This is a genomic window from Kitasatospora setae KM-6054, assembly GCF_000269985.1.
GTDB classification, from domain to species: Bacteria; Actinomycetota; Actinomycetes; order Streptomycetales; family Streptomycetaceae; genus Kitasatospora; species Kitasatospora setae.
Genome location: NC_016109.1, coordinates 115,343 through 230,685, shown reverse-complemented (window position 1 = coordinate 230,685; position 115,343 = coordinate 115,343). Strand labels below are relative to the sequence as shown.

Sequence of the window (115,343 nt, the reverse complement as noted above, 5' to 3'; positions counted from 1 at the left end):
GGCGGCCGGTTCAGTGGCGCATCGGGTTGAGCTCGCGGCGGATGTCCTCGTAGCGGGCGGCGGCGTCGGGGAAGAGCGGGGTCACCCGGGCGGCGATCGCGTTCACCTGGGCGAGCAGGGCGTTCACGTCGGCGGTGGAGGCGGTCAGCTTGCGGGCGGCGTTGCCGATCCGGCCGAGGTCCTCGGTCAGGGCGGCGTCCAGGTGGCGCAGCCGGGCCTGGGCGGCCGCGCCCAGCGGGACGATCGCGGCGACGTGGCCGTCCAGCATCTGCCAGCGGGCGGTGGTGTCGGTGAGCACGGCGCGCGGGAGGCTCTGGATCAGCGCGTCCCACTGCGCGGGGGTGGTGGCCACGGCGGGCAGTTGGCCGAGCGAGGTCAGCAGCGGGGCCAGGGCCGCGTGCTCCTGCGGGCGGTCGTGCAGCACCAGCCAGTCGACGACGTCGCGCAGCCGGGGCGCCCAGGCCGGGGCGGTGAAGCCGCTCGGGGCGACGGCCGCCAGCACCGCGTTCAGGATCCGCCCGCCGAGCTGCACCGGGCTGTCCCCGAACACGCCGCGCGAGACCAGCAGGGTCCTGCGGTCCTTGCTGCAGGAGACGAAGCCGCCGTTGTCGGCGACCGGTACCACCTCCAGCCCGGAGAGCAGGTTCTTCGCCTCCTCGACGGCCGAGGCGATCCACTCCACCGTCCACTTCCCGTACGTGGTCAGCCCGGTGGAGCCGAGGAGCGAGTAGCGGGCGCTGAGCAGGTTCGCGCCCACCAGCCGCCCCTCGAAGGCCACCCGCTGGGCGGCGTCCGGATCCGCGGCCCAGGTCTGCTGCTGCGTCGCCCAGTTGGCGTCCGGGACGTCGACCTTGGCGTGCGCGGTCGCGTCGAGGGAGCGCAGCCAGGCGCGGTTCAGCACCAGGTCCGCCCAGGCCAGCGCGGCCCCCAGGACGGTCTGCCCGGCCGCGCCCCGCAGGTGCTCGCGCTGGGCCGGGACGAGGCCGAACAGGCTGTAGCGCCCCGGCCCGTTGTCCGCGCGCTCGGCCAGCCGGACCGCCAACTGGGCGTAGGTGTCCGCGTTGACGACGCTCAGCGCGGGCGTCAGGTACCCCCAGGCCCAGCCGCTGCGGTAGGCGTAGTCCTTGACCGGGAAGGCGTGGTTCTCGGTGATGGTGTGGGACAGCTCGTGGATCACCGTCAGGGTGTTCTGGTACGAGGCGGAGACTGCCTGGACCAGGTCCGGCCGCAGGTCCAGTCGGAACACCTGCGGGTTCGCCCCCGAGGTGATCAGGGTGTTGGCGCCCATCGACGCGTTCAGCGAGGTGTTCACCTTGACCAGGTTGCCCAGCCCCGGCAGTCGGCCGACGAGGGCGCCGAACCGGCCGGAGAGGTCCTGCTGCACCTGCCCGCCGGCGGGCGTCCCGGGCAGGAGCGCCTGGAGGTCCGGCTGGCCGAGGTGGCCGAGGAGGGCGGCGATCTTCTGGTCCATGTCGATGACGACCAGCTGTTGTGCGGGAGTGAGATCGTCAGGCAAGGGAGTCCTTACGGCTCGGTGCGGTCGCTGCTTCCCGCAGTCTGGATTGCCGCGATAAGCATGCGATAAACGGAAGTTGACATCTCATCAGATGAAAAAATCCCTGGTCGACTGGGTGTTCGAGTCGAAGCTCCGGGCCCCGTCGAAGACGCCCGTCAGGTCCGGGTGGCGGCCCAGCAGCCGGTGCGCCAGGGTCAGCCCGTCCGGCTCCACCCGGCGGGTCAGGCCCAGGTGCGGCATCCAACGGCCCGGCAGGTAGAGCGGATTGGGGTCCGGCTCGGCCGCCAGTAGCCGCCACAGCTCGCGGTGCAGGTCGATCAGGGCCGGGCCCGGCACCACGCCCCAGGCCAGCACCCGGCGGCGGCTGCGCGCCGAGAACGACAGCAGGCCCGACAGCCGCACCTCCAACGGCAGCGCCCCCGCCAGCAGTTCCTCGGCCTCCGCCAGCCGCTCCGGCCCGAGGTCGCCGCACACCGCCAGGGTCAGGTGCGGGCGGTGCGCCGGGTGCGGGTTGTCCGCGAGCGAGTCCACCCCGCCGTCGGCCAGCGTCCGCCACACCGTTCGCACCGCCCGGTCGAACGCCGGATCGCAGGTCAACTCGATGGTCCGCATCCCCCCACCGTAGGACCGGGCCCGGTGGCCCCCGCCTCCGCCCCGTGTGATGGGCTGTGCGGATGCGCACCACCGACCCCCGGCCGCCGCACCCCCGCCCGGAGGGCCACCCGCCGCGCCCGGCCGCCGGGGTGACGGAGCGTCGGGAGGGCGCCCGCCCGCCGGGCGAACGGCAGGCCGAGGGCGGGGCAGGGGCCAGGGTCGGGGCCGGGGGCAGGGCCAGGGCCAGGGTCGGCTGGCTGGCGGCCGCGGCCGCGGTGCTGCTGCTTGGCCTGGCCGCGCCCGCCCGGGTGCCGGCTGCCGCGGCCGCCCCGCTCGGCGGCGCGCTGTACACCGCGCTGCTGTACACCCTGCTGATGGCCGCCGCCCCCCGGCTCGGGCCGCGGACCGCCGCCGGCACCGCGCTCGCCGCCAGTTGGGCCGTCGAACTGTTCCAGGCCGGCGGCCTGCCCGCCGACCTCGGCGCGCACAGCCGGCTCAGCCGGCTCGTCCTGGGCACTACCTTCGACCCGTCCGACCTGCTCGGCTACGCCCTCGGCGCGCTCGCCGCGCTCACCGCCCGCCAGGCGGCCCGCCGGACGGCCCGCCGCCTGCGGGAACGGGCGGCGGGTACGGGGAAGCGGCGGGAGCGGGAAGGGGAGTGGCGGCAGCGGCGGGGGGAGCGGCGGGCAGGGGGCTGAACGGGGGCCGGACCGGGGCGGCGGGCGGGACGGCGGTTCGACGCCCCCATGGGCAAATATGTACATTTAGGACATTCGGGAGCAGAACCAGGCTTCGCGTCCCCGCACCGCAGCCCACGCACAGAAGGCCGAACCGCCTTCGGAAAGGGTCTCCATGCACCCCGTCCTCAGCCCCGCCGTCCTCGCCGAGCTGCGCCGGCCCCGCCCCTACCCGGCGGTGTCCATCCTGATGCCCACGCACCGCCGCGAGCCGGACAACGCGCAGGACCCGGTCCGCCTGCGCAACCTGCTGGCGGAGGCGAAGGAGAAGGTCCAGGCCGACCCCGAGGTCTCCCGCGCCGACCGGATCGACGTCCTGGAACAGCTCGACAAGGCGGCCGCCGAGGTCGACCTGGTGCACGCCGAGGACGGCCTGGCGATCTTCGCCGCGCCCGGCGAGCACCAGGTCTGGTCACTCGGTCGCACCGCCCCCGCCCGGGTGGTCCTGTCCGACACCTACCTCACCCGCAACCTGGTCTCCTCGCAGATCGCCGAACGCCCCTACTGGGTGCTCGCGGTCGCCGCCGACCGGGTCGCCCTGTGGGGCGGCAACCAGGAGAAGGTCATCCCCGAGACCGGCCACGGCTTCCCGCTGGAGCGCGTCCACGACAACCCCGACCCCGAGCGCCAGGAGCGGATCGGCGACACCCCCAGCACCTTCCGCGACGAGGAGACCAAGACCTTCCTGCGCCAGGCCGACACCGCGATCGGCAAGGTCCTCGCCGCCGACCCCCGCCCGCTCTACGTCTTCGGCGACGCCCCCGCGCTCGCCCTGCTGGACGCCGTCGGCCCGATCGCCAAGTCCACCACCGCGCAGATCCCGCACGGCGGCCTGGCCCAGGCCGGCGCCGAGGCCGTCCGCCAGGCCGTCGAGCCCGCCGTCCGCGCGCACGCCGACCAGGAGATCACCGACGCGCTCGCCCGCCTCGACAAGGCCCGCGGCCGCCAGGCCTTCGCCGCCGGACTCGACGAGGTCTGGCAGACCGCCGCCGAGGGCCGGATCGCCCTGCTGGTGGTCGAGGAGAACTTCCGCACCACCGCCCGCGACGACGGCGACCACCTCGTCCCCGCCGAGGAGGGCCAGCCCGGCGCCCGCGAGGACGTCGTCGACGAGGTCATCGAACGCGCCCTCGACACCGGGGCCACCGTCAGCTTCGTCCCCGACGGCACCCTCTCCGACGCCGGCCGGATCGCCGCCGACCTGCGCTACTGACCCGCGCGCTACCGACCTACCCGCGCCCGTACCAGCAGGGGCCCGCGCCGGAACACTCCCGGCCGCGGGCCCCCGCGCGTTCGCCGTGCGCTCCCCGCGCGTTCTCCCCGCGCGCTCAGCCGGTGGAGGCGCCCAGCAGCACGCCGACCGCGTACGTCACCGCCATCGCCAGGCCGCCGCCCACCACGTTGCGCAGCACCGCCCGGCGCGGGGCCGCGCCGCCCAGCCGGGCACTCGCCCAGCCCGTCACCACCAGGGCCGCCAGCACCGCCACCACCGTGATCCACACCCGGTGGGTGGGCGGCGGCAGCACGATCGCCAGCAGCGGCAGCAGCGCACCCACCGTGAACGCCGCGAAGGACGCCCACGCCGCGTGCCACGGATTGGTCAACGCGTCCGGATCGATGCCCAGTTCGGTCTCCGCGTGAGCCGCCAGCGCGTCGTGCGCGGTCAACTGCACCGCCACCTGCCGGGCCAGCTCCGGATCCAGCCCCTTCGCCTGGTACAGGCCGGTCAGCTCGGCCAGCTCCGCCTCCGGCGTCAGCCGCAGCTCCCGCCGCTCCTGGGCCAGCGCCGCCTGCTCCGCGTCCCGCTGGGTGCTCACCGACACGTACTCGCCCGCCGCCATCGACAGCGACCCCGCCAGCAGGCCCGCCAGACCCGCCGTCAACAGCTCGCCGGACGAGGCGTTCGCCCCCGCGACGCCCACCACCAGGCCCGCCGTCGACACCACGCCGTCGTTCGCGCCGAGCACGGCGGCCCGCAGCCAGTTCAACCGCCCGCCCAGCGCACCGCCGTGCGCCTCGTCGTGGTCCGGCGGGGGGACGGGCTCCATGCCCTGGGCGCGGGAATCGGTCATGCCGCCAGTCTGCCCGCCCCGCGCCGCCCTACCCCGCAGCCCCGGCGGGGCGTCGGAAAACGCGTTGCCGCGGGTGGTGACGCCGGATCAGGAGGGATGCCATGTGCTTCCGGGGCGGAACGGGCGGCCGCCACCACGTCTGCCCGCGCTGCCGGGCCCGCTGATCGACGCCGGCCGGGACCTGCCGCACGTCCCCCACCGCCGCGACACCGCCGCCTGGCGCGCCCTCACCGCGCTGCCGCGGGCCGGTGTCACCCTCCACTCCGGCTGCCGCGACGGCCCCGGCCGGCGCCCCCGCACCCCGCGCGAGGTCCGCGAGCGGCGCGCCGCCCGGCCGGTGCCCGGACACGCACCGGAACCGCAGGAACGACCAGGGCGGCGCTGACGTCGGAAAACGCGTTGCCGCAGCTCACGGCGGTGCAGCAGAATGCCGGGCATGCGCTTCGCTCCGACGGCCCCCGCCCGGCACCACGTCTGCCCGCCCTGCCGCGCGTCCTACAAGCGGCCCGCCGGCGGCGGGGCGCTCTGCCCGCGCTGCCGGGGCCCGCTGATCGACGCCGGGCGGCACCTGCGGGTCCCGCGCCGCCGGGACGAGGCCGCCTGGCGGGCGCTCACCGCGCTGCTGCGGGCCGGCGTCCGGTTCCCGTCCTACTGCCAGGGCGCCGGCTGGCGCCCCCGCACCCCGCGCGAGGTCCGCGAGCGGCTCGCCGCCTCGGCCGGCACCGGGCTGCCCGTCGCGGAGGCGCTGGTCACGCCGGAGCTGGACGCACTCGCCGAACTGCGCCGCGCCGCCCGGCGGGTGCCCGAGCGGGTCCCCGGGCCTGGGGCCGCTGGTGGTGCCGGGCGGGGCTGAGGCCGGGTCAGAGGGTGGTCGGGTCCGGGTCGCCCTGCGGGCTGCCGGTCCACCAGTTGCCGGGGGCCTCCGGGTCGCGGCTGGTCCAGTACTCGATCATGGCGCTCACGAACTCGTCGGGATCCAGCGTGCCGTCGTCGTCGCGGTCCAGGTGGGCGAAGGCGGTGTCGGCGTCGCTGCGGCGCAGTTGGGGGAAGTGGCCGCGCTGGAAGAGGAAGAACTCGTCCGCGTGGACCCGGCCGTCGCCGTCCGGGTCCACGACCGCGAGGAAGGCCCGGGCGAGGGCGCCGAGGGTGGCCTCCGCGGCCTTCGGGTCGTCGGCGAGCGAGGCGGTGGACGCCAGGAAGTCGGCCCGGCGCATCGAGACCGACCCGGTGGGCAGGTGCGGCAGGTGCAGCTCCCGCCAGATCGCCACGTACGCGTCGACGATCCGCGCCTCCTCCGCCGACCCGGACGGGTGCCCGAGCGAGCGCGCCACCGACTGCCCCATCAGGACGTGGTCGCGCTCGGTGAGCTGCCCGTCCCCGTCGGCGTCGAGGTGGTCGAAGCCGTGGCTTATCTTGGCGATGAGCAGGTCGTCGGACACAGTGACCCTCCGGTGGCCGGGATGTGACGGAGCGTCATAGTAGCGGCCCCGGGCGAGCGGCCCGCGGCGGGGGTCGGGGACCTGCTCCGGTCCGGTCCGGTCCGGGTCGGGGAGAGGGTCAGGGGGTGGCGGCCAGCGTGTCCGCGGACTTGGACCAGTTGTCGTGCAGCCGGTCCAGGTAGGAGCGGGCCTCGGTGCCGGGCTTGGTGCCGCGGGCGAAGAGCAGCATGTTGCCCGCGCCGGTGTTGTAGCCGAGGGCCGTCAGCTCGTCGCGGTCCAGCGAGCCGGAGAGCTTCGCCGGGAGCTGGGCGCCCAGGTCGTGCAGGTGCCAGGCGGCGGCGCGGACGGCGAGCGCCGGGTCGTCCGGCAGGTCCTCCCAGGGGCGGTCGGCGAACGGGCGGCCCTGGCGGGTCTCGTCGTAGGCGGCGCGGTGCATGTTGGCGATGCCGAACGAGGCGTCCGGCTTCATCTTCTGCCAGGAGCGCTCGACGTCCGGCCCGTGCGGCTTGTACGCCTCGTTGTACAGGATGGCCATCACCAGCTGCGGGTTCACCCCGGCCTCGGCCGCGTACCGCTTCACCTCGGCGGCGAAGCGCGGCGGCGAGTAGTCGGTGCGGGGCCGCGACGGCGACGGGGACGGGGAGGGCGAGGGGGAGGCGCTCGCGCCGGCGGCCGGGGTGGCGGCCGGGGCGGCGGACGGGGGCGGGTCGCCGACCCGCTCGTACGCCCAGATGCCGAGGACGGCCAGGGCCAGCACCGCCCACGGCCACTTCGCGCGGCGTTCCGCCACCGATGACTCCTTCCGTCCGTCACGCCCGTCCGCCGACCGCCCGGGCCGGAGGCTTCCGGGCCCCGGGGTGCCGGGTGGCCGTGTCCTGCCGCCGGGCTGTCGCGTTCTGCCAGGTGTCGCCCGACGCCGGGTGACGACCTGGGGCGAGCTTACGTACCCGGAGCGGATTCGTGTGCTTGGCTCGAACCTCTACAGCTGTGTAGAGGAACCGGGTGGTGCCGGCCACGCGTCTGTCCACCGGAACGGTCGGACGCCGCGGGCGCGGCACGGGCAGTGGACGAGAGGTGTCGATGACGGGTCGAAGGTCGACGGGCACGCGCGGCGACGCGCCGCTGTGGCGCGACGAACCGGCGGAGGCGCAGGAGCAGGCGCAGGCGGGCGCGCGGGCCGAGGCGGAGGCGGCCGCGGAGGCGGCCGCCCACCCGGTGCCCGCCCAGCGCGGACCGCACCGGGACGAGCGCCGCGCCGCCCCGGCGGACGACGGGGGAGCGCGACCGGGGCGGGCCGCCCGGCGGGAAGCCGGACGGGAAGCCGGGCGGGAGGTCACGGCGCCGAACCGGATGCCCGCCGTGCTGCCCGCGCTCGGCCTGCCGGTGCTCGGCGCGCTCGGCGACGAACTGCTCGCCCCCGGCCTCGGCGCCGTCTACGCGGCCGCCGCCCTGCTCGGCGCCGCGCTGGCCGCGCTGGTCGCCACCCGGGCCGGCTGGTGGTGGGTGGTCAGCGGCGCGCCGGTGGTCACGCTGGCCGTCGCCGGCGGCGTCGACTACCTGGCCCGGGGCGACAAGTACCACGGCGCCGGGATCGGTACCGAGGGCCTGAAACTCGTCAGCGCCCAGTTCCCGTGGATGCTCGCCGCCCTCGCCGCCGCCCTGCTGGCCGTCGGCGTCCGGCTGCTCCGCGTCCGGCTGCTCCGCGCCCGCCGCGCGGGGCGGGCGGGCCGCACCGGGAGGTCCCGCCGTGACTGAACGACGCGGCCCCCGCCGCCCGGCCGCCGGGGTGCTCGCCGGCCGCACCCTGGCCTGCGGCCTCTCGCTGGCCGTCCTGGGCATCAGCGGCTTCGCCTGGTACACCACGAAGGAACTCGACGGCGTCAACCGCTCGCACGCCCTCGACCAGGCCCGGAAGAACGCGCCCCAGCACCTCGACTCCTCCGTCAACATCCTGCTGATCGGCCTCGACAGCCGGAAGAACATGGACGGCACCGACCTGCCCAAGCAGTTCGTCGAGGACGAACTGCACGCCGGCTCCAGCGAGATCGGCGGCTACAACACCAACTCGCTGATCGTGCTGCACATCCCGCCCAGCGGGAAGGCACAGGCGGTGTCCGTCCCCCGCGACGACTGGGTGCAGACGTACAACGCGGACGGCACCGAGGGCCGGATGCACAAGGTCAAGGAGGCGTACGGCTACGCCAAGGAGGCCGCCGAGCAGAAGCTGCGCGCCAAGGGCCTCGGCGGCGCCGAACTGGAGCAGCAGAGCCGGGAGGCCGGGCGCTCCGCCACCATCCAGACCGTGCAGAAGCTGCTCGACATCCCGATCGACCACTTCGCCGAGGTCAACCTGATCGGCTTCTACGACATCGCCAAGGCCCTCGAACCCATCCCGGTCTGCCTGAACAAGGCCGTCGACGACCCGATCGTCTCCCGGATCACCGACAGCAAGGGCAACGTGATCCGCCCCGGCGGCGGCACCGGACTCCAACTGCCGGCCGGTGTCAGCCAGTTGAACGCCGCCGACGCGCTGTCCTTCGTCCGCCAGCGGCACAACCTCACCAACGGCGACCTCGACCGCACCCACCGGCAGCAGGCGTTCATCGCCTCCGTCGAGTACAAGCTCAAGCAGCAGGGCGTCTTCGGCGACCTCGGCAGGATGCAGGCGCTGCTGGACGTGGTCAAGAAGGACGTGGTCATCGACGACCGCTGGCGCCTGCTCGACTTCGTCCAGCAGGCGCCCAACCTGACCGGCGGCAACGTCGAGTTCAACACCCTGCCGATCGACAAGTTCGCCACCATCGGCGGCCAGGAGGTCAACCAGGTCGACCCGGTCAAACTGCGGCGGATCGTCAAGCAGCTGTTCGGCCAGCCGGTCGACGCGGACCCGGCGGTGCCCGTCGCGAGCCCCAGCTCCAGCTCCAGCCCCAGCCCCGGTTCGAGTTCGAGTGCGAGCCCGAGCTCCGGCCCCGGGGCGGGGACGGGCGAGGCACCGGTCGCGGAGGCGACGGTCGACGTGCTCAACGGGTCGCCGGTCTCCGGCGCGGCCGCCGAGGAGTCCAAGGCCCTGGTCGCGCTCGGCCACCGCGCCGGGAGGATCGGCACCGCCGACACCCGCCCCCGGACCACCACCGTCAAGTACGGCGCGGGCGCGCAGGACGCCGGCCGGCAGATCGCCGACCACTACGGCGTCACCGCCACCGCCTCCAGCGCGCTCGCCCCCGGCCACGTCCAGGTCGTCCTCGGCGCCGACCGCGCCACCCCCGACGCCGGCACTGGCACCGGCACCACCGGCGAGCCGAGCCCCGGCCCCAGCGCCACCCCGCAGATGCAGGGCCCGCCGGTCAGGGCGGGCGGCGTGCCCTGCGTCGACTGACCGGCCCGGCGGCTGCCGAGCGCGCCGGGGCCGGGAGTCACCCGGGGGTCACCAGGGGGTGGCGGCCTTGACCAGGAGGAGCAGGGCGACGGCCGCGTTCAGGGCGGAGACCGCGGAGACCGCGGTGCCCGCCGCCGCGACCATCGCGGCCAGACCGGCGGGCGAGGCGGCCGGCGGCCAGGCCTCGCCGAGGGCGGGGCTGAGCAGGGCGGTGACCCGGCGCGGGACCGGGCCGGGGGCGGCGAAGGCCGCGAACGCCGGGGCCGGCCCACCGCCCCGGGTGACCAGGGCGGCCCGGGCCACCGCGCGGGCGGTCAGCCGGCGGTCGCCCACCGACCCGGCGGCCTCCTCGTCCGCCCAGCGCTCGGTCGCGTACCCGACGGCCTTCTGCAGCGGGCGCAGGAACGGGTTGACGCAGCTGGCGAGTTGGGCCGCCAGCAGGTAGCGGTGGTGCCGGTTGGCCAGGTGCGAGCGCTCGTGCGCGAGCAGCGCGCGCTGCTCGTCCTCGTCCAGGCTGTCCATCATCGCCGTCGACACCACCACCCGGCCCGGCTCGCCCGGCACCGCGTACGCGTACGGCTCCGGGTCGGGCAGCACCACCAGGTCGGAGTCGAACGGCAGCGGGGCCAGCGCCCGCTGGGCCCGGGCCCGGATCCGCAGGTGCCGGCGGAGCGAGCGCGAACAGGCCGTCAGCACCGTCACCAGGCCCACCACCGCCGCCGTGCCGACCTCCTCGTGGAACGGCACCGCCGTCCGGATCTCCGGGTCCGACCAGCTGTCCGGCAGCGGGTTGCCCGGGATCTGCGCGGTGCCCACCACGAACAGCAGGCCCAGCGCCAGCGTGCTGCACACCGCCATCGTCACGCCGATCCAGGACAGCAGCCGCACCGCGTTGCGCGGGTGCAGGTGGTGCTCGGCCAGCCGGGCGATCGGCAGCGAGGTCAGCGGCAGCACCAGCGGGAGGAAGACGAAGAAGCCCATTCGCTCAGCGCCCGTCGTCCCGGCCCCCGGCCCCCGGCGAGGGCTCCGCCGCGTTCAGCAGCGAACGCAGCAACTGCTCGTCCTCCGGCGTCAGCGCCGTCACGAACGAGGCCAGCACCGCGTCCCGGTCGGGCTCGGTGTCCAGCATCCGGCGCATCCGCCGGGCCGTCAGCCCCGCCGCGTCCGCCGCCGCCGCCCACACGTACGCCCGGCCCGCCCGGCTGCGCACCACCGCCTGCTTGGCCAGCAGCCGCGACAGGATGGTCATCACCGTGGTGTACGCCAGCTCGCCGCCCAGCTGCTCCTGCACCCAGGACGCCGTCACCGGCCCCGGCGCCCGGTGCAGCACCGACAGCACCTCGGTCGCCAGCTCGCCCTGCCCGCGGCGGCGCGGCCGCCCCGACTCGTCGCCCTCACCCTCGCCGTGCTCGGGGTCGACGCCCGCCAACTCCATGGGAGACTCCCTCCGGCACGGCCGCCCCGCGCCCGACTCGGACAGTTCGCCTCCCATCCTAGGGGCCCCGCCCGGCGGCCGGACAACAGGGTAAAGACTTCCTCAAGTACCCGTTATGGTGTGCGGAAACACCGCAAGATCATCCCTCTCGGCCCGGCCCCGGCCGGCCCCAGCCCGTGGAGAAGCACGTGTCGCACCGCCGCGCCCGCGAGTCGTCCGGACGCCGTCCCCAGGGCCGCCGGGCCGTGCTGCTCACCGCGGCCGCCGTCCTGGTGATCGGCTCCGGCGCCGCCGCCCTCGCCGCCGCCGGCAGCGGCGGGGACGGGCACCCCGCCGCCGCGCCCACCGCCCCCGACACCGCCGCCGCTACCGACGGCACCGCGTCCGAGCCCGCGGCCGCCGAGAGCGGCTCCGCCTCGCCCAGCGCGAGCGCGTCCGGGTCGGCCTCCGCGTCGGCGTCCGCGAGCGCCTCCGGGTCCGCCTCGGCGAAGCCCTCCGCGTCGGCCTCCGCGTCCGCGTCCGGGTCGAAGCAGGCCGGGCAGGGCGACGGCCAGGGCGGCGCCGCGACCGCGCCGCCCGCCGCGCCCGTCGCCAAGCCCGGCACCGCGCCCGCGACCTTCACCGGACTCGCCTTCGACACCTGCACCGCGCCCAGCCTCGCCACCATGAACGCCTGGTACGGCAACAGCCCCTACGGCGCCGCCGCCGTCTACATCGGCGGCAAGAACCGCGGCTGCGCCCAGCCCCAGCTCACCGCCAACTGGGTCAAGTCCGTGACCAGCGGCGGCTGGAAGCTCGTCCCGCTGTACGTCGGCGCCCAGCCGCCGTGCCAGACCGGCAGCAGCCCCGAGAAGCTGACCGCCGACACCGCCGTCCCGCTCGGCACCGCCGACGGCAACGACGCCGTCGCCAAGGCCGCCGCCCTCGGCATGCGGGCCGGCAGCACCCTCTACCTCGACGTCGAGGCGTACAACACCGCCGACACCTCGTGCGCCGACGCCGTCCTCGCCTACGTCCAGTCCTGGAACCGCGCCGTGCACGGCGCCGGCTACTGGGCCGGGTTCTACGGCTTCGCCTCCTCCAGCGCCGCCGGCATCGCCAAGGCCGCCGGGGAGAACGCCCCCGACCTGCCGGACGCCCTGTGGTACGCCAAGTACGACGGCGCCGCCGACACCACCGGCAGCTTCCCGTTCGGCGGCCTGTGGGGCGGCCACCGCCGCGCCCACCAGTACCAGATCAACCAGAAGGAGACCTACAACGGCGCCACCGTCACCGTCGACCGCAACGCGTGGGACGCCCCGGTCGCGATCGTCGGCTGAGCGGCCCCGGGCGGCGGGGAGTTCGACCCGGGCGGGAAGCGCGAGGGGAGAGTGCGGGGGAGAGCGGGGCGACGCGGCGGCGCCCGCGGGCGGACGTAGGGTGGAGCCGGCTGGTGCCCGCCGGAGAACCGGCAGGTGACGCGGCGTCGGCACCGCCGTACGGTCGAGCACTGACGGAAGGACGAACCGCGCCATGGCAGTTGACATCCGGGTGGAACCGCTGGGCGACCGCGAGTACCTGGTCGAGGTCGAGGACGGGTCGGTCGGGGCCGCCACCCGGATCCGGGTCACCGACGGAGTCCTGGAGCACCCCGGCCTGGCCGGCGGCGACGAGGGCCGGATCGTCCGCGAGACGGTGGCCTTCCTGGCCGAGCGCCAGCCGGTCATCGACATCCCGCCGATGATCGACCTGGACGACCTGGCCGACGCGTACGGGGACGCCTACCTGGACGAACTGGTCCGCCGCCTCGGACAGGTCTGACCTCCGGGGCGGAGGGCGGACGGCGGTGGGCGGAGCGGGCTCCGCCCACCGCCTCCGTTCGGGGGCGGAACGAATGAGGTGTCACCGATCGGGCCCGGCGTCGTTGTCCTGACGTGCACGTGCGAGAGGTGCTGCGGCGCGCAGCGAATGAAGAATCGTTTCTCCCCGAGGCGGACGGGGGCGCGACCCGGTGACCCACGACCCGTACCACGACCCGTACCGGGACCCCGCCCCGCGCCGGGTCCCGCCGCAGCGCGGCAGCACCACCCGGATCGCCGTCCACCTGGTCGTCGAGGTGGTCGTCGCCCCCGCCCTGCACGTCCCCGTCGCCGCCCGCCTCCGCTACGGCGCCGACGAGCCCTATACCGTCCACCTCGACAACCACGTCGACCTGCCCGAACCGGTCACCTGGTCGCTCTCCCGCGAAGTCCTGCTCACCGGACTCACCCACCCCGCCGGACTCGGCGACATGACCGTCACCCCCGGCCACGGCCCCGACCACGGCCACCTCCTGCTCACCCTCCACGGCGAGGAGAGCAGCGCCCTGCTCCGCCTGCCCGCCCCCGCCCTGCGCGACTTCCTGCGCCGCACCGAGTGCGTCGTCCCGGTCGGCTGCGAACAGGAGCACGTCGACCTCGACGGACTGGTCGAACGACTCCTCGGCGAGGACGGCGAGGAGGACGGGCACAGGGACGAGGAGTGACCCGCCGTCGGCCCCTCGCCACCACCGGCAGCGAGGCGTTCGAGGTCTTCGCCGCCCCGGTCGCCGCACTGCACCGCCTGACCGACCCGGTCCTCGGCACCGCCGAGGACCGGGAGCACTGACCGTCGAACGAGGAACGTCGAACGAGGAAGGAACCCCCGCCGTGGGCATCGGGATCGAACTGCACTCCGCCCGGCCGCGCCGCCTGGACCCGGCGCACACCCGGGCGACCCTGCTGCGCGCCTCGCACGAGCACGGCGAGGGGCTGGCCCGGGTCCTGCACGAACTGCCGCTCGACCGCGGCTGGAGGCTCTGGCGGATCGACCCGTACGACCACACGTTCTTCGACCAGCGGGAGGCGGCCGCCGCGCTCGGCGAGATCGACCGGCTGCTGGCGCTGTGCGTCGACGAGGAGCAGCGCGCGGCCGCGGTCGACCTGGAACGGATGCTGGGCGCCTGCGCGGCCACGTCCGGCGGCTGGCTGTGGTTCGTGGGTGACTGAGCCGGTCGGCCCGCGCTCAGCGGCTCCCGCCGAGCAGGTCGCCGAGCAGGTCACCGGGCAAGTCACCGAGCAGGGCGGCGAGCAGGGCGCGGGTCGGGGCGTCGAAGGCGACCAGGCGGATCAGGGTGACGGCGGTCGGGGTGCCGGTCAGGGTCTCGACGGCGATCCGGGCGGCGAGTTCGGCGGGGAAGCCGTAGGCGCCGGTGGCGATCGCCGGGAAGGCCAGGCTCTCGGCGCCGAGCCGGTCGGCCTCGGCCAGGCAGCGGCGGTAGCAGGAGGCCAGCACCTCCGTCTCCCCGTACCCACCGCCCTCCCAGAGCGGCCCGACGGTGTGGATCACGTGCCGGACGGGCGGGCACAGGTCGAACGCCGGTGTCGCCACGGCGTCGCCCGGCTCGCAGGGCGCGAGCGCTCCGCCCGCCTGGGCGAGGCGCGGTCCGGCCGCCCGGTGGACGGCCCCGTCGACGCCGCCACCGCCCAGCAGTGACTCGTTCGCGGCGGTGACGATCGCGGCGGTGTCCTGTTCGGTGAGGTCGCCGAGGACGACCTCGACGCGCGGGTGCGAGGTGGTGGGCATGCCGTCAGCATCGCGGGCGCGGGCCCGGAGCGGGGTGCCGATCGCTCTGGGCGGACGCGGGGCCGGCCCGCCTCCGGGGAGGGGCGGGCCGGCCTGCGGTGTCAGCAGGGGATGACAGTGTTGATCGTCACCGGGTGGGGGCCCAGGTCGAAGGAGGACACCGAGTAGGTGCCCTGGATCGCGGCGTCGCAGGGGACGCTGCCGATGATGTTCCCGACCTGCTGGTTGGAGCCCGTGAACGTGATGTACTGGTTGACCGAACCGGAGGGGGTGGTCCCGGTCAGGGTGATGATCACGTCCTTGCGGTACGGCAGCGGGGTGCCGGGGGAGGGCGGGCCGGCCAGGCCGAGGGTGCCGTACAGCCGGACCTGGTCGCCAGTTCGCTCCGCGCAGATCTGCGTGGCCAAGCCGCCCTGCAGGGCCCAGCCACCGCACGCGGTGGTGGTCTGCGGAGTGTCGGTGGTGGTCGCCACGGCCGGGACGGTGAGGGTCGCCGACAGGGCTGCCGCACCGGCCAGGACGGCCAGGGGCTTGATCATGAGAGTTCTCCCGTTCAGTGCTGTCAGCCGGGGCCTTCCCGGCTGTGCAATGTCATATTGCACGATCCGAGGTTGCGTAAGGTGGCTATTCGGCTACGGAATGGAATACTCCACCCAACGAAACGGTCTCGGCCCGTCCGCTTGCCACGTGTATGTGTGATTTGCGTGGATAGGGTGATCTCCCGCACCCTCGATGCATGACCTCACCCGTGTACCGGGGCCCCGCCCTGCTGCTGGCCGACGGACTGGAGATCCCGGTCCAGGCCGAACTCACCGGCAACGTCCCGGAGGTGGGCCTGCCCGGCTGGACCGGCATGCTGGAGAGCGGCGACACCCGCTTCAGCGCCGGCGCCGTCAGGTTCGGCCGGCTGCGGCTGCCCGACGGCTGGGAGGGCGGCTTCGCGGTGATGCGCCGACTGCTCGGGGTCTCCACCGTCTGGGTGCGCGGCAACGACGTCGAGGCGTCCCCGGCGGACTGGCCGGACGCGACACGGCAGCAGCAGGCGGAGACGGGAGACGCGGGGAGGTAGGGGAGACGCGGGAACGGGTGGCGGGGGAGTGGGTGGCGCGGGAGCGGGAGCGGCCCGCGGCCGGGTGGGTCCGGCGGCGGGCCGTGCGGGTCCGTACCGCGCCTGGCGGGTCAGTGGCAGGTCAGGAGCGTGCCGGGCGGTCCGCCAGGTGCGCGCCGAACTCCGCCGAGCGGACCTCGGCGATCCGCTCGTGGCGGGCGATCCGGTCCGTCCAGGACGCGTCGACGCCGAAGGCCGTGCCCGCGAAGCCCAGCCGCCCGATCGCCTGCGGCACCTCCGGGTCGCCCGGGGCCAGCAGGCGCACCGGCTCGCCGAGGGCCGTCAGGTACGGCGGCACGAAGAAGTCGGCCGGGAGCACCGTACGGGTGTGCACCAGGGCCGCCACCGCGACCACCGAACCGGTGCCCACCACGGCCTCCTGCAGGACGCTGACCGAGGTCGCCAGGTAGCAGGCGCGCTCCACCGTGCAGCCCAGCAGCGTCGCGTGCGGGCCGACGAAGACGTGGTCGCCGACGAGCACCGGCTGGTCGGCGGCGACGGCGGAGGCGCGCAGCACCGCGTTCTCGCACACCACCGAGCTCTCGCCGACCTCGATCCGGGAGCCCTCCGCGTCCAGCACCGCGCCGTACATCACCCGGGCGTTCGGGCCGATCCGCACGTCGCCGACCAGCGTGGCGGTCGGCGCGACGTACGCCGTGGGGTGGACCTGCGGGGCGGCGCCGCGGTGTTCGATCAGGACGCCCTGGGGGAGGCTGCCCGGGCCGGCGCTCTGGTCGGTGCTGGTGCGGGGGTTCGTGTGCGGGATCATGCGCGGGATCATCGCGCATCGCCGGGCGGTCGGCTGGCGGAAAACAGACGTGTTGGGCGGGGCGCGCGACCCGCGCGCGCGAGGCGGTGCGCGCCCCGCACGGGTGTGCGGAAGGCATCGGGGGGTGGTCCGGTGGCGAACCGCTGTCGCGGACGGGGGTCGGCACGCTACGGTCTGTGGTCTGGAGGTGGCCGATGACGGACCAGCAGACCTGCCCCGGCTGCGGCGGCGCGCGCGGGACGGAGAAGACGGAGCACTCGGTGGAGACCGACGCGGAGGGGAGGCAGCAGCCGGTGCGGCGCAGTTACTGGTCGCCGTGCTCGGTCTGCGGAGGCTCGGGGGTGGTGCAGCGATGAGGCTGCTCTTCGTCTGCCAGGACTGCGGCTGCCACTACCTGGTGCCGACCTCCCTGGACTACCCCGACGGCGGCCGGGCCAGCGCGGTCTGGTGCTCCTCCTGCCAGCGCGCCGCCGCCGAACGCGGTGCCGCCGAACCCGCCGAACTCGCCGCCGTCGCCGTCCTGTTGGCCCTCCGCGCGCTCAAGGCCGCGGTCGCCGTCCGCCCCGCCCCGTCCGACACCCCGCCCGCCCGCCCCGACCGCCGACCCACCCGCCCCGCGATCAGCTCCCGCGGCCGCACCCACCCGACCGCCGCCCGGACCAGGCTGGCCTGAGCGGCGGGCGCGGGGCGGGTCAGCCGAGGGGCGGGCGGATCCGGTCCGTCTCGACGAGCAGTTCGAGGTGCACCACGACCGTCGCCGACTCGCGGTAGGTCCAGAACTCGTCGTCCGACAGCACCGCGTCGACGTCCTCGATGCTCACCCGGTGCCCGCCCTCGAAGGCGGGCCACTCGGGCCCCCGCCAGAGGGCGATTCGGCCGGCCCGGACCCAGGCGGCGATCAGTGGCTTCAACCGCTCGACGTACGGGGGCCAGTCGGCCTCGTCGTCGCTCCGCGAACAGTCCGGGGCCAGCGCCCACAGCGGTGAGAGCTCGACGGCGTTGACCAGGAGGCACTCCTCCAGATCGCTCCAATCGCACACGGGTGTTCTCCGATCAGGGGACAAGACGGGGGCGCGGCCATCGGCCGCGCCCCCGCCGAGGCTACTGCTTGAGGGCGGGATTTCCCTGGAGGGGAATGCGGACGGCCTTCGAGCCGAACTGGTACTTGATGTAGGGACCCTGGTGGTCGAGGCTGCGGGCGCCCTTGTCGCCCTTCTCGATCAGGATGAAGGGGTTCCCCTTCCGGAGGATGAAACCGCCTCCGGTCGCCCGCGGGGCGTCCTCCAGGATCCAGCCGTCGCCCTTGGCGAGTTCCAGCGCCTCGTCCCAGGTCGCGCCGCGCATCGATTCGGGATCCAGCATGTCGCGGGCGACGTTCTCCGCACCCTTGACGACCTCCTTGCCCTTCTTCGGGACGACGTGGTTGGCGTCCTCCGCCGCGTGGGCGGCACGGGCGGCTTCCGCGCCCTCCTCCGCGATCTTGACCGCCTTGCCGACCTTGCCGAACGGGACGATGGACATGGCGGCCCAGCCGCAACTGCTGACGCTTCCCTTGGAGCAGTCGCGCAGGTCGTTCACGCCACTGAGCTCCGCCCCGACGTGCAGGACGCTCGACCACGTGGCGTTGGGCCGGAACTTCTGGTTCACGAAGGTCGTGCGGTCCGCGGAGGGCTTCTTGTTGTTGAAGTTGACGGTCTGGGTGACCCACTGCGTCACGCCCTTGCCGGGGGCACCGAGAGCGTACTTGCGGCTCCAGTTCCAGCCGCCGTTGTTGTCGGGCGCCCAGGTCTCGGTGAGGCCGTCGGGCATGAGGCTGCTGAAACCGCCGTATTGGCCGTCGGGCCGCAGACCGGTGGGGTCACTGAGGTTGACGGGGTTGTTGTCGCCGTACGCGTAGCCGTTCCACTGCTGGGGGTCGTCCGGGTCCAGGACCGGGTCGGTGCTGACGAAGCGTCCGGTGGCCGGTTGGTACTCGCGGGCGCCGAGCGTGGTGAGGCCGGTGGCCGCGTCGGCGGTGCCGCCGACGAAGCCCCGGGTGCCGGTCCAGCCGGTGGGCTGGGTCCCGCGCGGGTTGCCGAACGGGTCGGTGGCCCGGCGGGTCTCGGCGAGGGTGGTGGCGTCGATGGCCAGCCCGTTGGTGCCGTGCCGGTCGGCGACCTGGAAGACCATGGCGGTGCCGGAGCGCACGGCGGTCAGCCCGTTGGGCAGCGGGTAGCTGCGGACGTCGGAGAGCGTCTTGCCCGCCGTGTCGTAGCCGAGTTCGTCACTGCCCAGGAAGAGGGTGGTCCTCCCGGGGCTGTGCCGGACCAGCAGGTTGCCGTTGGCGTCGTAGACGTAGCCGGTGCTGCCGGCCGCGCCGGTGAGCGTGCTCAGCTTGCCCTCGGCGTTCCACGCGAGATCGCTGGTGCCGGCGGCGGTGGTGATCGAGGTGGTGTTGCCGGCGGCGTCGTAGCGGTAGCTGGTCGGGCCCGGGTTGCCGGCACCGGTCGCGGTGCTTCCGAGCAGGGCGTGCGGGCCTCCGCTGCCGCTGCCGGGCACCGGGGTGCCGGTGGGGGTGTTGGTGCTGCCGGCGGCGGGGAAGCTCTGGGTGACGGTGACGTCGGCCGCGCCGTTGCCGCCGGTGTCGTGCTTGACCAGTGCCGTGCGGTTGCCGGTGGTGTCGTAGGTGTAACTCTGCCAGTAGGCGGCGGGGCCGCCGACCGTGGTTCCGGCCGGGGCGACCGCGCCCGAGGTGGGCGAGGCGTTCGTGCACGCGCCCTGGCCGGGGACGGCGGGCTGCGGCTTGGTGGTGGTGGTGCCGGTGTCGCTCCAGGCGGTGGTCAGGCGTCCCAGGTAGTCGTACCCGAAGCACTGCAGGTCGGTGCCCGCGGGAGCGTTGTCCGCGACGTCCTTGACGGACGTGACCTTCCCGGAGGCGTCGTAGGTCAGCGTGCTCTGCTGCACGGCGCCGGTGGCCGAGGTCTGCTTGTCGACGAAGTGGGAGACGACTCGCCCGGTTGCCTCGTCGTAGTTGACGGTGGAGACGATCTGGGTGCCCCACGGGTTCACCGTGGTGCGGACCGGCCGACCGTAGGCGTCGTAGTTGGTGCCCATGTCGTAGACCGTCGACGAGGTGCCGAACTTCAGCATCGCGCCGTTGACGTCGTACGTGTAGCTGATGGTCTCGGCGGCCCGGTCGGCGACCGCGGGGGTCAGGGTGCTCTTGAGGGAGCCCGTGACCGTGTTGTAGGCGGACCGGCTGGTGTAGGTGAACGGGGCGGTCTGGCCGACCTCCCTGCCCGGCACCGACCACGTCGTGCCGGTGGGCCGGTAGGCGTTGTCGTAGCCGTAGACCTGGGTGCTGTAGGCGTCGCCCGCGGCCCCGCCCACGTAACGGGTGGCGGAGGAGGGCCTGCCCTTGCCGCCGGCGACGGTGTCGAAGGTCCAGGCGGCGAGCTGCTTCGACGGATCGGTGGTGTCGGCGCCTTCGTACAGGCCGGTCTGGCGGCCGATCAGGTCGTAGTCGCGACTCGTCGTGATGCCGCGGGCGTCGGTGACGGTTCTGACCTGGTTGCCGGCGGTGTAGGTGTAGGTGCTCTTTCCGGCGTCCGGGTCGTTCACCGAGGTCTGGCGGCCGCGCAGGTCGTAGCCGTAGGACCAGGTGTTCTTCCCGCCGGCGTCGGTGTGCGAGACGGTGTTGCCGGCGTCGTCGTAGCCGACGGTGGTGACGTCGGCGTCGGATTCCCTGCCGGTGGCGGTGGGCGTGCGGTACTGCCAGGTCTGGACGGTCCGGCCCTTGGCGTCGGTGACGGTGGAGGTCGGGGTCCCGCCCTGGGGCGGGGTGACGTCGGTGCGGTCGGCACCGGGGTAGGAGGTGGTGGTCCGCCACTGCTCCTGGTTCAGGGAGTAGAAGGCCGAGGCGGTGGGCCGGCCCTGGCCGTCGAAGACGGTGCGGGTCTGCGCGGGGATCACCGCGTCCGCGGCGGTGTAGAGCGCGGTGCCGGGGGCGGCCGCGTCGTTGTACCAGGCGGCGTTGGTCTTCGCCGCCCAGCCGTGAGAGTCGAAGTAGGTGTCGGTGATCAGCCGTCCCTGGTAGGCCGAGACGGTCGGTGTGCTCTGGACCTGCCGGACCCGGCCGAGGCCGTCATAGATCTCGACCTGGACCCGGGTGTACTGGCTGTTGTCGTTGAGGGTCGAGGTGGTGACGCTGCTCGGGGCACCGGTGCCGTTGACCGCGTAGGCGAAGGTCTGGTTCGCCGGGGAGGTGGTGGGCTGGCCGGGCAGCCAGACGGCGGTGATCCGGCCGAGTGCGTCGTAGGCGCTGGTGGTGGTCCTCCCGTTCTGGTCGGTCGTGGCGAGCGGCAGGCCGCGCGCGGGCGAGAGCGTGGTGGTGGAGGTCCAGCCGGTGGCGGAGGCCGGAGCCGGCGAGGTGACCGCCACGGAGTCGGGCAGCTCGCCGGCGTTGGCGGCGCTGTAGGCGGTGGTGGTCGTCGCGCCGGCCGGGTGCTGGGCGTCGGTGGAGTTCGGGTCGGTGGTGGACGTCACCCGGCCGTAGCCGTCGTACCCGGTCACGGACATGGTGACGTACTGGGCGGTGCCCGCGGCGTCGAAGCGGTCGAGGACCTGCTCGCCGGTGGCGTCGCCGGCGCCGCCGGCCTGGCCGTACGGCTTGCCGTCGTAGAGGGTGCGTGATCCGGCGAGCGTGTTGCCGCTGGAGGGGGCCGTGGAGCAGTCCCCCCTGACGGTCAGCTTCTCGCTGACCAGGTTGCGGACCATCGGGTCGGAGCCGGTCGCGTAACTGGTGCGGACGCACAGTTCCGCCTGTCCGTCGGCGGTCTTGTCCTGCCGGACCGGACGGTTGCCGTTCGCCGGATCGGTCGTCGCCACCTCGGCGGTGGTCCGCCAGGTGCCGTCGGCCTTCAGGGACTTGGTGGTGATGGCGCTCCTGGTGGCGCCGTAGCGGGCGACCAGGGCGGGCAGGCCCGAGCCGCGGGCGCGGGTCGCGGTGATCACCGGGTCGGTCAGCCGGGTGACGGTGTAGGCGGTGACGCTGCCGCCGGCCTGGGTGTGGACGGCGCTCTCCAGGACCCTGCCCTGCAGCCAGTCGTCGTCGGTGACGCTCTCGCCGAGCGAGTCGGTGACGGTCACGCCGCGGGTGCTGCCGTCGGCGCGCAGGTCGCCGTTCATGCCCTGGAGGTAGGTGGTGCGGGTCTGGGTCTTCGGGCCGTCGTTGCCGTCACCGGTGGTGGTGGTGACGGAGGCGAAGCCGCGGAAGGAGTCCCAGGTACGGGTCTTGGAGTCGGTCAGCGCCGAGTCGTCGCGGTGCCAGGCGGCGGGGCCGTAGGCGTAGGCGGCGACCTTCTGCGGGGCGCCCGTGACGGGGTCGTTCTCGGTGATCGACCTGACGGTGTACCGGTTGAACCAGTCGTCCACCGGCTGGCTGTCGGCCGACGAGCCGCGGGGGTACCACTTGACGTTGTAGCAGCTGGTGGTGTTGTTGTCGGCGGCGGACGGCATCACGCCCTGGAGGCGGGAGCAGCTCGGCAGGTTGTAGTCGATGTTGGTCTGGCCGCCGGTCTCGGTGGTGACCATCTGGACGCGCGGCCGGTTGAACGGCGCGGGCGCGGGGACGAGGCTGGTGCCGTCGACCCGGTTGGGCAGCATCACCGGAGTGAAGGTGGTGGCCGGCAGGGTGATGGCGGTGCCGTCCTTGCCGGTGCGCTGGATGCCGGAGAGCCACATGGCCGGCTTGGTGCCGTCGCCCGGGTCGGGGAAGGAGTGGCTCAGCGCGTAGGTGTCGACGTTCCGGTAGGAGCCGCCGGACAGCACCCGGGTGGTGATCGACGCCAGCCGGGCGTTGCTCCAGAAGGTCGGGCTGTAGGTGGTGCAGGTTCCGGTGGCGGCGCAGTTCTGGTCGTACGGGACGTCCGGCCAGTGCGCGGCACCGGCGGTGGAGATCGAGGCCCCGGAGCAGGTGAAGCCGCCCGCGGTGGAGCAGCGCCCCTCGGGGGCGGTGTCGAACCGCACGGTGGCGGCGGCCTTGGCGGTGCCCTTCGCGGCGACCTGGTCGGCCAGGCGCTGGCCGTAGGCGATCGAGGTCAGGGTGCCGCCGCGGGTGTACCCGGTGAGTGTGCCGGTGCCGCCGTTCTGGGCGCCGCCGCGGTTGTAGTAGTTGGTCTCGGCGGCGTAGTTGTACGTCGTCAGATTTCCGTGGGTGTCGACGGTGTAGTCGAGGTTCCAGCGCCAGGCCTGGTTGCACCAGGAACCGGCGCCCTTGGCGGAGTCGTAGCAGGGGTTCCCGGCGGCGGGGGCGTAGACCGGGACGGTCCAGGCCGAGTTGGTGGCCGGGTCGGTCCGGTCGCCGCCGGGCAGGTGGTTGAGGCCGAAGTAGTAGGCGGTGCCGTCGTTGTCGGTGACCTTGACGTACTCGCCGTTGTCGTCGCCGTTGGCGGCGCCGGTGAGGAACTCGACCCGGGTGCCGTCGTCGTCCTTCAGGTGCCAGCTGCCGTTGGCGTCGTCCCGGACCAACTCGCCGGAGTGTCCGCCGAGTTGCAGGGTGGCGTTGTCGCCGGCCCAGCAGCGGTCGAAGGAGTTGTCGATGCCGTGCTTGTCGCAGACCTGGTAGGAGCGCTCGATGAAGCCGGGGCTGTAGTCCCAGCCGTCGCCGATCCAGGACGCCTGGGCGTTGGTCGACGAGGTCCGGCCGTCGACGGAGGCGGAGTCGTAGCCGAGGACGACCTGCGGAGCGGCGCCCGCGAGGGGAGCCGGGACCTCCACCGGGTAGTTGTAGGTGAAGGAGCCGCTGGCGTTGCCCGCCGCCCAGGCCGAGCTGGGGGCGAGGCTGGTGGCGGTGTACGTGCCGTCACCGCCCGGGCTGCCCGCCGGGGCGGCCGCCGGCTGGGCCATGGGGGCCGCGAGGCCGCGGGCCGCGGCCGACGGGCTCGCCGAGGCGCCGGAGTCCGCCGGGGTGCCGTCCGCCGGAGCCCAGTCCGACGGGACCTGGTACTTGGGGGTGACCTGGGTCGGCTTGCCCGCGGCCTTGCCCCCGACCGCCTTGGTCTTGGGCAGCGCGGTGCCGGGCGGCGACCAGATCCGGTCGCTGCTCCCCGCCGCGGTAGCGGCCGTCGGCGCCAGGACCGACGCCGCGATCGCGAGCGCGCTCAGGACCGCGATTCTCGTTCTGAACGGGGACCACGGGCGTGCGCGCCCGGCCCCCCCTGGTGACAACGCCACAGCGAACTCCCATGAATGCTCATCGTCAATAAATTGATTCGCAGTCGAATCAGGCGATGTCTATGCGTGACCCACGCGAGCAGTCAATGTGATCATGATTTCTTCACGAGTGACGTATGTCACCGTCGCACAATAGGGGGCCCATTGCCATCAAATCGGACATTCTGACGGTCGATCACCTTGACATCCATTCACGAAATCTTCATCCTCACCTTTGATTTCCGTGCGAACTACTTGCCGTTCGCCTTCCTCAGGAACCGCGATGAAATATCTGATTCCGGCCCAGCCCGCGCCCCGGCCACCACGGACCCGGCTGCGCGCCGGGGCGTTGGCCGCGGCCCTCGCGGTGACCTCGGGCCTGGTGGCTGCCGCACCCTTCACCGCCGGGGCGACGACCGTCGACCCGAACGCGGCCGTCCGCGCCGCCGACGCCCAGCGCGACCAGGACGCGCCGCCGTCCACCGCCGGCCTCAAGCAGGACACCGAGGTCGGCCGGGCGCTCGCCGAGGCCGCCCGGACCGGGGCCGACGTCCCGGTGCCCGGGCTGACCACCGAGTTCAGCGAGTCGGTGGCGACGCCGGCCGGACACCTCCGGGAGACCCAGCACCCCAAGCAGCAGCGGGTGAAGAAGGCCGGAACCTGGACCCCGCTGGACGCCACCCTTGTCGCGGCCGCCGACGGCTCCATCCACCCGAAGACCGCCGCGTCGGACGTCGTGCTCTCCGGCGGCGGCGCCGGGGACCTCGCCACCATGACCGCCGCGGGCGGCCGGAAGCTGGCTGTCGGCGCCCCGTTCGCGCTGCCCGTGCCGGAACTGTCCGGCTCCACCGCGCTCTACCGGAACGTCGCCCCCGACGTCGACCTGCGGGTCTCGGTCACCGACCTCGGCGGCTTCTCGACCGTGCTGGTCGTCAAGACCCCGCAGGCCGCCGCCAACCCGCTGGTGAACGACCTGAAGTTCACCACCAAGGCGGACGGAGTGACCGTCAGCGCGGACAAGGGCGGCAACCTCACCGCCGCCGACGATGCGGGCAAGCCCGTCTTCCGCGCCCCCACCCCGCTGATGTGGGACTCGGCCGCGACGACCGCCGCCCCCGCCGCCCGCACCCCGCGCCAGGCGCCCGCCGCCCAGGGAGCCGCTGCGGACAGCGCCGCACCGACCGGCCCCGCCGACGGAGCCAAGGTCGCCGCGCTCTCCGTCGCCGCCACCCCCGGGCAGGTCAGCCTCGGCGCCGACCGGTCCCTGCTCACCGACGCGGCCACCGTCTACCCGGTCTACATCGATCCGGCGTGGGTGCCCGTCACGATCGGCCAGCCCTCCTGGACCTGGACCCAGCAGGGCTTCCCGAACACCAGCAACTACAACAAGTCCAGCTCCGACGTCGCCGACCACCCCGGCGTCGGCTACCAGGGCTTCAGTGCGCCGACGGGCATCCAGCGCGCCTACTACCAGTTCAACGTGTCCGGTTACAAGGGCGTGGTGGTCAACCGGGCCACCCTGAACGTCGAGGAGTACTACTCCTCCGACTTCTCCTGTAGCAACACCTACGGCGTCTCCGCCTACCTGTCGGCCCAGTTCAACTCCGGCACCACCTGGAACAACGCCCCGGCCCGCTACGACAGCCTCGGTACCGCCCAGGTCGGCGGCGCCCGGCAGAACGGGTGCAACGGCAACGTCCCGGTCCAGTACGACGCCACCGCCGTGATCAGGAACGGCACCGGCTCCGGCTGGGACGTCGCCGCCTTCACCCTCCAGGGCGACGAGGCCAACCGCAACGGCTTCAAGCGGTTCGACTACAACGCCTCGCTCTCCATCGAGTACGACCGGGCCCCGAACGCCCCGACCGACCCCAAGGTCGGTCCCGCCGAGCCGCGCACCGTCAGCCCGGCGACCACCACCGAGACCTGCAACAACAACGGCATCGGCGACTGGGGCTGGGTCAACGGCGACACCGCGACGCTGAGCGCCGTCGTCTCCAGCCCCTCGCAGAGCCAGCTCGCCGCCTGGTTCCACATCTGGGACTACGCCCAGTCCGGCGCCCCCCAGGTCGCCGAGGGCACCACCGGCATGGTCAACAGCGGCGGCCGGGCCACCCTGCAACTGCCCGCCGGCCTGCTCCAGGACGGTCACCACTACGGCTGGGGCGGCTTCGCCACCGACACCCTGCCCGGCGTCGGCTGGACCCAGTTCAGCCCCGACTGCCACTTCCGGGTCGACCGCACCGCGCCCACCGTCTCCTTCCCCGACAAGGTCGCCGACCCGACCACCCAGTTCCCCCCGTCGGGCAACGGCCAGACCACCGGCCTGTACGCCGGCCAGACCGGCTCGGTGCCGTTCACCGCGACCGACCCCAACCCGTCCGGCCTGCAGACCTCCGGCCTGGCCTGCCTGCGCTGGAGCTGGGACCCGCAGCTGAACGGCGCCGCCTGGCAGTGCGGCTCCGCCATGCCCACCGGCTCGATCCAGGTCACCCCCGGCCACTGGGGCACCAACATCCTGTACGTCCAGGCCCAGGACAACGCCGGCAACGTCTCCGTCTCCGGCGCCTACACCTTCTACGTGCCCTGGAGCGCCAAGGGGCCCGCCCCGGTCTTCGGCGACGTCACCGGTGACGGCACCCCCGACATCCTGGCCCCCGACAGCGCGGGCAACCTGCGCGCGCACAGCGTGCCCGGCAACGACCAGGCCACCAAGGCCGCCGTCTACCTCGCCTCGCCCGCCAACCAGTCCCCGGGCAAGGACGGCTGGGCCGGCTACGACCTCACCCACCGCGGCACCTTCGCCGGGGGCGGCAACGTCGACGACCTGCTCGTCCACAAGCCCGGCTCCCCCGACCTGTACCTCTACAACAACCCCGGCAACACCGCGATGGCGGGCCGCTTCGACACCAAGACCCCGCTCGTCAAGCCCGAGTGCCAGAGCGGCACCGACTGCGCCGGCTACAACGGCACCTGGAACGGCACGCTGTCGATCGCCGCGGTCGGCGACCCCTCCACCACCGGCCTCGACACCGCCAAGCAGTTCCTGAACAAGTCCGGCCTGCTCACCGTCGAGACCGGAACCGACGGCCGCGACTCGCTCTGGTTCTACCCCGGAGTCAACTCCAGCCAGCTCGGCGCGCCGATCCGGCTCGCCGCCACCGGCTGGAAGGACCTCCAACTGCTCCCCGCCGGCGACTGGGCCGGCCAGGGTCACCCCGGTGTCTGGACCCGCCACAAGACCACCGGCGAACTGCGCGGTTACACCTTCAAGGTCGACAAGGCCACCATCGACGGTGACTTCGACCCGATCGAGTACCCCGTCCTCACCTCGGTCGCCACCGACACCCACCTCAGCGGCGTCGACCCCAAGGGCTGGCCGCTGATCGGTTCCGACGGCGACCTCACCGGCAGCGGCCAGGCCGCCCTGTGGGGCGTCGACACCGCCGGGACGATCCAGATCTGGACCGGTCGCAGCACCGGCACCCAGACCGCCCCCGCGTACACCTTCACCAACGGACCGGACACCGTCGGCAGCACCGGCACCGGCCCCGACCAGTGGCAGCTGGGCAGCTCCAGCACCAACAACGGCAACGCCGTCGACACCCTTGGCGGCAATCCGCTGACCGCGCCCGCCGGCGCCACCTGGACCGCCGACCACAAGGGCACCGCGAACAACGCCGCCGCCTTCACCGGCAACGGCGCCACCTACGCCACCAAGACCAACGGGATCTGGGGCACGGCCGACCTCACCGCCGTCAACTCGCTGCTCCCGGGCCAGAGGCTCACCGCGGTCAACACCAAGCTGACCATGCAGAACGACGGCAACCTCGTGCTGTCCCCGCTCAACGCGCCCACCGTGCTGTGGGAGTCCCGCACCGGCGGGCACCCCGGGGCGAAGGCGGTCATGCAGGCCGACGGCAACTTCGTCGTCTACGACACCAGCGGCGCGGCGCTCTGGGCCACCGGCACCAACGGCCGCAACGGCAGCTACCTGAGGCTCCAGAGCGACCACAACCTGGTCGTCTACACCTCCGGCAACCAGGCCGTCTGGGCGAGCAACACCTTCGACGGCACCTACAACACGGCGATCGCCGTCGCTGCCAACGGCACCGGCGTCGACACCGGCAAGAGCTACACGCTCAGCGCCTGGGTCAAGGTCGACCGCGACACCGGCGGCGACCAGAGCTTCGTCTGCCAGAACGGCGACACCCTGCCGCCGGTCAACCTCCAGTACATCAACGGCTCCAAGGCATGGGGCGCCTACACCCCCACCCAGGACGACTGGAACGCCGGCTGGCCGGTCGCCAAGTCCGCCGACAACAGCGCGGCCTACGGACAGTGGACCCACCTCGCCGTCACGTACGACACCGCCACCCACGCGGTCTCGCTCTACGTCAACGGCGTCCACAGCGGATCCACCACCCAGGAGACGCCCTGGGGCTCCGGGAACGCGGCCAGCGCGGCCCGCGCCCTGACCGTCGGCTCCTGCTACATGAACAACAACAAGGACGTCATCAACAAGCTGGACGGAGCCGTCAGCGACGTCCGCACCTACCCCTACGCGCTGACACCCGCCCAGGTCGCGGCCCTCGCGGCCACCTGACCGAACCGGTTACCGGCCCGGGGACGGCCCGGGGGCGGTCCGGGAGCCCGCGGTCACCCGCGGGCTCCCGGACCGTTTCGGCATTCCCCGAGTGAGGGGCGGTCAATGTGCCTGTGAGGCAATTCGGCTGACGCGGTGTCGGTTTCCGGCGGGCCGTCAGGTGCGGTGACGCACGGTGCGCGGGCCGAGGGGCTCGGCGCCCAGGGCGGTGATCCGGCCGCGCAGTTCGCGGTCGGCCGTGACCACCAGCAGGCGGCGGCCCGAGGCGGCCGCGGCCTCGGCGGCGACCAGGTCGACGATCCGGTCGTCGCCGCTGCCCGGGGCGGAGACCACCCGCACGCCCGGCACCGGCTCGACGCCGCGGGCGGCGCCCTCCACCACCAGGACCACGGCCAACGGGCCCGGCAGGCCGGGGAGTCCGGCCGTCGCCACCGGCACCAGCGCGTCGCGCAGCCGCTCGGCGGCGCCCCGGCGGTCGCGCCACCAGCCGTCGGGGACGGAGCCGACGACGTTCGCGCCGTCCACGACCAGCAGCGGGGCGGGCGGTTCGGGGAGGTGTTCCACGGGGTCAGCCTGCCACGGACGGCACGGCGGCGGGCGCCGGTGCGCCGGCGGGGAGGTCGGCGAAGGTCGCGGGGAGGCGGTCGGTGGGTGACGGAGAGTGGGATCGTGGAGGGGATGAAAAGGGGAGGTAAAGGAGGAAGCGGACCTTGGTGCGGACCAATGCTCACGGGACGGTATTGTCTCTGCGGCAATCTCGCACGGCATTCGTTTCCGATCGGACCCTCATGAACCACGGCACCATGGCCCACCTCGACGGTTTCCAGTACGGGTGGGTGAATCCGGTCGTTGCCTACCTGATCGCCTGCGTGGGGGCCGCGATCGGACTCCGCTGCACCGCGCGGGCCATGACCCTCCAGCCGAAGAAACGTTTCGGCTGGCTGGCGCTGGCCGCCGGGGCGTTCGGCTGCGGCATCTGGTCCATGCACTTCATCGCGATGCTCGGCTTCATGGTCGACTCCTCCAGCCTGGTCTACGACATCCCGCTGACCCTGGTCAGTCTGCTGGTGGCCATCGCGGTGGTCGGCCTCGGCATCGGCTACGTCGGCTACCGCGGCAAGAGCACCGGCGCCCTGCTGGTCAGCGGTGTGGTCACCGGCTGCGGCGTCGCCGTCATGCACTACGTCGGCATGGCCGCGATGCAGGTCGAGGGCAAGGTCTCGTACGACACCCTGCTGGTCGTCGCCTCGGTGGCGATCGCCATCGCCGCCGCCACCGCCGCGCTCTGGATGACCCTGCACGTCAAGGGCCTGCCCGCCGCGCTCGGCGCCGCGCTGATCGCCGGCGTCGCGGTGGTCGCCATGCACTACACCGCGATGGCCGCCGTCAGCGTCAGCCTCGACGGCCGCCCGCTCGGCGGCGGCACGCCCGCCTCGCAGTTCATCCTGCCGCTCGCCGTCGGCATCATGGTCGTCCTCGCGGTCGCCGGCATCGCGATCGCGCTCTCCCCGCAGGACCCCGAGGACGGCGAGGGCGGCGGCGGTCCGGCCGTCGAGCCGATCCGGGTCGACCTGTTCGGGCAGGAGCGCTACTGAGCGGCCGAGCCGCTGACGGCGGAAGCCCCGCGCCCCGGGGCGCGGGCCCCGTGCCCCGGGCGCGGGGCTTCCGTGTGGCCGGGCGTTTCCGCAGGTGGTGAGCGGCCGGCATGGCAGGATCCGCCGCAACCGCGTCATTGCGGACGGCGGAGCGGACGGCCCAGGATGGGGGCATGTCCACGAACCGCCGCGTAGTGATCGCGGTCTTCCCGGACGTCGACCTGCTCGACGTCACCGGCCCGGCCGAGGTCTTCGCCCTCGCCAACCGGGAGAGCGGCGGGCGGGCCGGCTACCGAGTGGAGCTGGCCGGCCCGGCCGAGGGCCTGGTCCGGACGTCGGCCGGGGTCCGGCTGGCGGTCGACCTGACCTTCGACCAGGTCGCCGGCCCGCTGGACACCCTGCTGGTCCCCGGCGCGGTCGACCCCGGAGCGGACGGCCCCCGGGCCCGGATCGACCCGGACGTGGTCGCCTGGGTGCGCCGGCACGCCCCCACCGCCCGGCGGACCGCCTCGGTCTGCGTCGGTGCGCACCTGCTCGCCGCCGCCGGACTGCTGGACGGCCGCCGCGCCACCACCCACTGGTCGACGGCCGCGCAGCTCGCCGCCGACCACCCCGAGGTGACGGTCGACCCCGACCCGATCTTCGTCCGCTCCGGCCCGATCTGGACCGGCGCCGGGATCAGCGCCTGCATGGACCTCGCGCTGGCCCTGGTCGCCGAGGACCACGGCGAGGAACTGGCGATGTCCGTCGCCCGGCAGTTGGTGATGTACCTCAAGCGGCAGGGCGGGCAGAGCCAGTTCTCCGTCCCGCTCAGCAGCCCGCCCGCCTCCCGCCGGGACATCGACGAACTGCGCCTGCACATCGCCGAGCACCCGGACGGCGACCTCTCCGCGAGCGCGCTGGCCGCGCGGATGTGCCTGAGCGAACGCCACTTCGCCCGGGTCTTCCGGCAGGAGACGGGCAGCACGCCCGGCGCGTACGTCGAGGCCGCCCGGGTCGAGGCCGCGCGCCGCCTGCTGGAGGGCACCGACCAGCCGCTCGAACAGATCGCCGCCGCGAGCGGCCTCGGCTCGGTCGACACCCTCCACCGCGCGATGCGCCGGCGGCTGGGCACGACCCCGGCGGCGTACCGCAAGCGGTTCCGGCTGTAACGGGCCGGTCGGCGCCCCGGGCCCGCCGGGCCGCCTTCCGGAACAACCACGACTCACACCCCCGAGGAGATTACTGTCATGAGCATGATGGAAGCGTCCGCCACGCTGCGCGAGGTGATCGGGCTGGACGGCACCCCGCCGGAGCTCGGCGAGGCCACGCTGGTGCTGATCGACTACCAGAACACCTACCGGGAGGGCGTGATGCGGCTGGAGGGCGCGGAGGAGGCGCTCGCGGCGGGCGCGCGGCTGCTGGCGGCCGCGCGGGCGGCCGGGGCGCCGGTCGTGCACGTGGTGAACGACGGCGGGCCGGGGACGCCGTACGACATCCGGGCGGAGATCGGGGCGATCAGCGGCCCGGTCGCGCCGGCGGCGGGGGAGCGGGTGGTGGTGAAGGCCTTCCCGGACGCCTTCCACGAGACCGAACTGGCCGAGGTGCTGGACGCGTTGGACGGCGACGGGCCGCGCCGCGACCTGGTGCTGGCCGGGTTCATGACCCACATGTGCGTCGCGTTCACCGCGCAGGGCGCGTTCCGCGGCGGCCGGCGGCCGACCGTGGTCGCCGAAGCGTGCGCGACCCGGGCGCTGCCCGGCCCGGACGGCACGGTCGTCCCGGCCGCGCAGCTGCACGCCGCCGCGCTGGCGACCGTCGGGGACCTGTACGGGACGGTGGTCGCGGAGGTCGCCGCGCTGACCGGTTGACCGGTTGACCGGCTGGCCGGCCGGTCGGTTCACCACCTGACCGGTCGGTCGGTCGGCCAGTCGGCCGGTCGGTTGCCGGACGGGCTGACCACCTGATCGGTCGGTGGGTCGACCGAATGACCACCTGATCGGTCGGTCGGCTGACCACCTGCCCGGTCGGCCGCCCCGGTCGGCCGGCGCGGCGCGGCGGTCAGCGGGTGAGCGCGGCCAGCCGCAGGGCGCCGTAGCGGCGCTGGGCGTAGGCCGCCGCGGTGGTGGCCGCGCCCAGGGTGAGCCAGCCGAGCGGGCCGGTGGCCAGGACCGCGCCGGTCAGCAGCAGCGGGCCCGCCGCCTTCTCGGTGGAGTGGGCCATGCCCGCCACGCCGAGGTACTCGGGGCGGGCCCGCTCGGGGGCGAGGGCCACCGAAAGCTCCCAGGAGACCACCGAGCGGACCAGCTCGGCCAGCGTCACCAGCACCGCCGCGGCCAGCAGCAGCGCGGAGGCGGCCGGGGCCCCCGTCCGGTGGGCCAGGGCCGCCGCCGCGCAGCAGCCGAGGATCGCGAACCCGTACACCGGGACGACCCGGACCGCCTGGCGGGCGGAGTGCACCAGGGCGGAGACCCGCAGCTGGGCCAGCACCACCACCACGGTGTTGACCACCAGGAAGGCCGGGACGAGGGCGTGCGGGGCGCGGGTGGAGTGGATCAGCCAGAGCGGCAGGCCGACGTTGAGGATCGCGTCGTCGATGGTGAGCACCGCGTCCAGCGCGACGAAGCGCAGGTAGCCGGCGTCCCGCCAGGGGCTGGGCCGGGGTGCCGGGTCCGCGGCGGCGCCGTCGGCGGCCCGGGTCGGGAACGGCTCGCGCAGCGAGGCGACCAGGGCCGCCGCGACCAGGAAGGAGGCCACGTCGGCGACCACCAGCGCCCGGTAGGCGGCCGGGGTGCCCACCGCCAGGCCCAGCGCGGCCAGGCCGGCGCCCGCCGCGTACCCCGCGTTCATCGCGGTGCGCGACAGCGCCCGGTAGGCCGAGCGGCGCTCGCCCGCGACCTCGGTGGCGTACAGCATCTCCATCGCGCGGGCCGCCCGGTCGCCCAGCGTGGCCAGCGCCACCAGGGCCAGCAGCGGCCAGAACGCCGAGCAGCACAGCACCGCGCCCAGCGCCGCCACCCGCAGCAGGTGGCAGCCGATCAGCACCGGCCGCACCCCGTACGAGGCGGCCAGCCGCCCGGCGAGCGGGGTGCCGGCGATGCCCGCCACCGAGGAGAGGCCCAGCAGCAGGCCGATCTGGGTGGCCGTCAGCCGGCTCAGCTCGGTGAAGTACAGCACGCAGGCCGCCGCCCAGACGCCGGTGCCGGTGCGGTCGACGAACAGGGTGAGCAGCATGGTCCGCCCGTCCCGGCCGCCCGGCGGGTGCCGGAGCTGGGCGGCCAGGCCCTCGGTCTTCGCGCGCTCGCGCATGGTGCTCCCCGTTCGGTGAAGGTCGTTCGTCCGTGCGGGAAGCAACTCTGCCCGAGAAGTGTCTTGATATCAAGATGCTTGATGTCGAGAGAGTGGGCGTGATGGTGTTCCCGCAGGTCAGGACGGGGTGCGCGGCACCCGGCCGACCAGCCGCAGCACCGGCAGCACCGCCACCGCGCACACCGCCGCCGCCACCAGCAACGCCCCCGCCGACCCCGCCCGGCCCGGCGCCGCACCACCCGCCGCACCGCCCACCAGCGCGCCCGCCACCGCCACCCCCAGCGAGGCGCCCACCTGCCGCGCCGCGTTCAGCAACCCGCTCGCCGACCCCGCCGTCCCGGCCGGAGCCGCACCCACCACCCCCGCCACCAGCGCCGGCAGCGACAGCGCCACCCCGAGGCCGACCGCCCCCAACGCCACCGCCAGCACCCCGTACGGCGCACCCCGGCCCAGCGCGGCCCCCGCCCCCGCGCACCCCGCCGCCAGCAGGACCAGGCCCGCCGCGACCGGACGCCACGGCCCGACCCGGGCCACCAGCCGACCCGTCAGCAGCAGCGGTACGCAGGCCGGCGACACCGTCATCGGCAGGAACGCCGCCCCCGCCAGCGCCGCCGACCACCCCCACGACCGGCCGAACACCAGCGGCAGCACGAACAGCACCCCCAGCACCGCGAAGTTCACCGCCGCACCCGCCACCAGCGCCGCCCGCACCCCCGCCGCCGCCAGCAGCCCGCGCCGCAGCTCGCCCGCCCGCTCCCGCCGGGCGAACCAGCCGCCCGCCAGCACCGCCCCCGCCCCCGACACCCCCACGTGCCACCCGCCGTCCGACCCCGCCGCGATCAGCGCGTCGGTCAGCAGTGCCAGCGCCACCACCAGCCCCGCCTGCGACCACCAGTCCACCCGGCCCGGCCGCCCCGGCGCCCGCACCGCCGACGACGCCGTCAACACCAGCACCAGCACCGTCAACGGCACGTTCAGCCAGAACACCGACCGCCAGCCGAACCACCCCACCAGCGCCCCGCCCAGCACCGGCCCGCACACCATCGCCGCCCCGCTCACCGCCGCCCACACCGACACCGCCCGGGCCCGCTCGGCCGGCACCGGGTACAGCACCCCCAGCAGTGCCATCCCGGCCGGTACCGACACCGCCGCCGCCACCCCCAGCAGCGCCCGCGCCGCCACCAGCACCCACACTCCCGGCGCCAACGCGCACAGCAGCGACGCCGCACCGAACGCCGCCGCCCCGACCCGGAACAGCCGGTGCGCGCCGAACCGGTCCGCCACCGTCCCCGCCGACAGCAGCACCGCGCCGAACGCCACGCTGTACGCCGACACCACCCACTGCAGCCCCGCCGTCGAACTCCCCAGCGACGCCGCCAGATCAGGCTCCGCCACCGCCAGCACCGTGGTGTCCAGCAGCACCGCGAAGTACGACAGCGACAACCCCAGCAACGCGCGCGAACGCCCCGGCGGCGAACCGGACGGCACGGCGGTGGTGGTGGGGAGGGAAGTGGTCGACACGCCTGAACTCCAGGAAAGGAAAAGTGGATTGGGTAGGCGTCAACTGTCGTACGGGAGGCGGGGGATGATCGACCGGCCGAGCCGGACGGTGCGTTCGGCCCAGCCGAACGCGTACCCTGGCCGCAGAGGGTGGGATGGCGGGACGGCGGGACGACGGGCCCGCAAGGCGGCGCGGAAGGCGGAACGCCCGGTGGAACTCAGACAGTTGCGGACCTTCGAGGCCGTCGTCGAGCACCGCACCGTCACCGAGGCCGCCGGCGCGCTCGGACTCGCCCCCTCCTCCGTCTCCGAACAGATCCGCGCCCTGGAAACCTCGCTCGGCACCGCCCTGTTCGACCGCCGCCCGCGCGGCATGGCCCTCACCCCTGCCGGACAGCGCCTGCTGCCCTGGGCCGCCCGACTGCGCGAACAGGCCGAACAGGCCCGGCACGAGACCGCCACCGAGCACCCCACCGTCCGACTCGGCGCGCTGGAGAGCCTGGCCGCCACCCACCTGCCCCCGCTGCTCGCACAACTCGCCGACCGTCGACCCGAGTTGCGCGTCACCCTGCAGATCGGCTCCGACCGCGGCGCCCTGCTCGCCGACCTGGCCGGCGGCACCCTGGACGCCACCCTGCTGCTCGACACCGCCGGAGCGCTCGGCGGACTCGGCTTCCCCCTCCCGCCCGCCGACCTCGAGCACCTCGACCTGCGCGACGTCCCGCTCGTCCTGGTCGCCGCCCCCGACCACCCCCGGCGCCACCACACCGGCCTGCGCCCCGCCGACCTGCTCGGCACCCGGCTGCTGGTCGGCAGCCCGCAGTGCTCCTTCGCCCTCGCCGGACACCGGCACTTCGGCGACCGCCTCGAACGGCTGCACACCGGCGGCGTCACCGTCACCCGCGCCTGCGCCGAACGCGGCCTCGGCATGGCCCTGCTGCCCGAGTTCACCGTCCGCGAGCAACTCGCCGCCGGCACCCTCGCCCCGCTCCACCTCGCCGACCCGCCGCCCCCGCTGCGCCTGCGCCTGGTCTGGCGCCGCGACGAGGAACGCGCCCGCCCCGGCCTGCGCGACGTGCTCTACGGCATCAGCGGCACGGCGGGAGCGGCGGGCTGAGCGGACGCGCGGGGGCGCTCCGGGCGGGGATACCCTCGGCGGATGGTTGATCACGAGCAGACGCAACAGCCCGCCGCCGTCGGACCGGTGACCGCGGACGACCTCACCGAGGGCCTCCGGCTGGTCGTCGAACTGCTGAAGGGACCGGAAGCCGCGGCCGCCGACTGGGACCGCCCCGCCGGGACACTGGAGTGGAGCTGCTGGGAGACCGCCGAACACCTGGCGGACGACCTGTTCTCCTACGCGGCCCAGCTCGGACCGCAGTCGCCGCCCGCCGAGGGCTTCGTGCCGCTGGTCTGGCGGCGGGAGGCGCCCGGCAAGCCCGCCAACGTGGTCTTCGCCCAGCGGGAGACCGGGGCGCCGGGCATGGCGCAGGTACTGGAAGCCTGCGGGGCACTGCTGGTGGCGATGGTCGGGGCGGCGCGGCCGGAGCACCGGGCCTTCCACGGCTTCGGGACGGCCGACGCCGAGGGCAGCGCCGCCATGGGCCTGGTCGAACTCTTCGCCCACGCCCAGGACCTGGCCCTCGGCCTCGGCCTGGCCTGGACCGCCCCCGCCGGGATCAGCGCCCGGGTACTGCACCGGCTCTTCCCCGACGCGCCGACCGGCACCGACCCCTGGCCCACCCTGCTCTGGGCCACCGGCCGGGGCGACCTGCCGGGCCGCGAACGGCTCACCGAGTGGCGGTGGTACAGCGCCCCGCGCGGCTGAGCGGCTGACGTGGTGTCCCGGGCCCGCCAGGAGGGCGGCCCTTGTCGCTTCTATCGAAAATCGATAGATTTCCATCGTAGATCGATGGAGAGGCGGATCGGGAACATGGGGAAGCCGGCGGTGCGCGTGCTGCGCGTCGTGCTCGCGGTGCTGCTCGTCGGCACGGTGCTCGTCCAGGCGCTGATGCTGTGGATGCTGATCGGCGGGGGAGACCCGGAGGACGGGAGGCTCCCGCTGACCGCGTTCCGGATCGCCACCGTGCTGGGCATCGGGGCGGTGCAGACCGTCCTGGTCTGCGTCTGGCGGCTGCTCGCCATGGTGCGGCGCGGAACCGTCTTCTCACCCGCCGCCTTCCGCTACGTGGACGGCATCATCGGCGCGATCACCGCGGCCGCCCTGGTGTGGTTCGCGGTCACGGCCCTGAACGCGCCCGGCCAGCGCGAGGACCCCGGGGTCACCCTCATCATGGCCGGCATCGGCCTGGCCGTCCTCGGGGTCGCGCTCGTCGTGTACGTGCTGCGCACGCTGCTCGCCCAGGCCGTCGCCCGCGACACCGAAGCGACCCTGCTGCGGGCCGAGTTGGACGAGGTCATCTGATGCCGATCGCGGTCGACATCGACGTGATGCTGGCCAGGCGGAAGATGTCGGTGGGCGAACTCGCCGACCGGGTCGGGATCACGCCCGCCAACCTGGCGGTGCTCAAGAACGGCCGTGCCAAGGCGGTGCGCTTCTCGACCCTCGCCGCGCTCTGCGAGGTGCTGGACTGCCAGCCGGGCGACCTGCTCCGCTGGGAGCTGGGGGAGCCGGGGGAGGGGCACGGTCAGGCGCGGGGGCAGGGGGAGGACGACGGGGCCGTCGGCGGGTGACCTCCCGCCCGCGGCCCCGTCCGCCGTCCGGCCCGGTGCGGTGTTCCGGGTCAGAGCAGCGGCTGGATGTCCCCGGTGGTGACGGTGGGGCCGGTGCCGAGCGTGGTCAGGTCGCCCGGGGGGATGCCGGGGTGGTGGCGGGAGTCGCCGGGGGCGGTGGGGGACGGGTCGGCGAGGGAGATCCGGGAGACGATCCGGTAGCGGTCGCCCCGGTAGAGCGAGTGGACGTACTCGACCGGGCGCCCGGTCTCGTCAGTGGTCAACCGGTCGAAGCGCAGCGCGGGGGAGAGCGGCGGGACGGCCAGCACCCGGGCCTCGCGCTCGCTGACCACGGTGGGCTCGATCGCCTGCACCGCCTGGTGGACGTGCACCCCGCGGCCGGCCATCAGCTGGTAGAGGTCGCCGTGCTCCAGGTCGTCGGGCGTCAGGCCGGGCAGCAGGTCGGCCGGGACGTGCAGGTGCTCGATCGCCATCGGCTCGCCGTCGACCAGCCGCAGCAGCACGATGTGCAGGATCGGCGCCGCGGGGGACAGCCGCAGCCGCCGCCCGATCGCCGCCCCGGCCGGCAGCGGGGTGAACTCCAGCACCTGGCTGGTCCAACTCCCGGACGCCCGGGGCACGCTGAACGACGGATCGCCGCCGCCGGACGGGGTCAGCTCCTGGACGATCTTGGCGGGGGCGACGAACGTGCCGCGCCCGTGCTCGCGCACCAGCAGCCCGGCGGCCACCAGCTCGTCCACCCCGGCGCGCAGCGTCGGGCGCGAGACGCCGAGCTGGACGCAGAGCGTCCGCTCGGACGGGACCGGGTCGCCCGGGGTCAGTGACTCGACCAGTTCGCGCAGGTACTCCCTGACCTGATCGCGCTTCAATCCCGCTCCGCCGGACGAATCCGTCGTCATCGTTGCATCCCTTCGCTCCGAACTGGTCAGACCATACCAGACCAGTTCGCGGACCTTACCAGTGGCCGTTCGACCCCGAGGGGACCCGAATCGGAAGGTTTCCTCCCAGGTCGGAGCCGTGTCGAGGCGCTGTGCGGGGCCTTGACGGGGTCTGGCGGCTGTGCCACCTTCTCTTACCACCGACCGGACCAGTCAAGTCAACTGGTAAACATCTGGTCTGCTCAGCACACCCATCCGCGGACGCCCGTCCGCGTCGCAGTACCCCCCCAGGCACCCCCAGGTATCCCCAGGCATTCCTTCCGGCACCCCGAGGCGGCACCCACCGTGAGATCCCCCGCACTTCCGACCACCCTCCGCTCCGCGATCGCCCTGCTGCTCGGCGCGGCCACGCTGACCGCCTGCTCCTCCGGCCCGGCCGCCCAGGACGCGGCCGGACCCGCCGAACTGACCGTCTGGATCATGAAGGACACCGTCACCGACGGCTTCCTCAAGGACTTCGAGGCCGACTTCGAGGCCACCCACCCCGGCACCACCCTGCACGTGCAGGTCCAGGAGTGGGAGGGCATCGGACAGAAGGTCACCAGCGCGCTGGCCAGCAAGGACGCCCCCGACGTGATCGAGGTCGGCAACACCCAGGTCGCCCAGTACGCGGCCAGCGGCGGCGTGCACGACCTCGGCGACAAGGCCGCCGAACTCGGCGGCAAGGACTGGATCCCCGGCCTCGCCGACCCCGGGAAGATCGACGGCAAGCAGTACGGCATTCCCTGGTACGCCGCCAACCGAGTGGTCATCTACCGCAAGGACCTGTTCCAGCAGGCCGGCATCACCACCCCGCCCAAGACCCGGGACGAGTGGATCGCCGACACCCAGAAGCTCAACACCGGCGGCAACGAGGGCATCTACCTCACCGGCCAGACCTGGTACGTGTTCGCCGGCTTCCTCTGGGACGAGGGCGGCGACCTCGCCGCCAAGGGCGCCGACGGCAAGTGGGCCGGCACCCTGGACACCCCGCAGGCCAAGGCCGCGATCGGCTTCTACCAGCAGCTCCAGGCCCTCGGCCGCGGCCCCAAGGACGCGGACGAGGCCAAGCCCCCGCAGGCCGAGGTGTTCGCCCAGGGCCGCACCGCCCAGCTGATCTCCACCCCCGGCGGCGCCGCCGCGATCCTCAAGGCCGACCCCGGGCTCAAGGACAAGCTCGGCTTCTTCCCGATCCCCGGCAAGAGCGCCGGCAAGCCCGGCGCGGTCTTCACCGGCGGCTCCGACCTGATCGTCCCCGAGTCCTCCCGCCACCAGCAGGCCGCCTACGAAGTGGTCAAGGCACTGGCCGGGGACAAGTGGCAGACCGCGATCGCCAAGGAGATGAGCTACGTCCCCAACCGGACCACGCTCGCCTCCGCGCTCAGCGGCAACGAGGGCGCCGCCGCGATGGCCGTCGGCGCCGCCAACGGCCACGCCACCCCCAACTCGCCCGACTGGGCCGCCGTCGAGGCCGACAACCCGATCAAGCAGTACATGACCCAGGTCCTCACCGGCACCGACCCCGGCGCCGCCGGCAAGACCGCCGGCGCCGCCATCACCAAGGCGCTCAGCGGCAACTGACCCCGGGCCCGGCCCCCTCCGCACCGCACGACCCCGACAGGAGAACACCCCGCCGTGCCCACCGACGCGCCACCGCCGCTCCGCACCCGGATCCGGCCCTACCTGCTCATCGCCCCGACCCTGGTGGGCGCGGCGTACCTGCTGCTCTACCCCGTCGCCCGCAACCTGGTGATCTCCTTCCAGCACTTCCGGATGGCCGAACTCATCCGCGGCGGCGCCACCTTCACCGGCTTCGACAACTACACCGAACTGCTCACCGACCCGAAGTTCTGGACCGTCACCGCCCGCACCCTCGGCTGGACCGCGCTCAACACCCTGCTGATCACCGGCCTCGGCACACTGGTCGCGCTGATGCTGGTCCGACTCGGCAGGCGGATGCGGCTGGCCGTGATGAGCGCCCTGGTCCTGGTCTGGGCGACCCCCGTGATCGCCGCCACCACCGTGTTCCAGTGGCTGTTCCAGTCCCGCTTCGGAGTGGTCAACTGGGCACTTGACCAGTTGGGGCTGCACGGCTACCACGACTACGCCTGGTTCGCCCACTCCGGCGCCACCTTCACCGTCCTGGTCCTGCTGGTGGTCTGGCAGTCCGTCCCGTTCGCCGCGCTCACCCTGTACGGCGGACTGACCACCATCCCCACCGAGCTCTACGAATCCGCCCGGATCGACGGCGCCGGCGCCTGGCAGACCTTCCGACTGGTCACCGTCCCCGTGCTGCGCCCGCTGTTCGCCCTGGTCACCTCGCTCGAAGTGATCTGGACCTTCAAGTGCTTCGCCCAGATCTGGGTGGTCAGCCAGGGCGGCCCCGACGGCGCCACCACCACCCTGCCCGTCTACGCCTTCCAGATCGCCCAGAACCTGCACAAGTACGACCTCGGCTCCGCCGCCTCCACGCTCACCGTGCTGATCCTGCTCGCCGCGCTCGTCACCACCCTGCGGCGGATGCACCGCCAGGAAGGAGCCGAGGCGTGAACCCCCTCGCCCCCCGCCCCCGACAAGCCCGCCGACCCCCACAAGCCCCCCGCCCCCGGCAAGCACGCCGACCGAGCCGAGCACGCCGGCTGCGCCGGCTGCCGCTCAACCTCGCCGCGCTCGCCGTCCTGGCCACCGCCGCCTTCCCGGTCTACTGGATGGTCGCCACCGCCTTCAAACCCACCGCCGAGATCCAGTCCGCCACCCCCACCTTCCTGCCCCTGCACCCCACCCTCGACCACTTCGCGACCGCGGTCCGCGCCCCCGGCTTCGGCGGCTACTGGCGCAACAGCCTGCTGGTCACCCTCGGCGCCGTCCTGCTCTCGCTGGTCGTCGCCCTGCTCGCCGCGTACGCCGTCGGCCGACTGCGCTGGCGCGGCCGCCGGGCCTTCCTGCTGCTGGTCTTCACCGCGCAGATGGCGCCCTGGGAGGCGCTGCTGATCCCGATGTACGTGATCGCCCGCGACACCGACATGCTCGACAGCCTCAGCATGCTCACGCTGGTCTACTTCATGACCACCCTCCCCTTCACCATCGTCACCCTGCGCGGCTTCCTCGCCGCCGTCCCGGCCGAACTGGAGGAAGCCGCCCAGGTCGACGGCTGCACCCGGGCCGCCGCCTTCCGCCGCGTCACCCTGCCGCTGCTCGCCCCCGGCCTGCTCGCCACCTCGCTGTTCGGCTTCATCACCGCGTGGAACGAGTTCGCCTTCGCCAACACCCTGATCATCAAGAACCAGGACGCCCGCACCCTCCCGGTCTGGCTCTCCTCCTTCGCCAACGTCTTCGGCACCGACTGGGGCGCCACCATGGCCGCCGCGACCCTCTTCATGCTCCCCGTCCTGCTGGTCTTCCTGTTCCTGCAGAACAAGGTCACCACCGGCATGACCGCCGGCGCGGTCAAGGGCTGACCGACCGCCGGAGGCCGGGAACCGCCACCCGCCGAGGCGGTCAGCCGGCGCGGAGCCGTCCGTCCGATCGTTCCATCCGAACTCCCTACCCCTGGAAGAAGACCACCGCCGTGATCCTGCCGACCCCGGTCGACCTCGTTCCCGCCGCCGGACGGTTCACCCTGACCGAGCGGACCACCGTGCGCGCCGACGGCGGAGCCGCCGCCGTCGCCGAGCTGCTGCGCACGCTGCTGCGCCCCGCGACCGGGCTGCCGCTGGCGCCCGGTGCGGAGGGCACCGTGGTGCTGACCCTCGATCCCGGGGACCGCGAGCTGGGGGAGGAGGGCTACCGGCTGACGGTGGACCCGTTCCAGGTGGTGCTGCACGCGGCCCGGCCCGCCGGCCTGCGGCACGCGGTGCAGACGCTGCGCCAACTGCTGCCGCCCGAGGCACTCGCGGCGGGCCCGGTGTCCGGCGTCGAGTGGAGCCTGCCCGCCGTCCGGATCACCGACCACCCCCGGCACGCCTGGCGCGGCTTCATGATCGACACCGCCCGGCACTTCCAGCCCGTCGAGCGGCTGCTCGCCGCCGTCGACCGGATCGCCCTGCACAAACTGAACGTGCTGCACCTGCACCTGACCGACGACCAGGGCTGGCGGCTGCCGGTCGACGCCTACCCCCGGCTCACCGAGGTCGGCGCCCGCCGGGCCCGCAGCATGGCCGGCCACGCCGGCTCCGCCGCGTACGACGCGCTGCCGCACCAGGGCGCGTACACCAAGGCCGAGCTGCGCCGCCTGGTCGGGTACGCGGCGGAGCGGGGCGTCACCGTCGTCCCCGAGATCGACATGCCGGGCCACACCCGGGCCGCGCTGGCCGCCTACCCGCGGCTGGGCAACCAGCCCGGGCGGCAGCTCGACGTGTGGACCGAGTGGGGCGTGTGCGAGACCGTGCTCGGCGTGCACGAGGAGGCGCTGGAGTTCTGCCGCGCGGTGCTGGACGAGACGCTGGAGCTGTTCCCGTCCCGGTACGTCCACCTGGGCGGGGACGAGTGCCCCACCGTCGAGTGGGAGCGCAGCCCCGCCGCCCGCCGCCGGGCCGCCGAACTCGGCCTGGCCGCCCCCGCCCAGCTGCGCGGCTGGTTCCTCGGCGAGGTCGGCCGGCACCTGCTGGCCGCCGGACGCGTCCCGGTCTGCTGGGCCGAGACCGACGGCGCCACGCTGCCCGTCGAGTTCACCGTGATGCCCTGGCGGGACGCCGAGCACGGCCGGGAGGCCGCCCGGCGCGGCCACGACGTGGTGATGGCCCCGCACCGCGCCACCTACCTCGACTACCCGCAGAGCGCCCGCCCCGACGAACCGCTCGGCCAGGCCGGGTACGTCGTCGACCTCGCCGCCACGCACGCCCACCAGGCCGCCCCCGCGCACTGGGACGAGGCCGAGCGGGCCCGGGTGCTCGGCACCCAGGCCCAGCTGTGGAGCGAGTTCGTCACCACCGCCGAGCACTTCGACTACCTCGCCTACCCCCGGCTGTGCGCCATCGCCGACCGGGCCTGGAACCCCGCCAGCGACTACGTCCGGGACTTCCTGCCCGCCCTCGCCGCGCACCGCCCCCGCCTCGCCGCGCTCGGCGTGCACCACGCCGAACGCGCCCTCAGCCTCACCTGAGGCCCACCGACCCGGCCGCCGGCCCACCGCCGGCGGCCGCCCGCAGCACGCGGACCACCAGCTCCACCGCCGCACCCCGCACGTGCACCGCCGGAACGCCCCACCGCTCCACCGCCCCACCCTCCTGCCGCCCCGCCGCACCGCGGGGCACCTCCCCCACGGAAGGAACCACCGTGTCCGCACGCCCCCGCACGACCAGCCGACGCGCCCGGCTCGCCGCGGCCGCCGCGATCGCCGCGGCCGGCCTGGCCGCCACCGCGCTGACCGTCGTCCCGGCGTCCGCCGCCGACGCGTTCAGCGTCCAGTACCGCACCAGCGCCTCCGGTGCGACCGCCGACCAGTCGGAGCCCTGGCTGCAGGTCACCAACACCGGCAGCGGCACCGTCGCGCTCAACCGGATCACCCTGCGCTACTACTTCAAGTCCGACGGCCCGAGCACCACCTACCGCTTCGCCTGCTCCTGGGCGGTCAAGGGCTGCGCCAACATCACCGGCACCTTCGGCACGCTGGCCAACCCCACCGCCACCGCCGACCGCTACCTGGAGATCGGCTTCACCGCCGGCGCCGGCTCGCTCGCCCCCGGGCAGTCCACCGGCGACATGCAGCTGCGCTTCTACCGCTCGGACTGGCAGACCCTCACCCAGTCCGACGACTACTCCTTCGGCGGCGCCCAGACCGGCTACGCCGACTGGCAGAAGGTCACCCTGCAGGAGGACGGCGCGCTGGTCTGGGGCACCGCCCCGGCCGGCAACAACCCGTCCCCGTCGCCGAGTTCGTCCCCCAGCCCGTCCCCGTCCGGCTCCACCTCCACCCCGCCGGTCGACCCGAACGCGCCGGTCCTGTTCGACGACTTCTCCTACGGCACCAGCGCGGACGCCGCCGTCCAGCAGCACGGCTGGACCGTCAAGTCCGGCCAGGGCGGCCCCGGCGTCTCCGGCGCCACCTGGTCCCCGGCCGACGTCACCTTCCCCACCGTCGGCGGCAGCAAGGTGCTCAACCTGCGGCTGACCACCGACGGCACGGCCGCCGGCACCAGGGAGACCGAGATCCAGACCACCGCGCGGAAGTTCAAGAACGGCACCTACGCGGCCCGGGTCAAGTTCGCCGACGCCCCGAACAGCGGCCCCGACGGCGACCACGTCAACCAGACCTTCTTCGCCTTCACCCCGCTCAACGCCCCGATGGACCCGAACTACAGCGAGCAGGACTTCGAGTACCTGCCCAACGGCGGCTGGGGCGAGCCGGGCGACATCATGTACGAGACCAGCTGGGAGACCTACAACCCGGACCCGTGGAACGCCGTCAACACCCACGGCGAGCAGCGCCAGTCCTACGACGGCTGGCACCTGCTGCAGTTCACCATCGACAACAGCGCCATCACCTACTGGATCGACGGCCAGGTCGTCGCCACCCACGGCGAGCCCTACCTGCCCGAGACCCCGCAGTTCATCGACTTCAACCACTGGCTGATCGACCTGGCCGGGCAGTACTCCACGACGCCGCGCTCGTACGACCAGCAGGTCGACTACGTGTACTTCGTCAAGGACCAGGTGCTCAGCCCCGCCCAGGTCGCCTCGAACGTCGCCGCGCTGCGCTCGGCCGGCACCGCGTTCAAGGACACCGTCCCCGGCAGCTGACCCCGCCCCCGCCCCCACCGGGCCGTTCGGTGGGGGCGGGGCACCGCCGTCCTGACGGACGCTCAGATTCCTTGAAAAACAAACTCACTTGATAATCTCCGGGCGGTATGATCGAACAAATTTTCGATCACGGGGATGCCATGTCCGAATACCGCGAACCACCGCGCTGGCCGCTGACCGTCCTCCGGGCGGGCGCCGCACTCACCGCCCTGCTGGCCCTGCTGATGCCGTTCCTGGCCGGCGGCTTCCTCCAGGGCTACTATCCGCTGCTGGACGCCCACAAGCAGACCGCGATGGCGCTCTCCACCGTCTCCCTGCTGACCGCCGCCGCCGGCCTGCTGCTCTGGCGCCTCTCCCGGGGCCCCAGCGGCCCGGCCGTCCAGTACGGGGTGCTCACGCTGCTCTGCGTCGTCCAGTACGCGTTCGGCGACGAGCGGATCCTGCTGCTGCACGTCCCGCTCGGGGTCGGCGTGTTCGTGATGGCGGAGAAGTCCGTCGTCGAGGCGTTCAAGGTCAAGCTCGGGGCCGGGGCCGGGGCCGGGGCCGGGGCCGGGGACAAGGCCGGGGCCAAGCCCGCCGACGCGCCGGACGACGAGCCGGCCGCCGCCGCGGCGGGTGCCGAGTGAGCGGGCGGCTGACCAGGCGCGGACTGCTCGGCGCCGGCGGCGCCGCCGCGCTCGGGCTGGGCGCCGCGATCGGGATCCCGCCGCTGATGAACCGGCTGCTGCCCGGCGGCGAACCCGGCCGGCTGCTGCGCAGCGCCCTGCCGCTGCCCGCCCGCTACACGGCCGAACTGCCCGTCCCCGCCGTGCTGCGCCCCGTCCGCAGCGACGCCGACGCCGACTACTACGAGATCACCGCGCGCCGCGCCACCGTCCGGCTGCTGCCCGGCCACGACACCGAGGTGTGGGGCTACCAGGGCACCTTCCCCGGCCCGACCGTCGAGTCCCGCAGCGGCCGCCGCACCGTCGTCACCCACCGCAGCGAACTGCCCCGCCCCACCGCCGTCCACCTGCACGGCGGCCACACCCCGCAGGACAGCGACGGCCACCCGCTCGACCTGGTCGGCGGCAGCGCCGCCCACCACGACATGCCGGGCATGGCGGGCACGGACGGCATGGCGGGCGCCGAGGGCGCGACCGTGCTGGCGCAGCGCGCGTACACCTACCCGATGGCGCAGCGCGCCGCCACGCTCTGGTACCACGACCACACCATGGGCTTCACCGGCCCGCAGGTCTACCGCGGCCTGGCCGGGTTCCACCTGGTCCGGGACGAGGAGGAGGCCGCGCTCGGACTGCCGCACGGCCCGCGCGAACTGCCGCTGATGATCGCCGACCGCTCGTTCGCCGCCGACGGCTCCCTCGCCTACCCGGAACTCCCCGGCGGCGCCCCCGGCGTGCGGGACGCCTACATGAACGGCGTGCTGGGCGACGTGATGCTGGTCAACGGCGCGCCCTGGCCGCTCGCCCGGGTCGACCGGGCCTGGTACCGGCTGCGGCTGCTGAACGCCGCCAACGCCCGCCGGCTGCGCCTCGCCCTGGACCCGCAGCCGGCCGGCGGCGGGGCGCTGGTGCAGATCGGCTCCGACGGCGGACTGCTGGAACGCCCGCTGCGGCACGACGGCGTCGACCTCGCGCCCGCCGAACGCTGCGACGTGCTGGTCGACTTCTCCCGCTACCCCGCCGGGACGCGGGTGCGCCTGCTCAACCGGCTCGGCGACGGCCCGGCCGGCGAGGTGATGGCCTTCGAGGTCGGCTCCGCCGCCGCCGACGACGGCTTCCGGCTCCCCGACCGGCTCGCCACCGTCGAACGGCTCGACCCCGCCAAGGCCGTCGCCACCCGCACCTTCGTCTTCCGCAAGGGCGAGCAGCACTGGACCGTCAACGGCGAGGAGTACCGGCCCGGCCGCTCGATCGCCGCGCCCCGGCTCGGCCAGGTCGAGGTCTGGCGGTTCGTCACCGACTTCCACCACCCCGTCCACCTGCACCTCGACCCGTTCCAGGTGCTCGGCCGGACCAGTGGCCGGCCCGGCCGCAACGACACCGGCTGGAAGGACACCGTCGACGTGCTGCCCGCCCAGGGCGTCGAGGTCGCCGTCCGGTTCACCGACTACGCCGGGCGGTTCCTGCTGCACTGCCACAACCTGGAGCACGAGGACATGGCGATGATGGCCGAGTTCACCACCACCGAGTAGCGCCCGCCGCCGGGTGGTGCCCGCGCGGCGGCGGGCGCCACCCGGCGGACCTCACTCCGGCAGCAGGTTGTACTCCTTCAGCAGCTCGCCGATCTCCGAGGTCCCCAGCCGCGCGTCCAGCCGCTTGCGCAGCACGTGCGGCCCCGGCAGGCCCACCGGCGCCCCGTCGCACAGCCGGCTCGCCGCGTTCAGCAGCGCCCGCACGTCGTACGTCGACCCGAACACCTCCGGCACGCCGCGCTCCACCCCCAGCAGCCGGTACGCCGCCTCCATGCCGGTGCGCACCGAGTACTCGGTGGTGAAGATGCAGTCCCGGTCGCCCGCCTCCGCGAACTGCCCGATGAACGCGAAGTTCACCGCCCCCGGCGGCACCACGTCCGGCCGGTCGCCGGCCCGGCGCGGCATGAAGAACGAGGTCACGTACGGCATCATCACCGGCACGCACCTCGCCGCCTCCGCCGCCAGCGGATCGATCAGCTCCACCGGCACGCCCAAGTGGTAGAGCCACTCGCGGGTGATCTCCTCACCGGTGCACTCCTGCATCGGCTTCTTCACGTAGTCGCCCGGCCGGTCCACGAACAGCGAGTACAGCCAGACCACGACCTGGTCGGCCGGCTGCTGCTTGAAGTGCGGCTGCCGGTTCACCGTCCAGCTCAGCAGCCAGGACGAGTCGCGGACGGTGACGATCCCGCCGGTCACCACCCGGCCCGAGAACGGGTCGCGCTTGCACACCTTCTGGATGTACGCCGGGATCCGCCGGTCCAGCGTGGTCACCGTCGCCGACTCCCACTTGGTCTGCGCGATGTGCGCGCCGAACACGTCCGGGCGGCCGAAGTCCGGGTGCTTGGCCGCGATCCGCCGCCACAGGTCCCAGGCCGGGGCCGGGCCCTCGTCCAGCTTCGCCGGGGTGTGCTGGTCGCCGTTGTCGGAGTTCTCGGTCAGCGAGCCGATCGTCGCGAACAGCAGGTCGTCCGCCGTCAGGTCCACCCCGCCCGGCTCGCCCGCCGCCAGCCAGTGCAGCCGGGTCGCCCGCTTGCGGCCGTCCGCGAAGGAGAAGTCGACGTCCGTCACCTCGGTGTCGAAGCGGAACACCACGCCCTGCTCCAGCAGCCAGCGGTACAGCGGCAGCACCAGCGACTCGTACTGGTTGTACTTGGTGAACTTCAGCGCCGAGAAGTCCGGCAGGCCGCCGATGTGGTGGACGAAGCGGTGCAGGTACAGCTTCATCTCCAGCGCCGAGTGCCACTGCTCGAAGGCGAACATGGTCCGCCAGTACAGCCAGAAGTTCGACGCCAGGAACTCCTCGCCGAACACCTCGTCGATCCGCTTGCCCTCCATCTCGGCGCGCGTCGCCAGGAACACCTTCAGCAGGTCCCGCTGCGCCCGGTTCCCCAGCGCGAACAGGCCGTCGGTGCCCGCGTCCCGGCCCTGCTGGTGGGTGACGCGCTGGAGCGAGAAGTTCGGGTCGTCCTTGTTCAGCCAGTAGAACTCGTCGAGCACCGACGCCCCCTCGACCTCGATCGACGGGATCGAGCGGAACAGGTCCCACAGGCACTCGAAGTGGTTCTCCATCTCGCGGCCGCCGCGCACCACGAAGCCGCGCTTCGGCTCCTTGATGCCGTCCAGCGCCCCGCCCGGCAGCTTCAGCCGCTCCAGCACGGTGATCCGCTCGCCCGGCAGCTGCCCGTCCCGGACCAGGAACGCCGCCCCCGCCATCGACGCCAGGCCCGCGCCCACGAACCAGGCGCTCTTCCCGTCCACCCCGGCCGGCTTGCGGGGCCGCGCGAACGCCTCGTAGTTGCCGCTGCTGTAGTACACCGCACGCACTCCCTCGCCCGTCACCGCCACCGACGGGCGGACGCCCGTCCCACGCGCCACCCAACCCGGGTCCGCTGCTCGGCGCGCCCGGCGCTGCGCCGTTCGGGTGGGCGCGGAGGTGAGCGCGGGCGGGATGGGGAGGTTCAGGGCTGCGGGTGGGCGGCCAGCCAGGGCGGCAGCAGGGCGGTCGCGGCGGACGCGAACAGCCGCCGGTCGCGGGGGGCCGGGAGGGAGAGCCACGCCTCGACGATGCCGACCTCGCCGTGCGCCAGGAAGCGGCTGCTGGCCTCGACCCGCCAGGCGAGCGGGCCGTCCCGGCCGGGGACGGCCTCCGGGTCGCGCGCCAGCAGGGTGGCGACCGACGCCGCGAAGTGGTCGACGAGCAGCCGGTGGAGGGCCGCGCTACGGTGCTCGGCGAGCCCGATGGTGTACAGCGCGTCGTGGCGTTCCAGGTGGTCGAGCAGGGCGTGCGAGGCCCGCTCCCAGATCACCGGCACCGGCAGGCCGCCTGCCAGGACGTCGGCGATCCAGGCGGCGCGGAGCCGGTCCAGCTCCTCGTACAGCACCTGCTCCAGGACCGCCGCCGGGCTGGCGGCGTGCTTGTAGAAGGTGGTGCGGTTGACGCGCGCCTCGCGCACCAGGTCCGCGACCGCGATCTCCTCGACCGGCCGTTCGGAGGCCAGCCGCAGCACGGCCTCCCGCAGCCGGTCCCGGGTGCGCCGGACCCGGACGTCGAGGGCGTCGGGGGTGTCGTCGGCGGGGGCGTCGGGGGTGGCGCCGGCGGGGGCGCCGACGGGGGCGGGGTCCGGTGGTGTTGCTGACACGGGAGGAGTTTATCCCACCCGTCATGACGTGCACTGATCGACAGGTGTCTCTTTTCTTTCGGGTGATCCGGTGGCATGCTCGAAGGAGCGGCGAAGCGGACCGGAATCCTCCGGTACGGGCTCGCCGCGACCGCGCCCGGCGACGTCGGCGGGGCGGAGGAACGGACGAGAGGGCAGCACCGTGAAGGCATCCGTCACCGAGGGCCTGGGGCAGGGTTTCGTCGTCGAGGAGGTCGACCTGGCCGATCCGGTCGGGCACGAGGTCCGCGTCCGGGTCCGGGCGTCCGGCCTGTGCCACTCGGACCTGAGCGTCGCCACCTTCATCGGCGGCGAGTTCCCGGTGGTGCTCGGCCACGAGGTGGCCGGCGTGGTCACCGAGACCGGGCCGCAGGTCACCCAGGTCAAGGTCGGCGACCACGTGGTCGGCAGCCTGATCCAGTACTGCGGCTCCTGCGTGAACTGCCTGAGCGGCCGCACCCACATCTGCCTGCGCCCCGAGGCCACCCTGCGCACCCCGGACCAGGCGCCCCGGCTGAGCTGGAACGGCGCGCCGGTCGCCCAGGGCATGGGCCTGGGCGGCTTCGCCCAGGAGGCGCTCATCCACGAGAACCAGCTCGCCGTCGTACCGGAGGGGATGCCGTGGGCCCCCGCCGCGCTGATCGGCTGCGGCGTGCTCACCGGAGCCGGAGCGGTCCTCAACAGCGCGGACGTCCGCCAGGGCGACACGGTCGTGGTGATCGGCGCCGGCGGTGTCGGCATGAACGCGGTCAGCGGCGCCCGGATCGCCGGGGCCGGCACGATCATCGTGGCCGACATCGAGGACGCGAAGCTGGAGCGGGCCAAGGCGTTCGGCGCCACCCACGTGGTCAACTCCCGCTCCACCGACCCGGTCGACGCCGTCCGCGACATCACCGGGCACGGCGCGGACCACGTCTTCGACTTCGTCGGCGCCCGCCCCGTCACCGCCCAGGGCCTGCGGATGCTCGGCAAGGGCGGCGGCCTCTACCTGATCGGCGTCGGCGGCACCGACGCGGGCGTCGAGGTGTCCGCGCTGGCCGTGCTCTCCGGCTCGCAGAAGGTGCAGGGCGTCTACATGGGCTCCTCCAACCTCAAGCGGGACATCCCCTTCTACGCCTCGATGTACCTCCAGGGCCGGATGAACCTCGACGACCTGGTCTCCAGGGAGATCGGCCTCGCCGACATCGAGGCCGGGTACGAGGCGCTGAAGGACGGCAGCACCGCGCGCGTGGTGATCACCGACTTCTCCTGACCGCGGCCGCTTCGCCCCCGCCCCGTGCCCCTGCCCCCGTGCCCCTGCCCGCCCCGCCCCCGCCGGCGCCCCCCGGCGGACGGAGGGGGCGCGGGGAGCGGGGGAGGGGCACGGGGTCCGGTCCGCGACCCCGATTCGTCCGGACGCGTGCTGTTCGCCAAATCCCTTGTCCCCCTACCATGTTGGGCGGCGAAGGGGGCGCGCGTGGCACACGCGGGTACGGGCGGCGGGGGACGGCTGGAGAGCGCGATCGCCTGGGTGCTCAGGAACTCGGACGGGGTGGTGGCCCTCGCGGGCGCGCTCGCCGTCGGACTGCTCGACCTGTTCGGCGGGGGCCTGGGCGACAACGTCGTCTCCGGCGCCACGCTGCTGGTGCTGGCGGCCGTGGTGTACGGCTCGCTGGCCGAGCGCCGACGCCGGGTGGTGGACATCCGGGAGGCCACCGAGGGCGCCCGGCAGGCGCTGGAGAACCTGGCGTCGGTGCGCGAACTGGCCGGCGTCGACCTGGAACGGGCCCTGGAGCGGGCCCGGCAGGACACCGACCGCTGGGTGTTCAAGGGCGGCACCGGCACCTACCTGCGGGCGGTCACCCTGCCCGAGTGCGTCCAGGAGGCCCGCCGGCGCCGCCGCGCGCTCACCGTCAAGATCGACATCGTGCACCCGGGCAACGAGGCGGTCTGCGCCGCGTACGCCCGCTTCCGCGGCACCTTCGGCACCGCGGACCGCCGGACCGGCGGCGGGTCCGGCAGCGGGCTCGGCGGCGGAGGCGGCGGCCACGACGCGGGCTGGAGCGTCGAACGCACCCGGAAGGAGTCGTACGCGACGGTGCTCGCCGCCGCCTGGTACCGCCAGCGGCTCGACACCCTGGAGATCGACGTCCACCTCTCCGAGGTGGCCCCCTCGCTGCGCTTCGACGTCTCCGCGTCCTGCCTGATCATCACCCAGGACGACCCGCGGCGGGTCAGCATCTACGTCGAACGCGGCCGCCCGCTCTACGACTACTACGTCACCGAACTGCACCACTACCGGGAGCAGGCGGTGAAGCTCGACCTCCGGGACACCGAACCACTGGGCGACGACCCCACCGTGGACGAGGCCCGCCGGCTGTTCGAGCACCTGCGCCTCCCGCTGCCGACCGCCTTCTCGGACCGGGACGTCAACGACATCATCGACCGGGCGCTGCACGCGGAGAACCCGTACCGACGGTAGCCGCGCACGCCGCGCCCGCAGGGGGAGGGCAGAGGGATGAGGAACCTCTACACCGCACTCGAACGGGCCACCGGGCACACCGCCGCCACCCCGGGCCTGGCCGGCCTGGTCGGCGGCCTGCTCACCGAAGTCGCCACCGGCGCGCGGCCGTTGCGCGCGGTCGCGCACCCGCTGGGCTTCTACTGCCTGCCGGTGCTGCGCGACGGCGCGCACGGCGTCTGCGTCCACGTCTTCGACCCGGGACCGGCCCGGGCCGACCGCGAGATCCACTGCCACAGCTGGGAGCTGAAGAGCAGCGTGCTCTACGGCCGGATCGGCAACCTCCGGGTCCGGGTCCACGACGAACCCGCCCGCCCGACCCACCGGGCCTACGAGGTGCACAGCGCCGACGGGATCGACGAGATCCGGCCCGGCCCGCGACTGGTCAGGTGGGAGCCGCTGGCCGAGCAGACCAGTTCGCGCGGCGAGACGTACACCCTGGGCGCCGGCGAGTTCCACGCCACGCTCCTGCCGGACGCCGCGCCCGCCGCCACCGTCGTCCTCGGCCGGACCGTCCCCGGCCCGCTCGACGTGGTGCTCGGCCCGGTCGACGGCACCGCCCGCCGCGTCGTGCGGCGGCTCTGCGACGCGGCCCGGACCGCCCGGATCGCCGACGAGGCAGCCAGGAGGATCAGTGGACGACACGGCACCCGGTGAACGGGGCGAAGGGACGGGAGGAGCGGGAGGGGCGGAGGCGGCGGGCCTCGGGGGTTCCGCCGGTCTCGGGGGTTCCGCGGGCCTCGGGGGTTTCGCGGACGAGTGCCGCACCGCGGTACGGGCCGCCGAGGAGGCCGGCGCCCTGCTGCGGGCCCGCTTCCTGGACGCCTTCCGGGTCGACAGCAAGGGCGAGGACGGCGACGTCGTCACCGAGCTCGACCTGCTCGCCGAGGAACTGGTCACCCGCCGGATCGCCGAACGGTACCCCGCCGACCGGATCCTGGCCGAGGAGGGCGGCACCACCGCCGACCGGCCCGGCTCCCGCCGCACCTGGCTGGTCGACCCGCTCGACGGCAGCAACAACGTCGTCATCGGCCTGCCCGCCTACGTCGTCGGCATCGCGCTCTGCCAGGACGGCGCACCGGTCGTCGGCGTGGTCCACGACCCGGTCGCCGGCCGCACCTGGCGGGCCGTGCACGGCTGCGGCGCCTACGGCCCGTCCGGACGGCTGCGCGCCCCCGCCCGCCCGGCCGGCCCGGGACGGCCCGTCCTCGGCTGGACCCAGGGGCACGGCGTGGCCCGCGACGACCCGGTCGCCCGCGCGCTCAAGGACGGCCTGGAGGACGGCGCCCGCCGGGTGCTCCAACTCTGGGCCCCGCTGCTCACCTGGTCCCTGCTCGCCTGCGGCCTGATCGACGGCTTCGTCGGCTACCGCGCCGAGGAGATCGACCTGCACGCCGGCAGCCTGCTCGCCACCGAGGCCGGACTGGTCGTCCGCGCCTTCGACGGCAGCCGCTTCGACCCCCGGATCGGCCGGCCCGACACCGCCCGCAGCTACGTCGCGGGCCGGGCCGAGATCGTCCCGCACCTGCTCGACCTGGTCGCCCGCGCGGCAGCCCCGGGCAGGGCCTGACCCGCGACGTAGCCGCGGGTCAGGTCAGGCGGTGCCGGTCAGGGCGAGCGCCGCCGTGGCCAGGGTGACGCCGGTGACGGCGAGGACGGCGCTGGTGCCGGCCACCTGGCGCAGCGGGATCCGCAGGCCGGCGGAGCGGCAGCGTTCGTACCAGAGCAGGGTGGCCAGCGAGGCCCAGGGGGCGATCAGCGGGCCGATGTTGGTGCCGATCAGCAGGGCGAGCAACTGCTGGTGGTTGTCGGGCGGGACGGCGCCCTCCCCGGCGAGGTAGACCGGCAGGTTGTTGAGCAGGTTGGACAGGCCCGCGCCGACCCCCGAGGCGCGGAACAGGCCGAGCGGGCCGGAGTCGGTGCCGATCGCGGCGGCGAGCAGCCGGTGCAGGCCGTGCGCGTCGACCGTCTGGACGACCAGGAACATCCCGGGCACCATGACCAGCAGCCGCCAGGGCACCAGCGCGACGCGCAGCGACTCCGGGCGGCGGACGGCGTAGGCCGCGACGGCCACCGCCGCGGCCGCGCCCGAGGCGACCCAGAGCGGGATGGCGGCGACCAGGGTGCAGGCCAGGAACCCGGCGCAGGCCAGCGCGCAGACCCGGAACAGCACCCGGTCCTTCGGGCGCTGCACGGCCGGCGGCAGGTACCCGTCCGCGCCGCGCCGCCCGCGCCGCCAGTAGAACCCCCACAGGCACGCCATGGTGGCGAGCAGCGCGGCCAGCTGCGGCGCCCACATCGCCCAGGCCAGCCCGGCGCTGGAGAGCGCCACCCGGTCGGCGGCCAGCAGGTTGGTCAGGTTGGAGACCGGCAGCAGCAGGCTCGCGGTGTTGGCCAGCCAGACCGTGGTCATCGCCAGCGGCAGCGGCGCGATGCCGACCCGCGAGGCGAGCGCCAGCATCACGGGGGTGAGCAGCACCGCCGTGGTGTCCAGGTTGAGGACGGCCGTGGTCAGCGCGGCGAACCCCACGCACAGCAGGAACAGCACCGGGTAACTGCCCCGCCCGGCCCGCGCCACCCGCGCCGCGAGCACGTCGAACACCTCCGCGGCGCCGGTCAGCTCGGCCAGTACCACCACCGAGCCGAGGAAGGCGAGCAGCGGAGCGATCCGCCGCCCCGCCGCCCCGGCGGACTCCGCCGGGAGCAGCCCGGTGGCGAGGAAGACCAGGCCGAGGGCGAGCAGACCGCCCGCCAGCAGGTCGAGCGGGTGGAGTCGTCGGACGGCGGGCCAGTAAGCAAGCACGGACACCAAGGCTGCCACAAGCCCCCGAAAGGGGTCGAGACGCCCCCCGGTGCGGTGCGGCGATTCCAGCCGCCGCCGCACCGCCGGGCTGCCGCCCGGCCCCGCCCGCCCGGGCCCGCCCGGGCCCGCCCGGGCCCGCCCGGGCCCGCCCGGGCCCGCCCGGGCCCGCCCGCCGCGTCCGCCCGCCGCGTCCGCCCGCCGCGTCCGCCCGCCGCGTCCGCCCGCCGCGTCCGCCCGCCGCGTCCGCCCGCGGCGTCCGTGCGCCGGTCGGCTCCCCGGCCCGTCCGTCGGCTTCGCCCCGCGCCGCCGGCCGGACGTCAACCACGGGTGCGGTCGAATCACCCAAAAGCGTTGCGGGGAAAGGGGGTTACCCGCCTGCGATACGGTCATATGCTCTCCGTATGGGGGCTCTTGACGCGACCCCGGGTGGCCCCGGGCCGATCGACTTCTTCATCAGCTACTCGCCCGCCGACGAACGCTGGGCGGCCTGGATCGCGTGGACGCTGGAGGAGGCCGGGTACCGGGCGTTCCTCCAGGCGTGGGACTTCGTGCCGGGGACGAACTTCGTCGACTTCATGGACCGGGGGATCACCGAGTCCGCGGCGGTGATCGCGCTGCTCTCGCGCAACTACGAGCGCTCGCGCTACGGGCGGATGGAGTGGCAGGCCGCGCTGCGGGCCGACCCGGACGCGCCGGAGCGGCGGCTGGTCACCGTCCGGATCGAGGACATCCCGGTGGACGGGCTGCTCGCCACCCTCACCTACATCGACCTGGTGGGCGTCGCCCGGCCGGCCGAGGCCCGGCAGCTGCTGCTCACCCGGGTCGCGGCCGCGATGGACGGCCGCTCCCGGCCCGAGCTGCGCCCGGGCTACCCGGGCGGGGTGCCCGGGCCCGCGGACGTGCCCGGCGCGCCGGGCACCCTCTCGCCGGCCGGCCGGACGCCCGCCGGCGCCCCCACCGCGACGACGGCCGCCACCGCCGCCGCGCGCGGCGGCCGGCGGCGGCGGCCGAGCACGCAGCCCGCCTACCCGCTGGCGGCCGGCCGGGCCGGCGGGCGCGAGGCGGTGACGGTGCTGCACCTGGCGGGGCCCGGATTCGGCCGCGGGGCCGATCCGGCCGAACTGCAGGCCGCCGTCTGGGGCGACCTGGTGGAGCTGGCCGACTCCGGCGCCCCCGCCCCCGAACTGGTCGTCGTCACCGGCGACCTGACCGCCTCCGGCAGCCCGCGCGAGTGCGAGCAGGCGCTGTCCTTCCTCACCGGCATGCGCACCCTGCTCGGCCTGGAACCGCACCGGGTGGCGATCGTCCCCGGCGGGCAGGACGTCAGCCAGGCCGCCTCGCGCGCCTACTTCGCCACCTGCGAGGCCGACGAGGTGCGCCCCGCCCCGCCCTACTGGCCCAAGTGGCGGCACTACTCCCGGCTGTTCCAGGAGTTCTACCAGGGCCTCGACCTGGTCTTCGACAGCGCCCAGCCGTGGACCCTCTTCCCCGTCCCCGAGCTCGGCACCGTCGTCGCCGGACTGAACTCCACGATGGCCTGGTCGCACCGCCCCGACGACCGGCACGGCTGGCTCGGCCCCGAGCAGACCGCCTGGTTCGCCCAGGCGCTGCGCCCGTACGAGAACGACGGCTGGCTGCGGATCGGCGCGCTGCGCCACCCGGCCGCCGCCGCCCGCCCGGCGCGCGGCGGACCGGCCGACGAACCGCTGCGCGACGCCGACCGGTTCACCCGGCTGACCGCGCCCCGGCTGCACCTGCTGCTGCACGGCCCGACCGCCGCCCGCACCGCCCTCGGGGCGCTGACCACCTCGGCCGGCGAGCTGACCACCCTCGCCGCCCCGGCCGCCGGCGGCCACCAACTGCTCCAGCTCACCCGCGAGGGCCTGACCCGCTGGTCCGCCCCCGGCGCCGAGCCGCTGCGGACGGCCGCCCCCTGGCCCCGGGCCGGACGGGTCTTCCCGGCCCCCGAGCCGGCCGCCCAGCCGCCCACCGCCGAGCCCCCGGAGCTGGACGGGGCCCGCCCCGCCACCGCCCCGGAGCGCGAGGTCCGCCGGCCGGCCTCGCCGCTGGAGACCCTGCTCGCCCGGGTCGCCGAGGTCTGCCGCACCCGCCACCAGGGCGCCCAGATCCGCGAGGTGGCCGGCCCGCCGCCGCAGCTCTTCGTGACCTGGGCCGAGTCCGGCCTGATCCGCCAGCAGCGGGTCGCCGTCAGCGTCCGCACCCCCACCGAGGAGGACGTCGACCGCTTCGTCGACGAGGTGCACGCCGACGGCGCCGCCCCCGACGCCGAACTCGTCCACGACGGCCCGCCGCCCTCCCTCGCGCTGCGCGAACGGGCCCGCCGCCGCGGCGTGCGGCTGCGCAGCTTCCCGGAGTTCCAGGGCCTGCTCGACCTGCGCGACTACGTCTCCGCGCAGAGCGAGCGGCTCGCCGCCGACAGCCAGTACCAGCCCGGCCTCTACCTGCCGCAGCGCTACCGCGACGCCGAACGGCCCGGCGCCGAGGAGCGCGACGGCCTGGTCGACGAACTGCTCCGGCTGCTCGACTCCGACCACGGCCGGTTCGTCCTGCTGCTCGGCGACTTCGGCCGCGGCAAGACCTTCGCGCTGCGCGAGACCGCCCGCCGGATCCCCGCCGAACTCCCGTACCTCACCCCGCTGTTCATCGACCTCAGCGCGCTCGACAAGGCCCACTCGCTGGACGGCCTGGTCGCCGCCCACCTCACCGGACACGGCATCGACAGCCTCGACCTGCGGACCTTCCGCTACATGCTCCGGCAGGGCCGGATCGTGCTGCTCTTCGACGGCTTCGACGAACTGGTCAACCGGGTCAGCTACGAACGCGCCGCCGACCACCTCCAGGTCCTGCTGGACGCCGCCGTCGACAACGCCAAGATCGTCGTCACCAGCCGCACCCAGCACTTCCGCTCGCACGAACAGGTGCTCACCGCGCTCGGCGAACGCGTCGGCCTGCTGCCGCGCCGCCGCCTCGTCGCCGTCCAGGACTTCACCCCGCACCAGATCCGCAGCTACCTCGCCAACCGCTACGGCGACCCGGACGCCGCCGCCCGCCGGATGCGCCTGCTGGAGGCCGTCCCCGACCTGCTCGCGCTCTGCCGCAACCCCCGGCTGCTCAGCTTCGTCGCCGACCTCGACCACGACCGGCTGCGCGCCGTCGCCGGGGCCGGCCGGGCGCTCAGCGCCGCCGGCCTCTACCAGGAGCTCTTCACCTCCTGGCTGCGGTTCGAGGAGCGCCGCGGCGACGGCGGCCCCGGCGCCGCCCCCGGACTGCGGCTGGAACAGCTCTGGCAGGCCGTCACGCTGCTCGCCGTGCGGCTGTGGGAGAGCGGCCGCAGCTCCATCGCGCTGGACGAGATCGTCGACATCGCCGGCGTGCTCACCGGCCTGGCCGACAGCCCGATGCCCACCCCGCAGGTCGCGCACGCCGTCGGCTCCGGCAGCCTGCTGGTCCGCTCCGACGAGGGCGTCTTCCACTTCATCCACGGCTCGGTGGTCGAATGGCTGGTCGCCCGGGCCGCCGCGGCCGCCCTGGAGCGCGGCGAGACCGACCTGCTCGCCCGCGCCCCGCTCAGCCGGCTCGCCGTCGAGTTCCTCTGCGACCTCGCCGACCGCCAGGCCGTCCAGAACTGGGCCCACTCCGTCCTGGACGGCCCCCGGGACGGCGGCCCGGACGGAACCCGCGACGGTGCCAGGGACGGCGGCGAGGCCGCCCGGCTCAACGCCGTCAAGGTGCTCGACCGGCTGCGCGTCCCCGCGCACACCGTCCTGCGCGGCGCCCCGCTGGCCGGCGAGGACCTCTCGCACCGGGACCTCTCGGGCGTCGACCTGTCCGGCGCCGACCTCACCGACGCCCGGCTGCTCGGCACCGACCTCTCCGGCGCCGACCTGCGCGGCGCCACCCTGGCCGGCGCCCGGCTCGACGGCGCCGACCTCTCCGGCGCCGACCTGCGCTCCGCCGACCTGCGCGGCGCCCGGCTGCTCGGCACCGACCTGCGCGGCGCCCGGCTCCAGGGCAGCCGCTGGCAGCGGGCCGCCCTGATCTCCGCCACCGCCGACCCGGACGCCCTCGCCGCCCCCGAACTGCGGGCCGCCGCGATCGCCCCCGGCCTGCCCGTCGAAGCCGGATTCAGCCCCTCCGAGGTCGGCGTCCCGTACGGCTTCGACGTGCGCTCCACCCGGCTGCCCGAACCCGTCGCCTTCAGCCCCGACGGCCGGCTGCTCGCGGTCGGCAGCGAGGACGGCAGCGTGCTGGTCTGCGACGCCCTCACCGGCACCGCGCTGCGCACCCTCAAGGACCACATCGGCCGGGTCTACGCCGTCAAGTTCGCCGGCGAGGTGCTCGCCACCGGCAGCGCCGACGGCACCGTCCGGCTCTGGGACCAGGTCTCCGGCGAGTGCCGGCACCGCCTCGACGTCCACCCCGGCGGCGTCTGGCCGGTCTCGCTCGGCCCCGGCGGCCGACTGGTCGCCACCGGCGACCCGAACGGCACCGTCACCCTCTGGGACACCGCCACCGGCCGCCCGCTGCACCGCCTGCGCGGCCACGACGCGCCCGTCTACACCGCCGTGTTCAGCCCCGACGGCACCCTGATCGTCACCGGCGACTCCGGCGGCGGCGCCCGGCTCTGGTCCACCGCCACCGGCCGCCGCCGCGCCGTCCTGCCCGGCCACCTCGGCACCGTCTACCGCACCGCGTTCAGCCCCGACGGCACCCTGGTCGCCACCGCCGACGGCGGCGACGACCACGGCACCGGCGGCACCGTCCGGATCTGGGACACCACCGGCCGCCGCCCGCTGCACACCCTGACCGGCCACGCCGGGCGGATCTACACCCTCGCCTTCCACCCCGACGGCGACCTGCTCGCCAGCGGCGACACCGAAGGCCAGGTCCGGCTCTGGAACCCGCTCGACGGCACCGCCCTCGAACGGCCGGACGACTCCACCGGCAAGATCTACCAGGTCGCCTTCGACGAGGCCGGCACCCGGCTGGCCGCCAGCGACAGCGACGGCGGGGTCCGGATCTGGCGGGTCACCCGGCACTCCCCGGACCAGCGTGGCGGCCGCCACCGGGTGGTGCCGCTGCGCCGGCAGCCCCCCGAGCACCGCGGCTCGGTCTGGGCCTGCCGGTTCCGCCCCGGCGCCGGCCGCGGCGGCGCCGAGACCGACGCCCTGCTGGTCACCGGCGGCAACGACGGACTCGTCCGGCTCTGGGACCCGGCCTCCGGCCGCAGCCGCCAACTGCTGCGCGGCCACGGCCGCCGGATCGGCTCGCTCAGCTTCAGCGGCGACGGCACCCTGCTCGCGGCCGGCGGCAACGACGGCGTGGTCCGGCTCTGGGAGCCCGCCACCGGCCGCCGGGTCCGCGAACTCACCGGCCGCAGCAGCCGGCTGGTCTCCGCCGAGTTCAGCCCCGAGGACGCCGTCCTCGCCACCGCCACCAACGACGGCGACCTCTGCCTGTGGAACGCCCGCACCGGCGAGTACCTGCGCGAGATGGACGTCGAGACCGAACACGTCTGGGCCGAGGGCTTCAGCGCCGACGGCGCCCTGGTCGCCACCGCCAACGACGACGACACCGTCCGGATCTGGTACCGCCGCACCGGCGCCCACCTCACCACCCTGCGCGAACACCGCGGCCGGGTCCGCTCCATCGCCTTCACCCCGGACGGCCGCCGCCTGCTCACCGGCTGCGACGACCACAAGGTCCGGATCTCCGACCTCGACACCGGCCGGGTCGAAGCCGAACTCGTCGGCCACACCGACCGGGTCTACGCCGTCACCGCCGTCACCGGCACCCCCGACGGCGACTGGCTGGCCAGCGCCTCCTGGGACGGCACCGCCCTGGTCTGGCGCGACGGCGCCGTCCGGCACCGGCTCACCGGCCACGTCGGACGGCTCTGGACCGCCGCCGCCCACCCCGCCCGCCCGCTGCTCGCCACCGCCGGCGACGACCGGGTGGTCCGGCTCTGGGACACCCGCACCGGCGCCCCGCTGGCCGGCCTGCGCGGCCACACCGGCCGGATCCTCGCCGTCACCTTCAACCCCGACGGCACCCTGCTGGCCAGCGGCGGTGAGGACGGCACCGTCCGGCTCTGGCGGATCGGCCCCGAAGGCCGCCCCGCCCCGCTCGCCACCCTGCTCGGCGCCCCCGCCGGCTGGGCGGCCCTGCTGCCCTCCGGCGCCTACAAGTACGAGGGCGACGTGGCCGGCGAGTTCTGGCACGCCGTCGGCATGTGCCGCTTCGAGCCCGGCGAACTGGACGCCCACCTCCCCGGCGTCCACCGGCTCCCCCCGGAGGCGGAACTCTGAGCCCGGGGCGGGCGCTCAGCGGGCGGCGCCGTCCACCCGCTCCGCCGGGGCCGGCCGGGGCGGGGGACCGGCCGGGACCGCGCAGCGGGCGAGGTCGAGGAGCGGGACGCCGGCGACCGTCGCGCCGACGGCGATGACGGCCGGGCGGTCCAGCACGGCCAGCGGGCGCAGCGAGGCCGCGTCCAGGACCTCGACGTAGTCGGGGGCGACCAGCGGGCCGGACAGCTCGGCGGCGGCCCGGGCCCTGATCGCGGCGGTGTCGCGCAGGCCGGCGGCGACCGCGCCGAGCGCGGCGTCCAGCGCCCGGGGCAGGCAGGCGGCCAGCGGCCGGTGCGCGCCGAGGTGCACGTTCCGGCTGGACATCGCGACCCCGTCCGCCTCCCGCACGGTGGGCAGCACCCGGATCCGGGCCGGCAGGTTCAGGTCGGCGGCCATCCGCCGGACGGCGATCCAGTGCGGCAGGTCCTTCTCGCCGAAGTAGACGGTGTCCGGCCCGACGATGTTGAGCAGCTTGACGATGACGGTGCACATGCCGGTCAGCTGGCCGTCGGTGCCGAGGCCCGCCCCGCACAGCCCCGCGGCCGGCCCGCCCGTGACCGAGACGGCGGTGGCGAACCCCGGCGGGTAGACCTCCGCGGGCTCCGGCAGGAAGAGCAGGTCCGCGCCCTCCCGCTCGGCGAGGGCCGCGTCCCCCTCCGGGTCCCGGGGGTAGCGCAGGTAGACCTCCCGGTCCGGGAACTGCGCCGGGTTGACGAACACCGAGACCACCAGGGTGTCGCACTCCGCGCGGGCCGCCCGCATCAGCGACGCGTGCCCCTCGTGGAAGGCCCCCATGGTGGGCACGAAACCGACGGTCCCCGCGCCCCGCCCCAGGGTGGAACGGACGTCCTCGATGGTGCGCAGGATCCTCAACGCTCGCCTCTCCGTTCGCTGTTCTCCGCTGCCGGTGACATCGGCCGGGCGGACCGGCCGCTTGACGGGCCTTCAACCGCCTGCCGCGTTTTCAACGCGCTCGACGCGCCGGGGGCCGGAAGCCGGGCCCGGCGGCGGAAAAACCGGAGACCCGCGGGGCGGGCCCGGCTAGGGTCGGCGGATGCGGAGCGACGAGGGGGAGACGGTGACCGAGCGGCGGCAGCTGATCCGGCGGGCCCGGGCCGAGGGCGTGGGGGAGTTCATGGGCGGCGTGGCCGTGCTGGACGGCAGCGGGCGGGTGCTGACCGTCCGGCGCAGGCCGGAGGACACCTACGGCGGCCAGTGGGAGCTCCCCGGCGGCTCGCTCGACCCCGGCGAGGACCCGGAGCGGGGCGCCGCCCGCGAACTCGCCGAGGAGACCGGCCTCACCGGCCTGGCCCTGGCCTACCTGCACGCCGTCGACTTCACCGGCCTCGGCGGCGTCCGGGCCCGGCAGTTCGTCTTCACCGCCGCCGTCCCCGACGGCACCCCCGTCACGCTCAGCGAGCACGACGCCCACCGCTGGTCCCCGCTCGACGACCTGCCCGCGGTCAGCGCCCACCACCTGGTGGCCCTCGCCCTGCTGCGCGACCGGTGACCTCCTGACCTGCCGTCACCGGCGGGGGATCGTCCGGGCGGAGGCCGCGGCGCTCACCGATCGGGTGACAGACCGTCAGCGGGACGGTTAGCCGGTGACCCGTCCTGGTGATGACTGGGCGTGACCGCCGATCGGTTCGGCGGCCGCCCCGTCCCACGGGCGCCCCACCCGCGCAGGAGAGACATGCCCCGCACCCCCTGGCGACACCGCCTCCCGGCGGCCCTCGCCGTCCCCGCGAGCGTCCTCGCACTCACCGCCGCCGTCCCCGCGCCCGGCCCCGCCGCCGCGATGCCGCCCGCCGCCCGCGACCTCGACCCCGGCTGCACCGGCCCCACCGGCCCCGCCGTCCCCGTCGCCGGCGGCACCGTCAGCTGGTGCCCCACCCAGCAGGGCGGCCGGCTGGTCTTCACCAACACCGGGCGCGCCTACGCCGACCTCTCGCTCGTCGTCTACGACTGCGACGGCGGCAAGGCCCCCAACGTGGACGCCGCGAAGTGCGCCGGAAGCCTGAAGGGCACCAGCGACATCATCTGGCGGCAGATCAAGTCCAAGCAGTCGGTGCACGCCGACTTCGCCATCCCCCGGGGCGCCAACGCCCAGGTCTGGTGGACCGCCGACGGTACCGACCAGGCCACCGACCTCAAGCTGCTGGGGACGCCGTGGAACTCCTGAGGACCGCCCTGCGCAAGGGCGCGGCCCCCGCCGCCGCGCTGCTGCTCGCCGCCACCCCGCTGGCCGCCGCCCCCGTCGCCACCGCTCAGGAGCCCACCGTCGAGTGCGACGGCAAGTGGCACTTCGAGTCCGAGGGCGACCCGGTGCTCAAGCGCGAGATCGCCGACAAGTTCACCCTGGACAACCGCAACGGGCCCGAACCGCTCGACCAGACCGTCCGCACCAAGGAGAGCCTGACCAAGACCTTCTCGAACCAGGTCGACCTCGGCTTCGAGGTCGGCGCCGAGGCCAGCGCGGGCTTCGGCGCCTTCTCCGCCAGCGTGCAGACCAAGTTCAGCGCCAGCTACGGCTTCAGCCTCACCGACACCAACACGGTCGAGAAGGAGACCGAGGTCCGGCTGGTCGCCGGACCCGGCGTCGGCTACACCCGCTACGTCGGCATCGAGTCCGTCCAGGTCACCGGCTACTACGAGCGGATCCTCGACTGCGACAAGAAGACCCAGCGCTACCAGCGGATCGGCCCGGTCACCGAGGAGGCCCCCACCAGGGGCAAGGCCGTGTGGACCGAAGCACTGCCCAACTCCAAGTGAGGAGCCAGCCGATGCCCATCCCCGTCCGCCCGGGCTTCCTGCGCCCGCTCACCCTGGCCGCCGCCGCCCTCGCACTCGGCGCCGCCCCCGCCCTCGCGGCTCCGGTCAGCAACCCGCCCGGCGTGCACGTCCTCAACGGCGACAGCCGGGTCGCCCGGCACGTCGACTGCCCGGCCGGCTGGGTCTGCCTCTACGACGGCGCCCACTTCGACTACGCCGCCGTCGCCCTGCTGCCCGGCACCGAACTGACCGACACCGAACGGCTCCAACTGCCGGACGGCTCCCGGTTCGTGAATGAGGAGGGCATCTCCGCCTGGGTCAACAACTCGCCCGTGCCCTACTGCTCGTACCCCACCAAGGACTACCAGGGCACCGCCAGCGCGATGGCCCCCGCCACTCAGGGCGCCGCCCACAACAACCTGCTCAAGTCGCTCCGCCCGTGCTGACCACGCCCTCCCCCAGGAGCCGCATGAACCCCCTCCACCGGCGCGCCGCCGCAGCCGCCGCCCCCGCGCAGGAGCCCACCATCGAATGGGAAGGCCAGTGGCGCTTCGAACCCGAGGGCGACCCGGTGTTCAATCACGGCATCGCTGACCAGCGGATCGGCCCGGTCACCGAGGAGGCCCCCACCAGGGGCAAGGCCGTGTGGACCGAAGCACTGCCCAACTCCAAGTGAGGAGCCAGCCGATGCCCATCCCCGTCCGCCCGGGCTTCCTGCGCCCGCTCACCCTGGCCGCCGCCGCCCTCGCGCTCGGCGCCGCCCCGGCCGTGGCCGTCCCCGTCAGCAACCCGCCCGGCGTGCACGTCCTCAACGGCGACAGCCGGGTCGCCCGGCACGTCGACTGCCCGGCCGGCTGGGTCTGCCTCTACGACGGCTTCACCTTCGACTACGCCGCCGTCGCCCTGCTCCCCGGCACCGAACTCACCGACACCGAACGGCTCCAACTGCCCGACGGGTCGCGGTTCACCGGCAAGGAGGGCATCTCCGCCTGGGTCAACAACTCGCCCGTCCCCTACTGCTGGTACCCCGGCAAGGACTACCAGGGCACCGCCATGGCGATGGCCCCCGCCACCCAGGGCAACGCCCACAACGACGCCCTCAAGTCGCTCCGCCCGTGCTGACCACGCCCTCCCCCAGGAGTCGCATGAACCCCCTCCACCGGCGCGCCGCCGCCGCGGCCGCCGCGCTCGCCGTCGGCGTCGTCCTCACCGCCACCGGCACCCAGGCGCACTCCACGCCCGCCGAGCGCACCGCCGTCACCGCCCCCGCCGACTACGGCGCGGTCACCGCGCTGGCCGCCGCGACCGTCACCGACCCCGGCGCGCGGGTCGAACGGCTGTGGGTCGTCGACGGCGACGAGCAGCTGGTACCCGCCGGACAGCAGGTGCCCGTCCGGCTCAAGCTGCGCGCCCTCGACCACGACCACCACCCGGTGGCCGGCGCCACCGTCCTGTTCTCCACCCCCGGGCCCGGCCTGAAGTTCCCCGACGGCGACGACGACGCCACCGCCGTCACCGACGCCGACGGCTACGCCCTCGCCCCCGCGCTGACCGCCCTCGGCACGCCCGGACCGGACCTGGTCATCGCCTCGGTCAGCGACCGGGCCCAGGTCGCCTTCGAGATCACCGTCGTCTGACCACCCGCGGGACCCCAGGGAACCGACCAGGAACGGAGCACCGTGAACCGAACCATGCCGCGGCCCGCCCGCCGCCACCTGCGGCTGGCCGCCACCGCCGCCGCGACCGCCGTGGTCGCCGTCGGCACCACCGCCGCCGCGCTCGCCGACCCCACTCCGCCGGCCCGCGCCGGCGCCGTCGCCCCGCGCTGGGAGTACCGCTGGGCCGTCGCCCAGCCCGGCGGACGCACCGTCGGGGACCTCGAACAGCTCGGGAAGGACGGCTGGGAGGTGGTCGGCCCGGTCAACGAGTACACCGCCGACCGCTGGAACTTCCTGCTGAAGCGCGAGCTCCCCGACGGCTGAGCACCCCCCGAATCGCCCGCCCGCCCGCCCGTCCGCCACCCGTGCGGGCGGGCGGGTGGCATGATCCGTCCAGCCCGCGAAGTGTCATGATCCGTCCAGCCGGAGGACGGTGTGGACGGCGCCGGCAGTGGATACCGTGGTGGGGAAGGACGGCCGGAGGGAGCATCGGCCGGTCACCGAGGGGGAAACCCGACCCATGTCATACCTGCGTACATTCCTGCCCTGGATCGTCTTCGCGGTCATCCCCTCCACCCAGTGGCAGTGGGCGGCGCTGGCCGGCCTGGTGATCGCCGCGGCCGTCATCGCCCAGCAGCGCGCGGCCGGCACCGGCTGGGACGCGCTGATCATCGAGACCGGCTCCGGACTGTACTTCGCCGTCCTCGCCGTGATCGCCTTCACCGACCCGCACTCCGGCGTCCGCGACTACTCGGCCGCGCTGTCCTCCGCCGTCCTCGCGCTGATCGCCGGCGTCTCGCTGCTGATCGGCAAGCCGTTCACGCTCGGCATCGCCAAGCGCACCACCCCGCGCGAGTACTGGAACCTCAAGCCGTTCATCCGGGTCAACGCGGTCATCACCTCGGTGTGGACCGCAGCCTTCGCGATCACCGCCGCCGTCCTCGGCGTCCTCGCGCACGGCGGCCACGGGCACTCCGCCACCGCGCTGGTCGTCCAGATCGCGGGCTTCGTCGTCCCGATGGTCTTCACCATCCGCTACGTCGCCATCGTCCAGGCCCGCGCCCCGCGCGCGCCGCAGACCTGAGCAGACCTGAACGGAGAAGGAACCCCGTCGATGGCCCGCCGCCCTCCGAAACAGCCCGGCCTCGCCGCCTTCGTCGCCGCCCTGCCGGCGGCGGAACGGACCGGGGCCGACAGCGCGGGGTGGCCCTGGCCCGGCGGCACCCGCGAGTTCACCGACGACCACGGCTACCGCTGGCACCGCCGGGCCAAGGCCGCGCTCGACCCCCGGCGGGCCGCCCGGCTGGTCCGCGACGCCGACGTGATGATCACCGGCCCCTGGGAACTGCGCCACCTCGCCCCCGGGGAACGCGCCGCCGCCTGGGCCGAGGCCACCGCGCGGACCGAGCCCGGCGACCTGACGGAGTACGTCGCGCACGAGTTCACCTCCGAGGGCGGCCTCACCCTGCTCTACCTCGAACGGCACTGCTGACCGGACCGTACGGATGGCGATCGCGACACGCTGCCGCCGGACAGCCCGGCCGACGGGCGCCGCGTCCCTCAGCGGGCGTCCCCCGCGCGGAGCTCGGTGCCGATCTGGCGGCGGCCCGCGACCAGGGCCTCCGCCGCGACCGTGGCGGCGAACAGCGCGGCGAGGGCGAGGGACCAGGTCAGGACGGCGGCGGCGGACGGGCTGACGCCCCCGGTGGCGGGGGCGCCGACCAGGGCGGAGAGGTCGAGGGCGGGGCCCAGCAGGACGGTGGTGCCGACGGCGAGCAGCGCGCCGGCCACGGCCGCCGCCAGGGCGGTGGGCAGGGACTCCAGCAGCACCACGGCCAGGCCCTGCCGGGGCCGCAGGCCCATCGTGCGCAGCCGGGCCAGCAGCGCCGCCCGCTCCGGGCCCGAACGGGCCAGCGTCAGCAGCACGGCGAGGGCCGCGAACGCGCCCGCCGCCAGGACCGACCAGCCGAACACCCGGGCGGCCGAGCGCTGCAGCGGGTCCGCGGCCAGGCGCTCCGACTCCTCCGCGCCGGTCCGCACCGCGTACGCCCCGCTCTCCGGCGCGGACGCCGGGTCCAGCCGCCGGAGCAGCTCGCGCAGCCGATCGGCGCGCGGAGTGCCGGTGCCCAGCCAGAGGTTGCTCCGGCCCAGCGCGGCGACCCGCTCGGACGCCTGCCCGACCGGCAGCACCACCGCCTCGCCGGCGCCCAGCGCCGGGCCGCCGCCGGCCGGCAGCACGCCCGCCAGGCGGAACGGCAGCACCGACTGGCCGGTGTGCAGCGGGTGCGGACCGGCACCGAGCCGGCCGGCCAGGCCCGGGGTGACCAGCGCGGGCACCCCGTCGGGGCCGCCGCCCGCGAGCGGACGGGGGTCGATGGCCGGCTGCCCGTTGCGCCGGGCCAGCGCCGCGTACTGCTGCGGATCGACCACCAGCAGCGTCACCTCGGCCAGCACCGTCCCGTCCGGCTTCGCCACCGACGCCGCTCGGTCCGTCCACGCCGACACGCCCGCCCGGACGTCCGGCAGCTCGCCCGCCGCCCGCCCGAAACCGTCCGGCAGCACCGTACGGGCCGTCACCCGGGCGTCCGCGCCGGTCTCCGCCCGCACCGCGCGCAGCCGGCCCGCGTCGACGGACTCCAGCACCGTCGCGCCGAAACCCGCCGTGCTGACTGCCAGCAGCAGCGCCAACAGGGGCAGCACCGCCGGACGCGACGCCCGGGCCAGGGCCAGGAAACCCACCGCGCCCCGGCGGCGGGCCGCCCGGCGCGAAGCCGCCCCCACCAGCGGCGGCAGCAGCCGGGCCAGCAGCAGCGCGCCCACCAGTGCGATCAGCAGCGGCGCGCCCACCAGCAGCGGATCCACGCCCGCGCCCGCCGGCGCCACCCCGCGCCGCCGCACCGCGACCACCGCGCCCGCCGCCAGCGCCAGCGCCGACAGCTCCGCCACCACCCGGCGCCGGCCCGCCGCCGCGCCGGGCTCCGTGCCCGGCTCCGTGCCACGCTCCGGGAACAGCGCCGCCCGCAGCGGGAACACCAGCAGCGCCACCGCCGCCGTCACCCCCGCCGCCAGCACCGCCGCACCCCAGCGCGGCGAGGGCAGCACCAGCAGGGCCAGCGCCGTGCCCAGCACGGCCGCCGGCAGCGCCGTCGCCGCGCTCTCGCCCAGCAGCCGCCGCAGCACCCCGCCGCGCGAGGCCCCGCGCGCCCGCAGCAGCCGCAACTCGCCCGCCCGCCGCTCGGCGGCCAGCGCCGCCGCCAGCAGCAGCACCGTCAACCCCACCCCCGCCGCGCCCGCCGGGCCCAGCACCGTCAGCGGCGCCACCGCCGACTGCCGCTCGGCCGCCGTCTCCAGCAGCTCCGACAGCCGAGAGCGCACCTGCACGTCCGGCCGCCCGGCCGCGACCTGCAGCGCCGTCCGCTCCGGACCGCCGGTCAGCGAACCGACCGCCGCCCGCCAGCGCGGCAGCCGGTCGGCCCGCGCCGCCGAGACGTCCACCGGCACCCGGACGAAGTCCTGCGGCGACTTGCCCGACCAGAACCCCAGGTCGGCCAGCTCACCCGGCCCGACCAGGGCCGCCGCCCGCCAGTACCTGATCCGCTCGCCCAGCGCCACCGTCGAACTCAGGCACGCCTCGACCAGGCAGTCCGTGCCCGCCCAGAACGGCGAGGCCGGATCGGCCGCCGCGAACACGCCCACCACCGTCGCCCGGAAGTGCCGGGGCGGCGACATCGACGCGTCGGTGCCCGCGTCCAGCACCGCGCCCACCGACACCCCGAAGGTCCGCGCCACCGGCTCCGACAGCGCCACCTCGAAGTCCGCGCCGTCCGCCACCGCCGCCGGCCAGCGCCCCGCCGCCAACGCAGCCCGGCCGCCCACCCCGTGCAGGTACGCCAGCCCCAGCACCGGCGCCATCCCGTTCGGACGCGGCAGCCCGGGGCCCGGCAGCGAACGGTCGGCCCGCGTCGTCGAGCCGTACACCGCGCCCAGCCCGGTCGGCCGCAGCGGATCGGTCACCCGGCGCTCCAACTCCTGCGCCAGCACGTCCAGTTGCAGCGCCGGGGAGCCGCCGCCCTGCGCGCCCAGCCGCAGCGACGTCGCCGTCACCACCGCGCCGTCCCGCCCGCCCGAGGCCAACCGCTCGCGCAACGCGCCGTCCGCCGCGCGGTCCAGCGCCCGGGGCAGACCCGCCGCCAGGAACACCGCGACCAGCACCAGCGCGGCCGTCAACCACGTCGAGACCCGCACCGCGCGCAGCCTGGTGCGCACCCACGGCGCCACCGGGGGAGGGGTGCTCACATCTCTTCCAACTGCTGTCGCGAGCGGCACATCGGGGGGAACTCCGAGTGGAACTTCGGCCGGAACCCGGGAGGGCGGACGGCGGGCGGCACGGCGCCCCGCGGCGTGCTCACGGCTCCTCCGAACCGCGCAGGCGGGTGCCCAGGTCGCGGCCGCGCCGACCCGCCAGCAGGGCGGGCAGCAGCAGGGCCGCCCCGGCCACCGCCGCCAAGGCGGCGACCTGGCCGAGCGGAAGGCGGACCAGGACCTCCGGCAGCGGGCGGGCCGCCGCCGGGGTCAGCACCACCAACGGCACCACCAGGCGCACCAGCAGGGCGCCCAGCAGCAGACCGGTGCCCACGCCCAGCAGGGCCAGCACACCCTGCTCCGCCGCCACCGTCCGCAGCAGGCGGCGGCGCGGCGCGCCCAGCGCGGCCAGCACCGCGAACTCGCGGGAACGCTCCGCGGCCGCGCCCGCCGCCGAGGCGGCGCAGCCGATCGCGGCCAGCGCCACCGCCGCCACCGCGAGCGCCGCCAACGCCGACTGCGGAGCCGCGCCCAGCGGATCGCCGCGCAACCGCCCCGCCAGCGCGCCCTGCTCCAGGGTGCGCTGCGCGAACGGCGCGGCCCGCAACTCGGCGGCCGCCCGGCGCGGGGCGTCGTCGCCGGGCCCGGCGGCCGGGAGCCACCACTCGGACGCGGCGACCGCGACCTCGCCGCGGGCGTCCAGGTGCCGGTCGACGGCGGCCAGGTCCAGCGCGACCGCCGGGCCCTCGGTCGCCGGCAGCGCCGTCACCGCCGCCGTCACCCGCGCCCGCAGGGTCGCCGTACCGAACGGCACCGGGACGGACTCGCCCACCTTCGCCCCGACCGCCGCCAGGTACGACGCGGTCGCGACCGCGGACAGCTCCGGGGCCGCCGGCCGCCCGGCCGGGGCCAGCACCAGGCGCCGGACCGGACCGGGGGCGGCCGGCCAGGACACGACGGGCAGCCGCCCGGCACCCGGCACGACCGTCGCGCCCGGACCGGTCACCGACCAGTCGGCGGAAGCCGCGGCGGAGAGGCCGTCGACCCGCAGGCTCCCGGCCGTACCGGGCACCTCCAGCGCCAGCCCGACCAGGGCGAACGGCCCCGCGAGCCGCCCGCCCGGACCGCCCGCACCGCCCGGACCGCCCGGACCACCCGCACCGCCCGCACCGCCCGCCGCCAGATCGACCGCCAGGTGCTGCGCCCCACCCGCCAGGACCGGCGCCGGAACGGACTGGACCAGCCCGAAGCGGTCACGCACCAGCAGCGACAGCGCGGGCACGCTCGGGCTCAGGCTCGCGTCCGTCGCCCGGCCGGGGCCCGCGCCGGGGCTCGCGCCTCCGTCCGTCGTCACGTCCAGTTCGATCCGGGGCGAGGGCAGCGGCAGGCCGCCCTCCGGCTGGGAGGCCAGCGGGGTGAAGACCGTGCGGGCGTCGTGGCCGTCGAGCAGGTCGGCGCGGATCCGGAGGTGTTCGGCGGCGCGGCCCGCGTCGAGGAGCAGGACGGTCGCCGTCGCGCCCCGGGGCAGCGGGACGTCGCGGCGGGCCACCGGCACGATCCGCTCGCCGCCGGGCAGGGCCGCGTACACGCCGCCCTGGCCGGCGGCCGGCAGGGCGGAGGCGGTGATGCGCAGGCCGCCGGCGGTGGCGAACGCGGCCTGATCGCGTTGCGAGTCCGCCCAGGAGGCGCGCTGGCCGATCGCCAGCATGCCCACCGACACGGCCAGCACCAGCAGCAGGACCGGCCCGGCGGCCCGGCCGGGGCGGCGGGCCAGCTGCCAGCCGGCCAGGGCCGGGCCGAGCCCCGCCGACCGGGCCGCCCACCGTTCGCCGAGCCGGGAGACCGGCGGCAGCAGCCGCAGCACCAGCACCGTGCCCGCGCACAGCGCCAGCGTCGGCGCCACCACCAGCAGCGGGTCCACCCCGTGCGAGACGCCCGAGTAGCGGGCCAGCTGCCGGTAGGCGACCGCGGCCAGCGCGAGCAGCGCCACGTCCGCGCCCGAGCGCAGCACCGCCGACGCGCGGGCCCGCTGCCGTCCGACCCGGCGCAGCACCGCGGCGCCCGCCGACCGGGCGGCCGTGGCCAGCGCCGTGAGCAGCACGCAGCCCAGCGCGCAGGCCGCCGCGACCGGCCACACCGTCCACGGCACCGCCGCGTCCAGCCCGGCGCCCGCCAGCGGGCCGGTCTCCGCCAGCAGCCGCACCAGCCAGGGCGTCAGCAGCGGGGCGAGCAGCGCCGCCGGCGCCGCCAGCAGCACCGCCTCGCCCGCCGCGAACGCGCCGACCCGCCCGCGGGCGGCGCCGCGCGCCACCAGCAGCCGGTTCTCCGCCGCCTGCCGGTCCGCCAGCAGGTGCACCACCAGCAGCAGCGCCGCGCCCGCCAGCACCACCAGTTGCAGCGCGCCGACCAGCAGCGTCGCGCGGGCGACCTGCGCGTCCGAGGCGAGTTCGCCGAGCTGCCCGTCCAGTTCGGTGCTCGCGGTCAGCCCCGCGTCCCGCTGCAGCCCGGCCCCGGCCGCCGCGACCCGGCCGCGCAGCGCCGCCGCGTCCTCGGGGGCGAGGCCCGCGAAGTCGGCCCGCAGCAGCCAGCTCCGGCTCGCCTGGGCGACCGCGCCGGAGGTGAACACCGCGTCGTCCACCAGCAGCGGCCCGTACGTGGTGTACGCCAGCACCTGCACGCCGCGCCCGGCCGCCGGGTCGGTGCGCCAGTACGGGTCGGACGGGTCGGCGGCCCGGTACACACCCGTCACCTCGACGGTCAGCGGCCGGCCGGTGAAGCGGTCCGTCAGCTCCAGGCGGGCCGGCAGCGCCGCCGCGTCCACCCCCAGCCCGGCCAGCGCGTTCTGCGGGACGGCGGCCTGGACGGCACCGGCGCCGGCGGGCGGCCCGGCGGTGGGCCAGGCGCCGGCGAGCAGCGCGGTGCGGCCCCGGTCGAGGGCGGCCAGCACCGTCAGGTCGGGCCGGTCGGCGGCCCCCGGCAGACCGTACGAGCGGCTGCGGGCCACGCTCTCGGCGCTGACCGGCAGCGCACCGAACAGCTCGCGGCCGTACGCCGCCACCGCCGCGTCGTCCCGGGCCCGGTCGCCCACCGCCCGGTCGCCGCCGACCAGTACGGTGGCCCGCGCCGCGCCCGCGCCCTGGAGGGCCCGCCGCAGCCCGGCCTCCGCCGCGCCCCGGTCGAACGCCACCAGCGCGGTCAGCACCGAGGTGGTGATCAGCACGGTCAGCAGCGCGGCCGCCGCCAGCGGCAGCCGCCCGTGCAGCCGGCGCACGACGAAGCCGACCATGGCCGTCCCCCTCCCGTCCCCGCCACCCAATGCACCGGATAGCGGACGATGCTGTCACATCGAACGGACACTCGAAAAGGATCCTGGACGAACCGTTGTCAAGGGGAGACCCGGACGGGAGGGGTGTGACGTGCGGGAACGGGGGAGCGGCGAGGGGCGCGCGGGCCCGGCGGGTCGGCGGGTCGGGGTGGGGGAAGGGTGCGGCGAGGGTGCCGGGAGGTTCGGGGAGCGGACCGGGCGGGCAGGTCCCTGCCAATCCTGTCCGTAGCTTGATCCTCTCCACCCGCGGAGGCTGTCGAATGAAGCGCACGTCCTGGGGTGCCGGACTGACCGTCCTGGCCATGGTGTCGCTCGCCCTGTCCACCACCGGGGGCACCGCCTCCGCCGCCACCCCCGCCGCCGGTGCCGCCAGCGCCGCCACGTGCACGTACACCCCGGCCGTGCCCGCCGACAACTTCAAGGGCATCCCGGTCTTCGACGCCCAGAAGGCCGCCAAGCCCTACAGCGCCACCCTCCGCACCAGCCAGGGCCAGATCACCTTCCAGGCGCTCACCGACAAGGCGCCCTGCACCACCTTCTCGTTCCGCTTCCTCGCCGAGAAGGACTACTACGACCGCACCCACTGCCACCGCCTCACCACCCAGCGGCTCTACGTCCTGCAGTGCGGCGACCCCACCGGCACCGGCAGCGGCGGCCCCGGCTACTCCTTCCCCGACGAGAACCTGAACGGCGCCACCTACCCCGCCGGCACCGTCGCGATGGCCAACGCCGGGCCGAACACCAACGGCAGCCAGTTCTTCATCGTCTGGAAGGACACCAAGCTCTCCCCGGCCTACACCCCCTTCGGCCGGGTCACCGCCGGCCTCGACGTGCTGCAGAAGATCGCCGCCGGCGGCGAGGACGACCAGAACGGCCCCGGCGACGGCTTCCCGACGCTGCCCGTCAACATCCGCAACGTCGGGATCTCCAAGCGCTGACCCGGCCCCGGGGTCGTCACGCCCCGGCGGCGGGCGCCGTCACGCCCCGGCGGCCGGGTCCGCCGCCGGGGACAGCACGCCGCAGAGGTGGTTGCCCGGGTCCGCCGGGTCCGCGCTGATCCAGAACTGCGCCCACAGCTCGGTGAACTCCGCCTGGGAGAGGAAGCCGTCGCCGTCCAGGTCGACCAGCTCGAACACGCCCGCGGTGTCGGTCGCCCGGCCGTTCCACACGTCCACCAGGCGGCGGTGCTCCTCCCGCGAGATCCGGCCGTCGCCGTTCTCGTCGACCGCGTCGAAGACGGTGTCCGCCGTCGCCGTCACGGCCTCCCGCATCTCCGGCAGCCGGTCCACCATGGCCAGGATCTCGTCCAGGTCGACCAGCCCGTCGCCGTTGGTGTCCGCCGCCTCGTACAGCGCGTCCCACCAGCCGAGCATCACCCGCTCCACCCGGGCCGCCAGCTCCGGGTCCGCCGCCACCCGGGGCAGCCGGCCCCAGCGGTCGGCCAGTGCCCGGAAGTCCTCCTCGTCGAGGTAGCCGTTCCCGTCCGCGTCGAACGCGTGGAACATGCTCGTCAGCTTGTAGCGCTGGAACCCGCTCGCCATGACCGTGCCTCTCCCCGGAACCCTGGAACCTGGACCCGCGACCGGACCTGCCCCCGTGCCGTCGTACTCCCCGTGCCTTCGTGCCGCCGTGCCTTCGTGTCTTCGTGACCGGTGCGCGAGGCAGATCCTTTCCGCTCCGCCCCGTTCTACGGCGGCGTGCGGGCGCACACCCCGGGCCGCCCCGCGCGCCGGGGGAGCGCGGCTACCCGCACGCGCCGGCATGACGTCCGTCATGGCGGGAACCGTGCAACCGGCCACTTACCAGGGCCTCCTGACGGACCCTAGGGTGACGGCCATGACGAACACGGGGAACTCCAAGGACGACGACCGCACCGACATCCGGATCAGCCTCATCGGCGGCACCCGCCTGGAGGGCGAGGAGATCCACACCCGCACTCTCACCGCCTCCCTGGTCGGCGGCGCCGACATCGACCTCACCGACGTCGACATCCCGGACGGCGCCGAACTGCGGATCACCAAGCTCAGCCTGATCGGCGGCGTCTCGCTGCGGGTCCGCCCCGACGTCAAGGTGGTCGTCACCGGCGTCCGGCTCGGCGGCGTCAGCGACGACGGCCCCACCCGCGAGGGCGGCCCCACCGTCCACGTCGCCGCCTGGGGCCTGATCGGCGGCGTCAGCGTCCGCCGCGACTGAGCGGTCGGCGGGCAGCGCGCGGCAGGAGCCGACCACCCTGCCGGGAGCCCGCGGGCGGCGGCTATTGTGGCCCGCGCGCCGGAACACGGCGTCAAGCACCGCTGGAACAGCAAGAAGAGGGGTGGGTCCGATGGCGGACATCGAAGCGGCACGGACGGCATTCGCGCGCCTGGACGTCGACGGCGACGGGCGGGTCACCGCGCACGAGTACAAGACGGTCATGGCGCAGCTCGGCGACTACCACGTCACCGAGACCGTCGCCCAGGCGATCATCAACGCCAAGGACGCCAACGGCGACGGCAAGCTCTCCTTCGAGGAGTTCTGGGCCTCCGTCCAGAGCTGACCTCGACCGCCCGGCCGGGGGCGTCGCCGTACGGGTGAGGTGTGCCACAGCCACCTCGTCCGACCAGGCAGAACGTCCCTCGGCCCGGGCCGGGGGCTTGGCCGCGCGGCCCCGTCCGGCGTACAACGGGCGGATGCCGCCGAAGGACCTCCCGAGCCGCCACCGCGCCGCCCGCGCCACCGCCCCCAGCTACCCAGAGGTCGGCGCCACCCGCGACGCCGCCCTACCGGCCGGCTACTCCTGGCTGCGCCGCCGGATCCACCTCGGCAGCGGACCCGCCGTCCTGGAGCGCGCGGGCGCGTATGTCCTGCACTGGGGAGCCCAGTTGGGCTCCGGCTTCGCGCTCTACCCGCCGCCGGAGAAGGCCGCCCCCGGCGCCACCGTGCTACTCCGGATCGCCCTGCCCGGCCTGCGGCTGCCCCGGCTGGCCATCCCCTGCCGGGTGGTCTGGACGGTCGAGGAGCCCGACCGGATCGGCTTCGCCTACGGCACCCTCCCCGGCCACCCCGAGCGCGGCGAGGAGTCGTTCGTGGTGAGCGCGGACGCCGACGGCGAGGTGTGGTTCGAGGTCGCCGCCTTCTCCCGCCTGGACAGCTGGTACGCCCGGCTCGGCCGCCCCGTCGCGCTCACCCTCCAGCACCTGGCGATCGAACGCTACCTGAGGGTGGTCGCCCGCGCGGCGCGCTGACGACGACCCGGCCCGGGCGCGTCCGCTCTGGCCTGGCGCGGTGGGCGGTGGGCGGCGGGCGGCGGTTCAGCGGGCGGCGGCGTGCAGGTGCGGGGCGCTGTCCGGGGGCCGGTGCCAGGTGGTGCGCAGCCCGCAGCCGGCCAGGACGGAGCCCACCGCGTGGTGCATCGACTCCCGGACGGCGGTCGACACCGGCGGGCCGTCCGGCAGCCGGGGGGACGGGCGCCAGGCGACGTCGGCGACGGGCGCGGTGTCCGGCGCGGGCAGGCAGGCGGTGAGCGCGACGCCGACCGCGCGCGGGTGCGCGGCGAGCGGCAGGCCGGCCAGCGCGGCGGCGCGGCGCACGGCGGCGACGGCGGCGGCCGGGAGTTCCACGGCCGGGAGTTCCACGGCCGGTTCCACGGCCAGTTCCGGGGCGGCCGGGGCAGCCGGCGTGGTGGGGGAGTCGGCGGGGCCGATCCGGGTCGGGCCGTCCGGGGCGTCGCGGGTGGCGGAGAGGCCGAGCGCGGGCAGGAGTTCGGCGAGCGCGGTCTCGATGCTGTCCGCGACCAGCCGCCTGGTCCGGGGCCACGGGCTGTCGGTGCCGCCGGCCGCCGCCGCGTCCTCCAGGCGGGGCGAGCAGAGCCAGCGCAGGGTCAGCGGCCAGCGCTCCGGGTCGAGGCCGTACGTGCTGCCGGTGTCCTCGGCCGAGCCGCTGGCGAACAGGTGGACGCCGGGCCCGTGGCCGCCGTGCGCGACGGGCAGTCCGACCAGCAGCAGCGCGTCGACCACCCGATCGGCCAGCAGCGGATCGAACCGCGCCTCCCGCGCACCGGCCGCCGCCACCCCGTGGACTCCCATTCCGCCACCCCTTCCGCCTGCGGGGCGCTCCCGCGCGTGTGACTATCCATGAACACGTAAAGTCCGTCAACTGGTCTGGACCGCAACGGAGTCGGCCCGCCCCCGCCCGCCGGGCCGGAAGGCGAGAGCGCCGCCCCCCGTGACGGGGGACGGCGCTCCGGTGAACAGCCTCGCGCGCTGGCGGCCGGGCGGTCAGGCGGTCGGACCGCCGACCGGCGGCTGCTGGACCGGGGCCTGGCCCGGAGCCTGGAACGGCGCCTGGGGCGGGACCTGGCCCGGCTGCTGCTGCGGCGCCTCGCCCTGGAACGGCGCCTGGCCGGGGTACTGGCCCTGGGCCGGCGGGTAGGCGGCCGGGTACTGCGGCGGCGCCGGGGTGCCCTTGGCGCGGTTCACCAGCGACCGGACGAGGTAGAAGATCATCGCGACCGGGATGAACAGCACCTTGAAGTAGATGACATAACGGCCACCCTCGAAGAAGAAGCCGAGGTACAGGCCGTAGCCGAAGAACGCGGCGCCGATGAGCCCGGAGATGACGCGCATGCCGATGCCCAGGCCGGAGGCCGGAACGAGGGCGAGGCAGATCGTGATCAGGCCGCTGACCATCAGCAGGACGACGTACCAGGAGAAGAGCGGTTCGAGGCTGAAGTCGATGTTCACAGAGATCCCATAACTGGACATAAGGTATGCATAAAGAGCCGTTCGGCTGACGTACCGTACCGGAGTTCGACCCCCGGAGTCTTCCCGATTGCGGCACCAATTCGTGGACCGGCGAACCCGCCCCGGAACGCCGGGAGGGAAATGGGTTCCGGGCCCAAAAGTCGATCTTGGAAAAGCCGAAAGCGGTCCGCCGCCGCGACCCTCCCGAGCCGCCGTCACCCGCCCCTGAGGCGCCCCCGCGACCCCCTGAAGTGCCGTCACCCACCCCCGTACCGGCCTGCCCGCCCCCGCCGTCCTGATAGCGTCCCGCCGTGTCCCCACACCGCACCCCGCTCTACGTCGCCGCCGACATCCACGGCCACCGCACCGAATTCCGCGCCGTCCTGCGCGCGGCGGGCCTCGCCGACGAAAACGGCCACTGGAGCGGCGGCCGGGCCCGGCTCTGGCTGCTCGGTGACCACGTCGACCGCGGCCCGGACGGCATCGGCGTCATCGAGGACGTCCGCCGCCTCGCCGCCCAGGCCCGGGACGAGGGCGGACAGGTCGGCGCGCTGCTCGGCAACCACGAGGTGCAGCTGCTCGCCGCCCACCGCTTCGGCACCGCCCCCGTCCCCGGCTGGGACCAGCCCGGCGGGTTCCACGGCGGCTGGGCCCGGTTCGGCGGCCAGGAGGCCGACCTGCGCGGACTGACCCCCTCCCACCTGGAGTGGCTCGCCGCCCTCCCCGCCGCCGCCCTGGTCGACGGCCACCTGCTGGTCCACTCCGACACCACCCGGTACCTCGAACTCGGCACCAGCGTCGCCGCCGTCAACGCCGCCGCCACCGCCGTCCTGGCCGACGAACACCCGGAAGCCTGGCTGGAGTTCAGCCGCCTGATGAGCTCCCGGGGCTCCTTCCGGGGCGCCCGGGCCGGCCGCCCGGACGAACCGGTCGCCCGGATCCTGGACGCCCTCGGCGGCAGCGTCCTGGTGCACGGCCACAGCACGCTCACCGAGTACTTCGGCATCCCCCCGGAACGCGTCCGGGCGGCGCTGCGCTACGCCGGCGGCCGGGTCCTCGCCATCGACGGCGGCGCCTACCTGGGCGGCCGGATCCTGCTCACCCGCCTCCGCTGAATCCGCCTCCGCTGAATCCGCCTCCGCTGAACCCGGCGCGCGGCCGCCCGATCCGACGCCGACGTTGACGCAGGCGTTGACGTTGGCGCTGCGGCACCGCTCACGGCACGGTCAGCTCCACCAGGTCGGCCAGCAACTCCGAGGCCAGCAGCGGATCCAGCGCCGCCAGCACCGGCCCCGGCTCCCCGTCCCGCCGGTGGTCGCCCGGCCGGGCGACCAGCCGCACCTCCCGCACCGACTGCTCCGGGTAGGCGTCGGACCCCGCGACCGGGATCCCGTGCTCCGGGACGACCACCAGGTGGCCCGCGTCGCCGACCGGCCGGGAGACCCAGCGCGAGACGCCGTTGTCGCCCGGGTCGCCGATCTCCCAGCCGCGCCGCGCCAGCGCCCGGAAGCGCCCGGTCGGCACCGCCGGACCGCCCTCGAACCGGGCCAGCCGGTGCCCCGCCCGCTCCTGGTCCGTCAACGCGTGCACCGGCCGCCCGAGTTGGCGGAACGGCTGCAGCACCTCGTAGTCCGCGAACAGCTCCGCCCACGCCGCCAGCTCCGCCGCCCCCAGCAGCACCGGGTGCGCGACCCGGACCACCGCGTCCGCCGGCAGCGCGTACGCCCGGTCCGCGACGTCCGCGAAGGTCGCGTCCTCGGCGACCCGGAACGCCGTCACCGCGCCCCCGCCCCCCGCGCTCCCCCCGCCCCCGGCCGCTGCCGTCTCGGCCAGCCAGACCAGCCGCCGCACCAGGTGCCGCAGCAGCGGATGCGCGACCAGCAGCCCGGTGAACTCCGCCGCCGGCCACGACCGCCGCGCCACCATCGCCGCCTCCAGCCGCCGGACCTGGTCCGCCGCCGTCGCCCGCACCTCCTTGCGCAGCTCCGCGTACCGGGCCCGCCCGGCCGCCGCCAGCCCGGCGTCGTCCGCCGCCCCCGGCGCCGGCAGCTCCGCGCGCCGCCGCCCCGAGCCGTCCCGCACGAACGGCCGCAACTGCTCGTCGAACCCGACCGTGAACGCCCGCGGCCCGTAGTCGACGACCGCCGTGCCCGCCGCGTCCAGCCCGAAGTCCGGCACCAGCCGGTCGGCCAACTGCTCGCCCGTCAGGCCGAGACCCGCCGCCACCTCGGCGATCCTCTCCCCGGCCCGCGCCTTCAACGCCTTGAACGGGACGCGCTGCGCGATCAGGTGCAGGTGCCGCAGCGCCGTCTCGGTGCCGATCGCCGCCAGCACCTCCAGCCCGTCCACCGCCCGGTGGTGCGCCCCCTCGCCGGGCCAGGCCCGCAGTACCGGCGACAGCCGGCGCACCGTCCCGTCGTCGCCGAGCGGGCCCAGCGCGTGCAGCGCCCACGCCCCCGACGCCGGCAGGCCCGCCAGCCGCCACCGCTCGAACAGCGCCCAGGCGAACTCCGCCAGCCCCGCCGGATCGCAGCGCGGCACCACCCCGGCCAGCCCCGGGTACGGCTCACCCGGACGCGACAGCGCCAGCATCATCACCAGGTGCCCCGCCGCCGCAACGGGCAGCGCCGCCCCGCCGCCCGCCAGCGGCAGCTGCGGCAGCCCCGCCGGATCCGCCCAGCCCTCCAGCACCGGCAGCCGCGCCGGCAGCGCGTTGACCAGCGGATCCGCCGACAGCAGCGCGTCGACCGCCTCCGCCGCCCCGGCCCCGTACCCGGACGCCGCCGCCCGCACCGCCGCCGCCCCGTGCGCCGCCGCGACCAGCCGCAGCGCCTGCTCCGCGCCCCGCCGGGCCGCGCCCGCCCGGCCCACCGCGTCCGGCACCAGCAGCCGCGCCGCCGCCACCCCGTGCCGGGCGAACCACGAACGGGCCGTCGCCCCCGCCGACTTCAGCCGCACCAGCCAGTCCGCCGCGCACCGCGCCACCTCGACGCCCAGCAGCGGCAGCAGCACCCCGCCCAGCCCCGCCGGATCCTCCCGCACCGCCCGCAGCACCGGCGCCAGCGCGTCCGCCCCGTGCCGGACCACCAGCAGCCGCAGCGCCGCCGCGCCGTCCCCCAGGTACTCCGCCCCCGACCAGTCCGCCAGCAGCGGCCGCGCCACCTCGTGCGGCGCCCGCAGCAGCAGCGTGAACTCCTGGTACGCGTGCAGCCTGCCCTGCCGGAACCAGTCCGCCGCCACCGCCCAGTCGTCCCGGTACTCCCACACCCGGTACGCGTCCGCCGGGGCCGCCGCCCACGCGCGCTCCTCGCCCGGCAGCCAGCGCACCTCGCACCCGGCCGGCGCCGCCACCCCCGGCACCACCCGCGCCCCCGCCGCGACCCGCTCCCGGGCCCACGGCGGGTCGGCCAGCACCGCCGGCAGCTCCGCCGCCGACGCGTCCGGCAGCCGGTCGCCCGGCTCCGTCAGCGGCGCCAGCACCGCCGCCGGGGCGGGCGGCAGGCTCGGCAGTAGCTCCAGCGCCGCCGCCCGGTGCGCCGCCGCGTGGGCGGCCAGCAGTGCGAGCAGGGCCGGCACCGGGTCGTCCGGCCTCGTCCGCCCCGTCCGCGCCGGGGCTTGGGACGCCCGGGCCTCGGCCACCGCCTCCGCGAGCAGCCGCAGCGCCCGCCGGGGCCGGTTCGCCATCGCGGCCGGCAGCGCCTGCCGGGCCGCCGGGTCCGCCCGGTGGGCGAGCAGGCCGCGGAAGCCCTCGTCCGAGGGCAGCAGCGCCAGCGCGTCGAACAGCCGCCGCCGCTCGACGCCGTCGTACGCCCCCTCGACGCCCTGCAGCAGCAGCGGCGCGGCCGCCGCGCCCAGACCGTCGGCGACCGTGGCCACCAGCGCGGCCGACCACTCCACCCGGGCCGGCTCCGCCAGCGCCGCCACCTGCTCCGGCGCGGACAGCGCGCACAGCAGCATCGCCTGCCGCGTCCCGCCCCGCCGCCCCGCCCCCGGCCGGCGGCAGCAGGCGTCCACCCACTCCCGCTCGGTCGGCACCAGGTAGGCCGCGACCACCTCGCGCGACGGCGCGGTCCGGACCGCGCCGAGCGCGCCGACCGCCTCCCGGTACAGCGGCTCCGGACAGGCCGCCAGCAGCGCCCGGACCCGCCCGGCGACGGCCAGCCGGTCCGACCGGTACGACGACTGACCGGCCGACAGCACCGGCCCCTGGCGGCGCGTCGACCCCGACGACCGCCAGGACACCTCCACCTCCATCAGCTCCACGGCCGCGACGGCGGCGAACACCAGCCCGTGCCCGGCCACCCAGGCGTCCGCCGTCGCTCGCTCACCGCCCAGCCCCGCCAGCGCCGCGACGGCGGCCGCGCCCAGCGGATCCGCCGCACCCGCCAGGTACGCCCGGGCCGCGGCGACCGACGGCCCGTCACTGCGCGGATCCGCCAGCGCCTCGTCGATCCACGCCCGCCGCTCCCCGACCCCCGCCCGCAGCCGCTCCACCGCGCCCTTCACCGGAGCCGCCGGCGGCCGGGACGCCCCGCCCCGGCGCGGGACCAGCAGCCGCCGCCAGCCGTCGGGCAGCACGAACACGTCCTCGTCCACGGCGTCCGAAGCGTTCGAGGCGTCCACGGTGTCCGTACCGCCCGAGGGGGTCTCCGCCGGCGCCTGGCCGCCGACCTCGCGGTAGCCCTTGCGCTCCTTCTCCGCCGCCGCCTTCGCCAGGTGCGCCGCCGCGTCCGCCGCCGAGGCGAACTCCCGCACCCGCGCGCGCCCGGCCGTCCCGCGGCGCCCGTAGCGCACGGTCAGCGCGGTGCCCTCGGTGCCGGCCTCCCAGAACTTGTCCGAGCCGTCCTCGGTGAACTCCCAGCGACGCACCGCCGCGCCCCTCTCCTCGCCTGACCACCCGCAGGCACCCGGTGACCTGCGGGGAACAGTAACCGCCGGTCCCGACAGAACGGGACGGGCCCCCGGAAGCGGTTCCGGGGGCCCGTCCCGTTCAGCGGGTGCGGTCAGCGCGGGTCACGGGGTGGGGCAGCGCGTCCCGGCGGCCGGCATGGTGCCGTCGAGCAGGAAGCCGTTCACCGCGGTGCGGATGCAGGTGCTCTTGCCGTAGCCGGTGTGCCCGTCGCCCTCGCGGGTCAGCAGGGTGGCGTTGGCGAAGCCGGAGGCCAGCTTCTCCGCCCAGGCGTACGGGGTCGCCGGGTCGCCGGTCGAGCCGACCACCAGGATCGGGGCGCTGCCGGCGGCCTTGACCACGTGCGGCTTCTCGGCCGAGTGGTAGGGCCAGGAGCGGCAGTCCGGGTCGAACAGGTCCCGGTCGGTGAAGTGCGCGGTGACCAGCGGCGCCTGCTGGTGGGCCGCGGCGAGCGCGGCCTGCAGGCGGTCGGCGGTCGGGGTGTCCGCGCCCGGGTCGGCGCAGTGGATCGCGGTGTAGGCGTCGAACATGTTGGTGTAGTGGCCGTCCTCGTCGCGCCCGTTGTAGTCGTCCGCCATCGCGAGCAGGTAGTCGCCCTTGTCGCGGAGCATCGCCCAGCTGAGCGCGTTGCGCAGGTACTCCCAGGACTTCTCGCTGCCGTAGAGCATGTTCAGCGTGCCGGTCCAGCCCGCCGCCGAGGTCAGCTCGCGGCCCTTGCCGGCCGCGAGCGGGTGCGCGCGCAGGCCGTCGAGGAAGGTCGCGAGCTTCTGCGGGGCCTTGCCGGCGTCCTTGCCGAGCGGGCACTGCTCCTGCTTGACGCAGTCGGCGGCGAAGGCGGTCAGCGACTTCTCGAAGCCGGCGAACTGCTGCACCAGCTGGTCGAGCTGGTCGGCGGTCGGGTCGACGGCGCCGTCCAGCACCAGCCGGCCGGTGCGGTCGGGGAACTGCTCGGCGTAGCTGGAACCCAGGTAGGTGCCGTAGGAGAAGCCGAAGTAGTTCAGCTTCGGGTCGCCCAGCGCCCCGCGCAGCACGTCGAGGTCGCGGGCGGCGTCCCGGGTGCCGAGGTGGGGGAGCAGCTTGCCGGAGTTGGCCGCGCAGGCGTCCGCGTACGCCTTGCCCTGGTCGTCGGCCCGGCCGTCGGAGAGTGCCCAGGTGTCGTGGGTGGCGTCGTCGAGGCAGTGCACGGCGGTGCTGGCGCCGACGCCGCGCGGGTCGAAGCCGACCAGGTCGTAGCGGGCGTTCAGGTCCTTGAACGAGTCGCCGCTGTACTGCACCTGCTGGACGCCGGAGCCGCCCGGGCCGCCGGGGTTGAGCACCAGCGAGCCGAGCCGCTGGTCGGCGGCGGCCGCGGGCTTGCGGGCCAGCGCGACCTCGATGCCCTCCCCGGCCGGGTTCGCGTAGTCCAGCGGCACCCGCAGGCGGCCGCACTGCAGCGCGGACTCGTCGATCTTCTCGGTCTTCGGGTCGTCCGGGCAGGGCGCCCAGGCGATCTGCTGGGTGTAGAACGCCCGCAGCGCGGGGTCGTCCGCACCGGTGGGCTTCGCGGTCGGGCTGGGCGAGGCGGAGGCCGACGGGCTGCCCGGGGCGGACGGCGGGGCGGGCGAGGGTCCGGGGGTGCTGCTGCAGGAGGCGAGCAGGACGGCCAGGACGGCGGCGGGAAGCGCCCGGCGGAACGGCCGGGTGGTACGCATGATCACCGCGTATGCATACCATCTGATGATTCTTCGGGTGATCGAATTATCAAGTCGTCACCGAAGCGCCACCGCCCCGCCGGCCCCGAACCGCCACCGCTGCCGCCCGGCGGGCGCCTCAGCGCAGCCGGCCGACCCGCCGGAACACCACCACCAGCACCACGGCGGTCAGCGCCACCAGCACACCCGCCTCGACCAGTTGGATCGGCACCAGGTGCCGGGCCGGGTGGTAGCGCAGCCACGTCTCGGGCGCCTGCGCGCACTCCGGCGAGCCCAGGCAGTACTCGGCCCGCACCCGGGTGCCGTCCGGCAGCACCGTCGTCCGCCCGAGCAGCCAGGCGTTCGGCGGCTGCGCGGTGCCGGCCGACACCAGCACCTCCACCGCCGAGTGGAAGTACGGGCGGACCCAGCGCACCAGCCCGTGCGCCACCACCACCGCGCCGGCCGTCAGCGCCATCGCGGGCAGCACCCGCCGGGTCGCCTGCCCCGCCAGCACGCCCGCCGTGAAGGCGAACAGCGTCCAGGCCACCGGAGCCACCCCCAGCGCCGGATAGGTGAACGCCTGGAACGGCGGGTCGAAGGCGCCCGGCCCGTGCACGAGGTCCGTCCACCACACCCAGCTCATCAGGGCGGCCAGCACCCCGCTCACCAGCAGCACCGCGGCGGCCGGAACCAGCAGCCGGGCCGTCAGCCAGCGCGCCGGTCCCACCGACTGGGCGCGGACCAGCCGGATCGTGCCCCGCTCGTACTCCTGCGCCAGCAGCGGCGCGCCCACGAACACGCCCACCAGCAGCGGGAAGGCGGTGACCAGCGGCTGGAGCACGGAGACGAACCAGAAGTGCGGACGGCTGATCGGCGAGAACAGCACCCAGCAGGTGTCCGAGCCCCAGCTCTCCGGTTCGTAGCAGCCGGTCCGCCGCAGCACGCCCACGACGTGCTGCACGGCGACGTGCACCCACACCAGGTCGGCCACGGCCAGCACCAGGAACACGGCCAGCACCCGCAGCAGCAACCGGTTCTGCCGCAGCGACAGCCACAGCAGCCCGCGCAGGCGGGGCTTCGCGGGGCGCTCCCGCCGGTCGGCGGGGGACGCCGCCCGCTCGGTCAGGACGTCGGTGCTCATGCCGCCTTCTCGTCGTTCGTCGCAGTGCGGCCGGCCTCAGTGCTGCCGGCCGCCGCCGTACCGGTCGCCGCCGTGCCGGCCGTGGCCGCCGGTGTGACCGGCCCCCGCAGGTAGCCCAGCAGCAGCTCCTCCAGGCCGGGCCGCTCGCTCTCCCAGCCCTCGGCCCGCCAGCCCGCGCCCTCTCCGCCCGGCTGCGCACCGCCCGGCTGCGCCCCGGCTCGGCCGGTGCGGACCAGCGCGGTGGCCAGCCGCCCGGTGACCCGCCGCTCGACCACCAGCTCGGCCGGCGGCCCGTCCGCCCCGGCCGGGCCGGTGAGCAGCCGGTGGCCGTCCAGGACGTCCTCCAGGTCGCCGGCCAGCCGGATCCCCCCGCGCTGCACCAGCAGCAGGTGGTCGATGACGCCGTCCAGCTCGGCCAGCACGTGCGAGGAGACCACGACGGTGGTGCCGTGCTCGGCGACCGCCGACATCAGGGTGCCCATCAGCTGGTGGCGGGCGAGCGGGTCGAGGTCGGCCATCGGCTCGTCCAGCAGCAGCAGGTCGGCCCGCTTGCCCAGGGCGAGCGCCAGCGACACCCGGGTGCGCTGGCCGCCGGAGAGCGAGCCGATCCGCGCCCGGGGGCGCAACTCGCCCTGCTCGACGACCCGTTGGGCGGCCTCCTGATCCCAGACCGGGTTGAGCTCGCGGCCCATCCGCAGCGTCTCGGCGACGGTCAGACCGGCGTACAGCGGCTTGTCCTGCGCCACGTAGGCGACCCGGGCCCGCGGCCCCGGCGCGTCGGCCGGCTCGCCGAAGACCAGCAACCCGCCCTCGGAGGGCGCCAGTTGACCGGCCGCCAGGGCCAGCAGGGTGCTCTTGCCGGCGCCGTTCGGGCCGACCACGCCGCTGATCCGCCCGGCCGGGACGGTGAAGTCGCAGCCGCGCAGCGCCCAGCCGTCCCGGAACCGCATGCCGAGCCCGACGGCCGCCAGGGCCGCACTCGTGGGTGTCGGGTCGTCGTCCACCCGGTACTCCCTCCCTGTGTTGCCCGCTCTGGTGCCGCCGGGCGGACACCTTCTCTCTCTCCGGCTCGGCGCGCTCATCCGGTGCGCTGCTCCAGGACGGACGCCATCAGGGCGGCGATGTCCTCGCGCTCCAACCCGGCCGCGCGGGCCCGGTCCACCCAGCCGACCAGCTCCCCGCGCAGCGGACCGTCGGCCGCCGCCTCCGGCCGCGCCAGCGACCGCCGGACGAACGTGCCCAGCCCCGGCCGGGGCTCGACCAGCCCCTCGCGCTCCAGCTCGCGGTACGCCTTGAGCACGGTGTTGGGGTTGATCGCGGTCAGCTCGACCACCTCGCGGGCGGTCGGCAGCTTGTCCCCGGGCTCCAGCAGGCCGAGCCGCAGCGCCTGCTTGGTCTGCTGCACGATCTGCTGGTACGTGGAGACACCGCTGCGCCGATCGATGCGGTACTCGATCACACCCGTTGCGGCCTTTCACTAGTTCAATGGTGGAATGGTGGCCCACGGCGGCCCACCGGTCAAGCCGCACCCCCCGGGTGCCGGGGCCTCGGGGGCGTCAGGGGCCTCAGGGGCCTCAGGGGCCTCAGGGGTGTCAGGGGCGTTCGAGCAGCAGCAGGCCGTCCCGGTCGAACCGGGTCAGGTAGCCCGCGTCCCGGTAGCGCGCCAGCATCCGGGCGGTGTCGGCGGTGGCGCACGGCGCCTTCACGCTCGGATCGCGCAGGTCCACCGCCACCCAGCGCGGACCCGCGCCCACCGGCTCCCGGCACACCAGCGTGACGTCCGCCCGCGCGGTGAGCTGGGCGGCCAGCCGGTTGGACGCGGCCACCGCGGCGCCGTCCGGCACCCGCGCCAGCATCGCCCGGGTCTCCACCACCCGCGCCGAGGTCCCCCACGCCTCCGGCATCACCACCTCGTGCAGCGGGTACAGCGGCAGCGTCACCACCGCCACCAGCACCGTCGCCGCCAGCCCGCGCCGCACCGCGCGCGACCCCGTCCCGGACCGCCGCACCGCGTCCACCAGGGCGGCGAACAGCAGCGGCATCAGCACCGCGCTGTAGTGGTAGCTCACGCCCCAGTAGTGCGGGTTGTCCGCCAGCAGCCGCCAGCCCAGGGTCGGCACGCAGAGCAGCGCCAGCGGCGAGCGCAGCGCCAGGAACCCGGTCGTCGCGGCCAGCAGGAACAGCAGCAGCCACTTCACCGGCGGCCACCCCAGCCGCAGCGGCAGCGCCCAGAGCGGGCCCGAGCCGCTCCCGTCCAACTGCTGCCAGTAGTCGAAACCGCCGTGCGGGTTGAAGGACGGCAGCACCACCAGCACGATCAGCGCGGCCGCGGCCACCCCGACCCCGGCCAGCACCAGACCGGGCACCGGCGTGCGCCGCTCCCGCCGGGCCCGCCAGGCGATCAGCAGGCCGAAGGCGGCCACCGTCAGCCCCAGGTCCTCCTTGACCAGCAGCAGCGGCAGCGCCCACAGCGCGGCGGCCAGCGGCCGGCGGCGGCCCAGCGCGGTCGCTGCGAAGGCCAGCAGCGGAACGGCGAACGCGATCTCGTGGAAGTCGTCCGCCACTGCCCGGACGATCCCCCAGGACGCCCCCGTCGCACCCCCCACCAACACCGCCAGCCGCGCCCCGCCCACCTCGTGCGCCCAGCGCGCCAGCGGCACCACCGCCAGCGCCATCAGCAGCGCCTGCGCCGTGACCAGCGTCAGCGGCCCAGGGAAGACCCGGTAGAACGGCGCCAACACGGCCAGCAGCGGGTGGAAGTGATCCCCCAGCAGGTGGTAGCCGGGCCCCTTCAACGGCACGATCGGCGCCCGCCCGTGCGCGTACGCCCGGACCGCCTGCTCGAAGATCCCCAGGTCGTACGCCTTGCCGAGGCCGCGCCGGTTCCGGTTGACCGCCACGCACAGGTAGAGCGCGGCGAACCCGGCCGCCAGCCCCCACGCGATCACGCCCGGCCCGCGCAGCAACGCGGCGACCCGGGCCCGGGTCGTGGCCGGGGTCGGGCCGTGCGGTCGGTCGGCGGGCGGGGGCGCGGGGGCAGGCGTCGGTCGCTGGACGGTCACAGACATCGGCAAAGTACCCTTTCACTATTCGAGTAGTGAAAGGGTGGTGGAAGGCCGCACGGCCGTCAACCCCGGTCCGGCACCGCCGACCGGGCCTCTGACCTGCCCTTTTCTCCCCGCCGCACCCGGGTTCCCGCCGACCGTCCTACGCCGGGGCGGAAACCCGGCGGGCCAGGTGCCCGATCAGCCCGGCGTCGATCCCGACCCGGGCCGGCAGCACCCGCAGGACCGCCCCGAGCGCGGCCCGCCGCCGCTCCGGCGCCAGCTCCAGGTACGCCGAGACGGTGGACAGGTAGCCCACGTAGTCCGCCGCGTCCAGCGTCAGCCGCCGCCCGAGCACCACCTGCCGAACGTCCTCGAACAGCGGGGAGCGCAGCAGTTCCGTCCCCGGCCACTGCATCTCCGCCGCCGGCGCGGTCCCGTCGGGGGAGGGCACCTCGTCGCTCGCCAGGAACGCCGCCCGCGCCACCCGCACCCGCTCCTCCAGCCCCGGATCGGCCAACCGCACCGGCCCGCCGAACGAGGCGAACACCCCGCCCGGCTCCAGCAGCGCCGCCACCCGCGCCCACCGCCCCTCCGGGCGCGTCCAGTGCAGTGCCGCCGCCGCGTAGCACAGCCCGTACGTCGGGCCGGGCCGCAGCTCCTCGAACGCCGCCCGGACCGTCCGCACGCTCCCCGGTGCGGTCACCGCCCCCGGCACGTTCCGCGCCAGCTCGGCCAGCATCGCCGGGTCGGGATCCGTCGCCGTCACCGCCACCCCGCGACCGGCGAACAGCCTGGTCGCCTTGCCCGTCCCCGCCCCGATCTCCAGCGCCGTCCGCAGCGGCCGGCCCGCGTACGCCGCCACCAGCTCGAACAACTCGTCCGGATACCCCGGCCGGAACCGCTCGTAGGCCGCCGCCACCGCACCGAAACCCAACGCGCGCTCCGACAACCCCGCCACCCCGTCCGCACCGCCCGGCGGCGCACGCCGCGCCGCCCCACCCTAGCGGCCCCGGCCCTCTCCCGACCGGAGCCGCCGGGGTGGCGGCGCGTGCTCAGTGGCCCAGTACGCCGCGCACCCAGCCGTCCACCGTCCCGGACAGGTCGTGCTGCCCGGCGCCGTGGTCGAGCACGAAGGTGCGCACCGAGTCGCCGCTGTGGAACATGCCGCGCTTGTCGAACTCCAGCACCACCTCGACCCGGTACGGGTCGGTGACGAAGGACAGTTCGACCTCGTTGCAGCGGTGCGCGAACTGCGGCGCCGCCTTGTACTCGATCTCCTGGTAGAACGGCAGCGTCTGGCCGGTGCCCCGGATGTGACCCGCCTCCAGGTCGGCCCGGTGGAAGTGGAACCCGAGCGCCGACAGCGCCTCCAGCACCCGCTGCTGCACCGGCAGCGGCTGCACCGCCAGCGGATCGGTGTCCCCGCGGTCCAGCTGCCCCGCGATGTCCACGTCCGTCCGGACCCCGAGCGCCATGCCCGACAGGTGGTGGCCGTCGACCACGGTCAGCGGCGCCTCCCACGGCACCGGCAGCGCGAACGGCACGGCCCGCCGCTCCCCGGCCGCCAGCCGCAGCGGGCCGCTGACCCGCAGCGGCGCGAACTCCTGGGTGCGGTGCGCCTCGCCGTCCTCGTACTCGACCTCGACCCGGGCGACCAGGCAGAGGGTGATGCCGTTGATCTCGGCGTCACGGTCGCCGCCGACCAGGTTCACCTGGCCGTGCACGGTACCGCCGGGGTAGACGGTCGGCGTGGACAGCACCGTGTCGACGGTCGGTCCGCCGACGCCCAGCGCGCCGAGAAGCCGCTTGAACACCATCCGGGAAACTCCTCACAGGGTCGGGTAGCACGAGCCCGACGATCGTACTTTGCCAGTGCTTTGCCCTCCTCCGGCAGGCCCCTCCGGCAGGCCCTGGGCCACCGCCCCGCCCGGCATCCGCCCGGCCCGGTCCCGACGCCCCGTCAGAACTGCAGCGCCCAGCGGTCCAGGTACCCGTCGAAGTACTCCGACCCGCCGGTCACCCGCAACTGCCAGACCCCGTTCGCGGCCCCGGTCGAGGCGTCCACGCCGTAGAGCTTGTGCACGTCGTTGAACGGCCCGCTGAAGTTCTCCTCCTTCAGCCGGAAGACCTTCCCGGCGGGCGAGACCAGGTCGATGACCAGGTCGTACGGCCAGTCGTGGACGATGTCGACGGCGACGTCCAGATTGGCCGGCCCGGAGCCGGGCACCCCGGTGACGGTGATGCTCGACACCAGCGGCGCCACCCCGATCGGGGTGTCCGCGTCGTTGGTGAACCGGCGGCCCGGCGCCCGGTTCGGGATGCTCCCGGTGTACAGCAGCCGGTCCGCGGTGCCGGGCTCCAGCGCGCCGATCGAGCCGGTGGTGGACGCCGAGGTCAGCGCGGTCGACACCTGGGCGGGTGTCGCGGTGCGGTGGTCCGCCAGGTAGAGCGCGGCCGCGCCCGCGACGTGCGGCGAGGCCATCGAGGTCCCCGACATGACGTCGTAGTCGTCGTCGTAGGCGATCCCCGCCGAGGTGATCTCCTCGCCCGGCGCGTGCAGGTCCACCAGCGGACCGTAGTTGGAGTACCAGGTCACGTCGTCCTCGACGTCGGTGGCCCCCACCGTGATGGCGGTCGGCACCCGGGCGGGCGAGTGCTGCGAGGCGTCGACGCCCTGGTTGCCCGCCGCGACCGTGTACGTCAGACCGGAGGCGATCGAGTTGCGCACGGCGGCGTCCAGCACCTCGTCCGGATCCCCGCCCAGGCTCATGTTGACCACCGCCGGCTTCACCGCGTGCGCGGTCACCCAGTCGACGCCCGCGACGACCTGCTCGATCGTGCCGCTCCCGTCGTCGTCCAGCACCCGGACCGCCACCAGCGAAGCCCGTTTGGCCACCCCGTACGTCGCGCCCACCGCCGTGGCCGCCACGTGCGTGCCGTGCCCGTTGCCGTCGTCGGCCACCGCGTCCCCGTCGACGGCGTCGAAACCGTAGGACGCCCGGCCGCCGAAGTCCTCGTGGCTGATCCGGACCCCGGTGTCGACCACGTACACCGTCACCCCCTGCCCGCCGCCCGCCGGATAGTCGAAGCGGTCGGTCAACGGCGGACGCCGCTGGTCGACCCGGTCCAACCCCCAGGAGGGCGGCCCCGCCTGACTCCCGTCGACCGACACCCGCCGGTTCTGCGCCACCAGCGCGACCGCCGGATCGGCCGCCAGCCGCCGCGCCTGACGCTCCGGCAGCCGCACCGAGAACCCGCGCAGCGCCGACTCGAAACTCCGCCCCAGCACACCCCCGTAACGGGCTGCCAGTGAAGCGCCCACCGCCGCCACCGCCGCCCCCTGCTGCGGGGCCAGCACCACCAGGTAGCTCCCCGCCACCGCCCCCGGCGCCCCGGCGCCCCGCACCACCCCCTCCGGCACCGCCGCCACCGCCGGCACCGCACCCCCCGCCCCGACCAGCAGGGCGAGCGCCCCCGCCGCCACCCCCCGGAAAACCTGCCGCCGCCGTACTCCCATGGCCATTCCCTTCCCCCCGGGGAGCGCGCTGCGCCGCGCTGCCCTGTTCCTTCAACTCCCCTTTTCCATAAGAAGGTTGACGCTAAATCAAGGAACCGGCAAGAGTCGGGAACGCGCCACCCCGGGCTCCTGCCCGGGGTGGTTTCAGCCCTCTTCCGGCCGGTCTTCCGGTCTGTGCTCCGGCCCGTTCTGCGGCCCGTCCCCCGGCCCGTCCTCCGGTTCGTCCTCCGGTTCGTCCCCGGTCGTCTCCGGCAGGAGCAGCGTCGCCACCGCCCCGCCCTCCGCCGCGTTCGCCAGCACCAGCCGCGCGCCGATCACCCGGGCCTGGCCGATGGCGATGGTCAGGCCCAGGCCGTGTCCGTGGCCGCGTTCGGCCGTGCCGGTGCGGAAGCGCTGCGGGCCGTGCGCCAGCAGGAGCGTGGGGTAGCCGGGCCCGTCGTCGCGCACCACCACCCGCGTGCCCTCGACGTCCACCCGTACCGGCGCGGTGCCGTGGCGGTGCGCGTTGGCGACCAGGTTGGCCACGATGCGGTCCAGCCGCCGCGGATCGGTGCGCACGACCGGCTCGCCGAGTACCTCCACCCGGGCCCGCAGGCCCGTCCGCCGCACCGAGTCCGCCACCACCTCGCCGAGCGGCACCGGGTACGCCTCGGCCTCCTCCACGCCCGCGTCCAGCCGGGAGATCTCCAGCAGGTCCTCGACCAGCCGGTGCAGCACCCGCACCCTGCCGCGGACCAGTTCGGTCGCCTCGCCCTCGGGCAGCAGCGACGCCGCGGTGACCAGGCCGGCCAGCGGGGTGCGCAACTCGTGGGCGACGTCCGCGGTGAAGCGCTGTTCGGCGCGCAGCCGCTCCGCCAGGGCGTCCGCCATGTGGTCGACGGCCGCGGACAGCTCCCCGATCTCGTCGCGTCCCGGGCGTCCGCCGCTGCGCGCGCCCAGGTCGCCGCGCCGCACCCGCCCCGCGGTGCCCGCCGCGCGGCGCAGCCGGCGCAGGGCCGGCTCGGCGGCCAGCAGGGTCGCGGGGACGACCACGGCGAGGGTGGCCAGCGCGGCGTAGCGCATGTGGCGGTCCAGGGCCTTGCGGCTGAGGTCGTCCAGGGTGAGCTCGGTGGACACCGCGACGGGCTGCCCGTCGACCACGCTCGCCGCCCACATCCGCGGGCGCACCGGTGTCCGTTCGTCGTACCAGGTCACCGGATCCGGGCCGGCGCCCAGCCGGGCGGTCAGGGCGTCGGGCACCTCCCCGCCGACGTAGTACCCCCTGTCCCCGGGGCCGCTGCCGTCCCCCCTACTGCCCTCCGCGCCGTTCCCCGTGCCGTTCCCGGCGGCCCGTTGGAAGCGTTCCACCGCCGTCTGGAGCTCGCGCACCGCGCCGCTCCGGGCCAGCGCCATCGACCGCTCCTCGGTCGTCCGGTGCACCAGCACGCCCATGCCCAGCGCCATCGCCACCGTGGCCAGCGTGACCAGGGCCGCGACCCGCCAGCGCAGCGAACGCGGATCCACCAGCCGGGCCGCCGCCCGCGCCGCGCGCCGCCACCCGTCCGTCCCGCCGCCCGTCCCGCCGCCCGTTCCGCCGGGTGTTCCGCCGGGCGCCTCAGCGCCGGAAGCGGTAGCCGTGTCCGCGCACGGTCTCGACATGGTCCGCTCCGATCTTCTTCCGCAGTCGCTGCACGGTCAGGTCCACCACCCGCGAGTCGCCTTCCCAGCCGTAGTCCCACACCTCCCGCAGCAGGCGCTGCCGCGACAGCGCCACCCCCGGCTGCGCCGTGAACTCCAGCAGCAGCCGCAGTTCGGTGGGGGTCAGCGCGACCGGCTCGCCCTGCCGCCGCACCTGTAGGGCCAGGGTGTCCACCTCCAGGTCGCGGAACACCCACACCGCCTCCCGCGCCGGGCCCTCCTCGCGGTCGCGGTCGCGGTCCGCGGCGGGTGCCGCGCGGCGCAGCAGCGAGCGGATCCGGGCCACCAGCACGGTGGTGTCCACCGGTTTGACCACGTAGTCGTCCGCGCCGGCCTCCAGGCCCGACACCACGTCCAGGGAGTGCCCGCGCGCGGACATCATCAGGATCGGGGCCTGGCTGCTCTCCCGGATCCGCCGGCACAGCCCGATGCCGTCCAGGTGGGGCAGCATCACGTCCAGGATCAGCAGGTCGTGGCCGCCCTCGCGGAAGGCTTCCAGGCCCGACAGCCCGTCGGGCGCGGTGGCCACCCGGTAGCCGTAGCGCTCCAGCGCCAGGGCGATGGAGCGGCGGATCGTCTCGTCGTCCTCCACCAGCAGGACGCGCACCGCGTCTCCGCCGGCCGGCCGGCCCGCGCGCGGGGTGGGGACGGGTTCGTACTGGGGCATGCCGCCAACCGGAAGTCGTCGTGGACAAGGTGCAGGTGTGCAGGTGTGCAGGTGGACGGGGAGGATCCGCGCCACGGGCGGGCACCGGAACCGCAAGCGGGGCCAACGGTAGTGCCACGGCCGCGCCGGCCCCGGAGGCACCCGCCCGGCCGGCCCGCGCCGCTCACCAGCGTACCGACGCCTCCACCGGCAGGTGGTCGCTGCCGGTGCGCGGCAGCGTGCGCGCCCACACCGGGGTCACGCCCCGCACCAGGATCTGGTCGATCCGCACCAGCGGGAACGCGGCCGGCCAGCTCAGGCCGAAGCCGTCACCCGCCGCGTCCTGGGCGGAACGCAGCCCCTCCAGGGCTCCGGCCAGCGTCCGGTCCCGCGTGCTGCCGTTGAAGTCGCCGACGACCACGACCCGCTCCGACGGCTCGGCCCGGACCGCCGCCGCCAGCCGCCGCGCCGCCTCGTCGCGCTGCCCGGTGCCGAACCCCGAGAGGGCGCTCACCCGGACCGAGGCGAGGTGCGCGGCGTAGAGGGCCAGCGGTCCCCGGGGGGTGTCGACCGTGGCCCGCATCGCCCGCACCCACGGCATGATCTCCACCGGCAGCACGTCGCGCAGCGGGTAGCGGCTCCACATCCCGACCCCGCCCAGCACCCGGTGGTACGGGAACACGCCGTCCAGCACCTCCCCGTACGACTGCGCGCCCCGGGCCGGGAGCTCCTGCAGGGCGACCACGTCCGCGCCCGAGGCCGCCAGCGCCCGGGCGGTGCCCCGCGGGTCCCGGTTGGCCTCGTCCACGTTGTGGCTGACCACCCGCAGGTCCCCGCCCGAGCCGGACCGGTCCGGCAGCGTCCCGCCGAACACCGCCGCCCACACCGCGGCCGGCAGCAGCACCGCCACCGCCGCCGCCCGGGAGCGGCGCACCGCGGCGAGCACCAGCCCGACCGGCACCGCCAGCCCCAGCCAGGGCAGGAACGTCTCCAGCAGACTGCCCAGCCGGCCCGGCGTGTTGGGCACCAGCGCGTGCCCCGCCATCAGCAGCGCACTGCCCACGGCCCCCGCCGCCACCACCCGCCCCCGCCGCCCCCCGGCCCGCCACATCCGCGCCCACATCCGCGCCCGTGCCCACGCCCATGCCCACGCCCGTGCCCACACCCCGGCACCCCGCCCGCTCACGGCCGGCCACCCCGCCCGCCGGCCGCGGCGGCACCCTCGCCGTTGCCGTCCCCGGCGGCGAGCACACCGGGCAGTTGCTCGCGCACCGCCTCGATCAGCCGGCCGCTGCGCTCCAGCGCCGCCGCCAGGCCCTGCTGCGGCGTGGTGTTCGCCCGCTGGGCCAGCACCACCCCCAGCACCAGCCGCACCCCGCCGCCGGCCCGCACCTCGGCGGCCCACATCAGGTTGCCGCCCGCGGCGGTCGTCGAACCGGTCTTCAAGCCGATGACCCCGTCCCGTCCCAGCAGCGTGTTGGTGTTGACCACCGTCCCCGGCACGCCCGCCACCGTCGTCTCGCGCATCCCCACCACCTCCCGCAGCACCGGCAGCCCCATCGCCGCCCGGGCCAGCCGGATCTGGTCCTCCGCCGTGCTGCGGGTGCTCTCCTCCAGGCCGCTGGCGCCCGTGTACGTGGTGCGCGTCATCCCCAGCTCCAGCGCGGCGCGGTTCATCTTCACCACGAACGCCTCCTGCGAGCCGCTGTCCCACCGCGCCAGCAGCCGGGCCACGTTGTTGCCCGACGGCAGCAGCATCAGCTCCAGCAGCTGCCGTTCGGTGAGGTCCTGCCCCTCGCGCAGCTGCGCGGTCGACTCGCCCGGGGCGAACGACTCCCGGGCCGCCGCCGCGTCCACCCCGATCCGCGGCCCCTGCCCGCCGTCCTCCAGCGGATGCCCCCGCAGGATCACGTACGCCGTCATCACCTTCGTGACACTGGCGATCGGCACCGGCGTGCTCCCGCCCCGGCCGCCCAGCGACCCGAACCCCTCCACCACGACGCTCGACTGCCCCTCGCCCGGCCACGGCAGGTCGATCCCGCCCACCCCCGCCCCCGCCCCCGCGTCCGCGCCCGGGGCGGCGCACCCGCCACCCCCGACCAGCACCGCCACCACCCCCACCGCGGCGGCCACCCGTCCCCGTCCCCGCCGCCGTACCACCCTGTCGAGAACCCTCACCGCTCCACCCCTCCACACCGATCGGCCGCGCGGAGACCCGCGCACAGCCCACAGCCTGGAAGAGCCCCGCATCACCCCCGTGGGAGTCGCGCATCCGCGGCCGCTCAGGTTCGTATCGATCCCGTATCCGCCCCGGTCGTCGCGCCGGACGATCCGGGCCGCCGCCTTCCCCCTGCCCCCGCTCCCGCCCCCGCCCCGTCCCCGCTCCCTGCGCCTCCCCGTCCCCCCGACCGGGCCGGAGGGCGTCGTTCTCGGCGTCCTCGCCGTTCGCGTTCGAGGGTCCGACCCTCCGGGCGGTTTCGGCGTCCCGTGGGTGTCGGAGCCGGCTGGGAGGCTGCGGCCGTGATCGACAGAACAGCCGTCAGTCCTTCGGGCGCTCTCGCAGCGCCCGTGCCGCCTCCCGCCTCGGCCGAGCTCACCGGCACCGCGTGGGGCGAGTTGCCGCACTCGTGTACCGGCCTGCACAACGTGCCCGACACGCCGGACATCCTCATGGGACTGCTCGACGGCGACCACACCCGGCGGGCGCGGGCGGTCTGGGACTTGTACCGGCTGCTCCTCAGCCAGGAGCGGGTGTTCCCGGCGACGGCCCCGGCGGCGCTGGTCGTCTCGGCTCTCCTCGACGATCCGCGCACGCTGGCCGGCGGGCAGTGGGAGCGCAGGGCCGGTACGCGACCGCTGCGCGCGGAGTTGCTGAACTGGTTGGCCTCGTTCGCCGATGTCGCTCGTCTGGACCCGCAGGACGGTGCCGGCGCACCGCGGGATCTCGCCGCCGCTCGCGCTGCGCGGCCGACGCTCCACGCCCGCGTCGCGGTCTTCTGCGGGGACGACGACCCGCAGGTGAGGGAGGCCGCCGTCGCGGCCACCGCCCTTCTGCTGGCGGATCCCGCCCTCGCCGCGTCGATCCCCCGCCACGCGCCCGTCGTCCGCGACGTGCTGGCCCGGAGCGCGGACTCGTACTACCGGTGGATCGCGCGGGAGCGGTTGGCGACCTGGGGCGAGGACATCGCGGACCTCATCACCGCGGAGGAGGAACACCGCACGGCTGCGGACCGGGCGCACAAGCTGGCGAACAACCCGTTCGACGAGGGCCAGGGGCAGGCGGTCCGATGGCTGGCCGAGCAGCCGGAGGACACCGCCGCCCTGGAACCCCCGGGCCGATGGCACCCGGACCGGGCCGCACCGGAGCAAACGGTCCCGCACGAGCCGGCACCCGAGGCGCCAACAGCCGTCCGGGGGAGCACGCCGGAGCATCGGGGGCCGTGGCGGATCGCCCGAAGCGAGGAGCGCGACGAGTGGACGTTCACACCGCACATCGGGGTGGGGCCGCTGCACTTCGGAATGCCCCTGGAGGAGATCACCGCCGCCCTCGGCGAAGAGGGGACCGTCTCGGGCTACTACGCTCCCGGCACCTGCGAGCGCAGGCTCAGCCACGTCGATTTCCGCACCGCTGGAGTCAGGGCGCTCTTCCGGGTGAACCGCCTGGAGTGCGTGGCCGTGGACGCCCTCACCGGTCCCCAGGTACGGCTCGACGGTGTTCCGCTGACCGGCTGCGTACCGTCCCGGTTGGAGGACTGGCTCGTTCACCGGCCGCTGCGCGGCCCTCTGATGTACAGCGTCGCCGCCGAACCGGTCTTCCCCGACCTCGGCCTCGCGATCCGCTCCCAAAGCGCGGGCGACATCAACCTGACCCGACCGCTCTTCCTGCTGCACAACTGGCTCGACCTCTGGCACTCACTGCCGAGCGAGGAGCGGAACCACCGGTAGGGGGTGTCCGGGCGGGTTCTCGCGCTACGGGGGGACGCCCCGGTGGGGGAGCGGCGTTCCCGGCGCTCTTCGGAGGGCGTCATGGCTGGCGAACGCTCCGAAGACCTGCCCGGCCCGAGTCGGCCGGTCGGCCGGGCGGCGGCGGAGCGGATCGAGTCGGCCCTGTTGAGCGCGCTGCGGCACTCGCCGTTCCTGGAGCCGGGCACCGGCCTGCCCGCGCCCGTCCCGGCTGCCGCGGGCAGCTGACACGCCTGCGGCCCGCGGCAGCCGGCGGGCACGCCGCAGACCCGTTCGCTGCGGTTGCGCCGGAGCCCGCCGGGCGCGGGCCGGGAGCGGCGGCGGTGATGGAACTCGACCGCCGCGGCGCCGAGTTGCCGTTCCGCGTTTCGACCGAGGGATCGAGACCGGCACCGACTCCTGCCGCCCGGCCGGCACCCGGGCCCGCGCCGGTCAGCAGTAGGTGGTCCTCTGAGGTGCGGAGGTTCAGATGTGGGCTCGGATCTGCCTCACCGGATGGCCCAGTCGATCCGCCAGGGCCGTCAGTTCGTCCTCGCGGAACCAGGAGCGCTCGGGGTTCCAGATCGCGATCTCGAAACGGGCGAAACCGCAGGGCCAGTCGTAATCCAGCACGTCCAGAGTGGTGGATCCTCCGCAGCACGGGACCTCGACCGCGAGCGTGGTGAACCCGTCGTCGCAGTGAGCCTCCAGGAGATCGCTCCACCACTCTGTGTCGATGGCCGCCTGGCACAAGGGGCAGCCGATTCTCTCCAGGTTCTCCCCGCAGTCGACGACGGTCACCGTGTCGTGCCACCTCACGTCGACCTCCATGTCGTCGGCACGACCGGGAACCAGGTCCTCGACGAGCGCGACGACGCGATCGACCGCCTCGCGATTCGGTTGCCACCGCGGATCGCTCGGAATGATCGACAGGACGTCATCGCTCATGGCTTCCCCATCTCATCAGGCCACCGACCACGGCAAGGCGCGACGCGATGTTACCGATCGGACGTTCTCGCGCCACACCGTCCCGGACCTGAAGCGCCCGGCACGGGCCGGTGCGTGTCTCCAGACCTCGGCAACACCCCGGAGCCGGCCCGGTACCAGGCGATGCCGAAACCCACCGGCATCCGTTCTCGGTTCACGCCCACGCGGCCGCCTGAGGGGTGGTTGTCGTGGTCGGGGGTGTCGGGCGGTAGGGTTCGGCAGGGGGAGGTCGGTCGATGACGCAGTGGCAGGTGCCGGTGGACCGGGACCGTGGGTGGTGGGTGGTGGGTGCCGGGGCTGGTGGGTACGGTCCTGTTGCCGGTGTGGTTTCTCGGGTTTCTGGTCTTGAACGCGCTCGCGACGTTCGTGAAATTCGGTGACGCCGGTTGCGATGACGGATCGAGTGGGTGCATGGGCGCGGGTCCCGGGGCCAGGGCCGCGGTGGTCGTCTTGTTGGGTGTGGTGGTGTTGGCGGTCGTCGTCACTTGGTTGCTGCCGTGCGTGCGGCGTCTGCGTGTGGCCCGCTGGGTCCTGGTGGCCGTGAGTGTGCTGCTCGGTGTGGTGGTGCTGGCCGTCGGTGTGAGTAGGCCCTCGCACTGAGCGGCGACCGGTACCGGTGTGGGCGGTGCCGGGAAGAGCGCTCCGGCGCGGGGGCGTGTGTGGCGGGGCGGCTGGTGATCGCGCTCATGCCGGTGCGGTGGGATATCGGGTGGTGGCTTCCATGCTCCGTACGCCCGGCGGCGGGTGGAGTGCCGGGTGCCGACAGCGCGGTGGGCCTCCTCCTGGCGGCCTGCCCGTGGTGCCGGTGCCTTCCGATACGTGTTGCGTCGCGACCGCCACCGCTGCCACCGCTGGTTGTTGCTGCTCGCGGGTGTTGTCGTCCGGCCCTCCCCGGGGTCTTGGGCCTGGCCGGTCTTCGCTGTCTGGGTGGTGTCGGGCGTCGGGACGCGGTCGCGTCCCGACGCCCGTCGGTCGGCCGGGGTGTGAGCGGCGGGTCAGAGGATCTGGATGGACTTCACCCGTGGGGGGTGGTTGGGGAAGGTGATGTCGTGCCAGCGCTCGATCTTCACCGAGTCGCCGTTGACGTCGTAGTAGATGAGGTCGTTGTTGCCGGTGGAGATCCGGTCGATCCACCAGCCGCCGAAGTCGGTGCGGCCGGCGTTGGCGTAGCAGTCGACGCTCTGCCGGCCGTCGAGGTGGGACCAGATCTTGAGGTAGTCCTCGCCGCCCTTGCACTCGATGTGGTCGATGGCGTAGGCGTTGCCGCTGGGTACGGCGACGGTGAGGGCGGTGGCCGCGGCGAACGCCAGGGCTGCCGAGAACGTGGTCCGCTTGGTCCTTGGGAACACGGGGATCTCCTTCGGTGCGAAGCCCGCTGACATGCCGTCAGCGGGCGGGGGAGCCCCCAACGTAGCGAGGTGCCACGCGGTGTCGGACGCACCGCTCCGGATACGGACCGGTGTTGTGAAACTTCACTCGTTCGTGCTCGTATGAAAAATGGGATGGGCTTCCAGGGCTGCCGGGAGCGGCCGTGCTCCGCCCGTTCTCGGCTCCCGTACGGGTGGAGTCGTGCGGCACGGCCTCGCCGCTGCCGCGCGGACGCTGCGTGACCCCCGGCGGGTGTGGGTGGGGGTGGGTTTGTTCGGTTCGGCTGGGTTCTCCTGGGGGTGGTGGAGGTCGGTGATGAGTGGGTGGGCGGGGCGGGGCGGGGCTGGGTGTGGGTGGCGGTCATGATCCGGGTCCGGTGGTCGGTTGCCGCGGAGTCGTGCGGGCGGGGTCGGGTTCGGTCCGGTGTCTGTTCGAGCGGGCGGAAGGTGTGTTCCGGGTCGAACCTGCGCAGGAACGACTGTCGGTGGCGGTGGATGTCGGCAGTGGTCGATGTCGGCTGGGTCGGTGTCGGTGGGCGACCGGTAGGGCCGGGTCGGCCGGTTCACCTCGCCGCTGGGTAGCTTCTCGATGGCGGGCTGGATCACCGTGCTTTGGAGGAGCGGGAGTTCGCTGTCGTGGTCCGGTCGGGCCGCGCGGCGGGTCGGGCGGGGGTGGTGCCGGTCTCGGGTTCGTACGGTGGTGGTGGCGTGGTGGCGGGTCTCGGTGGTGGTGGCCTCCTGCTTGTCGCCCCGGGTGGCGGGGTCGCCGAAGGCGGACTCGCCGCCGTGTTTGGGTGGTCGGCCGCCGGCCGGGTGAGCGGCGTGCCACTTGGCCCGGGTCGGTGCCGGGCGGTGCGTCACCCGGTTCGGGCGGAGTCGGCCGGGGGCCTGGGTTGGCTGGTCGCCGGGCGGGTGGTTGCCGGGCGGGTGGGCGATGCGCGGGGTGTCGTAGTCGGTGTCCATTACCGCCGGGGCCTCCGGATCGCCCGTTGTCCGCTGCCCGGCTGTGATCGACGGGGCTGCCATGTCGCGGAGTGGGGCGGCGGTGGTGGCCGCGGCGTCGGGGTCGGGGTTCGGTCGTACCGTGTCCGGGGCCGTCGTCCACGATGTCCGCCCGGTCTCCAGTGCGACGACGAACGGGTACGGCCGGTCGGGGATCGCTTGGTGCTTGGCGTCGCCGTGGCGGTAGGTGTGGCGGGAGGAGTGGTCCGGGCAGGTCCCGGCGTCCGGGCGCGGCCATGGCGAGACGTCCACCGCGAGCACCGGGCGGCCGTCGGCGGCGCGGGGCAGTGGCAGGCCGGCCGGCTCGGTCCGTGGCGGGTCGGTGTTGGGGCGGCCGCGGTTCGGCGTGCCGTGCGGGGCGTGGTGCCCGCGCTGGTGCTGGGGCGCCAGCGCGAGGCCCGCCGGGGTCTTCATCGGCCCGTCGGTGCACGGCGCCGCGTCCGTCGGCTCGAGCAGCGCGTCGCGCCGCCCGGTCGGGCAGTCGTGGAAGACTCCCGGAAGCGTGGCAGTTCCGCGGACGGCTCGCCCCGCACATCCTGCTGCACTGCGCTCATCGCTGCGGCCTTCGCGTCAAGTCCTTTATCTCTTGGTCGAGTTCAGGATCATGCGAAGGCCGCACCGCCGTTTCGGGAACGCTTGAGCGACCTCTGCCTGGGGCTGAAGGACGGCAGCGGCGCCGCCGTCTGCCCCACCGACCACGCCGTCGCCTGGAGCGAGGTCACCGCGACGGTGCCCCAGGCCCGCGGTGGAGCGGAGATCGCGGTGAAGCTGATCCCCGGTGCGACGTACTCCGTCTGCTTCCCGGACTTCCCCACCGGGAGTCCGACCCCGAAGTTCAACGCCCCGGGCACCGGCCGGCAGGTCACCTTCGTCCATTGACCGGCGCCCACCCCCGCACGTGCCCGCCGGTGTCCGGCGCGCGGTGGTCCTGCCGGTGTTCGGTCGCCGGTGGTGGTGGTGGTGGTGGTGGTGGCGGCGGTAGCGGTGGTGGGGTGGGGTGGGGGTTTTGCTGGTCTGTTTGTGTGTGGTGGTTTTTTGGTGGGTTCGGTGGGTGTGGGGGTGTTCGTGGGGTTTGGTTCGGGGGTGGGGTGGGGTGTTGGGTTGTTTGGTGGTGGGTTGGGGGGGTGTGTGTGGCGGCCGTTCTTTTGTGTTTTGTTGCTGGGTGTTTGGGGGTGTGGGGAACGGCCGCCTTGGTTGTTTGGGGGTGGTTTTCGGGGGTGGGTGGGTGGGGTGGTTTTCGGGGGTTGGTTGTCAGGTGGGGAGGGGGGTGGTGTGGGTGTGGGCGGTGAAGGCGGTGGTGTCGGCCTGGGTGGCGGTGATGTGGTGGGTGGGGTTGTGGTGGTTGGTGGGGTTGTGGTGGGTGGTGTGGGCGTGGATGTAGCAGGGGGTGTCGAGTTCGACGTAGCGGTTGAAGGTGATGTCGAGGTGGGTGATGATGTGGGGTTTTCGGGGGGTGGTGAGGGTGTTGGTGGCTTGGCGGGTGGCTTCGAGGAGGAGCATGCCGGGGACGTGGTCGACGGGGTGGTCGAAGAGGACGGGGTGGTGGGTGTCGACGCGTAGTTGCCAGTGGTGGGGGTGGGGGGTGGGGGAGAGGACGATGTCGTGGTGGTGGGTGCGTCCGGCGGTGGTGGGGGTGAGGGGGTGGGGGGGTGGGGGGGCGGTGTGGAACGGGTGGGCGGTGGTGGCGCGGCCGGCGCGTAGGCGTTGGTAGACGGTGGGGGTGTGGCAGTGGAAGTGGGTGGTGGCGGTGGCGAGGGGTTGGCCGTCGCGTCGGGCGGTGTAGTGCATGGTCATGGAGGCGGGCAGGCCGCGGTGGTACCTGATGTTGGTGGCGGTGACGTGGAGTTCGATCTCGGCGGGTGTGGGTTCGATCCTCATGGCGCGGGGGTCGAGCCGTATCTGGAAGTGCGACCAGCTGAGTTGGTGGCCGAAGGGGAGGTGGTAGGCGGCGTGGGTGAGGAGGGGGAAGGTCTGGCGGATGGTTTCGGACAGCAGGAGGGGGTCGTGGGTGTGGTGGTCGGTGGTGTAGAAGCTGTGGCTGCGGGGCCATTGGGCGGTGACGGTGAAGGTGTCGGGAGCGGTTTGGTGCCAGCCGGTGAGGAAGACTTCGGACAGTGACGCGCGGTGGACGTACTCTTTGGCCACTGTGGTGGTGAGTGCGGGCCGTGGGCCGGTGTGAGGTTGCGTGGTGACGAGCATGCCGTTCCCCTTTTTTGGCGTGCGAGGTGGGGCCGGTGGCCTGTGGGCCGCCCGGTCGGACGTGCTGTGCTCGGGGTGTGTCACTCCCGTGGCGTACATGGTGCAACACCCTGACCCTAGACCGAGGTTCGTCTGTAAAATAGAGGGCGTTCGTTTTGTTTGCCGAGTGGAAGCGGGGCCTGGCTGTGGCTGAACCGAAGCAGGAGCGTGCCGTGCGGACGCGTGAGGTGATCCTTTACGCGGCGGCCGAGGTCTTCGACGAGTGCGGTTACAGCGGTGCCAGCATCAGTAAGATCATGCAGCGGTCGGGGGCGACGCAGGGCGGGATGTACTTTCATTTCAAGTCGAAGGAGGGGTTGGCGCACGCGGTCATGGCGAGTCAGCAGGAGTTCATCCGGCTGCCGCCGGGGCGGGACGGTCTGCAGCGGCTGATCGACATCACGTTCCATATCGCGGGGGAGCTGCAGCGCAATGTGCTGTTCCGCGCGAGTGTGCGTCTGGCGGTGGAGCAGGGGGAGCTGGGGCTCGAGGACGACACGGCGTACCAGGAGTGGGTCCAGCGGTTCCACGCGCAGCTTGTCGCGGCGCGGGAGTGCGGTGAGCTGCTGGAGGGCGTCGACGAGTGGGAGTTCGCGACGGTGCTGGTGGGGGCTTACACGGGGACGCAGATCTTCTCCAACGTGGCGACCGGGCGGGCGGACCTGCCCGAGCGGATCGCTTCGCTGTGGCGGTATCTGCTTCCGGCGGTCGCCACCCCCCAGGCGGCGGTGCTGTTGCGGGTGGAGCCGTCGGTCGGGCCGCCGTCTGGTCGGGTCTCGGCGGGGTGAGCGGGGGCCGGGTGGAGCCGTCGGTCGGGCCGCCGTCTGGTCGGGTCTCGGCGGGGTGAGCGGGGTGAGCGGGGTCGGGTGGCCGGTGGTCGGGGGCGCTGTCCGTTTCGGCTCGGGGTGGTGCGCCGTCTGGTCGGGTCTCGGCGGGGTGAGCGGGGTCGGGTGGCCGGTGGCCGGGGGCGCTGTCCGTTTCGGTTCGGGGTGGTGCGCCGGCGGGGCCGGCCGGCGGGGTCGCCGTTGGTCCCGTCTCCGTCTCCGTCTGCGGGGGGTGCTGTCCGGTTCTCGCGGCTCTGGTCGTCGGGGCCGGGTCCTGGCTGCGGGGGGTGGTGCGCTGTTGGTCCGGGGCCGGCGCTGTTCGGTCCGGGTGCTGTCCGCTGTCCGCTGTGCGGGTCGTGGCTGGTCCCGGGGTGCTGTCGGCCGGTGGGGTCGGTGTTCGGGCGTTGCCTGGTTCCGTGGTCGGGGGTGGCGGGGGCCGTCGTCCGGTGTCCGGTGTCGGGTGGCGGCGGTGTTGCGGGTGGTGCCCGCCGGCCGGGCTCGGCGGGTGGTTGCGGGGTGTCTGTCCGGTGGTGGCGGGTGGGCCGGGCGGGTCCGCGGGGTGCCTTTGTGTCCTTGCGCCGTGCGTCCGTCGCGGCTTCCCGCGGCGGGGGTGGCGGGGTGGTTCGGTGGCCGGCCCCGGCCCCGGCCCCGGCCCCGGGCTCGGCCCCGCACCCGCACCCGGCCCCGGGTGCGGCCCCGCACCCGCACCCGGCCCCGGGTGCGGCCCCGCACCCGCACCCGGCCCCGGGTGCGGCCCCGGGTGTGGGTTCGGGTGGTGGGGTGGTGCGGATTGCCGGGTGGGCTCTGGTGGTGGGTGGTCGCGGCCGGTTGAATGGAGGGTGTTCGTTTTGTTCGGGGGGAGGTCGGCGCGAGTGTGGTGGGGGAGCGCGGGTGGGGGTGGTGTGGCGTGGTCTGCCGGGGGTGCCGTGTCGCCGGGGCCGGGGCCGGGGCCGGGGCCGGGGCCGGGGCCGGGGCCGGGGCCGGGGTTGGGGCCGGGTGGGTGGCGTTCGTTGCGTGGTCGGCGGGTGGGGGGTCGCAGGATCGTGCTGAGCGGGGCGACGGGGTTCGTCGGTTCGGTGGTCCTGGAGGGGTTGGTGCGCGGGTGGGCGGGTGCCGCGGGTGGTGGGGGGGTGGAGTTGCGGGTGGTGTCGCGTCGGCCTCCGGTGGGGGGTGGCGGGGTGGTGGAGTGGGTGTGGGGGGATCTGGCGGAGCCGGCGTCGTTGCGCGGGGTGTGTGAGGGGGCGGATGTGCTGGTGCATCTCGCCAGTTACATCGGTGCGGACGAGGGGATGTGCGAGGCGGTCAATGTCGCGGGGAGCGCGGCGTTGGTGGGGGAGGCCGTTCGGGCGGGGGTGGGGCGGATCGTGGGTCTCTCGACGGCGGCGGTGTACGGGGTGGGGCCGCACAGCGGGATCGGTGTGGACGAGGTCGAGCCGGTGCCCGTTTCGGTGGTGAGCCGTACGCGGTTGGCGGGGGAGGGGCCGGTCCTGGCGGCGGGAGGGATCGTGTTGCGGCCGGGCCTGGTGCTGGGGGAGGGGGACCGGTGGGTCGTTCCCGCGCTGGCGGAGCTGGTCGAGCGGGTGCCGGCCCGGTGGGAGGGCGGCCGCGGGTTGTTGTCGGCGGTGGCGGTCGGTGATCTGGGCCGGCTGATCGTCCGTCTGGCGTGCGCGTCCCGGGCGGTGGGCGGTGGTCTGTACCACGCGAGCCATCCCGTGCCGGTCAGGGTGGGGGACCTGCTGGCGGTGCTCGCCGCCCACGGGGTGCTGCCGTCGGTCGCGCAGCGGGAGGAGCTGTCCTGGGAGGCCTGCCTGGAGCGGCTGCGGGCGCGGCCGGGACGGGTGAGCGCCCGGCAGCTGGAGCTGCTCACCCGCGACCACTGGTACCGCAGCGAGCGGGTGTGGCGGGCGGCGGGCTGCCCGGCCGGCCCCGGTGTGCTGGCCCGGACGGCACAGGCGGCACGCTGGTACCGCTCGCACCTCGACCCGCGCCCGACCGCCTGACCGCCTGACCGCCTGACCGCCCCCGCCCCCGCCCCCGCGGCCCCGGCCTCGCACCGTCCTGCCGTGGCCGTGGCCGTGGCCGTGCCCGTGCGGGCCGGACGCCGCCCCGGCGGCCGCCACCGCCGCCCCGCCGTCAAGGTGTCTCGACGGGGGCGGTGCGGATGTCCGCCGTCCCCGGTGCGGTGGGCCCGGTGGGTGCGGTGGGTGCGGGTGTTTTCGGTGCGGTGGGTGCGGGATGCCGGGGTCCGTGCGGGGGTGGGGGGTTGGTTCGCGGGGGGTGTGCGGGGCCCGCTGTTTCGGTGCGGGACGCCCGGACGCCCGCCGCCCGGACGCCCGGACGCCCGGGCACCCGCCGTCCGGACGCGGCGGCTCGGGGGAAGGGGTGGCGGGGCGGAGGGTGTCGGCCGTCCCCGGTGCGGTGGGTGCGGGTGTTTTCGGTGCGGTGGGTGCGGGATGCCGGGGTCCGTGCGGGGGTGGGGGGTTGGTTCGCGGGGGGTGTGCGGGGCCCGCTGTTTCGGTGCGGGACGCCCGGACGCCCGCCGCCCGCCGCCCGGACGCCCGGGCACCCGCCGTCCGGACGCGGCGGCTCGGGGGGAGGGGTGGCGGGTGTGGGGTGTTCCGGGGTTCGCGCGGGGTGGCGGGCTGGTGCGTGCCGGCGGTGCGGGCGTCTTTGGGTGTGGCGGGGCGCGCGGTGTCCGGCTCCCGTGCGGGGGGCTGTCGGGGGAGCCCCCGCGCGGGCGGGGGGCCGCTTTCGGGGTGTCCCCGGGGGCGGGGCGCTCTGATGTCCGGGCGTCCGGGCGTCCGGGCGTTCAGGCGTTCTGGTGTTCAGGCGCTCTGGTGTACCGGCTCGCCCGGTTGCTGGGCCGGGTGGACGAGGCGGTTGTAGGTGTAGGCGGCGGAGACCAGTGTCATGTGGTGGTGCCAGCCGGGGTAGGAGCGGCCCTCGAAGTCGAGCATTCCGTACTCCTGCTCCAGGGAGCGCATCGCCGTCGTCGTGCCGCGGTGCAGCTGGGAGAGGGCGATCAGCCGGTCGATGCGCCGGTCCACGAGGTTGGTGATCCACATCCGGGCGGGCTGCTGCCCGCCGCCGGGGCGCCACTGGGTGAACAGCCGGTAGGTGTGCCGCGCGGCGGGGGCGTCCTGGCGCGGGAGGTGCAGGCGGGCCAGCCCCGACAGGATGCGGACACTGCGCAGCCGCCGGTCGGGGGCGGGGAGCGTCGCGGTGTGCGGGTGGCGGGTGCCGGAGGGGTACAGCAGCTGGCGGGCGCTGAGGGGGGCGTGGAGGTCGGGGGCGGCGGCGCGCAGTCCGCCGGGCACCACCCGCAGGGTGCCCGGCACGGCGATGACGAAGTCGCGTCCGCGCCGGCTGAGGCCCTCGACCAGCCGGCCGGCGTCCGGGTACTCGCTCATGTCCGCCACGACCGGCGCGGGCGCCTGCGAGGTGCGGGAGGCGAGGGTGTCCACCAGGTCGAGGGTGTGGGCCCACAGGGGGCGGTGGCGGACGGCGGGCGGGATGCGTGTGCGCTCGCGCAGCACCGCGTCGTCGTCCCACTGGTCGGGCAGCAGCAGCCGCCAGTCCACGGGCACGTCCTGCCCGCCCGAGGACAGGAACACCCCCACCCCCACCTGGCAGTTGACGGTACGCCCGGCCGACGGCACGAAACGGCGGTGGACGCCGCACGAGTGGTCCCCGCGCTTGGGCAGCACGGCCGCGGCGACGGACCAGGCCTCGGTCGGGGCGTGCTGCTCGACCACCCGCGTCAGCTCCCGGCGCGCGGGGCGCCAGTCCCACGGGCTCGCGTTGATGAACTGCTGCAGCGACTGGGAGGCCGTCGGGGAGTCGGAGACCGCCGACGCCAGCCGGCGCACCGACTTCTTGCCCGGCGTGACCAGCAGCCCCCGCAGGTACGCCTGGGCCCAGCGGCGCTGGTCGGCGCGCGGCAGATGGCCGAACAGCTCCTCGGTGAAGGCGCTGAGGCGCGACTGGGCGAGCGCGGCCGCCGCGCGGGACATGTCTTCGGCCATCCTCTGTTTCCTCCCCGGCTGGGCTCCTCCCAAGATAATAGAGAACGTTCGCTTTGTTTTTGAATCGGGTGGAGCCGCCTGCTACAACTTCGCCAAGTCGCCCCACGACCGGACCCGCAGGAGAAGTCCGGACGTCTTTCGCACGTCGGCGTTGCGCCGCAGCCGCCCGCCGTCGAAAGCTGGGCGGCAGACCGAACGCGCGGGCCAGTGGGGAGATCTGTGGTGGGACGAGCACATCTGAGGGCCGCACACGCACCACCGGCCGGATGTGCACCCCGCACCCCGCACCCGGAACACCCGGCGCACCCGGAACACCCGGCGCACCCGGAACACCCGGAACACCCGGCGCGCCCGGTGTGCGGCGCTCCGCCGCCCTCCCGCCGCCGGTCCTCGCCCCGCCGTCCGCCGTCCCCGCCACCGCGCCCCGCCCCGGCCGCCTGGGCCCTCCTCCCGTACGCGCCCGCCCCGGGCCGCCCCCGCCGGCGCGCGCAGACGGGAGCCACACCGTGGTGAAGCAGGAACGGGCGGCACGCACCCGGCACGCCCTGGTGAAGGCCGCCGCCGTGGAATTCGACCGCGCCGGCTACGAAGGCACCAGCCTCGCCCGCATCAGCGAGACGGCCGGCATCTCCATGGGCGCCCTGACCTTCCACTTCCGCACCAAGGGCGAACTCGCCGTCGCCGTCCAGCGCCTGGGCCGCTCGGCCACCCAGGACGTCGTCACACGCGTGGCCGCCCACCCCGCGCCCGCCCTGCAGAGCGTCATAGCGCTGACCCTCGAACTCGCCCGCCTCCTGGAGAAGGAGGCAAGCGTACGGGCCGCCGCCCGCCTCACCCGGGAAATGCCCGCCACCACCGCCGCCACCGCCTGGTACCCGGCCTGGACACACACCGTCGACGAACTCCTCGAACAGGCCCGGGACGGCGAACTGCGCCCCGGCACCGACCTGCGCACCGTCGCCGCCCTCGTCGCCCACCTCGTCGCCGGCGCCGAGACGCACATCCGCTGCCGCGTCCCCCACACCGAACACCAGAGCGCCGACGCCCAACTCGCCCAGCTCTGGCGCCTGGTCCTGCGCGGCGTGTCCGCCAACCCCACCTGAGCACGCGCACCCCCGCCCGGACACACCCCACGCCCGGGGGCGCGCCCCACCCGGGCACACCTTGCGCAAGTCCCCGTTGTGCCCGCGCCCCCCGGGCCCGAGGGTGAGGGCTCACCCTTCCGGCGGACCTGCGAGGAGCTGAGAATCCCGTGGCGGACACACCCGCGGCCACCAGGGCGGTCAAGGAACCGCCCCCGGCCCGCCCCCCGGCCCGGACCCCCACCACCGGCCCCCACCCCGCCCCGGCCCCCGCCGCCCCCGGCGCCCCCGGCGCCCCCGCCGTCCGGCACCCCGCCGAGGGCGGCGCCCCGGCGGTCCCCGCCGAGGACGGCGCGGGGGCCGCCCGCGGCCGCGTGCTGCTGCCCGTGCTCCTGGGCGGCGCGTTCATGACCGTCATGGACTCCTTCATCCTCAACGTCGCCGCCCCCACCATCCGCACCTCCCTGCACACCGGCCTCACCCAGAGCGAACTCGTCATCTCCGGATACGTCCTGGCCTACGGCCTGCTCCTCATCACCACCGGACGCCTCGGCGACCTCCACGGCCACCGCGGGGCCTTCCTCGCGGGCCTGGCCCTGTTCACCACCGCGTCACTGGCCTGCGGCCTCGCCACCTCCGCCACCGCCCTCATCGGCCTGCGCCTCCTGCAGGCCCTGGGCGCGGCCGTCCTCTACCCCCAGGTCCTCGCCCTCCTCCAGACCTCCTACACCGGCCGCCGCCGCGACCGCGCCTTCGCCGCCTTCGGCGCCACCATCGGCGCGGCCTCCGTCACCGGCCAGCTCCTCGGCGGCGTCCTGCTCGCCGCCGACCCCTTCGGCCTCTCCTGGCGGACGGCCTTCCTCGTCAACGTCCCCGCCGGCGCCCTGCTTTTCACCGCCGCCGCGTTCACCCTGCCCCGCACCCCGCGACGGCGCCCCGCCAGGCTCGACCTCACCGGCGTCCTCCTGCTCACCTGCGCCCTCCTGCTCCTCACCCTCCCCCTCCTCCACGCCACCGGCCCCGCCCGGCCCGCCTGGACCTGGACCCTGCCCCTCCTGTCGCTGCCCGCCCTCGCCGCCTTCCACCGCCACGAACGCGCCCTGCACGCCCGCGGCGGCACCCCCCTCCTGCCCCCCGCCCTCCTGCGCGACCCCGCCGTGCGCCGCGGCGGCGCCACCGCGCTGGCGTTCTTCGCCGGCAACGCCGGCCTCTTCTTCACCCTCACCCTGCTCCTGCAGGACGGCCTGCGATACCCACCCCTCCAAGCCGCCCTCACCTTCACCCCCCTGGCCTGCGCCTTCGTCGCCGCGTCCCTGCTCGCGCCCCGCCTGAAACCCCCCTACCAGGCCCACGTCCTCGCCATCGGATACACCGTCAACGCCGCCGGGACCCTCCTGCTGCTCGCCGCCACCCTCCTGCCCGCCACCGCCGGCGACCGCTGGACGCTGATGACGGCCCTGACCGTCATCGGATTCGGCGAGGGCCTCGGCGTCAGCCCCCTGTTCGCCGCGGTCCTGCGCGACACCCCCGCCCGCGACAGCGCGGCCGTCTCCGGCGCGATGGAGACCGCCGCCCAGATCGGCATGTCCCTGGGCATCACCGTCACCGCGCTCGTGTTCTCCCGCGCGCTCGGCGGCCGCACCGGCGCCGGCGCCCACCAGGACGCCTTCGCCGCCGCCCTGGCCGCCGTCACCCTCCTCGCCCTCCTCGCCCTGGCCCTCGCCCCCCGCCCCACCCCCACCCCCACCCGCACCGGCACCGGCCCCGGCACCGGCCCCGGCCCCGGCACCGGCCCCGGCCCGGGCACCGGCAGTGGTACGGCCCCGCGCACCGGGCGGCCCCGGTGACGCCCGCCCGCGCCGACCTCGCCGGCCCGGGCGCGCCCGGGCGGCTGCCGTCCCTGACCGCCCTGCGCTTCGTCGCCGCCCTGCTCGTGTTCTGCTTCCACGCCACCTACGAGAACGCCTTCCGCGACCCCGACGCCGGCGCCCGCTTCTCCCAGCTGTTCAGCAAGGCCGGCTGGGTCGGCGTCTCCTTCTTCTTCGTCCTCAGCGGCTTCCTGCTCACCTGGTCCGCCCGCCCCCACGACAGCGCCCGCCGCTTCTGGCGCCGGCGCTTCTTCAAGATCTACCCCAGCCACCTGCTGACCGCCCTCGCCGCCCTCGCCCTGATGGCCCGCGCCGGCCAGCCCCGCCCCGGCGTCCTGCGCAACCTCCTCCTCGTCCAGACCTGGACCCCGGACGTCGACGTCATCCTCGGCGTCAACCCCGTCAGCTGGTCCCTCGCCTGCGAGGCGCTGTTCTACCTCGCCTTCCCCGCCCTGCTGCCCGCCGTGCGCCGGATCCGCCCCGCGCGCCTGTGGCCCTGCGCGGGCGCCCTCACCGCGGCCGTCCTGTGCGTCCCGCCGCTGGCCGGCGCCCTCCTGCCCGCCACACCCCACATGACCTGGCTGCCGGTCTCCGAACAGCACTACTGGTTCGTCTTCGCCTTCCCGCCGGTACGCGCCCTGGAATTCGTCCTCGGCATGGTGATGGCACGCATCGTCGCCACCGGCCGCTGGAAGGGCCCCGGCACCCCCACCGCCACCCTCGCCCTGGCCGGCGCCTACGCCCTCGCCCTGCGGGCCCCCTTCGACTACGGCCTGGCCGCCGTCACCCTCGTCCCCGTCACCTGGCTGATCACCGCCGCCGCCGCGGCCGACACCCGCACCCCCGCCACCCCCGCCACCCCCACCACCCCCACCACCCCCCTCGCGGGGAGGCGCAGGGCCGGCCCCCGCGCCCGCCCGCTGCGCGCGCCGCTGATGCTGCGCCTGGGCGAACTCTCCTTCGCCTTCTACCTCACCCACCGCCTCGTCCAGGTCTACGGCCACCGCGCCCTCGGTGAGGGCCGCGCCTGGAGCACCCCCGCCGCGGCCGCGCTGCTGGCGGCGAGCGCGGCCCTCACCCTGCTGCTGGCCTGGATCCTGCACACGGCCTTCGAACGCCCCCTCATGCGGCGCTTCGCCACCCCCCGCCACACCCCGCCCGACACCCCCGTACCGCCGCCCGCCCCCGCCGTACCCGTACCGCCGCCGCCCGTGGCGGCGCCGCCGGTGGCGGCGCGGGCACCGGTGCCCGCGAGCGGGGACCCGACCCACGGAGACACCCGGTGACCGTCGACATCGACGTCTGGTTCGACTACATCTGCCCCTACAGCCTGATCACCCGCCAGCTCCTCGCCCGCGCCGTCACCGGCGCGGGCACCGACACCAGGACCACCCTGCACCCCTTCGAGGTCAACCCGCACTGCGTCGAGGAAGCGGGGGAGTACCCCCGGGGAGTGTGGGAGAACTCGGTGCGCCCGCTCGCCCGCCGGCACGGCGTACCCCTGCCCGGACCGCCCGGCACCCCGCTGCGCCGCGCGCGGATGGCGTTCACGGGCTACCAGTACGCCCTCGAACAGGGCGCCGAACCCGCCTACAGCGACCTCGTCTTCCACGCCTACTTCCACGACTGGCAGGACATCTCCGACCCCGTCGTCCTCACCGCCCTGGCCCGCCGGGCGGGCCTGGACCCCCTGGCCTACCGCTCGGCGATCCTGTCCGCGCGCTACGCGCGCCTGCACCGCCAGGCGGAGGCCGCCGCCCGCGCGAGCGCGGGCGTCACGATGGTGCCCGTCGTGGTCATCGGGTCCTGGCGGATCGACGGCGTGCCCTCCCGCGCGCAGCTCGACGACGCGATCGGCCGCGCCGCCGAGGCCGGCACCGGCTGACCCCCGCCCACCCCGCCGCCACGACCGGGCCCCGCCACGACCGGGCCCCGCCACGACCGGGCCCCGCCGCGACCGCGCCGCGACCGCGCCGCGGCGGGGCCGCGGCCTGCGGCGGCCCGGCACCCGGCGGCGCGGCGGTCCGTGGGGATCCGCGGCGGTCCGGGGCGGTCCGGTCCGGGGCGGGGCGCGGCGACGCGCGGGTGCCCCTTCCGTGGCCGGCCGGGCCGGGGGAGGGGCACCCGCGCGTCGGCGGCCGTGACCGGCGGGCAGCCCGGTCGGGGCGCGGGGTGCGGGGGTGCGGGGATGCGGGGGTGGTCAGGCGATGGGCTGGCCCACGGCTTCGCACCATTCGTCCAGGAGCGCGTCCGCGGACGCGGGGTCGGGGCCTTCGGCCCACAGGCGGGTGACGGCGGAGACGGAGTCGGGCAGGACCAGTGCCCACCGTCCGTCGTCCTCCAGGACCCGTACTCCGTCGGTGGTGTCGATGGCGCGTCCGCTGGCCGCCTCCACCACCGTCCGCATGACCTGGCCCTTGTCCTGCCAGGCCGTGGGCAGGTCCCGGCTGCGGACGTGGGCCCGCGGCAGTGACGAGAGGAGTTCGCTCAGCGGCGCGCCGTCGCGGGCGAGCAGTCCGGCCAGGCGTACGAACGCGGCGATGCCGTCGGCGTGCGGGGAGAACTCCGGCAGGATGAACGCGCCCTCGCCGTCGGCGGCCAGCACGGCCGCGTCCTGGGCGGCGCGGCGGGCGAGCTCCCCGGGGGCGGTGGCGGTCCACCGGATCCGTCCCCCGTGCGCGGCGGCCGCGGACTCCGCGACCCGGCTGGCGGTGACCGGCAGCGCGACGGTGCCGCCGCCGAGTTCGGCCGTGACCAGTCGCACCATCAGCAGCAGCGCGGCGTCGTCGCCGACCTCCCGGCCGAGTTCGTCGACGATCCACAGGCGTTCGCCCGCGGAGTCGAAGCGCACGCCGAACGCCGCGCGGGAGGCGGCGACCAGATGGCCCAGGGTGCGCATGGCGGCGGCGCGCTCCGAGGCCGTCTGCGTGCACGCCGA

At 75.1% G+C, this 115,343-nt stretch carries 102 protein-coding genes and 1 pseudogene (1 of these 103 cut by a window edge); 59 read left to right on the top strand and 44 right to left on the bottom strand.

The annotated features are described in order from the left end of the window. Positions 1–10 precede the first annotated feature (10 nt). On the bottom strand, positions 11–1,516 hold the full coding sequence (locus KSE_RS00965) for a hypothetical protein (protein ID WP_014133372.1): 1,506 nt from the start codon (positions 1,514–1,516) through the stop codon (positions 11–13). 87 nt (positions 1,517–1,603) lie between these two features. After that, positions 1,604–2,128 carry a 2'-5' RNA ligase family protein gene (locus KSE_RS00960; RefSeq protein ID WP_014133371.1) on the bottom strand — a complete coding sequence of 175 codons (525 nt, stop codon included), beginning with the start codon at positions 2,126–2,128 and terminating at the stop codon, positions 1,604–1,606. A gap of 62 nt (positions 2,129–2,190) precedes the next feature. Here KSE_RS00960 and KSE_RS37990 point away from each other — a divergent pair, with 62 nt between their 5' ends. Both KSE_RS37990 and KSE_RS00950 read left to right on the top strand, forming a co-directional pair. After that, positions 2,191–2,808 carry a ribosomal maturation YjgA family protein gene (locus KSE_RS37990; RefSeq protein WP_014133370.1) on the top strand — a complete coding sequence of 206 codons (618 nt, stop codon included), beginning with the start codon at positions 2,191–2,193 and terminating at the stop codon, positions 2,806–2,808. A gap of 154 nt (positions 2,809–2,962) precedes the next feature. Next, positions 2,963–4,060, top strand: a complete 1,098-nt coding sequence (locus KSE_RS00950) for a baeRF3 domain-containing protein (RefSeq protein WP_014133369.1) — start codon at positions 2,963–2,965, stop codon at positions 4,058–4,060. Positions 4,061–4,175: 115 nt separating this feature from the next. On the opposite strand, the gene KSE_RS00945 is transcribed toward KSE_RS00950, so the two are convergent. Continuing rightward, positions 4,176–4,919 carry a VIT1/CCC1 transporter family protein gene (locus KSE_RS00945; RefSeq protein WP_014133368.1) on the bottom strand — a complete coding sequence of 248 codons (744 nt, stop codon included), beginning with the start codon at positions 4,917–4,919 and terminating at the stop codon, positions 4,176–4,178. 103 nt (positions 4,920–5,022) lie between these two features. Between KSE_RS00945 and KSE_RS00940 the strand changes: the two genes are divergently transcribed. Both KSE_RS00940 and KSE_RS00935 read left to right on the top strand, forming a co-directional pair. After that, entirely contained in the window at positions 5,023–5,304 is a 282-nt protein-coding gene (locus tag KSE_RS00940; protein WP_197540790.1) for a hypothetical protein, read from the top strand. Positions 5,305–5,355: 51 nt separating this feature from the next. After that, entirely contained in the window at positions 5,356–5,772 is a 417-nt protein-coding gene (locus KSE_RS00935; RefSeq protein WP_014133366.1) for a hypothetical protein, read from the top strand. 7 nt (positions 5,773–5,779) lie between these two features. Here the strand turns inward: KSE_RS00935 and KSE_RS00930 are convergent, their stop codons facing one another. Together KSE_RS00930 and KSE_RS00925 are read right to left on the bottom strand one after the other, a co-directional pair. After that, positions 5,780–6,358 (bottom strand): EF-hand domain-containing protein, encoded by a 579-nt coding sequence (locus KSE_RS00930; protein WP_014133365.1) that lies wholly within the window; start codon positions 6,356–6,358, stop codon positions 5,780–5,782. 118 nt (positions 6,359–6,476) lie between these two features. Then, complete coding sequence (locus KSE_RS00925; protein ID WP_014133364.1) at positions 6,477–7,148, bottom strand: lysozyme family protein; 672 nt, start codon at positions 7,146–7,148, stop codon at positions 6,477–6,479. Positions 7,149–7,438: 290 nt separating this feature from the next. On the opposite strand from KSE_RS00925, the gene KSE_RS42575 reads away from it, so the two are divergent. After that, complete coding sequence (locus KSE_RS42575; protein ID WP_051055078.1) at positions 7,439–8,113, top strand: DUF6542 domain-containing protein; 675 nt, start codon at positions 7,439–7,441, stop codon at positions 8,111–8,113. Beyond that, complete coding sequence (locus KSE_RS00915; RefSeq protein ID WP_051055077.1) at positions 8,106–9,734, top strand: LCP family protein; 1,629 nt, start codon at positions 8,106–8,108, stop codon at positions 9,732–9,734. The genes KSE_RS42575 and KSE_RS00915 overlap by 8 nt, the downstream gene beginning before the upstream one ends. Positions 9,735–9,782: 48 nt before the next feature. Here KSE_RS00915 and KSE_RS00910 read toward each other — a convergent pair whose 3' ends face one another. Continuing rightward, positions 9,783–10,715, bottom strand: a complete 933-nt coding sequence (locus KSE_RS00910; RefSeq protein WP_014133361.1) for a M56 family metallopeptidase — start codon at positions 10,713–10,715, stop codon at positions 9,783–9,785. A gap of 4 nt (positions 10,716–10,719) precedes the next feature. Next, entirely contained in the window at positions 10,720–11,169 is a 450-nt protein-coding gene (locus tag KSE_RS00905) for a BlaI/MecI/CopY family transcriptional regulator (protein WP_014133360.1), read from the bottom strand. 188 nt (positions 11,170–11,357) lie between these two features. Between KSE_RS00905 and KSE_RS46165 the strand changes: the two genes are divergently transcribed. From KSE_RS46165 to KSE_RS00885, 5 genes are all read left to right on the top strand, one after another. Then, positions 11,358–12,488 (top strand): glycoside hydrolase domain-containing protein, encoded by a 1,131-nt coding sequence (locus KSE_RS46165; protein ID WP_331457804.1) that lies wholly within the window; start codon positions 11,358–11,360, stop codon positions 12,486–12,488. Between the two features lie 193 nt (positions 12,489–12,681). Continuing rightward, complete coding sequence (locus tag KSE_RS00895; RefSeq protein WP_014133358.1) at positions 12,682–12,969, top strand: hypothetical protein; 288 nt, start codon at positions 12,682–12,684, stop codon at positions 12,967–12,969. A gap of 190 nt (positions 12,970–13,159) precedes the next feature. Continuing rightward, complete coding sequence (locus tag KSE_RS00890) at positions 13,160–13,672, top strand: SsgA family sporulation/cell division regulator (RefSeq protein WP_014133357.1); 513 nt, start codon at positions 13,160–13,162, stop codon at positions 13,670–13,672. After that, positions 13,669–13,794, top strand: coding sequence for a hypothetical protein (locus tag KSE_RS45535; protein WP_255518912.1), 126 nt, complete (start codon positions 13,669–13,671; stop codon positions 13,792–13,794). Before KSE_RS00890 ends, KSE_RS45535 begins: the two co-directional genes overlap by 4 nt. Positions 13,795–13,835: 41 nt before the next feature. After that, positions 13,836–14,174, top strand: coding sequence for a hypothetical protein (locus tag KSE_RS00885; RefSeq protein WP_014133356.1), 339 nt, complete (start codon positions 13,836–13,838; stop codon positions 14,172–14,174). A gap of 16 nt (positions 14,175–14,190) precedes the next feature. On the opposite strand, the gene KSE_RS00880 is transcribed toward KSE_RS00885, so the two are convergent. Both KSE_RS00880 and KSE_RS00875 read right to left on the bottom strand, forming a co-directional pair. Continuing rightward, on the bottom strand, positions 14,191–14,751 hold the full coding sequence (locus KSE_RS00880; RefSeq protein ID WP_014133355.1) for a macro domain-containing protein: 561 nt from the start codon (positions 14,749–14,751) through the stop codon (positions 14,191–14,193). A 101-nt stretch (positions 14,752–14,852) separates the two neighbouring features. Continuing rightward, complete coding sequence (locus tag KSE_RS00875) at positions 14,853–15,290, bottom strand: hypothetical protein (RefSeq protein ID WP_014133354.1); 438 nt, start codon at positions 15,288–15,290, stop codon at positions 14,853–14,855. 197 nt (positions 15,291–15,487) lie between these two features. Between KSE_RS00875 and KSE_RS00870 the strand changes: the two genes are divergently transcribed. Next, a complete protein-coding gene (locus tag KSE_RS00870; protein WP_148283042.1) occupies positions 15,488–15,820 on the top strand; it encodes a hypothetical protein in 333 nt (110 codons plus the stop codon). 121 nt (positions 15,821–15,941) lie between these two features. Here the strand turns inward: KSE_RS00870 and KSE_RS00865 are convergent, their stop codons facing one another. After that, a complete protein-coding gene (locus tag KSE_RS00865) occupies positions 15,942–16,628 on the bottom strand; it encodes a gamma carbonic anhydrase family protein (protein WP_231873106.1) in 687 nt (228 codons plus the stop codon). Between the two features lie 194 nt (positions 16,629–16,822). Here KSE_RS00865 and KSE_RS42570 point away from each other — a divergent pair, with 194 nt between their 5' ends. Together KSE_RS42570 and KSE_RS00860 are read left to right on the top strand one after the other, a co-directional pair. Beyond that, positions 16,823–16,984 carry a hypothetical protein gene (locus tag KSE_RS42570; protein ID WP_158413045.1) on the top strand — a complete coding sequence of 54 codons (162 nt, stop codon included), beginning with the start codon at positions 16,823–16,825 and terminating at the stop codon, positions 16,982–16,984. Then, positions 16,981–17,301, top strand: coding sequence for a hypothetical protein (locus tag KSE_RS00860; RefSeq protein WP_014133350.1), 321 nt, complete (start codon positions 16,981–16,983; stop codon positions 17,299–17,301). The genes KSE_RS42570 and KSE_RS00860 overlap by 4 nt, the downstream gene beginning before the upstream one ends. A gap of 19 nt (positions 17,302–17,320) precedes the next feature. Here KSE_RS00860 and KSE_RS00855 read toward each other — a convergent pair whose 3' ends face one another. Both KSE_RS00855 and KSE_RS45530 read right to left on the bottom strand, forming a co-directional pair. Further along, on the bottom strand, positions 17,321–17,668 hold the full coding sequence (locus tag KSE_RS00855; protein WP_014133349.1) for a hypothetical protein: 348 nt from the start codon (positions 17,666–17,668) through the stop codon (positions 17,321–17,323). 61 nt (positions 17,669–17,729) lie between these two features. Continuing rightward, positions 17,730–23,834, bottom strand: a complete 6,105-nt coding sequence (locus KSE_RS45530) for an RHS repeat domain-containing protein (protein ID WP_148283041.1) — start codon at positions 23,832–23,834, stop codon at positions 17,730–17,732. Between the two features lie 268 nt (positions 23,835–24,102). Here KSE_RS45530 and KSE_RS00845 point away from each other — a divergent pair, with 268 nt between their 5' ends. Continuing rightward, on the top strand, positions 24,103–28,425 hold the full coding sequence (locus tag KSE_RS00845; RefSeq protein ID WP_014133347.1) for a LamG-like jellyroll fold domain-containing protein: 4,323 nt from the start codon (positions 24,103–24,105) through the stop codon (positions 28,423–28,425). Between the two features lie 156 nt (positions 28,426–28,581). Here the strand turns inward: KSE_RS00845 and KSE_RS00840 are convergent, their stop codons facing one another. Beyond that, positions 28,582–28,989 carry a PIN domain-containing protein gene (locus KSE_RS00840; RefSeq protein ID WP_014133346.1) on the bottom strand — a complete coding sequence of 136 codons (408 nt, stop codon included), beginning with the start codon at positions 28,987–28,989 and terminating at the stop codon, positions 28,582–28,584. A 224-nt stretch (positions 28,990–29,213) separates the two neighbouring features. Between KSE_RS00840 and KSE_RS00835 the strand changes: the two genes are divergently transcribed. The 3 genes from KSE_RS00835 to KSE_RS00825 all read left to right on the top strand — a co-directional run bounded on the left by KSE_RS00835 (position 29,214) and on the right by KSE_RS00825 (position 31,870). After that, positions 29,214–30,020 (top strand): MHYT domain-containing protein, encoded by an 807-nt coding sequence (locus KSE_RS00835; protein WP_014133345.1) that lies wholly within the window; start codon positions 29,214–29,216, stop codon positions 30,018–30,020. 173 nt (positions 30,021–30,193) lie between these two features. Beyond that, positions 30,194–31,171 (top strand): GlxA family transcriptional regulator, encoded by a 978-nt coding sequence (locus KSE_RS00830; protein WP_033260048.1) that lies wholly within the window; start codon positions 30,194–30,196, stop codon positions 31,169–31,171. Positions 31,172–31,258: 87 nt separating this feature from the next. Beyond that, on the top strand, positions 31,259–31,870 hold the full coding sequence (locus KSE_RS00825) for an isochorismatase family protein (protein WP_106437824.1): 612 nt from the start codon (positions 31,259–31,261) through the stop codon (positions 31,868–31,870). A gap of 190 nt (positions 31,871–32,060) precedes the next feature. Here the strand turns inward: KSE_RS00825 and KSE_RS00820 are convergent, their stop codons facing one another. Both KSE_RS00820 and KSE_RS39545 read right to left on the bottom strand, forming a co-directional pair. Then, positions 32,061–33,308, bottom strand: a complete 1,248-nt coding sequence (locus KSE_RS00820) for an MFS transporter (RefSeq protein ID WP_014133342.1) — start codon at positions 33,306–33,308, stop codon at positions 32,061–32,063. 117 nt (positions 33,309–33,425) lie between these two features. Continuing rightward, positions 33,426–34,829, bottom strand: a complete 1,404-nt coding sequence (locus KSE_RS39545; protein ID WP_014133341.1) for an MFS transporter — start codon at positions 34,827–34,829, stop codon at positions 33,426–33,428. Between the two features lie 190 nt (positions 34,830–35,019). Here KSE_RS39545 and KSE_RS00815 point away from each other — a divergent pair, with 190 nt between their 5' ends. The 4 genes from KSE_RS00815 to KSE_RS00800 all read left to right on the top strand — a co-directional run bounded on the left by KSE_RS00815 (position 35,020) and on the right by KSE_RS00800 (position 37,502). Further along, the gene (locus KSE_RS00815) at positions 35,020–35,925 is read left to right on the top strand and encodes a LysR family transcriptional regulator (protein ID WP_033260047.1); all 906 of its coding nucleotides are present in this window, start codon (positions 35,020–35,022) and stop codon (positions 35,923–35,925) included. Between the two features lie 42 nt (positions 35,926–35,967). After that, a complete protein-coding gene (locus tag KSE_RS00810) occupies positions 35,968–36,636 on the top strand; it encodes a hypothetical protein (protein ID WP_033260046.1) in 669 nt (222 codons plus the stop codon). Between the two features lie 105 nt (positions 36,637–36,741). Then, the gene (locus KSE_RS00805; RefSeq protein ID WP_014133338.1) at positions 36,742–37,233 is read left to right on the top strand and encodes a DUF2975 domain-containing protein; all 492 of its coding nucleotides are present in this window, start codon (positions 36,742–36,744) and stop codon (positions 37,231–37,233) included. Next, positions 37,233–37,502: a helix-turn-helix domain-containing protein gene (locus KSE_RS00800; RefSeq protein WP_014133337.1), complete on the top strand. Its 270-nt coding sequence runs from the start codon at positions 37,233–37,235 to the stop codon at positions 37,500–37,502. The genes KSE_RS00805 and KSE_RS00800 overlap by 1 nt, the downstream gene beginning before the upstream one ends. A 50-nt stretch (positions 37,503–37,552) precedes the next feature. Here KSE_RS00800 and KSE_RS00795 read toward each other — a convergent pair whose 3' ends face one another. Beyond that, positions 37,553–38,401, bottom strand: coding sequence for a GntR family transcriptional regulator (locus KSE_RS00795; RefSeq protein WP_014133336.1), 849 nt, complete (start codon positions 38,399–38,401; stop codon positions 37,553–37,555). A 324-nt stretch (positions 38,402–38,725) separates the two neighbouring features. Here KSE_RS00795 and KSE_RS00790 point away from each other — a divergent pair, with 324 nt between their 5' ends. From KSE_RS00790 to KSE_RS00755, 7 genes are all read left to right on the top strand, one after another. After that, positions 38,726–40,000, top strand: a complete 1,275-nt coding sequence (locus KSE_RS00790) for an extracellular solute-binding protein (protein WP_014133335.1) — start codon at positions 38,726–38,728, stop codon at positions 39,998–40,000. A gap of 54 nt (positions 40,001–40,054) precedes the next feature. Beyond that, entirely contained in the window at positions 40,055–40,969 is a 915-nt protein-coding gene (locus KSE_RS00785; RefSeq protein ID WP_014133334.1) for a carbohydrate ABC transporter permease, read from the top strand. Further along, complete coding sequence (locus tag KSE_RS00780) at positions 40,966–41,877, top strand: carbohydrate ABC transporter permease (RefSeq protein WP_014133333.1); 912 nt, start codon at positions 40,966–40,968, stop codon at positions 41,875–41,877. The genes KSE_RS00785 and KSE_RS00780 overlap by 4 nt, the downstream gene beginning before the upstream one ends. 110 nt (positions 41,878–41,987) lie before the next feature. Further along, a complete protein-coding gene (locus KSE_RS00775; protein ID WP_014133332.1) occupies positions 41,988–43,520 on the top strand; it encodes a beta-N-acetylhexosaminidase in 1,533 nt (510 codons plus the stop codon). A gap of 173 nt (positions 43,521–43,693) precedes the next feature. Further along, on the top strand, positions 43,694–45,157 hold the full coding sequence (locus tag KSE_RS00765; protein ID WP_014133331.1) for a cellulose binding domain-containing protein: 1,464 nt from the start codon (positions 43,694–43,696) through the stop codon (positions 45,155–45,157). Positions 45,158–45,297: 140 nt separating this feature from the next. Continuing rightward, entirely contained in the window at positions 45,298–45,783 is a 486-nt protein-coding gene (locus KSE_RS00760) for a hypothetical protein (protein WP_014133330.1), read from the top strand. Then, positions 45,780–47,351 (top strand): multicopper oxidase family protein, encoded by a 1,572-nt coding sequence (locus tag KSE_RS00755; RefSeq protein ID WP_014133329.1) that lies wholly within the window; start codon positions 45,780–45,782, stop codon positions 47,349–47,351. Before KSE_RS00760 ends, KSE_RS00755 begins: the two co-directional genes overlap by 4 nt. A 51-nt stretch (positions 47,352–47,402) precedes the next feature. Here the strand turns inward: KSE_RS00755 and KSE_RS00750 are convergent, their stop codons facing one another. Together KSE_RS00750 and KSE_RS00745 are read right to left on the bottom strand one after the other, a co-directional pair. Then, the gene (locus KSE_RS00750) at positions 47,403–49,169 is read right to left on the bottom strand and encodes an oleate hydratase (protein ID WP_014133328.1); all 1,767 of its coding nucleotides are present in this window, start codon (positions 49,167–49,169) and stop codon (positions 47,403–47,405) included. A gap of 143 nt (positions 49,170–49,312) precedes the next feature. Continuing rightward, the gene (locus KSE_RS00745; protein ID WP_014133327.1) at positions 49,313–49,993 is read right to left on the bottom strand and encodes a TetR/AcrR family transcriptional regulator; all 681 of its coding nucleotides are present in this window, start codon (positions 49,991–49,993) and stop codon (positions 49,313–49,315) included. A 181-nt stretch (positions 49,994–50,174) separates the two neighbouring features. Between KSE_RS00745 and KSE_RS00740 the strand changes: the two genes are divergently transcribed. From KSE_RS00740 to KSE_RS00725, 4 genes are all read left to right on the top strand, one after another. Then, positions 50,175–51,263, top strand: coding sequence for a zinc-binding dehydrogenase (locus KSE_RS00740; RefSeq protein ID WP_014133326.1), 1,089 nt, complete (start codon positions 50,175–50,177; stop codon positions 51,261–51,263). A gap of 204 nt (positions 51,264–51,467) precedes the next feature. Further along, on the top strand, positions 51,468–52,472 hold the full coding sequence (locus tag KSE_RS00735; protein ID WP_014133325.1) for a hypothetical protein: 1,005 nt from the start codon (positions 51,468–51,470) through the stop codon (positions 52,470–52,472). A 36-nt stretch (positions 52,473–52,508) separates the two neighbouring features. Further along, on the top strand, positions 52,509–53,168 hold the full coding sequence (locus tag KSE_RS00730; RefSeq protein ID WP_014133324.1) for a hypothetical protein: 660 nt from the start codon (positions 52,509–52,511) through the stop codon (positions 53,166–53,168). Then, positions 53,146–54,081, top strand: a complete 936-nt coding sequence (locus KSE_RS00725) for an inositol monophosphatase family protein (RefSeq protein WP_014133323.1) — start codon at positions 53,146–53,148, stop codon at positions 54,079–54,081. Before KSE_RS00730 ends, KSE_RS00725 begins: the two co-directional genes overlap by 23 nt. 24 nt (positions 54,082–54,105) lie before the next feature. On the opposite strand, the gene KSE_RS00720 is transcribed toward KSE_RS00725, so the two are convergent. Further along, entirely contained in the window at positions 54,106–55,314 is a 1,209-nt protein-coding gene (locus tag KSE_RS00720) for an ArsB/NhaD family transporter (protein ID WP_014133322.1), read from the bottom strand. A gap of 401 nt (positions 55,315–55,715) precedes the next feature. Here KSE_RS00720 and KSE_RS45525 point away from each other — a divergent pair, with 401 nt between their 5' ends. Beyond that, positions 55,716–61,643: a WD40 domain-containing protein gene (locus tag KSE_RS45525; RefSeq protein ID WP_014133321.1), complete on the top strand. Its 5,928-nt coding sequence runs from the start codon at positions 55,716–55,718 to the stop codon at positions 61,641–61,643. A 15-nt stretch (positions 61,644–61,658) separates the two neighbouring features. Here the strand turns inward: KSE_RS45525 and panC are convergent, their stop codons facing one another. Next, the gene (gene panC / locus KSE_RS00710) at positions 61,659–62,555 is read right to left on the bottom strand and encodes a pantoate--beta-alanine ligase (RefSeq protein WP_014133320.1); all 897 of its coding nucleotides are present in this window, start codon (positions 62,553–62,555) and stop codon (positions 61,659–61,661) included. A gap of 181 nt (positions 62,556–62,736) precedes the next feature. Here panC and KSE_RS00705 point away from each other — a divergent pair, with 181 nt between their 5' ends. The 10 genes from KSE_RS00705 (at position 62,737) to KSE_RS00660 (ending at position 67,604) form a co-directional block, all read left to right on the top strand. After that, the gene (locus KSE_RS00705; protein ID WP_014133319.1) at positions 62,737–63,192 is read left to right on the top strand and encodes an NUDIX hydrolase; all 456 of its coding nucleotides are present in this window, start codon (positions 62,737–62,739) and stop codon (positions 63,190–63,192) included. A gap of 183 nt (positions 63,193–63,375) precedes the next feature. Continuing rightward, positions 63,376–63,864: a hypothetical protein gene (locus KSE_RS43990; protein WP_014133318.1), complete on the top strand. Its 489-nt coding sequence runs from the start codon at positions 63,376–63,378 to the stop codon at positions 63,862–63,864. Next, a complete protein-coding gene (locus tag KSE_RS43985; RefSeq protein WP_014133317.1) occupies positions 63,852–64,454 on the top strand; it encodes an ETX/MTX2 family pore-forming toxin in 603 nt (200 codons plus the stop codon). Before KSE_RS43990 ends, KSE_RS43985 begins: the two co-directional genes overlap by 13 nt. Positions 64,455–64,465: 11 nt before the next feature. Next, entirely contained in the window at positions 64,466–64,900 is a 435-nt protein-coding gene (locus KSE_RS00690; RefSeq protein WP_014133316.1) for a peptidase inhibitor family I36 protein, read from the top strand. A 23-nt stretch (positions 64,901–64,923) separates the two neighbouring features. Then, positions 64,924–65,130, top strand: a complete 207-nt coding sequence (locus tag KSE_RS00685) for a hypothetical protein (RefSeq protein ID WP_014133315.1) — start codon at positions 64,924–64,926, stop codon at positions 65,128–65,130. An 11-nt stretch (positions 65,131–65,141) separates the two neighbouring features. Beyond that, on the top strand, positions 65,142–65,576 hold the full coding sequence (locus KSE_RS00680; protein ID WP_014133314.1) for a peptidase inhibitor family I36 protein: 435 nt from the start codon (positions 65,142–65,144) through the stop codon (positions 65,574–65,576). 23 nt (positions 65,577–65,599) lie between these two features. After that, positions 65,600–66,091, top strand: coding sequence for an Ig-like domain-containing protein (locus KSE_RS00675; RefSeq protein WP_014133313.1), 492 nt, complete (start codon positions 65,600–65,602; stop codon positions 66,089–66,091). Between the two features lie 42 nt (positions 66,092–66,133). After that, a complete protein-coding gene (locus KSE_RS00670; RefSeq protein WP_148283040.1) occupies positions 66,134–66,436 on the top strand; it encodes a hypothetical protein in 303 nt (100 codons plus the stop codon). 196 nt (positions 66,437–66,632) lie between these two features. After that, entirely contained in the window at positions 66,633–67,196 is a 564-nt protein-coding gene (locus tag KSE_RS00665) for a hypothetical protein (RefSeq protein WP_014133311.1), read from the top strand. Between the two features lie 30 nt (positions 67,197–67,226). Beyond that, positions 67,227–67,604: a hypothetical protein gene (locus KSE_RS00660; protein WP_014133310.1), complete on the top strand. Its 378-nt coding sequence runs from the start codon at positions 67,227–67,229 to the stop codon at positions 67,602–67,604. Positions 67,605–67,672: 68 nt separating this feature from the next. On the opposite strand, the gene KSE_RS45520 is transcribed toward KSE_RS00660, so the two are convergent. Together KSE_RS45520 and KSE_RS00650 are read right to left on the bottom strand one after the other, a co-directional pair. Continuing rightward, positions 67,673–70,408, bottom strand: coding sequence for an ABC transporter permease (locus KSE_RS45520; protein WP_033260080.1), 2,736 nt, complete (start codon positions 70,406–70,408; stop codon positions 67,673–67,675). Between the two features lie 109 nt (positions 70,409–70,517). Next, complete coding sequence (locus tag KSE_RS00650) at positions 70,518–73,700, bottom strand: FtsX-like permease family protein (protein WP_014133308.1); 3,183 nt, start codon at positions 73,698–73,700, stop codon at positions 70,518–70,520. A gap of 299 nt (positions 73,701–73,999) precedes the next feature. On the opposite strand from KSE_RS00650, the gene KSE_RS00645 reads away from it, so the two are divergent. Beyond that, positions 74,000–74,677, top strand: a complete 678-nt coding sequence (locus KSE_RS00645; RefSeq protein WP_014133307.1) for a peptidylprolyl isomerase — start codon at positions 74,000–74,002, stop codon at positions 74,675–74,677. A 39-nt stretch (positions 74,678–74,716) separates the two neighbouring features. Here the strand turns inward: KSE_RS00645 and KSE_RS00640 are convergent, their stop codons facing one another. Then, complete coding sequence (locus KSE_RS00640) at positions 74,717–75,280, bottom strand: EF-hand domain-containing protein (RefSeq protein WP_014133306.1); 564 nt, start codon at positions 75,278–75,280, stop codon at positions 74,717–74,719. Positions 75,281–75,575: 295 nt separating this feature from the next. Here KSE_RS00640 and KSE_RS00635 point away from each other — a divergent pair, with 295 nt between their 5' ends. The 3 genes from KSE_RS00635 (at position 75,576) to KSE_RS00625 (ending at position 76,963) form a co-directional block, all read left to right on the top strand. Beyond that, positions 75,576–75,932, top strand: a complete 357-nt coding sequence (locus KSE_RS00635; RefSeq protein ID WP_033260081.1) for a hypothetical protein — start codon at positions 75,576–75,578, stop codon at positions 75,930–75,932. Positions 75,933–76,062: 130 nt separating this feature from the next. Further along, the gene (locus KSE_RS00630; protein ID WP_014133304.1) at positions 76,063–76,275 is read left to right on the top strand and encodes an EF-hand domain-containing protein; all 213 of its coding nucleotides are present in this window, start codon (positions 76,063–76,065) and stop codon (positions 76,273–76,275) included. A gap of 133 nt (positions 76,276–76,408) precedes the next feature. Then, positions 76,409–76,963 carry a DUF1990 family protein gene (locus tag KSE_RS00625; RefSeq protein ID WP_051055076.1) on the top strand — a complete coding sequence of 185 codons (555 nt, stop codon included), beginning with the start codon at positions 76,409–76,411 and terminating at the stop codon, positions 76,961–76,963. 66 nt (positions 76,964–77,029) lie between these two features. Here KSE_RS00625 and KSE_RS00620 read toward each other — a convergent pair whose 3' ends face one another. Then, positions 77,030–77,803, bottom strand: coding sequence for a hypothetical protein (locus tag KSE_RS00620; RefSeq protein ID WP_014133302.1), 774 nt, complete (start codon positions 77,801–77,803; stop codon positions 77,030–77,032). A 192-nt stretch (positions 77,804–77,995) separates the two neighbouring features. Next, a complete protein-coding gene (locus KSE_RS40740) occupies positions 77,996–78,460 on the bottom strand; it encodes a hypothetical protein (RefSeq protein ID WP_051055075.1) in 465 nt (154 codons plus the stop codon). A gap of 311 nt (positions 78,461–78,771) precedes the next feature. On the opposite strand from KSE_RS40740, the gene KSE_RS00610 reads away from it, so the two are divergent. After that, entirely contained in the window at positions 78,772–79,575 is an 804-nt protein-coding gene (locus KSE_RS00610; RefSeq protein ID WP_014133300.1) for a metallophosphoesterase, read from the top strand. A gap of 100 nt (positions 79,576–79,675) precedes the next feature. Here the strand turns inward: KSE_RS00610 and KSE_RS00605 are convergent, their stop codons facing one another. The 13 genes from KSE_RS00605 to KSE_RS00545 all read right to left on the bottom strand — a co-directional run bounded on the left by KSE_RS00605 (position 79,676) and on the right by KSE_RS00545 (position 97,203). Beyond that, a complete protein-coding gene (locus KSE_RS00605; protein ID WP_014133299.1) occupies positions 79,676–83,329 on the bottom strand; it encodes a DUF4132 domain-containing protein in 3,654 nt (1,217 codons plus the stop codon). Between the two features lie 144 nt (positions 83,330–83,473). Further along, positions 83,474–85,060, bottom strand: coding sequence for an alpha/beta hydrolase (locus KSE_RS00600; protein ID WP_033260090.1), 1,587 nt, complete (start codon positions 85,058–85,060; stop codon positions 83,474–83,476). 118 nt (positions 85,061–85,178) lie between these two features. Next, positions 85,179–86,183 (bottom strand): ABC transporter permease, encoded by a 1,005-nt coding sequence (locus tag KSE_RS00595; RefSeq protein ID WP_014133297.1) that lies wholly within the window; start codon positions 86,181–86,183, stop codon positions 85,179–85,181. After that, positions 86,180–87,187 (bottom strand): ABC transporter ATP-binding protein, encoded by a 1,008-nt coding sequence (locus KSE_RS00590; RefSeq protein WP_014133296.1) that lies wholly within the window; start codon positions 87,185–87,187, stop codon positions 86,180–86,182. The genes KSE_RS00595 and KSE_RS00590 overlap by 4 nt, the downstream gene beginning before the upstream one ends. Positions 87,188–87,261: 74 nt before the next feature. Further along, complete coding sequence (locus KSE_RS00585) at positions 87,262–87,642, bottom strand: GntR family transcriptional regulator (protein WP_014133295.1); 381 nt, start codon at positions 87,640–87,642, stop codon at positions 87,262–87,264. Between the two features lie 133 nt (positions 87,643–87,775). Continuing rightward, positions 87,776–89,251, bottom strand: coding sequence for a DUF2079 domain-containing protein (locus KSE_RS00580; protein WP_106437566.1), 1,476 nt, complete (start codon positions 89,249–89,251; stop codon positions 87,776–87,778). Positions 89,252–89,390: 139 nt separating this feature from the next. Then, entirely contained in the window at positions 89,391–90,164 is a 774-nt protein-coding gene (locus tag KSE_RS00575; protein ID WP_014133293.1) for a class I SAM-dependent methyltransferase, read from the bottom strand. Positions 90,165–90,282: 118 nt separating this feature from the next. After that, positions 90,283–91,047, bottom strand: coding sequence for a sporulation protein (locus KSE_RS00570; protein ID WP_014133292.1), 765 nt, complete (start codon positions 91,045–91,047; stop codon positions 90,283–90,285). A 143-nt stretch (positions 91,048–91,190) separates the two neighbouring features. Continuing rightward, complete coding sequence (locus tag KSE_RS00565) at positions 91,191–92,747, bottom strand: S8 family peptidase (protein WP_014133291.1); 1,557 nt, start codon at positions 92,745–92,747, stop codon at positions 91,191–91,193. A 144-nt stretch (positions 92,748–92,891) separates the two neighbouring features. After that, positions 92,892–94,250, bottom strand: coding sequence for a sensor histidine kinase (locus KSE_RS00560; RefSeq protein ID WP_014133290.1), 1,359 nt, complete (start codon positions 94,248–94,250; stop codon positions 92,892–92,894). Between the two features lie 91 nt (positions 94,251–94,341). Then, entirely contained in the window at positions 94,342–95,091 is a 750-nt protein-coding gene (cseB, locus tag KSE_RS00555) for a two-component system response regulator CseB (protein ID WP_014133289.1), read from the bottom strand. 163 nt (positions 95,092–95,254) lie between these two features. Then, positions 95,255–96,193 (bottom strand): endonuclease/exonuclease/phosphatase family protein, encoded by a 939-nt coding sequence (locus tag KSE_RS00550; RefSeq protein ID WP_014133288.1) that lies wholly within the window; start codon positions 96,191–96,193, stop codon positions 95,255–95,257. A gap of 59 nt (positions 96,194–96,252) precedes the next feature. Next, complete coding sequence (locus KSE_RS00545) at positions 96,253–97,203, bottom strand: D-alanyl-D-alanine carboxypeptidase family protein (RefSeq protein ID WP_014133287.1); 951 nt, start codon at positions 97,201–97,203, stop codon at positions 96,253–96,255. 354 nt (positions 97,204–97,557) lie between these two features. On the opposite strand from KSE_RS00545, the gene KSE_RS00540 reads away from it, so the two are divergent. After that, positions 97,558–99,015, top strand: coding sequence for a hypothetical protein (locus tag KSE_RS00540; protein ID WP_231873105.1), 1,458 nt, complete (start codon positions 97,558–97,560; stop codon positions 99,013–99,015). Positions 99,016–99,096: 81 nt separating this feature from the next. Next, complete coding sequence (locus KSE_RS42565; RefSeq protein ID WP_157850113.1) at positions 99,097–99,261, top strand: hypothetical protein; 165 nt, start codon at positions 99,097–99,099, stop codon at positions 99,259–99,261. Positions 99,262–99,498: 237 nt separating this feature from the next. Here the strand turns inward: KSE_RS42565 and KSE_RS00535 are convergent, their stop codons facing one another. Continuing rightward, entirely contained in the window at positions 99,499–99,960 is a 462-nt protein-coding gene (locus KSE_RS00535; protein WP_014133283.1) for a hypothetical protein, read from the bottom strand. 339 nt (positions 99,961–100,299) lie between these two features. Here KSE_RS00535 and KSE_RS00530 point away from each other — a divergent pair, with 339 nt between their 5' ends. Further along, positions 100,300–100,599: a hypothetical protein gene (locus tag KSE_RS00530; protein ID WP_148283039.1), complete on the top strand. Its 300-nt coding sequence runs from the start codon at positions 100,300–100,302 to the stop codon at positions 100,597–100,599. A 395-nt stretch (positions 100,600–100,994) separates the two neighbouring features. Here KSE_RS00530 and KSE_RS00525 read toward each other — a convergent pair whose 3' ends face one another. Continuing rightward, on the bottom strand, positions 100,995–101,381 hold the full coding sequence (locus KSE_RS00525) for a beta/gamma crystallin domain-containing protein (protein ID WP_014133281.1): 387 nt from the start codon (positions 101,379–101,381) through the stop codon (positions 100,995–100,997). A gap of 90 nt (positions 101,382–101,471) precedes the next feature. After that, positions 101,472–102,830, bottom strand: a pseudogene (locus KSE_RS46290) (transposase); the annotation flags it as partial. A 174-nt stretch (positions 102,831–103,004) separates the two neighbouring features. Here KSE_RS46290 and KSE_RS37975 point away from each other — a divergent pair. Continuing rightward, a complete protein-coding gene (locus KSE_RS37975) occupies positions 103,005–103,247 on the top strand; it encodes a hypothetical protein (RefSeq protein ID WP_014133279.1) in 243 nt (80 codons plus the stop codon). 372 nt (positions 103,248–103,619) lie between these two features. On the opposite strand, the gene KSE_RS00515 is transcribed toward KSE_RS37975, so the two are convergent. Continuing rightward, positions 103,620–104,513, bottom strand: coding sequence for a ScbA/BarX family gamma-butyrolactone biosynthesis protein (locus tag KSE_RS00515; RefSeq protein ID WP_158413044.1), 894 nt, complete (start codon positions 104,511–104,513; stop codon positions 103,620–103,622). 239 nt (positions 104,514–104,752) lie between these two features. On the opposite strand from KSE_RS00515, the gene KSE_RS00510 reads away from it, so the two are divergent. Continuing rightward, positions 104,753–105,394 (top strand): ScbR family autoregulator-binding transcription factor, encoded by a 642-nt coding sequence (locus tag KSE_RS00510; protein ID WP_014133277.1) that lies wholly within the window; start codon positions 104,753–104,755, stop codon positions 105,392–105,394. A gap of 323 nt (positions 105,395–105,717) precedes the next feature. Further along, entirely contained in the window at positions 105,718–107,430 is a 1,713-nt protein-coding gene (locus KSE_RS46160; protein ID WP_331457801.1) for an NAD-dependent epimerase/dehydratase family protein, read from the top strand. 825 nt (positions 107,431–108,255) lie between these two features. On the opposite strand, the gene KSE_RS00500 is transcribed toward KSE_RS46160, so the two are convergent. After that, positions 108,256–109,455 carry an IS701 family transposase gene (locus KSE_RS00500; RefSeq protein WP_014133275.1) on the bottom strand — a complete coding sequence of 400 codons (1,200 nt, stop codon included), beginning with the start codon at positions 109,453–109,455 and terminating at the stop codon, positions 108,256–108,258. Positions 109,456–109,961: 506 nt separating this feature from the next. Here KSE_RS00500 and KSE_RS00495 point away from each other — a divergent pair. The 4 genes from KSE_RS00495 (at position 109,962) to KSE_RS00480 (ending at position 114,290) form a co-directional block, all read left to right on the top strand. Beyond that, on the top strand, positions 109,962–110,558 hold the full coding sequence (locus tag KSE_RS00495; RefSeq protein WP_014133274.1) for a ScbR family autoregulator-binding transcription factor: 597 nt from the start codon (positions 109,962–109,964) through the stop codon (positions 110,556–110,558). 149 nt (positions 110,559–110,707) lie between these two features. Then, positions 110,708–112,384 carry an MFS transporter gene (locus tag KSE_RS00490; RefSeq protein WP_014133273.1) on the top strand — a complete coding sequence of 559 codons (1,677 nt, stop codon included), beginning with the start codon at positions 110,708–110,710 and terminating at the stop codon, positions 112,382–112,384. Continuing rightward, positions 112,381–113,691 carry an acyltransferase family protein gene (locus KSE_RS00485; protein WP_014133272.1) on the top strand — a complete coding sequence of 437 codons (1,311 nt, stop codon included), beginning with the start codon at positions 112,381–112,383 and terminating at the stop codon, positions 113,689–113,691. Before KSE_RS00490 ends, KSE_RS00485 begins: the two co-directional genes overlap by 4 nt. Continuing rightward, entirely contained in the window at positions 113,688–114,290 is a 603-nt protein-coding gene (locus KSE_RS00480) for a DsbA family oxidoreductase (protein ID WP_014133271.1), read from the top strand. The genes KSE_RS00485 and KSE_RS00480 overlap by 4 nt, the downstream gene beginning before the upstream one ends. A 315-nt stretch (positions 114,291–114,605) precedes the next feature. Here KSE_RS00480 and KSE_RS00475 read toward each other — a convergent pair whose 3' ends face one another. Beyond that, positions 114,606–115,343: the end of a sugar phosphate nucleotidyltransferase gene (locus tag KSE_RS00475; RefSeq protein WP_014133270.1), read on the bottom strand. The gene runs 1,758 nt beyond the window's last position; the window shows 738 of its 2,496 coding nt (coding positions 1,759–2,496); its start codon lies beyond the right edge, outside the window; the stop codon is at positions 114,606–114,608.

Bases quoted from the DNA above. Each gene is read 5' to 3' on its own strand.
- KSE_RS00960 (WP_014133371.1), bottom strand. From the start codon at position 2,128: ATGCGGACCATCGAGTTGACCTGCGATCCGGCGTTCGACCGGGCGGTG.
- KSE_RS37990 (WP_014133370.1), top strand. From the start codon at position 2,191: ATGCGCACCACCGACCCCCGGCCGCCGCACCCCCGCCCGGAGGGCCAC.
- KSE_RS00950 (WP_014133369.1), top strand. From the start codon at position 2,963: ATGCACCCCGTCCTCAGCCCCGCCGTCCTCGCCGAGCTGCGCCGGCCC.
- KSE_RS00945 (WP_014133368.1), bottom strand. From the start codon at position 4,919: ATGACCGATTCCCGCGCCCAGGGCATGGAGCCCGTCCCCCCGCCGGAC.
- KSE_RS00935 (WP_014133366.1), top strand. From the start codon at position 5,356: ATGCGCTTCGCTCCGACGGCCCCCGCCCGGCACCACGTCTGCCCGCCC.
- KSE_RS42575 (WP_051055078.1), top strand. From the start codon at position 7,439: ATGACGGGTCGAAGGTCGACGGGCACGCGCGGCGACGCGCCGCTGTGG.
- KSE_RS00910 (WP_014133361.1), bottom strand. From the start codon at position 10,715: ATGGGCTTCTTCGTCTTCCTCCCGCTGGTGCTGCCGCTGACCTCGCTG.
- KSE_RS00905 (WP_014133360.1), bottom strand. From the start codon at position 11,169: ATGGAGTTGGCGGGCGTCGACCCCGAGCACGGCGAGGGTGAGGGCGAC.
- KSE_RS00895 (WP_014133358.1), top strand. From the start codon at position 12,682: ATGGCAGTTGACATCCGGGTGGAACCGCTGGGCGACCGCGAGTACCTG.
- KSE_RS00880 (WP_014133355.1), bottom strand. From the start codon at position 14,751: ATGCCCACCACCTCGCACCCGCGCGTCGAGGTCGTCCTCGGCGACCTC.
- KSE_RS00875 (WP_014133354.1), bottom strand. From the start codon at position 15,290: ATGATCAAGCCCCTGGCCGTCCTGGCCGGTGCGGCAGCCCTGTCGGCG.
- KSE_RS00870 (WP_148283042.1), top strand. From the start codon at position 15,488: ATGACCTCACCCGTGTACCGGGGCCCCGCCCTGCTGCTGGCCGACGGA.
- KSE_RS00865 (WP_231873106.1), bottom strand. From the start codon at position 16,628: ATGATCCCGCACACGAACCCCCGCACCAGCACCGACCAGAGCGCCGGC.
- KSE_RS42570 (WP_158413045.1), top strand. From the start codon at position 16,823: ATGACGGACCAGCAGACCTGCCCCGGCTGCGGCGGCGCGCGCGGGACG.
- KSE_RS00860 (WP_014133350.1), top strand. From the start codon at position 16,981: ATGAGGCTGCTCTTCGTCTGCCAGGACTGCGGCTGCCACTACCTGGTG.
- KSE_RS00845 (WP_014133347.1), top strand. From the start codon at position 24,103: ATGAAATATCTGATTCCGGCCCAGCCCGCGCCCCGGCCACCACGGACC.
- KSE_RS00835 (WP_014133345.1), top strand. From the start codon at position 29,214: ATGAACCACGGCACCATGGCCCACCTCGACGGTTTCCAGTACGGGTGG.
- KSE_RS00830 (WP_033260048.1), top strand. From the start codon at position 30,194: ATGTCCACGAACCGCCGCGTAGTGATCGCGGTCTTCCCGGACGTCGAC.
- KSE_RS00825 (WP_106437824.1), top strand. From the start codon at position 31,259: ATGGAAGCGTCCGCCACGCTGCGCGAGGTGATCGGGCTGGACGGCACC.
- KSE_RS00820 (WP_014133342.1), bottom strand. From the start codon at position 33,308: ATGCGCGAGCGCGCGAAGACCGAGGGCCTGGCCGCCCAGCTCCGGCAC.
- KSE_RS00810 (WP_033260046.1), top strand. From the start codon at position 35,968: ATGGTTGATCACGAGCAGACGCAACAGCCCGCCGCCGTCGGACCGGTG.
- KSE_RS00805 (WP_014133338.1), top strand. From the start codon at position 36,742: ATGGGGAAGCCGGCGGTGCGCGTGCTGCGCGTCGTGCTCGCGGTGCTG.
- KSE_RS00800 (WP_014133337.1), top strand. From the start codon at position 37,233: ATGCCGATCGCGGTCGACATCGACGTGATGCTGGCCAGGCGGAAGATG.
- KSE_RS00795 (WP_014133336.1), bottom strand. From the start codon at position 38,401: ATGACGACGGATTCGTCCGGCGGAGCGGGATTGAAGCGCGATCAGGTC.
- KSE_RS00760 (WP_014133330.1), top strand. From the start codon at position 45,298: ATGTCCGAATACCGCGAACCACCGCGCTGGCCGCTGACCGTCCTCCGG.
- KSE_RS00730 (WP_014133324.1), top strand. From the start codon at position 52,509: ATGAGGAACCTCTACACCGCACTCGAACGGGCCACCGGGCACACCGCC.
- KSE_RS45525 (WP_014133321.1), top strand. From the start codon at position 55,716: ATGGGGGCTCTTGACGCGACCCCGGGTGGCCCCGGGCCGATCGACTTC.
- KSE_RS00705 (WP_014133319.1), top strand. From the start codon at position 62,737: ATGCGGAGCGACGAGGGGGAGACGGTGACCGAGCGGCGGCAGCTGATC.
- KSE_RS43990 (WP_014133318.1), top strand. From the start codon at position 63,376: ATGCCCCGCACCCCCTGGCGACACCGCCTCCCGGCGGCCCTCGCCGTC.
- KSE_RS00690 (WP_014133316.1), top strand. From the start codon at position 64,466: ATGCCCATCCCCGTCCGCCCGGGCTTCCTGCGCCCGCTCACCCTGGCC.
- KSE_RS00685 (WP_014133315.1), top strand. From the start codon at position 64,924: ATGAACCCCCTCCACCGGCGCGCCGCCGCAGCCGCCGCCCCCGCGCAG.
- KSE_RS00680 (WP_014133314.1), top strand. From the start codon at position 65,142: ATGCCCATCCCCGTCCGCCCGGGCTTCCTGCGCCCGCTCACCCTGGCC.
- KSE_RS00675 (WP_014133313.1), top strand. From the start codon at position 65,600: ATGAACCCCCTCCACCGGCGCGCCGCCGCCGCGGCCGCCGCGCTCGCC.
- KSE_RS00665 (WP_014133311.1), top strand. From the start codon at position 66,633: ATGTCATACCTGCGTACATTCCTGCCCTGGATCGTCTTCGCGGTCATC.
- KSE_RS00660 (WP_014133310.1), top strand. From the start codon at position 67,227: ATGGCCCGCCGCCCTCCGAAACAGCCCGGCCTCGCCGCCTTCGTCGCC.
- KSE_RS00650 (WP_014133308.1), bottom strand. From the start codon at position 73,700: ATGGTCGGCTTCGTCGTGCGCCGGCTGCACGGGCGGCTGCCGCTGGCG.
- KSE_RS00645 (WP_014133307.1), top strand. From the start codon at position 74,000: ATGAAGCGCACGTCCTGGGGTGCCGGACTGACCGTCCTGGCCATGGTG.
- KSE_RS00640 (WP_014133306.1), bottom strand. From the start codon at position 75,280: ATGGCGAGCGGGTTCCAGCGCTACAAGCTGACGAGCATGTTCCACGCG.
- KSE_RS00635 (WP_033260081.1), top strand. From the start codon at position 75,576: ATGACGAACACGGGGAACTCCAAGGACGACGACCGCACCGACATCCGG.
- KSE_RS00630 (WP_014133304.1), top strand. From the start codon at position 76,063: ATGGCGGACATCGAAGCGGCACGGACGGCATTCGCGCGCCTGGACGTC.
- KSE_RS00625 (WP_051055076.1), top strand. From the start codon at position 76,409: ATGCCGCCGAAGGACCTCCCGAGCCGCCACCGCGCCGCCCGCGCCACC.
- KSE_RS00620 (WP_014133302.1), bottom strand. From the start codon at position 77,803: ATGGGAGTCCACGGGGTGGCGGCGGCCGGTGCGCGGGAGGCGCGGTTC.
- KSE_RS00600 (WP_033260090.1), bottom strand. From the start codon at position 85,060: ATGCGTACCACCCGGCCGTTCCGCCGGGCGCTTCCCGCCGCCGTCCTG.
- KSE_RS00595 (WP_014133297.1), bottom strand. From the start codon at position 86,183: ATGAGCACCGACGTCCTGACCGAGCGGGCGGCGTCCCCCGCCGACCGG.
- KSE_RS00580 (WP_106437566.1), bottom strand. From the start codon at position 89,251: ATGTCTGTGACCGTCCAGCGACCGACGCCTGCCCCCGCGCCCCCGCCC.
- KSE_RS00570 (WP_014133292.1), bottom strand. From the start codon at position 91,047: ATGGTGTTCAAGCGGCTTCTCGGCGCGCTGGGCGTCGGCGGACCGACC.
- KSE_RS00565 (WP_014133291.1), bottom strand. From the start codon at position 92,747: ATGGGAGTACGGCGGCGGCAGGTTTTCCGGGGGGTGGCGGCGGGGGCG.
- cseB (WP_014133289.1), bottom strand. From the start codon at position 95,091: ATGCCCCAGTACGAACCCGTCCCCACCCCGCGCGCGGGCCGGCCGGCC.
- KSE_RS00550 (WP_014133288.1), bottom strand. From the start codon at position 96,193: ATGTGGGCGCGGATGTGGCGGGCCGGGGGGCGGCGGGGGCGGGTGGTG.
- KSE_RS42565 (WP_157850113.1), top strand. From the start codon at position 99,097: ATGGCTGGCGAACGCTCCGAAGACCTGCCCGGCCCGAGTCGGCCGGTC.
- KSE_RS00535 (WP_014133283.1), bottom strand. From the start codon at position 99,960: ATGAGCGATGACGTCCTGTCGATCATTCCGAGCGATCCGCGGTGGCAA.
- KSE_RS00525 (WP_014133281.1), bottom strand. From the start codon at position 101,381: ATGTCAGCGGGCTTCGCACCGAAGGAGATCCCCGTGTTCCCAAGGACC.
- KSE_RS00500 (WP_014133275.1), bottom strand. From the start codon at position 109,455: ATGGCCGAAGACATGTCCCGCGCGGCGGCCGCGCTCGCCCAGTCGCGC.